Annotated in this window: 94 protein-coding genes and 2 pseudogenes; 56 read left to right on the top strand and 40 right to left on the bottom strand. The window is 64.6% G+C overall.

Annotated features, from left to right (window positions below; genetic code table 11):
* Positions 1-188: 188 nt before the first annotated feature.
* The 4 genes from xdhC to uraH form a co-directional block, all read right to left on the bottom strand.
* Positions 189-1091: a xanthine dehydrogenase accessory protein XdhC gene (xdhC, locus tag FJW06_RS22915; RefSeq protein WP_140754755.1), complete on the bottom strand. Its 903-nt coding sequence runs from the start codon at positions 1089-1091 to the stop codon at positions 189-191.
* Positions 1092-1198: 107 nt separating this feature from the next.
* Entirely contained in the window at positions 1199-3562 is a 2364-nt protein-coding gene (gene xdhB / locus FJW06_RS22910; protein ID WP_140754753.1) for a xanthine dehydrogenase molybdopterin binding subunit, read from the bottom strand.
* The gene (xdhA, locus tag FJW06_RS22905; protein ID WP_140754751.1) at positions 3562-5037 is read right to left on the bottom strand and encodes a xanthine dehydrogenase small subunit; all 1476 of its coding nucleotides are present in this window, start codon (positions 5035-5037) and stop codon (positions 3562-3564) included. The genes xdhB and xdhA overlap by 1 nt, the downstream gene beginning before the upstream one ends.
* A gap of 3 nt (positions 5038-5040) precedes the next feature.
* On the bottom strand, positions 5041-5415 hold the full coding sequence (gene uraH, locus FJW06_RS22900) for a hydroxyisourate hydrolase (RefSeq protein ID WP_140754749.1): 375 nt from the start codon (positions 5413-5415) through the stop codon (positions 5041-5043).
* 186 nt (positions 5416-5601) lie between these two features.
* Here uraH and puuE point away from each other — a divergent pair, with 186 nt between their 5' ends.
* The 15 genes from puuE to FJW06_RS22820 all read left to right on the top strand — a co-directional run bounded on the left by puuE (position 5602) and on the right by FJW06_RS22820 (position 22770).
* The gene (puuE, locus tag FJW06_RS22895) at positions 5602-7026 is read left to right on the top strand and encodes an allantoinase PuuE (RefSeq protein WP_140754747.1); all 1425 of its coding nucleotides are present in this window, start codon (positions 5602-5604) and stop codon (positions 7024-7026) included.
* Positions 7027-7123: 97 nt separating this feature from the next.
* Positions 7124-7999, top strand: coding sequence for a bifunctional allantoicase/(S)-ureidoglycine aminohydrolase (locus FJW06_RS22890; RefSeq protein WP_140754745.1), 876 nt, complete (start codon positions 7124-7126; stop codon positions 7997-7999).
* Positions 7996-8487 carry an ureidoglycolate lyase gene (locus tag FJW06_RS22885; protein WP_140754744.1) on the top strand — a complete coding sequence of 164 codons (492 nt, stop codon included), beginning with the start codon at positions 7996-7998 and terminating at the stop codon, positions 8485-8487. Before FJW06_RS22890 ends, FJW06_RS22885 begins: the two co-directional genes overlap by 4 nt.
* A 15-nt stretch (positions 8488-8502) precedes the next feature.
* Positions 8503-9096 (top strand): nucleoside deaminase, encoded by a 594-nt coding sequence (locus FJW06_RS22880; protein WP_140754742.1) that lies wholly within the window; start codon positions 8503-8505, stop codon positions 9094-9096.
* Between the two features lie 123 nt (positions 9097-9219).
* Positions 9220-9873 carry a type II toxin-antitoxin system MqsR family toxin gene (locus tag FJW06_RS22870; protein WP_348644069.1) on the top strand — a complete coding sequence of 218 codons (654 nt, stop codon included), beginning with the start codon at positions 9220-9222 and terminating at the stop codon, positions 9871-9873.
* Between the two features lie 79 nt (positions 9874-9952).
* Entirely contained in the window at positions 9953-11938 is a 1986-nt protein-coding gene (locus FJW06_RS22865) for a CocE/NonD family hydrolase (RefSeq protein WP_140754740.1), read from the top strand.
* Between the two features lie 148 nt (positions 11939-12086).
* The gene (locus FJW06_RS22860; RefSeq protein ID WP_140754738.1) at positions 12087-13676 is read left to right on the top strand and encodes an ABC transporter substrate-binding protein; all 1590 of its coding nucleotides are present in this window, start codon (positions 12087-12089) and stop codon (positions 13674-13676) included.
* A gap of 100 nt (positions 13677-13776) precedes the next feature.
* Positions 13777-14736 (top strand): ABC transporter permease, encoded by a 960-nt coding sequence (locus FJW06_RS22855; protein WP_140754736.1) that lies wholly within the window; start codon positions 13777-13779, stop codon positions 14734-14736.
* 52 nt (positions 14737-14788) lie between these two features.
* A complete protein-coding gene (locus tag FJW06_RS22850; protein ID WP_128259938.1) occupies positions 14789-15610 on the top strand; it encodes an ABC transporter permease in 822 nt (273 codons plus the stop codon).
* The gene (locus FJW06_RS22845) at positions 15610-17265 is read left to right on the top strand and encodes an ABC transporter ATP-binding protein (protein ID WP_140754734.1); all 1656 of its coding nucleotides are present in this window, start codon (positions 15610-15612) and stop codon (positions 17263-17265) included. Before FJW06_RS22850 ends, FJW06_RS22845 begins: the two co-directional genes overlap by 1 nt.
* Positions 17266-17387: 122 nt before the next feature.
* A complete protein-coding gene (locus FJW06_RS22840) occupies positions 17388-18977 on the top strand; it encodes an ABC transporter substrate-binding protein (RefSeq protein WP_140754732.1) in 1590 nt (529 codons plus the stop codon).
* Between the two features lie 81 nt (positions 18978-19058).
* On the top strand, positions 19059-19898 hold the full coding sequence (locus FJW06_RS22835; protein ID WP_140754730.1) for an alkaline phosphatase family protein: 840 nt from the start codon (positions 19059-19061) through the stop codon (positions 19896-19898).
* 145 nt (positions 19899-20043) lie between these two features.
* The gene (locus FJW06_RS22830; protein ID WP_140754728.1) at positions 20044-20610 is read left to right on the top strand and encodes a sigma-70 family RNA polymerase sigma factor; all 567 of its coding nucleotides are present in this window, start codon (positions 20044-20046) and stop codon (positions 20608-20610) included.
* Positions 20607-21272 carry an anti-sigma factor gene (locus tag FJW06_RS22825; RefSeq protein WP_140754726.1) on the top strand — a complete coding sequence of 222 codons (666 nt, stop codon included), beginning with the start codon at positions 20607-20609 and terminating at the stop codon, positions 21270-21272. Before FJW06_RS22830 ends, FJW06_RS22825 begins: the two co-directional genes overlap by 4 nt.
* On the top strand, positions 21262-22770 hold the full coding sequence (locus tag FJW06_RS22820; RefSeq protein ID WP_246674789.1) for a S8 family serine peptidase: 1509 nt from the start codon (positions 21262-21264) through the stop codon (positions 22768-22770). The genes FJW06_RS22825 and FJW06_RS22820 overlap by 11 nt, the downstream gene beginning before the upstream one ends.
* Before the next feature lie 53 nt (positions 22771-22823).
* Here FJW06_RS22820 and FJW06_RS22815 read toward each other — a convergent pair whose 3' ends face one another.
* From FJW06_RS22815 to FJW06_RS22805, 3 genes are all read right to left on the bottom strand, one after another.
* Positions 22824-24170 carry an FAD-binding oxidoreductase gene (locus tag FJW06_RS22815; protein ID WP_140754724.1) on the bottom strand — a complete coding sequence of 449 codons (1347 nt, stop codon included), beginning with the start codon at positions 24168-24170 and terminating at the stop codon, positions 22824-22826.
* Between the two features lie 339 nt (positions 24171-24509).
* Positions 24510-24998 (bottom strand): DUF417 family protein, encoded by a 489-nt coding sequence (locus FJW06_RS22810; protein ID WP_140754722.1) that lies wholly within the window; start codon positions 24996-24998, stop codon positions 24510-24512.
* A gap of 151 nt (positions 24999-25149) precedes the next feature.
* Positions 25150-26172, bottom strand: a complete 1023-nt coding sequence (locus FJW06_RS22805; protein ID WP_140754720.1) for a substrate-binding domain-containing protein — start codon at positions 26170-26172, stop codon at positions 25150-25152.
* Between the two features lie 360 nt (positions 26173-26532).
* Between FJW06_RS22805 and FJW06_RS22800 the strand changes: the two genes are divergently transcribed.
* From FJW06_RS22800 to ugpC, 5 genes are all read left to right on the top strand, one after another.
* On the top strand, positions 26533-27888 hold the full coding sequence (locus FJW06_RS22800; protein WP_140754718.1) for an ABC transporter substrate-binding protein: 1356 nt from the start codon (positions 26533-26535) through the stop codon (positions 27886-27888).
* 165 nt (positions 27889-28053) lie between these two features.
* Complete coding sequence (locus FJW06_RS22795; RefSeq protein WP_140754716.1) at positions 28054-29067, top strand: sugar ABC transporter permease; 1014 nt, start codon at positions 28054-28056, stop codon at positions 29065-29067.
* A 1-nt stretch (position 29068) separates the two neighbouring features.
* Entirely contained in the window at positions 29069-30223 is a 1155-nt protein-coding gene (locus tag FJW06_RS22790; protein ID WP_140754714.1) for a carbohydrate ABC transporter permease, read from the top strand.
* 4 nt (positions 30224-30227) lie between these two features.
* Positions 30228-31904 carry an alpha-glucosidase gene (locus tag FJW06_RS22785; protein WP_140754712.1) on the top strand — a complete coding sequence of 559 codons (1677 nt, stop codon included), beginning with the start codon at positions 30228-30230 and terminating at the stop codon, positions 31902-31904.
* A gap of 34 nt (positions 31905-31938) precedes the next feature.
* Positions 31939-33051 (top strand): sn-glycerol-3-phosphate ABC transporter ATP-binding protein UgpC, encoded by a 1113-nt coding sequence (gene ugpC, locus FJW06_RS22780; protein ID WP_140754710.1) that lies wholly within the window; start codon positions 31939-31941, stop codon positions 33049-33051.
* Positions 33052-33126: 75 nt separating this feature from the next.
* Here ugpC and FJW06_RS22775 read toward each other — a convergent pair whose 3' ends face one another.
* Both FJW06_RS22775 and FJW06_RS22770 read right to left on the bottom strand, forming a co-directional pair.
* The gene (locus FJW06_RS22775; RefSeq protein WP_140754708.1) at positions 33127-33360 is read right to left on the bottom strand and encodes a DUF680 domain-containing protein; all 234 of its coding nucleotides are present in this window, start codon (positions 33358-33360) and stop codon (positions 33127-33129) included.
* A 69-nt stretch (positions 33361-33429) separates the two neighbouring features.
* Positions 33430-33636, bottom strand: a complete 207-nt coding sequence (locus FJW06_RS22770; protein WP_140754706.1) for a DUF680 domain-containing protein — start codon at positions 33634-33636, stop codon at positions 33430-33432.
* A gap of 612 nt (positions 33637-34248) precedes the next feature.
* Here FJW06_RS22770 and FJW06_RS22765 point away from each other — a divergent pair.
* The 6 genes from FJW06_RS22765 to FJW06_RS22740 are packed head-to-tail and all read left to right on the top strand — an operon-like array spanning position 34249 to position 39459.
* Positions 34249-34677, top strand: a complete 429-nt coding sequence (locus FJW06_RS22765) for a PqqD family protein (protein ID WP_140754704.1) — start codon at positions 34249-34251, stop codon at positions 34675-34677.
* A gap of 36 nt (positions 34678-34713) precedes the next feature.
* Positions 34714-35790 (top strand): serine kinase, encoded by a 1077-nt coding sequence (locus FJW06_RS22760; RefSeq protein WP_140754702.1) that lies wholly within the window; start codon positions 34714-34716, stop codon positions 35788-35790.
* Positions 35759-36511 (top strand): glycosyltransferase family A protein, encoded by a 753-nt coding sequence (locus FJW06_RS22755; protein WP_140754700.1) that lies wholly within the window; start codon positions 35759-35761, stop codon positions 36509-36511. The genes FJW06_RS22760 and FJW06_RS22755 overlap by 32 nt, the downstream gene beginning before the upstream one ends.
* Positions 36512-36557: 46 nt before the next feature.
* Complete coding sequence (locus FJW06_RS22750) at positions 36558-37310, top strand: glycosyltransferase family A protein (protein WP_140754698.1); 753 nt, start codon at positions 36558-36560, stop codon at positions 37308-37310.
* Positions 37310-37987 carry a glycosyltransferase family A protein gene (locus FJW06_RS22745; protein WP_140754696.1) on the top strand — a complete coding sequence of 226 codons (678 nt, stop codon included), beginning with the start codon at positions 37310-37312 and terminating at the stop codon, positions 37985-37987. Before FJW06_RS22750 ends, FJW06_RS22745 begins: the two co-directional genes overlap by 1 nt.
* Complete coding sequence (locus FJW06_RS22740) at positions 37987-39459, top strand: nucleotidyltransferase family protein (RefSeq protein WP_140754694.1); 1473 nt, start codon at positions 37987-37989, stop codon at positions 39457-39459. The genes FJW06_RS22745 and FJW06_RS22740 overlap by 1 nt, the downstream gene beginning before the upstream one ends.
* A 26-nt stretch (positions 39460-39485) precedes the next feature.
* Here FJW06_RS22740 and FJW06_RS22735 read toward each other — a convergent pair whose 3' ends face one another.
* The 8 genes and pseudogenes from FJW06_RS22735 to FJW06_RS22700 form a co-directional block, all read right to left on the bottom strand.
* A complete protein-coding gene (locus FJW06_RS22735; protein WP_140754692.1) occupies positions 39486-39890 on the bottom strand; it encodes a type II toxin-antitoxin system VapC family toxin in 405 nt (134 codons plus the stop codon).
* A complete protein-coding gene (locus FJW06_RS22730) occupies positions 39887-40120 on the bottom strand; it encodes an AbrB/MazE/SpoVT family DNA-binding domain-containing protein (RefSeq protein WP_140754691.1) in 234 nt (77 codons plus the stop codon). Before FJW06_RS22730 ends, FJW06_RS22735 begins: the two co-directional genes overlap by 4 nt.
* Before the next feature lie 69 nt (positions 40121-40189).
* Positions 40190-40934 (bottom strand): annotated as a pseudogene (locus FJW06_RS22725) (ferredoxin reductase).
* Positions 40935-40944: 10 nt separating this feature from the next.
* Complete coding sequence (locus FJW06_RS22720) at positions 40945-41556, bottom strand: sulfite oxidase-like oxidoreductase (protein ID WP_140754689.1); 612 nt, start codon at positions 41554-41556, stop codon at positions 40945-40947.
* A gap of 106 nt (positions 41557-41662) precedes the next feature.
* Positions 41663-43204, bottom strand: a complete 1542-nt coding sequence (locus FJW06_RS22715; RefSeq protein ID WP_140754687.1) for a DegQ family serine endoprotease — start codon at positions 43202-43204, stop codon at positions 41663-41665.
* A 188-nt stretch (positions 43205-43392) separates the two neighbouring features.
* Positions 43393-44139, bottom strand: coding sequence for an MBL fold metallo-hydrolase (locus FJW06_RS22710; protein ID WP_140754685.1), 747 nt, complete (start codon positions 44137-44139; stop codon positions 43393-43395).
* Between the two features lie 14 nt (positions 44140-44153).
* Positions 44154-45320, bottom strand: coding sequence for a diphosphate--fructose-6-phosphate 1-phosphotransferase (locus FJW06_RS22705; protein ID WP_140754683.1), 1167 nt, complete (start codon positions 45318-45320; stop codon positions 44154-44156).
* Between the two features lie 199 nt (positions 45321-45519).
* Positions 45520-46290: a L,D-transpeptidase gene (locus FJW06_RS22700; RefSeq protein WP_140754681.1), complete on the bottom strand. Its 771-nt coding sequence runs from the start codon at positions 46288-46290 to the stop codon at positions 45520-45522.
* A gap of 231 nt (positions 46291-46521) precedes the next feature.
* On the opposite strand from FJW06_RS22700, the gene FJW06_RS22695 reads away from it, so the two are divergent.
* From FJW06_RS22695 to xylB, 3 genes are all read left to right on the top strand, one after another.
* Positions 46522-47145: a LysE family translocator gene (locus FJW06_RS22695; RefSeq protein ID WP_140754679.1), complete on the top strand. Its 624-nt coding sequence runs from the start codon at positions 46522-46524 to the stop codon at positions 47143-47145.
* Between the two features lie 105 nt (positions 47146-47250).
* Positions 47251-48576 carry a tetratricopeptide repeat protein gene (locus tag FJW06_RS22690; RefSeq protein ID WP_140754761.1) on the top strand — a complete coding sequence of 442 codons (1326 nt, stop codon included), beginning with the start codon at positions 47251-47253 and terminating at the stop codon, positions 48574-48576.
* A gap of 82 nt (positions 48577-48658) precedes the next feature.
* Complete coding sequence (gene xylB / locus FJW06_RS22685; protein ID WP_140754677.1) at positions 48659-50113, top strand: xylulokinase; 1455 nt, start codon at positions 48659-48661, stop codon at positions 50111-50113.
* Positions 50114-50310: 197 nt separating this feature from the next.
* Here xylB and FJW06_RS22675 read toward each other — a convergent pair whose 3' ends face one another.
* On the bottom strand, positions 50311-50673 hold the full coding sequence (locus FJW06_RS22675; RefSeq protein ID WP_140754675.1) for a nuclear transport factor 2 family protein: 363 nt from the start codon (positions 50671-50673) through the stop codon (positions 50311-50313).
* A gap of 110 nt (positions 50674-50783) precedes the next feature.
* On the opposite strand from FJW06_RS22675, the gene xylA reads away from it, so the two are divergent.
* The 4 genes and pseudogenes from xylA (at position 50784) to FJW06_RS22660 (ending at position 53458) form a co-directional block, all read left to right on the top strand.
* Positions 50784-52109 (top strand): xylose isomerase, encoded by a 1326-nt coding sequence (xylA, locus tag FJW06_RS22670; protein WP_140754673.1) that lies wholly within the window; start codon positions 50784-50786, stop codon positions 52107-52109.
* Positions 52110-52403: 294 nt separating this feature from the next.
* Positions 52404-52607, top strand: coding sequence for a hypothetical protein (locus FJW06_RS22665; RefSeq protein WP_140754671.1), 204 nt, complete (start codon positions 52404-52406; stop codon positions 52605-52607).
* Positions 52608-52685: 78 nt separating this feature from the next.
* Positions 52686-52910, top strand: a pseudogene (locus tag FJW06_RS30980) (TIGR01458 family HAD-type hydrolase); the annotation flags it as partial.
* Positions 52911-52912: 2 nt separating this feature from the next.
* A complete protein-coding gene (locus FJW06_RS22660) occupies positions 52913-53458 on the top strand; it encodes an HAD hydrolase-like protein (RefSeq protein ID WP_348644068.1) in 546 nt (181 codons plus the stop codon).
* On the opposite strand, the gene FJW06_RS22655 is transcribed toward FJW06_RS22660, so the two are convergent.
* A complete protein-coding gene (locus FJW06_RS22655; RefSeq protein ID WP_140754669.1) occupies positions 53439-54419 on the bottom strand; it encodes a GlxA family transcriptional regulator in 981 nt (326 codons plus the stop codon). The genes FJW06_RS22660 and FJW06_RS22655 overlap by 20 nt on opposite strands.
* Positions 54420-54555: 136 nt before the next feature.
* Between FJW06_RS22655 and FJW06_RS22650 the strand changes: the two genes are divergently transcribed.
* The 12 genes from FJW06_RS22650 to FJW06_RS22590 all read left to right on the top strand — a co-directional run bounded on the left by FJW06_RS22650 (position 54556) and on the right by FJW06_RS22590 (position 72163).
* The gene (locus tag FJW06_RS22650; protein ID WP_040979910.1) at positions 54556-55479 is read left to right on the top strand and encodes a 3-keto-5-aminohexanoate cleavage protein; all 924 of its coding nucleotides are present in this window, start codon (positions 54556-54558) and stop codon (positions 55477-55479) included.
* A gap of 14 nt (positions 55480-55493) precedes the next feature.
* Entirely contained in the window at positions 55494-56120 is a 627-nt protein-coding gene (locus FJW06_RS22645) for an HD domain-containing protein (protein ID WP_140754667.1), read from the top strand.
* A 2-nt stretch (positions 56121-56122) separates the two neighbouring features.
* Positions 56123-57262: a carnitine 3-dehydrogenase gene (locus FJW06_RS22640; RefSeq protein ID WP_140754665.1), complete on the top strand. Its 1140-nt coding sequence runs from the start codon at positions 56123-56125 to the stop codon at positions 57260-57262.
* Between the two features lie 4 nt (positions 57263-57266).
* On the top strand, positions 57267-58430 hold the full coding sequence (locus FJW06_RS22635; RefSeq protein WP_140754663.1) for an acyl-CoA dehydrogenase: 1164 nt from the start codon (positions 57267-57269) through the stop codon (positions 58428-58430).
* 64 nt (positions 58431-58494) lie between these two features.
* Positions 58495-60573, top strand: a complete 2079-nt coding sequence (locus tag FJW06_RS22630; RefSeq protein WP_140754660.1) for an acetate--CoA ligase family protein — start codon at positions 58495-58497, stop codon at positions 60571-60573.
* A complete protein-coding gene (locus FJW06_RS22625) occupies positions 60566-61348 on the top strand; it encodes a carnitinyl-CoA dehydratase (RefSeq protein WP_140754658.1) in 783 nt (260 codons plus the stop codon). Before FJW06_RS22630 ends, FJW06_RS22625 begins: the two co-directional genes overlap by 8 nt.
* A gap of 214 nt (positions 61349-61562) precedes the next feature.
* Positions 61563-62504, top strand: coding sequence for an alpha/beta hydrolase (locus tag FJW06_RS22615; protein ID WP_140754656.1), 942 nt, complete (start codon positions 61563-61565; stop codon positions 62502-62504).
* Between the two features lie 356 nt (positions 62505-62860).
* Positions 62861-64840, top strand: a complete 1980-nt coding sequence (locus FJW06_RS22610; protein WP_140754654.1) for a hypothetical protein — start codon at positions 62861-62863, stop codon at positions 64838-64840.
* Entirely contained in the window at positions 64837-68661 is a 3825-nt protein-coding gene (locus FJW06_RS22605; protein ID WP_140754652.1) for a DUF11 domain-containing protein, read from the top strand. Before FJW06_RS22610 ends, FJW06_RS22605 begins: the two co-directional genes overlap by 4 nt.
* A gap of 185 nt (positions 68662-68846) precedes the next feature.
* A complete protein-coding gene (gene rpe / locus FJW06_RS22600; RefSeq protein ID WP_140754650.1) occupies positions 68847-69524 on the top strand; it encodes a ribulose-phosphate 3-epimerase in 678 nt (225 codons plus the stop codon).
* A gap of 260 nt (positions 69525-69784) precedes the next feature.
* Positions 69785-70522 (top strand): GntR family transcriptional regulator, encoded by a 738-nt coding sequence (locus tag FJW06_RS22595; RefSeq protein WP_246674787.1) that lies wholly within the window; start codon positions 69785-69787, stop codon positions 70520-70522.
* Between the two features lie 93 nt (positions 70523-70615).
* Positions 70616-72163, top strand: a complete 1548-nt coding sequence (locus tag FJW06_RS22590) for a malonyl-CoA synthase (RefSeq protein ID WP_140754646.1) — start codon at positions 70616-70618, stop codon at positions 72161-72163.
* A 167-nt stretch (positions 72164-72330) separates the two neighbouring features.
* Here FJW06_RS22590 and nagA read toward each other — a convergent pair whose 3' ends face one another.
* From nagA to FJW06_RS22570, 4 genes are read right to left on the bottom strand one after another with little or no spacing between them, the layout of a single operon-like run.
* Positions 72331-73491, bottom strand: a complete 1161-nt coding sequence (gene nagA, locus FJW06_RS22585) for an N-acetylglucosamine-6-phosphate deacetylase (RefSeq protein ID WP_140754644.1) — start codon at positions 73489-73491, stop codon at positions 72331-72333.
* On the bottom strand, positions 73488-74519 hold the full coding sequence (locus FJW06_RS22580; RefSeq protein ID WP_140754642.1) for an SIS domain-containing protein: 1032 nt from the start codon (positions 74517-74519) through the stop codon (positions 73488-73490). Before FJW06_RS22580 ends, nagA begins: the two co-directional genes overlap by 4 nt.
* Positions 74516-75295 (bottom strand): GntR family transcriptional regulator, encoded by a 780-nt coding sequence (locus FJW06_RS22575; RefSeq protein WP_112128385.1) that lies wholly within the window; start codon positions 75293-75295, stop codon positions 74516-74518. The genes FJW06_RS22580 and FJW06_RS22575 overlap by 4 nt, the downstream gene beginning before the upstream one ends.
* A gap of 43 nt (positions 75296-75338) precedes the next feature.
* A complete protein-coding gene (locus FJW06_RS22570; RefSeq protein WP_140754640.1) occupies positions 75339-76220 on the bottom strand; it encodes an N-acetylglucosamine kinase in 882 nt (293 codons plus the stop codon).
* Between the two features lie 200 nt (positions 76221-76420).
* Between FJW06_RS22570 and FJW06_RS22565 the strand changes: the two genes are divergently transcribed.
* The 6 genes from FJW06_RS22565 to FJW06_RS22540 all read left to right on the top strand — a co-directional run bounded on the left by FJW06_RS22565 (position 76421) and on the right by FJW06_RS22540 (position 82931).
* A complete protein-coding gene (locus FJW06_RS22565) occupies positions 76421-77371 on the top strand; it encodes an N-acetylmuramic acid 6-phosphate etherase (protein ID WP_140754638.1) in 951 nt (316 codons plus the stop codon).
* Positions 77372-77488: 117 nt separating this feature from the next.
* Positions 77489-78748 (top strand): ABC transporter substrate-binding protein, encoded by a 1260-nt coding sequence (locus FJW06_RS22560; protein ID WP_140754636.1) that lies wholly within the window; start codon positions 77489-77491, stop codon positions 78746-78748.
* 256 nt (positions 78749-79004) lie between these two features.
* Positions 79005-79934 carry a sugar ABC transporter permease gene (locus FJW06_RS22555; protein WP_140754759.1) on the top strand — a complete coding sequence of 310 codons (930 nt, stop codon included), beginning with the start codon at positions 79005-79007 and terminating at the stop codon, positions 79932-79934.
* 8 nt (positions 79935-79942) lie between these two features.
* Complete coding sequence (locus FJW06_RS22550) at positions 79943-80782, top strand: carbohydrate ABC transporter permease (RefSeq protein ID WP_140754634.1); 840 nt, start codon at positions 79943-79945, stop codon at positions 80780-80782.
* A gap of 73 nt (positions 80783-80855) precedes the next feature.
* Positions 80856-81917, top strand: a complete 1062-nt coding sequence (locus FJW06_RS22545) for a Gfo/Idh/MocA family oxidoreductase (protein ID WP_140754632.1) — start codon at positions 80856-80858, stop codon at positions 81915-81917.
* 15 nt (positions 81918-81932) lie between these two features.
* Positions 81933-82931, top strand: a complete 999-nt coding sequence (locus FJW06_RS22540) for an ABC transporter ATP-binding protein (protein WP_140754630.1) — start codon at positions 81933-81935, stop codon at positions 82929-82931.
* Between the two features lie 297 nt (positions 82932-83228).
* Here the strand turns inward: FJW06_RS22540 and FJW06_RS22535 are convergent, their stop codons facing one another.
* From FJW06_RS22535 to FJW06_RS22515, 5 genes are all read right to left on the bottom strand, one after another.
* Positions 83229-84074, bottom strand: coding sequence for a fumarylacetoacetate hydrolase family protein (locus FJW06_RS22535; protein WP_140754628.1), 846 nt, complete (start codon positions 84072-84074; stop codon positions 83229-83231).
* 173 nt (positions 84075-84247) lie between these two features.
* Positions 84248-84979, bottom strand: a complete 732-nt coding sequence (locus FJW06_RS22530) for an SDR family oxidoreductase (RefSeq protein ID WP_140754626.1) — start codon at positions 84977-84979, stop codon at positions 84248-84250.
* Positions 84980-85289: 310 nt separating this feature from the next.
* Positions 85290-87665, bottom strand: coding sequence for an aldehyde dehydrogenase family protein (locus FJW06_RS22525; RefSeq protein WP_140754624.1), 2376 nt, complete (start codon positions 87663-87665; stop codon positions 85290-85292).
* Between the two features lie 16 nt (positions 87666-87681).
* The gene (gene deoC, locus FJW06_RS22520; RefSeq protein ID WP_140754622.1) at positions 87682-88737 is read right to left on the bottom strand and encodes a deoxyribose-phosphate aldolase; all 1056 of its coding nucleotides are present in this window, start codon (positions 88735-88737) and stop codon (positions 87682-87684) included.
* A gap of 141 nt (positions 88738-88878) precedes the next feature.
* Positions 88879-89706, bottom strand: a complete 828-nt coding sequence (locus FJW06_RS22515) for a ferredoxin--NADP reductase (RefSeq protein ID WP_140754620.1) — start codon at positions 89704-89706, stop codon at positions 88879-88881.
* 222 nt (positions 89707-89928) lie between these two features.
* Here FJW06_RS22515 and FJW06_RS22510 point away from each other — a divergent pair, with 222 nt between their 5' ends.
* From FJW06_RS22510 to FJW06_RS22500, 3 genes are all read left to right on the top strand, one after another.
* Positions 89929-92001, top strand: coding sequence for a hydantoinase/oxoprolinase family protein (locus tag FJW06_RS22510; RefSeq protein WP_140754618.1), 2073 nt, complete (start codon positions 89929-89931; stop codon positions 91999-92001).
* A 1-nt stretch (position 92002) separates the two neighbouring features.
* Positions 92003-93718 carry a hydantoinase B/oxoprolinase family protein gene (locus tag FJW06_RS22505; RefSeq protein ID WP_140754616.1) on the top strand — a complete coding sequence of 572 codons (1716 nt, stop codon included), beginning with the start codon at positions 92003-92005 and terminating at the stop codon, positions 93716-93718.
* A gap of 106 nt (positions 93719-93824) precedes the next feature.
* The gene (locus tag FJW06_RS22500; RefSeq protein WP_140754614.1) at positions 93825-94928 is read left to right on the top strand and encodes a phosphatase PAP2 family protein; all 1104 of its coding nucleotides are present in this window, start codon (positions 93825-93827) and stop codon (positions 94926-94928) included.
* 60 nt (positions 94929-94988) lie between these two features.
* On the opposite strand, the gene FJW06_RS22495 is transcribed toward FJW06_RS22500, so the two are convergent.
* Genes FJW06_RS22495 through FJW06_RS22470 form a run of 6 tightly spaced genes read right to left on the bottom strand, consistent with a single transcriptional unit; the run spans position 94989 to position 102068 of the window.
* Positions 94989-95450, bottom strand: a complete 462-nt coding sequence (locus FJW06_RS22495; protein ID WP_140754612.1) for a MarR family transcriptional regulator — start codon at positions 95448-95450, stop codon at positions 94989-94991.
* Positions 95447-96031, bottom strand: a complete 585-nt coding sequence (locus FJW06_RS22490; protein ID WP_140754610.1) for an amino acid synthesis family protein — start codon at positions 96029-96031, stop codon at positions 95447-95449. Before FJW06_RS22490 ends, FJW06_RS22495 begins: the two co-directional genes overlap by 4 nt.
* Entirely contained in the window at positions 96024-96908 is an 885-nt protein-coding gene (locus FJW06_RS22485) for a UPF0280 family protein (protein ID WP_140754608.1), read from the bottom strand. Before FJW06_RS22485 ends, FJW06_RS22490 begins: the two co-directional genes overlap by 8 nt.
* On the bottom strand, positions 96905-98449 hold the full coding sequence (locus FJW06_RS22480; protein WP_140754606.1) for a 6-hydroxynicotinate reductase: 1545 nt from the start codon (positions 98447-98449) through the stop codon (positions 96905-96907). Before FJW06_RS22480 ends, FJW06_RS22485 begins: the two co-directional genes overlap by 4 nt.
* The gene (locus FJW06_RS22475; RefSeq protein ID WP_140754604.1) at positions 98446-101214 is read right to left on the bottom strand and encodes a molybdopterin-dependent oxidoreductase; all 2769 of its coding nucleotides are present in this window, start codon (positions 101212-101214) and stop codon (positions 98446-98448) included. The genes FJW06_RS22480 and FJW06_RS22475 overlap by 4 nt, the downstream gene beginning before the upstream one ends.
* Positions 101211-102068 (bottom strand): xanthine dehydrogenase family protein subunit M, encoded by an 858-nt coding sequence (locus FJW06_RS22470; RefSeq protein WP_140754602.1) that lies wholly within the window; start codon positions 102066-102068, stop codon positions 101211-101213. The genes FJW06_RS22475 and FJW06_RS22470 overlap by 4 nt, the downstream gene beginning before the upstream one ends.
* A 333-nt stretch (positions 102069-102401) precedes the next feature.
* Between FJW06_RS22470 and pncA the strand changes: the two genes are divergently transcribed.
* Both pncA and FJW06_RS22460 read left to right on the top strand, forming a co-directional pair.
* Positions 102402-103016 carry a bifunctional nicotinamidase/pyrazinamidase gene (gene pncA / locus FJW06_RS22465; RefSeq protein ID WP_140754600.1) on the top strand — a complete coding sequence of 205 codons (615 nt, stop codon included), beginning with the start codon at positions 102402-102404 and terminating at the stop codon, positions 103014-103016.
* 58 nt (positions 103017-103074) lie between these two features.
* Entirely contained in the window at positions 103075-104472 is a 1398-nt protein-coding gene (locus tag FJW06_RS22460) for a sodium:proton antiporter (RefSeq protein ID WP_246674785.1), read from the top strand.
* On the opposite strand, the gene FJW06_RS22455 is transcribed toward FJW06_RS22460, so the two are convergent.
* The 6 genes from FJW06_RS22455 to FJW06_RS22430 form a co-directional block, all read right to left on the bottom strand.
* The gene (locus tag FJW06_RS22455) at positions 104469-105182 is read right to left on the bottom strand and encodes an ABC transporter ATP-binding protein (protein ID WP_140754598.1); all 714 of its coding nucleotides are present in this window, start codon (positions 105180-105182) and stop codon (positions 104469-104471) included. The genes FJW06_RS22460 and FJW06_RS22455 overlap by 4 nt on opposite strands.
* Complete coding sequence (locus FJW06_RS22450) at positions 105175-105903, bottom strand: ABC transporter ATP-binding protein (RefSeq protein WP_140754596.1); 729 nt, start codon at positions 105901-105903, stop codon at positions 105175-105177. The genes FJW06_RS22455 and FJW06_RS22450 overlap by 8 nt, the downstream gene beginning before the upstream one ends.
* Positions 105900-106862, bottom strand: a complete 963-nt coding sequence (locus tag FJW06_RS22445; protein ID WP_140754594.1) for a branched-chain amino acid ABC transporter permease — start codon at positions 106860-106862, stop codon at positions 105900-105902. Before FJW06_RS22445 ends, FJW06_RS22450 begins: the two co-directional genes overlap by 4 nt.
* Positions 106859-107740 (bottom strand): branched-chain amino acid ABC transporter permease, encoded by an 882-nt coding sequence (locus tag FJW06_RS22440; RefSeq protein WP_140754592.1) that lies wholly within the window; start codon positions 107738-107740, stop codon positions 106859-106861. Before FJW06_RS22440 ends, FJW06_RS22445 begins: the two co-directional genes overlap by 4 nt.
* 16 nt (positions 107741-107756) lie before the next feature.
* A complete protein-coding gene (locus FJW06_RS22435) occupies positions 107757-109061 on the bottom strand; it encodes an ABC transporter substrate-binding protein (protein ID WP_140754590.1) in 1305 nt (434 codons plus the stop codon).
* Positions 109062-109217: 156 nt separating this feature from the next.
* Positions 109218-110657, bottom strand: coding sequence for a hypothetical protein (locus FJW06_RS22430; protein ID WP_140754588.1), 1440 nt, complete (start codon positions 110655-110657; stop codon positions 109218-109220).
* Positions 110658-110681 lie beyond the last annotated feature (24 nt).

Raw genomic sequence — 110681 nt, 5'->3', positions numbered from 1 at the left:
CAGATTACCGAATCTGGAAACCCATGAATCACACATCACCGCAGAACTGAATCCTGAATGTCGATTGGTCCTAGAGCGTTTCACCGTTTCACGGAAACGGCGAACCGCTCTATCTCTTTATTTTTACGCAATTCCGGCCGGAAAACCGCTTACACTTTCCTGGAATTGCTCTAGCATGGCCGGCTGGGTCAGCCGGCCATCGCTTTTTCAGCCCCGGCTGAGCTTGGCGCTTCCGCGGCATGCGAGACCAGCGCCGTCATGATCTCGGCTGCGGCGAGGGCTGCGATCACCGTCGGGCGCTTGTCCTTCACGGCCCTGCCGCCGATCGGCGAGATCAGCCGATCGAACTGCGCTTGGTTGCCATCGGCGGACTTCAGGAACCAGTTCCGGAAGGTGGCCTTCTTCGTCTTCGAGCCGATCATGCCGACATAGGCGGTGTCGCCGCGCTTCAGCGCTTCGGTGACGATCAGGAAATCCAGCGCATGGTCATGCGTGAGGATGGCGAAAGCCGATCCCGCCGGCGCCTCGCGCACCACGGCTTCGGGCACCGGCGTCAACCGCGTTTCCATCGTTTCCGGCATGCCTTCCAGCGCTTCGGATCGGGTCTCGACCACGACGACGTGGATCGGCAGCAACGCCAGCGACGCGGCCAGCGCCTGGCCGACATGGCCGCCGCCGAAGAGATAGACATGCGGCAAATGCGCTTCCTCCACTTCGGCGTCGGCGATCAATTGCTGCTCCAGCGAAGCATCGACGAGACGGATCGAGACCTCGACGCGACCGCCGCAGCATTGGCCGATTTCCGGCCCGAGCGGCACGTCAAGCGTGGCGCAGATTTCATCGACCTCGATGCGGGTTTCGTCGGCGGGAGATCGCGGCCGCGGCCCTCCGCCCAACATCTGCCGCGCCTTGTCGATCGCCATGTATTCGAGCTGGCCACCGCCGATCGTGCCGAAAATGGCCGATGCCGAGACAAGCATGAAGGCGCCGGCCTCGCGCGGTGTCGAGCCTTTCGTGGCCGCCACCTCGACGAGGGCGACCCGGCCAGCTTGGCCGAAAAACGCCTTCAGGCTTTGCACTTTCGAGCTCATCTTCCGTATTTTGCCTGTTCGCCGCATGATCCCTTCCGAAATCGATGCCGATTTCGGATCATGCTACAGCACCGAAATATAGTACTTTTCGGCCCGAATTGCACGTCTTAGGCCGGCTTCAAGGCTTCCCGCTTCAGGCGCTCGATCGCCATCAGCACCCGTTCCGGCGTCGCCGGCGCGTCGAGGCGCGGGCAGATTTTATGGCCGGCGACACTCGCCACCGCGTCCGACAGCGCATGCAAGACCGACATGCCGTGCGGCAGCGGCGGCTCGCCGACCGCCTTGGAGCGATGGATGGTCGGCTCATAGGCCGACGACCAGTCGGTCAGCTTGACGTTGAAAATTTTCGGCCGGTCGGAAGCGAGCGGGATCTTGTAGGTGGACGGCGCATGGGTGCGCAGCCGGCCGCTATCGTCCCACCACAACTCTTCCGTGGTCAGCCAGCCCATGCCCTGGATGAAGCCGCCCTCGACCTGGCCGAGGTCGATCGCCCGGTTCAGCGAACGGCCGGCGTCGTGCAGGATGTCGGTGCGCTCGACGACATATTCGCCGGTCAGCGTGTCGACCGAGACCTCCGAGCAGGCCGCCCCGTAGGCATAATAGTAGAAGGCATGGCCACGGCCCTTGCTGCGATCCCAATGGATCTTCGGCGTCTTGTAGAAGCCCGCCGCCGAGAGCTGGACACGATTGACATAGGCCTGCTTGACCAGATCGTTGAAGGCCACTTCCTGATTGCCGATCCGTACGCGGTTGGGCAGGAACACCACCTGATCGTGCGGCACCTGGTATTTGTCCGCTGCGAAATCGGTCAGCCGCTTGCGGATCTGGCGGGCGGCATCCTGCGCCGCCATGCCGTTGAGGTCGGCGCCGGACGACGCGGCCGTCGGCGAGGTGTTCGGCACCTTGGCGGTGGTGGTGGCGGTGATCTTCACTCGATCGAGGTCGATCTGGAATTCTTCCGCCACAACCTGCGCCACCTTGAGGTGCAAGCCTTGCCCCATCTCGGTGCCGCCATGGTTCATATGCACCGAGCCGTCAGCATAGACATGCACCAGCGCGCCGGCCTGGTTGGCCTCGGTCTTGGTGAAGGAGATGCCGAACTTGACCGGCGTCAACGCCAGGCCGCGCTTGATGAAGCGGCTGTTGTTGTTGAAGGCGCTGATCTCGCGGCGGCGGCGCTCATAATTCGCGCTTTCCTCCAGCTCGGCCACGATGCGCTGGATGATGCAGTCCTCGACCTTCTGATGATACGGCGTGACGCTGCGTTCGCCGATCGCCTCCATCGGATCATAGAAATTCAGCTTGCGGATTTCGAGCGAATCCTTGCCGACGGCGAAGGCCACCTCGTCGATGACGCGCTCCGCGCCCACCATTCCTTGCGGGCCGCCGAAGCCGCGGAAGGCGGTGTTGGAAACGGTGTTGGTGTAGAGCGGCGCCGACTTCGCATGCACCGCCGGATAGAAATAGGCGTTGTCGCAATGGAACAGCGCGCGGTCGCCGACGGGACCGGAGAGATCGGCGGAAAAGCCGCAGCGCAACGCATAAGTGAAGTCGACGCCGAGGATGTTGCCCTCGTTGTCGAAGCCGACTTCATAGTCGATGGCGAAGTCGTGGCGCTTGCCGGTGGCGGTCATGTCCTCGTCGCGGTCGAGCCTGATCTTGACGGCACGCTTGAGCTTCTTGGCGGCAATGGCGGCGATTGCGGCGCACTGGTTGGCCTGGGTTTCCTTGCCGCCGAAGCCGCCGCCCATGCGGCGTACCTCGACCGTCACCGCGTGGCTCGGCACGCCGAGCGCATGGGCGACCAGATGCTGTGTCTCGCTCGGTCCCTGTGTCGAGCAATAGACGATGACCTCGTCGTCCTCGCCGGGGATCGCTAGTGAAACCTGGCCTTCGAGATAGAAATGGTCCTGGCCGCCGAGCCACATGCGGTTCTTGATGCGACAGGGAGCGGCCGCAATTGCCGCCGCGGCATCGCCGCGCTTCAGGATCAGCGGCGTGGTGACCTGCTTGTCCTTGACCGGGTCGAGGTTCCAGATGTCGATGACGGCCGGGAGCCCGTCATACTCGATCTTGGCGAGACGCGCCGCGCGGCGCGCTTCCTCGCGCGTCTCGGCGACCACGGCGAAGATCGGCTGGCCGTAAAACTCAACCTTGCCTTCGGCGAGCACCGGGTCGTCATGCATGTTGCTCGGCGAAACATCGTTCTCGCCGGGCACGTCGGCATAAGTCAGCACATCAATGACGCCGGGCGCCGCGCGCACCGCCGACAGGTCGACGCTCTTAAGCGTGCCATGCGCAATCTTCGACAGGCCGAGGCCGATATGCAGCGTGCCGGCAGGCTCCGGCATGTCGTCGATATAGACGGCGGCGCCGCTGACATGCTTGTGCGCGGAATCATGGCGTTGGTCGGTGGCGACGCCGCCAACGATTTTTTCCGCCTTGAGGTCGGGGGTGGCGTGCTTGTTCATCAGGCCGCCTCGTCGCGCGAGACCTGGAACGGCGCCTTCGTTCCGGTCGTCTCGATGTAAAAACGCAGCAGAAGGTTCCTTGCCGCCAGCGCCCGGTATTCAGCAGTCGCCCGCATATCGGTAAGCGGCGTGAAGTCCTTGGCATATTCGGCCATTGCGGTCTCCACCGTCGCTTCGTTCCAGGCCTTGCCGATCAGCGCCTTCTCGACTGCGCCGGCGCGCTTCGGCGTCGCCGCCATGCCGCCATAGGCGATGCGGATGTCGGCAACCGTGCCATCCTTGGCCAAGGTCAGATGGAATGCGCCGAGCGTCGCCGTGATGTCCTCGTCGCGCCGCTTGGTGACCTTGTAGACGGCAAACTTTGCGCCCCTCGCCGGCACCGGAACATGGACCGCTTCGACGAACTCGCCGGGCTGACGATCCTGCTTGCCATAGGCGATGAAGAAGGTTTCGAGCGGGATGGTGCGGCGCTCTTTGCCTTTGCGCAGGGTGAGCCGCGCGCCGAGCGCGATCAGCGGCGGCGGCGTGTCGCCGATCGGCGAGCCGTTGGCGATGTTGCCGCCGATCGTGCCCATGTTGCGCACCTGCTCGCCGCCGATGCGGTCGACCAGCGGCCCCAATGCCGGGATGCGCTTCGACAGCGTCTCGAAAGCCTCGCTGTAGGTGACGCCGGCGCCGATCGTGATCACGCCGTCTTTCTCCGACATAGCGCGCAGGCCGGCGAGGCCACCGATGAAGACCGCCGGCGAGATGTCGCGCATGTGCTTGGTAACCCAAAGGCCGACATCGGTCGAGCCGGCGACGATGGTGGCGGCCGGCTCCTTCTCGAGCACGGCGGCGAGATCGTCGACGTCGGCCGGCACGATCAATCGCGCCTTGCCCGACCCGATCTCGACCCTGGCGCCATCGTGCAATGCCTGCAGCCGCGCGGTGATGTCCTTGCGCTCCACGGCCAGCGGATCCTTAGCCGCCTTGCCATAGCTGGAAATGGCATGCGCGGCGCGCATGATCGCCTCGTAGCCGGTGCAACGGCAGAGATTGCCCTGCAGCGCCTTTTCGATCGCCGGGTTCGACGGATCGGGTGTCTTCATCCAGAGCGCATAGAGCGACATGACGAAGCCCGGCGTGCAGAAGCCGCATTGCGAGCCGTGGAAATCGACCATCGCCTGCTGCACCGGGTGAAGTTTCTCGCTCTCGCCGCGCAGATGCTCCACAGTGACGACATGGGTGCCGTCGAGCGAGCCCATGAAACGAATGCAGGCATTGACACTCTCGTAGATGAGACCTTCGGCGGAGAGCTTGCCGACCAGCACCGTGCAGGCGCCGCAGTCGCCTTCGGCGCAGCCTTCCTTGGTGCCGCGCAGCGAGCGGTTGAGCCGCAGCCAGTCGAGCAGCGTCGCACCGGGCGCGACGTCTTTCAGAGCTACGTCGGTGCCGTTCAGGATGAAGCGTATCTCGTTGCGGATCTCTGCCATGTCTCAACTCCCCCGATAGGTCGAGTAGCCATAGGGCGAAATCAAGAGCGGCACATGGTAGTGCCGCGCCTCCGCCATGCCAAAGCGGATAGGCACGATGTCCAGGAAAGCGGGCTCAGGCAGTTTGGCGCCCTGGCCGCGCAGATAGTCGCCGGCGGCGAAGACCAGCTCATATTCGCCGGTGCGGAAATCGGCGCCGGCGAGCAGCGGCGCGTCGCAGCGGCCGTCATCGTTGGTGGCGACGGTCTTGAGATGCGTGCGGTTCCGGCCCTCGATGCGGAAAAGCTCGATCGACAGGCCCTTTGCCGGCCGGCCGGTCGCGGTGTCGAGCACATGGGTCGTCAGGCGCCCACCCTCGGCTTTCGACGTTTCTGCCACTGGCCGCCTCCCATTTCCAGCACGACCGATTGGCCGGTACGTTTCAGGTCAATTGTGCGCCAATTAAAGGCGATGCATAAGCCCTGGTCGAGCGGAGTGCGGCAAAAAGCACTTTCAAAAATTTTCGGGGGAATGCTGCAGCACTCCTTTCGATATCTTCAGTGCAACAGTCGGGCAGGAGCAGACATGCGTTACGATCGGGACATGCGCGGTTACGGGGCCAATCCGCCGGACCCGAAATGGCCCGGCGGCGCGCATGTCGCGGTGCAATTCGTCGTCAACTATGAGGAAGGCGGCGAGAACTGCGTGCTGCATGGCGACAAGGCTTCGGAAGCCTTCCTGTCGGAGATCGTCGGCGCGGCGCCCTGGGTCGGCCAGCGCCACTGGAACATGGAATCCATCTACGAATACGGCGCTCGCGCCGGCTTCTGGCGACTCTACCGGCTGTTCACCGAGGCGCAAGTGCCGGTGACCTGCTACGGCGTCGCCACCGCGCTCGCGCGCTCGCCCGATCAGGTCATGGCGATGCAGGAGGCCGGCTGGGAGATCGCCTCGCATGGGCTGAAATGGATCGACTATCGCGACCATGATGCGGAGGACGAGCGGCGCGACCTCGAGGAGACGATCCGGCTGCATTACGAAGTGACCGGCGCGCGGCCGACCGGCTGGTACACCGGCCGCACCTCGGTCAACACGGTGCGGCTCGTCGCCGAGGAGGGCGGCTTCGACTACGTCTCCGACACCTATGACGACGAGCTGCCCTACTGGTACGACCGCGCCGAGCTGGAGAAACCGCAGCTCATCATCCCCTACACGCTCGACGCCAACGACATGCGCTTCGCGACGCCGCAGGGTTTCAATTCGGGTGACCAGTTCTTCGCCTATCTGAAGGACAGTTTCGACACGCTCTATGCCGAGGGCAAGGCAGGGCGGCCGCGCATGATGAATATCGGCCTGCACTGCCGGCTGGTCGGCCGCCCAGGCCGTGTGGCGGCGCTCAAGCGCTTCGTCGATTATGTGAAGTCGCACGACAAGGTGTGGCTGACCCGGCGCATCGATATCGCCAAGCACTGGCGCGAAACGCATCCCTACGAGGCGCCGGCGCTGCGCCCATCGCGGATGGAGTTCGAGGAATTCGTTCAGGCCTTCGGCGGCGTGTTCGAGCATTCGCCCTGGATCGCCGAGCGCGCCTACGAGCTGGAGCTCGGGCCGGCGCATGACAGCGCCGGCGGCCTGCACAACGCGCTCTGCCGCGTCTTCCGCGCGGCGAGCGAGGCCGAGCGGCTATCCGTGCTCAACGCCCATCCGGACCTTGCGGGCAAGCTGGCGGCGGCCAAGCGGCTGACGCCGGAATCGGCCAAGGAGCAGGCCTCCGCCGGGCTCGACGCGCTGACCGACAAGGAGCGCGAGCTGTTCTCGAAACTCAACGCCGCCTACGTCACCACCTTCGGCTTCCCCTTCATCATTGCGGTCAAGGGCAAGACCAAGGACGAAATCCTGGCGGAGTTCGAGGCGCGGATCGGCAACAGCCGCGGCACCGAGTTCGAAACCGCCTGCAAACAGGTCGAACGCATCGCATTGCTTCGGCTGAAGGACATGCTCCCACTCTGATGTTTGTTTTTACGCAATTCCGGACGGAAGGCTGCGGCGAAGTCGCCGAACCTCATACTTCACGCCTTTCCTGGAATTGCTCTGAGGGCCAGGACCCATGGACATGATCAAGACCGCCGAGCGAACCTATTACGCACCGCAGGGCGGCCATCCCGGCCAGAACGAGCTCTTGACCGGCAGGGCCGTCTTCACCGAGGCCTATGCCGTCATCCCCAAGGGCGTGATGCAGGACATCGTCACCAGCCCGCTGCCGTTCTGGGACAAGACGAGAGCCTGGATCATCGCGAGGCCTCTCTCGGGCTTCGCCGAGACGTTCTCGCAATATATCGTCGAGGTCCTGCCCGGCGGCGGCAGCGACCGGCCCGAGCTCGACGCCGGCGCCGAGGGCGTGCTGTTCGTCGTCGAGGGCTCGCTCACCGTTTCGCTAGCCGGCGAAAAGCATGTGCTTGCCCCCGGCGGCTTCGCCTTCCTGCCGCCCTCCAGCGGATGGACGGTGCGCAACGAAAGCGCCGCCGCCGCCCGTTTCCACTGGATCCGCAAGGCCTATGAGGCGGTCGACGGGCTCGACGTGCCGGAAGCCTTCTTTTCAAGCGACCAGGAGGTAGCGCCGAGCCCGATGCCGGGCACGGAAGGGCGCTGGGCAACGACCCGCTTCGTCGATCCGGCCGACATGCGCCACGACATGCACGTCACCATCGTCACGCTGAAGCCTGGCGCGGTGATACCCTTCGCCGAGACGCATGTCATGGAGCACGGGCTCTATGTGCTGGAAGGTAAGGCCGTCTATCGACTCAACCAGGATTGGGTCGAGGTCGAGGCCGGCGACTTCATGTGGCTGCGCGCCTTTTGCCCGCAGGCCTGCTATGCCGGCGGCCCCGGCAATTTCCGCTATCTGCTCTACAAGGACGTCAACCGCCACGCCAGGCTGAGCGGTTATCTTGGGGGCGGCTATCTTGGAGGCAAGGCGCGGTGAGCCGCATCGTCGCCCGACCGCTGACCCGCGAGAACTTCGCGCCGTTCGGCGACGTCATCGACATGGGCGGCGACAACCGCTACCCGATCAATGGCGGCAAGGCGATGCGCTATCACGACCTCGCCACCGCCGAGGCCACCGGGCCGAATGCCAAGGTGCTGATCTCGATGGTGCGGGGAACGCCCTACGAGATGCCGCTGAAGCTCACCATGGTCGAGCGCCATCCGCTCGGCAGCCAGGCCTTCATCCCGCTGTCGCCGCGGCCGTTCCTGGTCGTCGTCTGCCACGACACCAAGGACGGCCCCGGCGAGCCGCATGCCTTTCTGGCCGGCCCCGGACAAGGCATCAACTACCGCCGCAATCTCTGGCACGGCGTGCTGACGCCGATCGGCGAGGAACAGGATTTTATTATCGTCGACCGCGGCGGGGACGGCTCCAATCTCGAAGAATTCCATTTCTCGCATCCGTACGAAATCCACCTTCCCTGAAAGCTTGCGATTTCCATGACCGACATTTCGCTGATCGACCGCCTGCTCGATGTAATCGAGCACGACATCGTGCCGAAGACGGTGCAGGGCGTTGCCCATGGCAACAAGCTGTTCGGCGCCGCCATCCTGCGGAAAAACGACCGCTCGCTGGTGCTGGCCGAGACCAACAACGAGATGGAAAATCCGCTCTGGCATGGCGAGGTGCACTGCCTGAAGCGCTTCTACGAGATGCCCAAGGCCGAGCGCGTCGACACCAGGGACGCGCTGTTCATCGCCACGCACGAGCCCTGCTCGCTCTGCCTATCGGCGATCACCTGGACCGGCTTCGACAATTTCTACTACCTCTTCAGCCACGAGGATTCGCGCGACAGCTTTGCCATCCCGCACGACCTCAAGATCCTGAAAGAGGTCTTCACACTCGACCCCGGCGGCTACAATGCCGAGAATGCCTATTGGAAGAGCTTTTCCATCCGCCGGCTGGTCAGGGCTTTGCCCGATGCTGAGCGCAAGCGGCTGGAGGCGAGGATCGGCAGGATTGCGGCGCGCTATGACGAGCTGTCGGACGCCTATCAGGCAAGCAAGGCCGACAACGACATCCCGCTGAACTGACGAGGCTTTCTCGATCTTGAATTGCCACCTTTATGGTGGCATATTGGATTGTGGAGAAACGCAGACCCACTTACGATCTTGGTGCGATCAAGGCGACGGTTGGATCTGCCGATACATTAGCCCATCACTACGTCAGCTCTGCGTGACGCGGTCGGCCTTGGTTTCGATCGCGCCGGCATTGTCGAGGTGATCGGCGGCATGACGCGGAAGATGTTCGTGAAATCGATGACAACCTTCGCCGATCACCGCGTCTGGCAGGATGTCTATCATGTGCCGGCGCGCGACCTGCTTCTCTATGTGAAAATTCCAGGCCGATGTCGTGACCGAGTTCACAGTCATGGCATTCAAGGAGAAATGACCATGGCAAGAGAAACCAGCGAAACCATGATCTCTCCCGAAACCGGAGATATCCTGACGCGCGGGGTGCGGCCGTTCACCGTGACCTACAAAGGCGAGAGCATGGTTGTCGACCTGCCGGGCTACTATCCGGCTTCGGCTTCGGACGGAGACGGCATGCATGTCGGGGAGGATATGGCTGCCGTTGATGCCGCCCTGCGTATTCTCAAGGAAAAGATCGATGGCGTGCCAGCGCCGGAAACCATTCGGCGCATGCGCACGAAGCTCAAGCTGTCGCAACGCGAGGCGGGTTCCCTGTTCAAGGTCGGCGAGAATGCCTTCGACAAATATGAGCGGGGCCTGATCGAGCCAAGCGGCCCGACCATTCAGCTGATGACGTTGCTCGAAAAACACCCCGAACTGCTGGACGAATTGCGCTAACAGCCAAGGTCGCATTTTTTGATGCTCCAGTCGCGAATGGCGATTGAAAGTCGTCGCGCTGCGGAGCGTTATGCGCTCCATGAAAACCGTCACCGAATTCCCTCGCAAAGTCGTCGAATTTCCCGACATGGGCATCGTCATGCCGGATGGCTGCCGGCTGTCGGCGCGCATCTGGATGCCCGAGGATGCCGCCGACAATCCCGTGCCCGCGATCCTCGAGCACCTGCCCTACCGCAAGCGCGACGGCACCATTTTTCGCGATCAGCTCACCCATCCCTATTTCGCCGGGCACGGCTATGCCTCGATCCGCGTCGACATGCGCGGCAATGGCGATTCCGAAGGGCTGATGGACGACGAATATTCCGAGCAGGAATTGCAGGACGCCTGCGACGTCATTGCCTGGGCGGCGGCCCAGCCCTGGTGCAACGGCAATGTCGGCATGATGGGCATTTCCTGGGGGGGCTTCAACTGCCTGCAGGTGGCGGCGAAGCAGCCGCCGGCGCTGAAGGCCGTGATCAGCCTCTGCTCGACCGTCGACCGCTATGCCGACGACATCCACTACAAGGGCGGCTGCCTGCTTTTGGAAAATTTCGGCTGGGCCTCGACGATGCTGTCCTATTCGTCGCGGCCGCCGGATCCGGCGATCGCCGGCGGCAATCGCTGGCGGGATTTGTGGCTGAGCCGGCTGGAGAACCAGTCTTTCCTGTTGCCGCTGTGGCTCAGCCACCAGCATCGGGACGCCTATTGGAAACGTGGCTCGATCTGTGAGGATTTTTCCGCGGTGAAAGCCGCCGTGCTGTCGATCGGCGGCTGGCATGACGGCTACCGCAACACGATCTCCAATCTCGTCACCGGCATCCAGTCGCCGGTCAAAGGCATCGTCGGCCCCTGGATCCACAAATACCCGCACTACGCCGGACCCAAGCCGGCCATCGGCTTCCTGCAGGAGGCGCTCCGCTGGTGGGACCGCTGGCTGAAGGGTGCTGCGACCGGAGTCGAGGCCGATCCGGCCTACCGCGCCTATGTGATGGACAGCGTGCGGCCGGCGCGCTGGCACCCGGAACGGCCGGGCCGCTGGGTGGCGGAGCGGGAATGGCCGTCGGCCAACATCAAGGTTGAGGCGACCGAACTCATTCCGGCGGGCGCCAAGCCCTCGCTCGTGGCTTCACCGCAGACCTGCGGACTTGCCGGCGGCGAGTATTTTCCCTTCACCTTCGGGCCGGAACTGCCGGGCGACCAGCGCTCCGACGACGCGCTGTCGGTGTGCTTCGACCAGCCCGAACTCGGCGAGGCGATCGACATCGTCGGGGCGCCGGAACTCGAAGTCCGGCTTGCCTCCGACCGACCCCAGGCCAACCTGGCGGTGCGGCTTTGCGACGTGCATCCCGACGGCGCGTCGGAGCTGATCTCCTATGGCGTACTCAATCTCACGCACCGCAACTCGCATGAATTCCCGCAAGCGCTTGTTCCGGGCGAGACGGTGTCGGCGCGCGTGGTGCTCGACCAGTGCGCCTACCGGGTGCCGGCCGGCCACAAATTGCGCGTCGCCGTTTCCACCGCCTACTGGCCGATGATCTGGCCCTCGCCGGAGCCGGTGCGGCTCGATCTGGCGCAGGCGACGCTGCAATTGCCGCTGCGCCCGCTGGCGAAAGGCAATGAGGTTTCGTTTCCTGAGCCGGAAGGCGCGACTCCCTGGGCGACCGAGACGATCCGGCCGGCGAACTCCGAACGCCATGTCGACCGCGATGAGAAGACCGGGCTGGTCACGCTTTCCATAGTTGACGATTTCGGCGCGGTGCGCGACCTCGACCACGGTCTGGTCAATGGCAGCATCGTGCGCGAGACATGGGCGATCCATCCCGACGATCCGCTGTCGGCCACCGGAGCGACGCATTGGACGCAGACATTGTCGCGCAATGGATGGTCGGTGCGGACCGAAACTTTTGCCGAGATGCGATCGGACGCCGCAAACTTCATCGTCAGCGCCAGAATCGAAGCCTATGAGGGTGAAAAACTGGTCTTCGAGCGCGGCTTCCAGCAGGCGATTCCCCGCGCCCTGGTTTGAGCCAGGGCAGATTGGGCCAAATGCGACGTGCGATTTACGCCACCGTATGTCGCATTCGGTCTTGCCTGCCGCTTTCCCTTACGGTCATTATCTCCTCCAATAGCAAGAAACGACCCTAAGGTCGGATATCCAGAGTGAGGAACCATAAATGTCCAACGAACTTGACTATCTCAGCCGGCGAGTCGCGGCCGGAAAACTCAGCCGTCGCGACTTTCTCGGTCGCGCCGCCGCGCTTGGCGTCACGGCCACCTTCGCCAACTCGCTGCTCTCCCGCGCCGTGCGCGCTGCCGGCCCGGTCAAGGGCGGCACGCTGAAGGCTGGCCTGCAGGGTGGTGAATCCACCAACAGCCTCGATCCGGCGACCTTCCTCAGTCAGGTTCCGTTCGCCTTCGGCAAATGCTGGGGCGAGACGCTGGTCGAACTGGCGCCGGGCGGCGGCGTCGAATATCTCATCGCCGAGGAGATCGGCAGCTCCAAGGACGCCAAGACCTGGACGATGAAGATCCGCAAGGGCGTCCAGTTCCACAATGGCAAGGAAGTGACGCCGGACGACGTGGTGGCGACGCTGAAGCGCCACAGCGACGAGAAGTCGAAGTCAGGCGCGCTCGGCGTCCTGAAGAGCATCGACACCATCAAGGCCGATGGCGGCAATGTCGTGGTCACGCTGAAGGACCCGAACGCCGACATGCCTTACCTGATGGCGGACTACCACCTGATCATCCAGCCGAATGGCGGCATGGACAAGCCGGATGCCGGCATCGGCACCGGCCCGTACAAGATCACCGTCAACCAGCCCGGCGTGAAGCATGGCGGCGAGCGCTTCGCCAATTACTGGCAGGCCGACAAATATGGCCACGCCGACCAGGTCGAGATCGTCGTCGTCAACGATCCGACGGCGCGCATGGCCGCTCTGCAGGGCGGTCAGGTGAACATGATCAACCGCGTCGAGCCGAAGATCGTCGATCTGGTCAAGCGGCTGCCCGGCGTCACCATCCGCGCCGCCTCGGGCCGCGGCTTCTATCCCTTCAACATGTTCTGCGACACCGCGCCCTTCGACAACAACGACCTCCGCATGGCGCTGAAGCTCGCCATGGACCGCGAGGAGATGCTGACCAAGATCCTGCGCGGCTACGGCGAGGTCGGCAACGACATGCCCGTCAACAAGGCCTATCCGCTGTTCGCAGGCGATTTCGAGCAGCGCAAGTTCGATCCTGAGAAGGCGGCCGCGGCTTACAAGAAATCGGGCCATAGCGGTTCGATTTTGCTGCGCACCTCCGACGTCGCCTTCCCGGGTGCCGTGGACGCAGCCCAGCTCTATCAGCAGAGCTGCGCCAAGGCCGGTATCAAGATCGAGATCAAGCGCGAGCCGGGCGACGGCTACTGGACGGAAGTCTGGAACAAGCAGCCTTTCTCGCTCTCCTATTGGGGCGGCCGCCCGACCCAGGACCAGATGTATTCGACCGCCTATCTCTCGACCGCCGACTGGAACGACACTCGCTGGAAGCGCCCGGATTTCGACAAGATGGTGCTTACGGCTCGCGGCGAGCTCGACGAAGCCAAGCGCAAGAAGATCTATCGCGACATGGGCGAGATCATGCGCGACGAAGGCGGCCTGATCGTGCCGTTCTTCAACCAGTTCGTCGATGCGACCGGCAAGGGCGTCGAAGGCTGGGTCGACAACCCGGCGCAGGAACTCAGCAACGGCCACGCCCTGATCGAGTGCTGGCTGCAGGCTTGACGAAGGACAAAGGAAGGGCCGGCGCGAGCCGGCCCTTCCCGGCTTTCATGGCCCGCCCGAAAGGCGGGTGTCATCCCTTCTTCACCATTGCGGGTAGCCGATGTCGTCTCCGATCCTGAGATTGGTCGCTCAGCGCGTCTTGCTGGGCCTGGTTCTTCTTTTGGCCGTTTCCGTGCTGATCTTCGCCGGCACGCAGATCTTGCCGGGCGACGTCGCCCAGGCGATCCTCGGCCAGTCGGCTACGCCGGAGGCGCTGGCGAACCTGCGCGAGCAGCTCGGGCTCAACGACCCGGCCTGGCTGCGCTACGTGCACTGGCTTTGGGGCATCCTGCATGGCGATTTCGGCACGGCGCAGTCGAGCGGGCTGGATATTGCTACCTCGATCAGCACCCGGCTGAAGAACACGCTTTTCTTGGCCGCCTGCGCGGCAATCGTCGCCGTGCCGCTGGCGATCATCCTCGGCCTGATCGCGGTGCGCTATCGCAACGGCTTCGTCGACAAGCTGATCTCCGGCCTGGCGCTGGCCTCGACATCGTTCCCGGAATTCTTCATCGGCTATGTGCTGATCTTCGTGTTTGCCGTGCACTGGCAGATCTTCCCGAGCATCTCGACGGTGGACGACTCCACGCCTTTTCTCGAAAGGCTGCAGGCCGTAGTGCTGCCGGCGACTGCGCTCACCCTGGTGGTGCTCGCCCATATGATGCGCATGACGCGCGCGGCGATCCTCAACGTCATGCAGTCGGCCTATATCGAGACGGCCGAGCTCAAGGGGCTGAAACCCTTCGATATCATCCGCAAGCATGCTTTCCCGAACGCGATAGCGCCGGTCGTCAACGTCGTCATGCTCAACCTCGCCTATCTCATCGTCGGCGTCGTGGTGGTGGAGGTGATCTTCGTCTATCCGGGCATGGGGCAATATCTAGTCGACCATGTCGCCAAACGCGACGTACCGGTGGTGCAGGCGGTCGGCCTGATTTTCGCCGCGGTCTACATCACGCTCAACATCGTCGCGGACATCGCCGCCATCGTGGCCAATCCGCGGCTGCGGCATCCGAAGTGACGGGAGCATCCGAAATGACGGGCCGGATGCAAGAGAAGGGGAACTGAGGCGAATGGCGCTACGACAAATCCCAGTCACCGCCTGGATCGGGCTGATCCTGACCGGCGCTTTCGCGTTCTGCGCCATCTTCGCGCCCTGGGTCGCGCCGCATGGCAATGGCGAGATCGTCGGCGACGTTTGGGAGCCGATGTCGGCGGCGCACTGGCTGGGGACCGACAATCTCGGCCGCGATCTTATCTCGCGCATGATCTACGGTGCGCGCATCACCATGGAGATCGCGGTGGCGGCGACGGCGCTGTCCTTCTCGCTGGGCTCGATCCTCGGTTTCACGGCGGCTGTCTTCGGCGGCTGGTTCGACACGCTGCTGTCACGTTTCGTCGACCTTCTGATGTCGATCCCGACGCTGATCTTCGGCCTCGTCGTCTTGTCGGTGCTGCCGACGAACACGCTGACACTGATCCTGGTCATGGGCATTTTGGATTCCACCCGCGTCTATCGCCTGTCGCGCGCCGTCGCCGTCGACATCAACGTCATGGACTTCGTCGAGGCGGCGAAGCTGCGCGGCGAAGGGAAAGCCTGGATCATCTTCCGCGAGATCCTGCCCAACGCGCTGTCGCCGCTGGTGGCGGAGCTCGGCGTGCGCTTCATCTTCGCGGTGCTCTTCCTGTCGGCGCTCTCCTTCCTCGGCCTTGGCGTGCAGCCGCCGGATTCGGATTGGGGCGGCATGGTCAAGGAGAACAAGGACGGCATTGTGTTCGGCATTCCGGCGGCGCTGATCCCGGCGGCCGCGATCGCGGTGTTGGCGATCTCCGTGAACCTCGTCGCCGACTGGGTGCTCAACCGCACGACGAGCCTGAAGGGAGGGCGCGGCTGATGGTCGACACCAAGGCAAATTCAGGCAAGCTCCTCGATATTCGCAATCTGCGCATCGAGGCGATGGTCTATCCCCCGGGCGAAGCGCCGAAGACGATCACGCTCGTCCACGACGTTTCGCTGACGCTTGAAAAGGGCAAGGTGCTCGGTCTCATCGGCGAATCCGGCGCGGGCAAATCGACCATCGGCCTGTCGTCCATGGCGTACGGCCGCGGCGGCGTGCGCATCACCGGCGGCGAGGTCATCCTCAACGGCCGCGACATCCTGAAAGCCGGACCGAAAGGCGTTCGGGCGCTGCGCGGACGCGAGGTGTGCTATGTCGCGCAGTCGGCGGCGGCCGCCTTCAATCCGGCGCACAAGCTGATCGACCAAGTGGTCGAGGCCGCCATGCTGCACGGCACCGCGACCCGCGCCGAGGCCGAGAAACGCGCCGTCGCACTGTTCAAGAAGCTCAGCCTGCCCAATCCCGAAACGATCGGCGAGCGCTACCCGCACCAGGTCTCCGGCGGCCAGCTGCAGCGCGTGATGACGGCGATGGCGCTCTGCTCGGAGCCCGACCTGATCGTCTTCGACGAGCCGACCACGGCGCTCGACGTGACGACGCAGATCGACGTGCTGGCGGCGATCAAGGACGCCATCCGCGACACGCATGTGGCGGCCCTCTACATCACGCATGACCTTGCCGTCGTGGCCCAGGTCTCGGACGAGATCATGGTCCTGCGCCACGGCCGGCTGGTCGAATGGGGCGGCACGCGGCAGATCATCAAGGAGCCGCGCCAGGAATACACCAACGCGCTGGTTTCGGTGCATGAGATCGAGCACAAGGAACAGCAGCCCGGCACAACGCCCTTCCTGTCGGTGAAGAATGTGACCGCCGCCTATGGCGGTGGGCATGTGAAGGTGTTGAAGAATGTCTCCGTCGACATCTATCCGGCACAGACGCTGGCCGTCGTCGGCGAGAGCGGCTCCGGCAAGTCGACGCTGGCGCGCGCCATCACCGGCCTGTTGCCGCCCGCGGAAGGCACCGTCACCTTCGACGGCAGACCGCTCGCCAACAGGCTAGCCGACCGGCCCAAGGAGGATCTGCGGCAGCTACAGATGATCTACCAGATGGCCGACGTGGCGATGAACCCGCGCCAGACGGTGGGCACCATCATAGGCCGGCCGCTGGAATTCTATTTCGGCATGAGGGGACGCGAGCGCGACAAGCGTGTCGCCGAGCTGCTCGATGAGATCGAGATGGGCAAGGGTTTCGTCGACCGCTATCCGGCCGAGCTGTCCGGCGGCCAGAAGCAGCGCGTCTGCATCGCCCGTTCACTCGCGGCGAAGCCGAAGCTGATCATCTGCGACGAGGTGACGTCGGCGCTCGACCCGCTGGTCGCCCACGGCATCCTCAAGCTGCTCTTGGACCTGCAGCAGCATGAAAAGGTCGCCTATTTGTTCATCACCCACGATCTGGCGACGGTTAAGTCGATCGCCGATTCGATCGCGGTCATGTATCGCGGCGAGGTGGTGCGCTACGGCTCCAAGAGCAAGGTGCTGACGCCGCCTTTCGACGCTTATACGGACCTGCTGCTCTCCTCCGTGCCGGAAATGGAAATCGGCTGGTTGGAGAAGGCGATCAAAGGGCGGCGCATGGAAAGCGCCGGCAATTAGCCTGCGAAAAAGTCCGCTCCCAACGCGGCCGCTGTCATGCGGCTGCAATGCGGAAAGGGAAAGATCGGCTGCGCGCAGGTAGAGCTCGCAGCCAAATCAACTACGAAAAAAGGGGGCAGGACATGCAGACGGAACTCGACCATCTCACCGCACTCGCCGGCAAGGGCAGGATCTCGCGGCGCGATTTCCTCGGCCGCGCGGCGGCACTCGGCGTCTCGGCGGCGCTGGCCACGACGCTTGCCGGCAAGGCTTTCGCCGCGAGCCCTGTAAAGGGCGGCATCATCAGGGCCGGCCTGCAGGGCGGTGAATCGACCAACAGCCTCGACCCGGCGCTGAATCTCAGCCAGGTGACCTACAATTTCTGCAAACAGTGGGGCGAATTCCTTGTCCGGCTGACGCCCGACGGCGGTGTCGAGAACCTGATCGCCGAGGAGATCGGCGCCTCGGCCGACGCCAAGACCTGGACGATGAAGATCCGCGGCGGCATCGAATTCCACAACGGCAAGACGGTGACGGCGGAAGATGTCGTCGCGACGCTCGAGCGCCACGCCGACGAGAAGTCGAAATCCGGCGCGCTCGGCGTTCTGAAGAACATCAAGACCATCAAGGCGAGCGGCAAGGAGGTGGTGGTGACGCTCGGCGACGCCGATGCCGACTTCCCCTATCTGATGGCCGACTACCACCTCGTCATCCAGCCGAGTGGCGGCAAGGATAACCCTAATGCCGGCATCAGCGCCGGCCCGTACAAGGTCGTCGTCAACCAGCCCGGCGTAAAGCATGGCGGCGAGCGCTTCGCCAATTACTGGCGCAGCGACAAGGCCGGCCATGCCGACCGGATCGAGATCGTCGTCATCAACGACCCTACGGCCAGGCTTGCGGCGCTGCAGGGCGGCCAGGTGCATCTCATCAACCGCGTCGAGCCCAAGGTGGTCGATCTGGTGAAGCGCATGCCGGGCGTCAGGATCGAGAACGTTGCGGGGCGCGGCTACTACCCGTTCAACATGTTCTGCGACACCGCGCCCTTCGACAACAACGACCTCAGGATGGCGCTGAAGCTCGCCATGGACCGCGAGGAGATGCTGGACAAGATCCTGCGCGGCTATGGCTCGGTCGGCAACGACTTCCCGATCAACGAAGCCTATCCGCTGTTTTCCGCCGACATTGAGCAGCGCAAGTTCGACCCGGAAAAGGCGGCTGCCGCCTACAAGAAGTCGGGCCATAGCGGCTCGATCCTGCTCCGCACCTCGGATGTCGCCTTCCCCGGCGCGGTCGACGCCGCCCAGCTCTACCAGCAGAGCTGTGCCAAGGCGGGCATCAAAATAGAGATCAAGCGCGAGCCCGGCGACGGTTATTGGTCGGAAGTCTGGAACAAGCAGCCCTTCTCGCTCTCCTACTGGGGCGGGCGGCCGACCCAGGGGCAGATGTATTCCACCGGCTATCTGTCGACCGCCGACTGGAACGACACGCGCTTCAAGCGGCCCGAATTCGACAAGATGCTCTACACGGCGCGCGCCGAGCTGGATCAGGCCAAGCGCAAGGCGATCTACCGCGACATGGCGATGCTGATGCGCGACGAAGGCGGCCTGATCGTGCCGTTCTTCAACCAGTTCGTCGACGCCGCCAACACCAAGAAGGTCAGCGGCTGGGTGAAGAACCCCAATGGCGAGATGATGGACGGCTACGCGCTCTGCGAGTGCTGGCTGAACGCCTGATATCAAGCTATCCAAAGGAGCGCCGCGTGTCCGCGCGACACGCGGCGCTTTCGTTTCGAAGAACAGTCACAGGAACGTTTCGTGGCGCTCAAATCCAAACTGCTACTGATCATCCTCGACGGCGTGCCCTACCGGAACTGGCGCCGGCTGATGGGCAATCTCGAAGGCTGGGCTCAGTCGGGCGAGGCGCAGGTATGGAAGATGCGCTCGGTGCTGCCGTCGACGTCGGCCTGCTGCTACGCCTCGATTCACACCGGGGTGACGCCGCAGGTGCACGGCATCCTTTCCAACGAGAACCGCTTCCGCGTCACGCAACCGGATATCTTCTCGGAAGTGAGCAAGGTCGGCGGCAAGACGGGCGCGGTGACCCATTCCTACTGGTCGGAATTCTTCCGCTCGTATCCGTTCGACCTTGTCGAGGACATGGAGTTCGACGATCCAAGCGGACCGATCACGCATGGCCGCTTCCACACCATGACCGGCTACAATCTCAAGAACCAGATGACGCCGAGCGACGTCGACCTGTTCGCGACACTGACCATGCTGACCAAACGCCACCGCATCGACTACGGCATCCTGCACACCTGCACGCTGGACTCGATGGGCCATCGTTTCGGCCATGACTGCCATGAGATGGACCATGCCTGCTACGCCATGGACGGAATGCTCGCAGCCTTCCTGCCGCAATGGCGCCAAGCCGGCTATGAAGTGATCGTGACGGCCGACCATGGCCAGACCGACCGGGGCCACCATGGCGGCCATGACGACGCGATGCAGGATTTCGCGCTGTATTATTTCGGTCCTGCGAAGGGCCCCCAGGCCGACACGCTGCTCGATCAGCTGCAGCTCGCGCCGACGGTGCTGAGCCGGCTTGGCGTTGCGATACCCGAGACGATGAAGGCGAGGGTGTTTTTGGTTTAGCTTTCCCCAGGGGGAGAAGGGGAAATCCTGCCTACTGGCAACGCCCCCTTTCTTCGGTTAGCCTCCGAAAAATCCTTGGCGGAGGGTGAACCTTTTTGGACCGATCAGCGACAGAGCCACGAGGAGCCAGGCGGCTCGACCGGCCATGAATGCGGCGACGGAAACCGATCGCGCGCTTGTAGACCGGGTCGCGAAGGGCGACCGGGCCGCCGTTCGGCTCCTGTTCATGCGTCACCACGCGCGGATCTACCGCTTCGTGGCGCGCCAGACGGGATCGGAAATGATGGCCGACGATATCGCGAACGAGGTTTTTCTCGAGCTTTGGAAACAGGCGCCCAGCTTTGAGGGCCGATCCGAAGTTTCGACGTGGCTGCTCGGCATCGCCCGCTTCAAGGCGCTGTCTTCGCTGCGCAAGAAGAAGGAAGATTGGATCGACGACGACGACGCGGCGCAGGTTCCCGACGGCGCCGACACGCCGGAAATCGTCACCATGAAGGAGGACAAGGCCGCCGCCTTGCGCCGCTTCGTCGATGCCTTGGCTGAGGAACACCGCACGGTGATCGATCTTGCCTATTACCACGGCCAGTCGGTGACCGAGATCGGCGAGGTGCTCGGCATTCCGGTCGCGACCGTCAAGACCAGGATGTTCTACGCCCGCAAGAAACTCGGCGAAGCGTTGAAGGCCGCTGGTTACGACAGGGGGTGGCCATGAGTGCCGCTGAAAAGATGTCGCGCCGCGACGAGATGGAGACGCTGCTGCCGTTCTATCTGAACGGCTCGCTGGAAGGCGCCGAGCTGGAGGCCGTCGAGGAATGGCTGGCGACCGATCCGGCGGCGCTTGCCGCCCTTGGCGAGGCAGAGGCCGAGTTCTCCGGCACCGCCGCCGCCAACGAAGCGATCCGCCCACCCGCCGATGCGCTGAGCCGTTTTACCAGGGCGCTCGACGCCGAGGCTGGCCCCGTGCGCGCACCCGGCCAATCCTGGCTGGCGAAACTCTTCGGCCGGGTGACGGCAATGCCCGCCGGCGTTGCCTGGGCCGCGGCCGCGGCACTGCTTGCGCTGGTCATCGTGCAGTCCTTCGAACGGCCGGGGGGCAAGGGCAACGACTTCGAGGTGGCCGGCGCCGAGGACGATCTGGCGAAGCTGCCTTTCGCGCTGGTCAAGTTCAAGCCGGATGCCAAGATGGCCGATGTCGCCGCCTTCCTCGGCCAGAACGGGCTGAAGATCGCCGGCGGCCCGACCGCGGACGGCGTGTTCCACCTGACGATCCCGGCCAGCACAGCGGCCGATTACGACAGGCTCGTCGGCCTTGTTGCGGCCCAGCCATTCGCGGATGCTGTGATCCAGGGAAGGAAACCGGCCGATGGCGGCTAACGCAATTCCAGGAAAAATACGCCGTGGTTTTCCGTCCGGACTTGCGTCGGGACCAAGGATCATTCTTCACACGGTAATCCTCGCGGCCACATTTGCCGCCGCGCCCGCGTTCGCGCAGACCAATGATCCCAACCTGACGCAAAAACAGCTCGATTGCCTGAACCGCACGACGGCGGCGGGCGGCGGCTGCAGCGACAATGGCGCAGCGAATGGTGGCCGAACGCCAGGCGCAGGGACCGCCACGGGCGGCGCGGTGTTCCTGCCGGCGCTGATCGTCGATCTGTTCCCGAACCCGCCGGCGAGTGCGGCTCCGCAAACGCCCGCGCCTTCCAACGGATCATCGTCGTCGAACGGTTCCAGCAGCACCCCGCCGCCCGCTCCGGCGCCGAGCGGTCCGGTCACGGTGCCGCAAGGCCTCAATCTGGCCGAACCGCCGCGCGCCATCGCCGGCGCGTTCGTGCCCGACGAGGTGCTGGTGACGGTCGCCGGCGACCCCGGCGTGGTGCAGCAGATCGCCAATTCCTTCGGCCTGCAGGTGCGTTCGCAGCGCCAGTCGCGGCTGCTCGGCACCACTTTGGTGCGCTTCGGCATCACCGACGGGCGACCTGTCGGCGTGGTGCTGGCGCAGCTCGCCGCCGACGGCCGCACACAGCGACGCGAACCGAACCACATCTACACGCTGCAGCAGGCGGCCGGCATCGTGAACTATGCTTTCGACCGCATCGCGCTCGATTCGAAAGAAGCGACCGGCGAGAATGTGCGGGTCGCCGTTATCGATACGGGTATCGACGACAGCAATCCGGCGCTCGCCGGCGTCATTGCCGACCAATATGACGCCATGCCCAACGTGCCGATCGAGAAGCGCGATCACGGCACCTCGGTCGACGGGCTGATCGCCGGCATCGGACCGCTGGAAGGCATGGCGCCGGGCGCTAAAATCTATCACGCGCGCGCCTTCGAAGGCGGCAAGTCGACCATGGACGTCATCCTCTCGGCGCTCGACTGGGCGGCCGAGCAGAATGTGCGCATCATCAATATGAGCTTCGTCGGCCCGAAGAACGACCTGCTCGGCACCGCCTGCCGCAATGCGCGGGCGATGGGCATGGTGCTGGTGGCCGCCGCCGGCAACAACGGCCCGAAAGCGCCCTATGGCTATCCTGCCGCTTTCGACGGCGTGATCGCGGTGACCGCCACCGACGCCAAGGACGGGCTGATGCCGCAGGCCAATCGCGGCGCCTATGTCTTCATCTCGGCGCCGGGCGTCGAGATGGTGGCGCCGAGCGGGGCCGGCTCGGACGTGGTGACCGGCACGTCCTTCGCCGCCGCGATCGTCTCCGGCGCCATCGCCAACCTGATCCACGCCGCGCCGGACCGCACGGCTGACGAGATCGAGAAGGCGCTTGCCGCAACGGCCAAGGATCTTGGGCCCAAGGGGCGGGACAATGACTTCGGCTATGGGCTGCTGGACATCAAGGCGGCTGGAGCGGCGAAGGAGTGAGTCTCGTGCAGTCGGCTATCCTACCTGCGGGATGGCGGCGGCCAATTGCCAACTTAAAGCGCCGGCCCCAGCCGGACAGGGCTTCCATCATGGAAACGCGACATCCGGAAGCGGCTGAGATCGTGCCCGATGTCATTTCCCTGGATAAGGTCGGAGACGACGCGGCCTATGCCAGGCCCGATGCCGAAGCCATGGCCGCACATTCCCGTTGCGACGAAAAGACCGCCGATTGCCCGCACCTTGTCCACCACGGGGACGACGTCGGGCATGGCGTCGATCATACCGCCCCAGCCCGCCTTCAGGCGAACCGTCTCGAACCGGGGGAAAAGCTGTTTGAAATTGCGCTCGATCAACCGAAGCTTTGCCGGCTCAGGAGCCGGGTCGAGCACCCGCATTCTCTCGAAAGGACTCTCTGAATCCGGCGCCCAATTGCGCGGCGTCGACCAGCCATCGGGGTAGCCCGACGGGGCGAACGGGAAATAGCGCGTTCCGAACGGATTGTCCCTGAGGGCGGGAAGATATTGAGTGAAGTGACGGAACGCGTCAGGCCCCAAATAAAGCAAGTGGCTGCCGCCCGCGGCGAGCGTGTATCCGCCATCCTGCCTGCGCCTGAAGGCGATGTGATCGTCGGCGGCCGCGCCTGCATAGATCTCGGGCAAGGGTTCCGTCGCGGCCACGGTGACGCGGACGCTGAGCTGGGGGATGGACACGCCGTGCCTCGCCAGGAACAGGGAAGACCACGCGCCGCCCGCGACCAGCACGGTGGAGGCCTCGATATATCCCGCCTCGGTCCACACGCCCTTGATTCTGCCGGCCGCGATGTCGAGGGTGCGCACGGCGCAATTCTCGACGATCCTGGCGCCTTTTCGCACGGCAAGCCTGGCCAGCGCCGGCACCGCCAACCAAGGCTCCGCGCGCATATCGGAGGGCGTCGTCATCGCGCCCGCGAATCTGCGCGACATGCCGGTGATGAGTTTCGCAGTCTCGTCGGCGTCCAGAAGGCGCGTGTCGAGCTCATGGATCGCGGCGATCCGCATGAATTCTTCGAACTTGGCCATGTCCTTGTCGGCGTCCGCCAGGTACGTCACGCCGGTCTGGTTCAGCCCGATGTCCTCGCCGCATTCCTCGGCCAGTTGCCGCCACAGGCGACAAGCCTCGATGACGATCGGCAGCTCATCTGCGTCTCGCCCCTGCTTCCTGATCCAGCCCCAGTTTCGCGAGGACTGCTCGGCCGCGACGCGCCCTTTTTCCAGCAGCGTCACCGGAATGTTTCGGGCCGCAAGGAAAAGGGCCGTCGTTACGCCGATGACACCGCCACCGACGATCACCACCTCCGAAGCCTTGGGCGGCGGCCCAGGGTGTTGGATTGGATCCGCTTCGGTGAACGGGAATGTCGGCAAGTGGCGCACCCGGAAGGACTGGTTGACCGTTCTGGCTTACCGGTTGTCAGCGTCCAAGATCAGGAGCAGCGGAAGGCGGACTGTTGTCCCACGACCGCAAAGGCACCCTGCAAAGCGGGTGGGCGGCGGAGCTGTGGGTCCTGACCTCTACCGGCGCCCAAGTGGCTTGTCAGGCGCATTCCGCAGGATACTGGACCCTAGATCGTGATGGCGTTCCGTTGAGTCGCCCCCACGATCTAACTCTTTGTTGGAGCATGATCTTTCTCCGAAAACCGGTTTCCACTTTTCGGGATCATGCTCTAGACGCAGCACAGCCTCCAACAGGTACTCCGTCCATCGTTACTTCTCTCGAAGGCGGACCAAACCCGTTGGAAGAGAGTTAAGAAACAACACCAGGCAAACGCAGAGAAGCACGACGTCTTTGTAGAGAAATTCTCCAGCCAGATTCCATGCAATTGGGTCGGTGGAAATGCTCCATACGACAACGCCGGGGGTCGTGAAGAAAAATGACCAAGTGATGAGAAACGTACCGACCCCGATCAAGGCGCCCAAGGCAGACAGGATAGGCACAAAAGCCCCCAACGCCAAAAGAGCAGCCGTCGCCAACTCGATACAGCCCAGAAGATAAGCCTCTCCTCTAATTCCAAAAATCTGGAGCCAAGAAACGAACGGGCTGTTTGAGATGAATAGAGCAACTCCTTGCGCTGACTGCGGTGTGAACTTCTGGATGCCGAAGGATACTAAAATTAGCACCATTACCCACCTGAGGATGGCGAGCGGCCAATAAGAGCCGAAGCCTGTCTCAGCGACGTTAAACTCTCTATGCATGCTATGTCCTTTGCCGGAAGCGATATGCCATGCCAAGGAGCCGCAGCCAGCGGTGGATTGGCAAGCTGCAGGCTCTTGAAGGGGCGTCCAGCTACTTCGTCGGCAGAGATATTTCGTTACATCATCAGACTGGAAGAACTAGGGTGCTCCGCTATAGCGGCGCCCCAGCGACGGACCCTCGCACCACCAAGTCCACCGGCCAGACCTCTCCGCGTGCCCCCTCTTCGAGCCCCGAAATCCGCGCCGCGAGCCGCTCGGCGACACGCGCGCCGGCGAGGCGGATCGAAGAGCGCGTCGTCGACAGCGGTACCGGGAAGTTTTCCGGCCGCAGCCAGGGGAAGACGTCGTCATGGGCGACCAGCGAGAGGTCGCCCGGTATGGTCAGGCCGAGATCGCGCACGGCGCGCACGACGCCCAGCGCCATGATGAGACTGGAGCAGACGATCGCCGTCGGCGGCTCGTTTTCCTCGAGCAGGCGGCGGGCGGCTCGGTAGCCGTTCTCCTCGGTCATGGTGACCGAGCGGATGTGGCGTTCGCCGAGCGTCAGCCCGCTCGCGGCAAGCGCGCGGCCCACGCCGCGCTCGCGGTGGATGGCGAAGGTTTCGCGATCGTTGCCGTTGATCAGCGCCAGGCGCTTGTGGCCGAGCTGGACCAGCAGGCGGGCCGCTTCGTGGAAAGCGCCCTCATTGTCGATGTCGAGATAGGGGTAGTCGAAGTCGAAGCCCTCGCTGCGGCCGTGGACAATGAAGGGAATGCCCAGCGTGTTGACGAGCGCCAGCCGCTTGTCGGCCGGACGCGGCGAGGAGATGTAGACGGCGTCGACCTGGCGGTTGGCGACGATGCGCCGGTAGGTCGTCTCTTCGTCGTCGGCATCGGCGGGCGAAAGCACGAGGTCGAGCTCATGCGCGCGGGCATAGTCGCCGAGGCCGGAGAGGAATTCTACGAAGTGCGGATCGATATCGACGGCAGCCCCTGTCGGCAGCACATAGCCGATCATTCCAGACTTGCCGGTGGCAAGGCGGCGCGCGCTGGGGTTCGGCCGGTAGCCGTGGCGCTTGGCGGCATCAATGACCCGGCGCCGGGTTTCCTCATTGACCTCGGGATAGCCGTTCAGCGCCCGGCTCACCGTGGTCTGCGAGAGCGACAGCATATGCGAGAGTTGCTTGAGGTTCATCGAAGGCCTCCAGCCTCAAAGCGCTTTCAACTTGAATCGATCCGATGATTGTTGGCAAGGCCGCCAAGCACGACCGGACCTTAAATGCCCATCAGCGCCGTTTGAAGCAAAATTGCTGCTGCAGCGCCAAAAAAGCATGCTGCAGTGCACCTTACCTCTCCCCTTACGCCAGATTTAAATCGATTAATGAACTCTCCCTCTTGACTTCCAAAGGATTCAATGGCGAGATCAAATTAGCCAAAGCGCTTTGGAAGTCTCTTCGAAAGGTTGCGGTTGCCCTTTCGCTGAGTCACAGTTCCGCGGGCGTCGGCGGACGAAATGGAGGTTTCGTCCTGTTTGTGACCACTGGGAGGATTTGCGATGAAGAAAATGCTTCTTTTGGGTGCGGCATTCGCGGCACTCGCCCTCAGCCTGCCGGCGCAAGCCGAACTGAAGTTCAAGCCGGGCGAGGATTCTAAATTTCATTGGTCGAACTACGACGACCTGAAGAAGGTCGATCTCAAGGGCGAGACGCTGACCATCTTCGGGCCGTGGCGCGGCGAGGACGAGACGCTTGTGCGTTCGGTTCTCGACTATTTCCAGGAAGCGACCGGCGCGGACGTGAAATATTCCTCGTCCGAGAATTATGAGCAGCAGATCGTCATCGACACCCAGGCAGGCAGCCCACCCAACATCGCCGTCCTGCCGCAGCCCGGCCTGATCCAGGACCTTGCCTCCAAGGGCGTGCTCACCCCGCTGGGCGACGACGTCGCCGCCTGGATCAAGGAGAACTACGCCGCCGGCGATTCCTGGGCCAAGCTCGGCACCTATAACGGTAAGGACGGCAAGCCCGGCTTCTACGCCTTTCCCTACAAGATCGACGTGAAGGGACTGGTCTGGTACTCGCCCGACAATTTTGACGAGGCCGGCTACAAGGTACCGAAGACCCAGGAAGAGCTTGCCGACCTCGAAAAGAAGATCATCGCCGATGGCGGAAAGCCCTGGTGCATCGGGCTCGGGTCCGGCGGCGCCACCGGCTGGCCGGCGACCGATTGGGTCGAAGATATCATGCTGAGGACCCAGCCGCCGGAGGTCTACGACAAGTGGGTCAAGAACGAGATCCCGTTCACCGACCCGGCCGTGGTCAACGCCATCGACATCTTCGGCAAGATCGCCACCGACGACAAGATGGTGGACGGCGGCGCCAAGGCGGTCGCGGCGACCGACTTCCGCGACAGTCCGAAGGGCCTCTTCACCGTGCCGCCCAAGTGCTACATGCATCATCAGGCGTCGTTCATCCCGTCCTTCTTCCCGGAGAACGTGAAGCTCGGCCAGGACGCCGACTTCTTCCCCTATCCGCCTTACGCTTCCAAGCCGGAGCTCGGCACGCCGCTCGAAGTGGCCGGAACGCTGGTGATGATCACCAAGGATTCCAAGGCCTCGCGCGAGTTCATCAAGTTCCTCGAAATGCCGCTCGCGCATGAATTGTGGATGGCGCAGAAGAGCTTCGTCACCCCGTTCAAGGCGGCCAACAAGGAGGCCTATGGCAGCGAGGCGCTGAAGAAGCAGGGCGAGATCCTGGTCGGCGCCACGACGGTGCGGTTCGACGGATCCGACCTGATGCCCGGCAAGATCGGCGCGGGTTCGTTCTGGACCGGCATGGTCGACCTGGTCGGCGGCAAGTCCGCGCAGGACGTCGCCGCCGACATCCAGAAAAGCTGGGACGGCATCAAGTAAGCATCCCGAAATCCTCCTCATCCTCCACCTGGATCCGGGCCACGGCCCGGATCCGACCGGCGGCCACGCCGGAAGCCTTCGCGTTTCGATCGTTCCGAATAACCGAAAGTCGGTGCATCCGATCGCCAGTCCCGGCTGAGCGGTCATGCGCAGCGAGAGGGACCCATGGCGGCTCAGATTTTCTCGGCCATATTCGTCATCATCATCGGCGTCGGCGGCTGTATCGCCTATTTCTGGGGCGCCAACAGATTGCTCGACCTCATCTTGCCCTCACGCGGGGTATCCGGCGCCGCCGCCATCAACAATCTGCGCCGGCAGGGATATGTGCGGCCGTGGCTGTTCGTCGGCCCGGCGCTGATGATCCTTGCCGTCTACCTGATCTATCCGGTGATCGCGACGCTGTGGCTATCCTTCTTCGACCGCGGCGGCACCAGCTTCGTCGGGCTCGCCAATTATGAGTGGGCGGCCGGCGATCACGATCTGCGCAACTCGATCCTCAACAACATATTGTGGCTTGCGGTGGTGCCGGCCGCCTGCACCTTCCTCGGCCTGGTCATCGCCGTGCTCACCGACAAGATCTGGTGGGGCACCATCGCCAAGAGCCTGATCTTCCTGCCGCTGGCGATCTCCTTCGTCGGCGCCAGCGTGATCTGGAAATTCATCTACGAGTATCGCGGCGAGGGCCAGGTGCAGATCGGCCTGCTCAACGCCATCATCCAGTATTTCGGCGGCCAGCCGCAGGTGTGGATATCACTGCCGTTCTGGAACAATTTCTTCCTGATGGTGATCCTGATCTGGATCCAGACCGGCTTCGCCATGGTAATCCTGTCGTCGGCGCTGCGCGGCATTCCCGAAGAGACGCTGGAGGCCGCGGTGATCGACGGCGCCAATCCCTTCCAGATCTTCTGGAAGATCATGGTGCCGCAGATCTGGGGCACGATCGCGGTGGTGTGGACCACAATTACCATCCTGGTGCTCAAGGTGTTCGACATCGTCCTGACCATGACCAACGGCCAGTGGAACACCCAGGTGCTCGCCAATCTGATGTTCGACTGGATGTTCCGGGGCGGCGGCGATTTCGGCCGGGGCGCCACCATCGCCATCATCATCATGATCGCGGTCATTCCGATCATGGTCTGGAACATCCGCCAGGCCAACAGAGAGACGGGAGGGCACTGAGATGGCGACCAAGACCGGAAAGTCCTTTATCGGCCGTTTCGGCGTCCATATCGCCGTGCTCGTCTTCGTGGTGATCTGGACCATCCCCACCCTCGGCATCCTCGTTTCGTCGCTGCGCGACAAGGACCAGATCGTCGCGTCGGGCTGGTGGAACTCCTTCGCCAACTCCAGCCAGAGCGAGGCTGGACGGTTGCCGGGCGCGTCGGCGCAAACCCAGAAGGATGGCAAATACGTCATCGAGGGCAACATCTTCGGCGATGGCCCCAGGCGCGAGATCAGCGCCTTCGGCGTAAAATCTTCCGCGCCGACGCAATACAAGGCGGGATCGGTCGTCGACCTCAATGACGGCGTCACCCTGCAGATGAATGCCGATGGCGGCTTCGTGCTGTCGTCACCAAAGGCCTTCGAGGGCGACCGCGGCCAACGCGTCTATTTCGCCTCCTCGGCGCCGCCGAAATTCACCACCGACAACTACAGAACCGTGCTGTTCTCGGAAGGCATAGGCCGCTCCTTCATGAACTCGCTGACGGTGACCATTCCGGCGACGGTGATCCCGATCCTGATCGCGGCCTTCGCGGCTTACGCATTGGCCTGGATGCGCTTTCCCGGCCGGGCGTTGCTGATCGCCGTCATCATCGGCCTGCTGGTGGTGCCGCTGCAGATGTCGCTGATCCCGCTGCTCAGGCTCTATAACGGCGTCGGCACCTTCTTCGGCGTGCCGTCCAAGACCTATCTCGGCATCTGGCTGGCGCATACCGGCTTCGGCCTGCCCTTCGCCATCTACCTGCTCAGAAGCTACATCGCCGGCCTGCCGCGCGAGATCATGGAATCGGCGCGCATCGACGGCGCCAGCGACTTCGAGATCTTCGTCAAGATCGTGCTGCCGCTGTCCTTCCCGGTGCTTGCCTCCTTCGCCATCTTCCAGTTCCTGTGGGTATGGAACGATCTGTTGGTGGCGATGGTTTTCCTCGGTACGGCACCCGACCAGATCGTGCTGACGGCCAAGCTCAATGCGCTGCTCGGCTCGCGCGGCGGCAATTGGGAGATCCTGACGACATCGGCCTTCATCACCATCATCGTGCCGCTGATCGTGTTCTTCTCGCTGCAGCGCTATTTCGTCCGCGGGCTGCTTGCCGGCTCGGTGAAAGGAGGTTGAAGACATGCAATCGGCTTTGAAGGCGACTTCGAGACCAGACCCCGCCCCAGACCCCGCCATCGACCGCGACTGGTGGCGGGGGGCGGTGATCTACCAGATCTATCCGCGCTCCTATCAGGACTCCAACGGCGACGGCATCGGCGACCTGAAGGGCATCGTTCAGCGGCTGCCCTACATCGCCTCGCTCGGCGTCGACGCCATCTGGATCTCGCCCTTCTTCAAATCGCCGATGAAGGATTTCGGCTACGACGTTTCGGATTATTGCGACGTCGACCCGATGTTCGGCACGCTCGCCGACTTCGACGCGCTCGTGGCGGAAGCCCATCGGCTCGGCCTCAAGGTGATGATCGACGAGGTGCTGTCGCACACCGCCGACATCCACCCCTGGTTCAAGGAAAGCCGCTCCAGCCGCACCAATGCGAAAGCCGACTGGTATGTGTGGGCCGACGCCAAGCCCGACGGCACGCCGCCCAACAACTGGCTGTCGATCTTCGGCGGCTCGGCCTGGCAGTGGGACACCAGCCGCCAGCAATATTACATGCATAATTTCCTGGCCGAGCAGCCCGACCTCAACTTCCATAACAGAGAAGTCCAGGACGCGCTGCTCGACATCACCCGCTTCTGGCTGGAGCGCGGCGTCGACGGTTTCCGGCTCGACACCATTAATTTCTACTTCCACAGCCAGGGGCTGGAGGACAATCCGCCGCTGCCGCCGGAACAGCGCAACGACCAGACGGCGCCGGCGGTCAACCCGTACAATTACCAGGACCATCTCTACGACAAGAGCCGGCCGGAGAATCTCGGCTTCCTCGAGCGCTTCCGGGCGCTTCTCGACGAATATCCGGCGCAGGCCGCCGTCGGCGAGGTGGGCGACTCCCAGCGCGGCCTCGAGGTGGTCGCCGCCTACACCGCCGACGGCAAGCGCGTGCATATGTGCTATTCCTTCGACTTCCTGGCGCCGGAGAAGATCAGCGCGGCGAAAGTGCGCGCGGTGCTGGAAGCCTTCGGCCGAGTCGCCAGCGACGGCTGGTCGTGCTGGGCCTTCTCCAACCACGACGTGATGCGGGTGGCCTCGCGCTGGGCGGCCAACGAGGCGGATCCGATCGCCTATCTGAAGGTGATCTCGGCGCTTCTGATGTCGCTGCGCGGCTCGGTCTGCATCTATCAGGGCGAAGAGCTCGGCCTTGGCGAAGCGGAGCTGAAGTTCGAGGACCTGCAGGACCCCTACGGCATTCGCTTCTGGCCGGAGTTCAAGGGCCGCGACGGCTGCCGCACGCCGATGGTGTGGGAGGCCGCGGCCAAGAATGGCGGCTTCTCGACCGCCAAGCCCTGGCTGCCGGTGCCGGGCCGGCACCTGTCGCAGGCCGTCGACGTGCAACAGGGCGACGCAAGCTCGCTGCTTGAGCACTATCGCCGCTTCCTCGCCTTCCGGCGCCAGCATCCGGCACTGGCCAAGGGCGACATCGACTTTATCGAAAGCGATGGCGACACCGTCGCCTTCACCCGCAGCGAAGGCAATGAGCGGATCGTCTGCGCCTTCAACCTCGGCAGCAAGCCCGCCGAGATCGACCTCGGCAAAGGCACGCTGCAACCCTTGCCCGGGCATGGCTTTTCGGGACAGACTGGCGGGGGGCCGGTCCGCATCGGCGGCTACGGCGCCTGGTTCGGACGCATCGACTGAACTTCTAAACAGAGATCAACGGGAGAAGAAAAACATGGCCGATGTCACGCTCAACCAGGTGAAGAAATCCTACGGCAACCTCAACATTCTTCACGGCATCGACCTCGACATCAAATCGGGCGAGTTCATCGTCTTTGTCGGGCCGTCGGGTTGCGGCAAGTCGACCTTGCTGAGGTCGATCGCCGGCCTCGAGGAGATCACCTCGGGCGAGCTGAAGATCGACGGCCAGGTGATGAACGACGTGCCGCCGTCGAAGCGGGGCATCGCCATGGTGTTCCAGTCCTATGCGCTCTATCCGCATATGACGGTCTACGACAACATGGCCTTCTCGATGAAGATCGGCAAGGAAAGCAAGGCCGAGATCGACAAGCGCGTGCGCCAGGCGGCGGAGATCCTGCAGCTGACCAAATACCTCGACCGCCTGCCCAAGGCGATGTCGGGCGGCCAGCGCCAGCGCGTCGCCATCGGCCGCGCCATCGTGCGCAACCCGAAGGTGTTCCTGTTCGACGAGCCGCTGTCGAACCTCGACGCAGCGCTGCGCGTTGCCACCCGCATCGAGATCGCCAAGCTGAAGGAGCAGATGCCGAACACGACCATGATCTACGTCACGCACGACCAGGTCGAGGCGATGACGCTGGCGGACCGCATCGTGGTGCTGAAGGAAGGACGCGTCGAGCAGGTAGGTACGCCGATGGAGCTCTACAAGCGTCCGGGCAATCTGTTCGTCGCCCAGTTCATCGGCTCGCCGGCGATGAACATATTGCCGGCAAAGATCGAGAAGGCCGGCAACCCGACGGTGGTCAGCCATGTCGGCGATCGCAAGGCGACGGTGCCGATCGCGACGCCTGCCTCGGCAAACGGCGCGGCAGTCAGCTTCGGCGTGCGGCCTGAGGATCTCGCGATCGCGACCGGCGCGGACTATCTGTTCGAAGGCAAGGTGGACTATATCGAGCAGCTCGGCGAGGTTCAGCTCGTCTATGTCGATATCGGCCGCACAGACCTGCCGCTGGTGGCCAAGCTGCCGGGCAATGTCGAGGTCAAGCGCGGCGAGACGTTGCGGCTCAACGCCAGCGCCGGCGATCTGCACATCTTCGACGCCGACGGGCATTCCTTCACGCTGCATCGCGAGGAAGCCAAGGCAGCCTGATGCGCCGACCTGAAGCCGGTGCGCAAAAGAAAACGGCGGGCCAGAGGCCCGCCGTTCGCGCGTTATGTAAGACTATTAGCGGCCGAAGAGGTTACGGTCGCTGCTCTGGGGGGCCGGCTTGTGAGCGTCGGTCGACGAGTTCAACAGCTTGTAAACCGTCGAATCGGTGTTGATCGACGACGTGCGCGTGGTGTCCACGGCGGGAGCCGCCTGATTGGCACGGACCTCACCGGTATGGCCGCTTTCCGCGGCAAAAGCAGCGCCGGAAACGGCCAGCAGGCCGGCCGTGGCGAGAACGATTTTCTTCATTTCAGTGCTCCTGAATTCCATGGTCCGACCCATGCGGCGGGCAAGCCCGCCGCCGGTCGAGGTCGGCTGTTAGTTGTTGCCGAAAAGGTTGTGGTCGGCGCCCGTCGTGGCGGGCTGCTGAGTGGCCGGCGCGGACTTGTGCACCGAAGCCGTGTAGGACGAGTCGACCTGGGCCGACGCCTGATTGGCTTCGTTGGGGTTGTAATGGTCGCTACCAGCGAAAGCGCTGCCGGAAATTGCCAGAAGGGCTGCGGCAGTGAGAACAATCTTTTTCATTTTTGCTACTCCAGTATCTTTATTTCGTCCGTCTAGCGGCGTGTCTTGGGAATGAAATCGCGTCGTTCGGACAACGGTGATTTGGGTGAGCCGACTGCCGGATTCCAATCACGAAGTTTTTCCATCTGGACCATGAATCCGCATCTTGAAGTTTTGATAAGCATGCCTATGACTTTATTTTTATTGAATTTAATCAATCATTTGTATTGATTTGATAGTTGGCTCACCAAATGTATCGGAGCACTGCCGTTCACACCGTCCTGCACGCACCGTCAACAGAAACGAACCGTTCAGTTCGATTTTAGAATCTCCTAATAGTCACTTTTCGATACTATTAACCATCCTACCCCCTTCCGAAGGGGCGATTCGGCTCGCTTCACGCCCACGTTCGGACTGAAAGTCGAAGAGGTATTCGTGCCGGAAGGGGGTCACAGCGGCTTCTCGGCGGTGCAGGAAAGTAGGAGCTTGAACCGCAAGTTGAACCCGAAATGATCGCGATGGCGCCTGCGCGCCTTGCTTGCCAAGCACGGATCGACTGTTTACAGGCGTTGTTCAGGGGTCAGGCAAGGATGTGACCGGCAGCAGCCGCCTTGCAGAGCGGGGTCAAGGAACATGGCTCTTTCCGGGGTCTATGCCGTTGCGAGCAAGGACATCGTGTTCGAATCCTTCGACGGCGAAGCCGTCGTGCTCGACCTCTCCAACGGCAAATATTTCGGCTTCTCCGATTCCGGCAGCAAGGTATGGCAGGCCCTGTCTTCGGGCGTCGGCACCGAGGCTCTGATCCTATCGGCCGAGGGCGCCGCGATGGTCGGCGCCGATGCGCTCGAGACTTTCGTTGCGCGGCTGGTCGAGCTTGGGCTGTTGGCCCCTTCCAGCGCAACGCCGCTGCCCTCTCCCGACGATTTGCCGGCGGCCCTGGCGGCGGCGAGCGAGCCACTCGACGTCAGCGTCCATGACGATCTTGCCGACCTCATCACCGTCGACCCGATCCACGAGGTCGAGGAGCCGCTAGGCTGGCCCGCCGTCAAGCAGGTGCCCTGAGCGAGCGGCCCCGGGTCGAGCCAGGCTGGAACAGGCATGCCACGCGTCACCCTCGAGACTTTGCCGGACTACGCCCGCTTCCTGCTTGCCGCCGCCGAAAGCGTGGCCGGGCGGTTCCCGACCCAACGGACCGTCCGCCTGCCCGGGCTGGACTTGACCGCGCATCTCGATGCCGGCCCGCTGGCGGATGCGATGGGCGAGACCTTCATCGAAACCAGCGGCGCTTCGCCGGGCTCTCTTCAATGCCATGTCTTCATCGGCCATCCAGGTATCGGCGGCATGCCGGCGCCGGCAAGTTGGGGCGATGCGCATTTCACCGAACACGGCTTTGCCCAGAAACTCGCCGAGGCGGGGCTGCGCGGCCATCATTTCCACGACCTGGACTTCTGGCAGGTCTACGACCCCGGGCGGCGCGTCGGCGTCCAGTTGATGCGCTCGGCCGACGCGTTTCCACCCTGGGAGCGGGGAGCGCCGCTGCGCGCCTTCCTGCACTGGGAATACGCCGCCCGCGGCATGCGCCTTGCCCATGCCGGCACGCTGGGCGTCGGCGGCAAGGGCGTGCTGCTGGCCGGCGCCGGGGGTGCGGGAAAATCCGGAACCGTCGTTGCGGGACTGCTCAACGGGCTGGACAGCGTCGGCGACGACTATGTGCTGACCGGCCTTTCCGGCGGCGTGACCGCGCGACCGCTGTTTTCCATCCTGAAGCAGGATCCGAAGGGTTTTGCCCGGCTCGGGCTGGAAAGGCGGCTGGGCACCGACCGGCCGCTGAACTGGCAAGACAAGCATGCCTTTCACATTAACGAGATCGCGCCGCGGCCGATACCTGCAACCCTGGACATCGTTGTGTTGATGGTGCCACATATCGGCGGCGGCGAGACAAGTTCGATCGTGCCGATATCGCGCAAGGATGCAATGATCGCGCTGGCGTCGTCCGGCATCGCGCAGATGCCTGGCGAGCGGGAAAGCGGCTTTCGCTTCTTCAGCGATGTCACACGCCAGCTGCCGTGCTACCGGCTTTTCCTCGGGACGCGTCCGGAGGAGATCGCCGGGACGATTGCGGATTTCCTTGCGCGGGCCCCCGATGAAGCTGAGCGTGATCATGCCGGTCCATAACCGCGAGCGCTTCGTCGTCCCGGCCCTGCGCTCGCTGCTGCGGCAGCGCGATGCCGCCGACCTCGACATCATCGTCATCGACGACGGCTCGACGGACGGATCGGCCGAGGCGGTTCGCTCCATGGCCGGCGAGAATCCTTGCATCCGCCTGTTCAGGCACGCGCATATGGGCGTTGCGGCTGCCCGCAATGCCGGGCTGCGGCAATTGCCGGCGGATGCCGGCTTAGTGTCCTTCCTCGATTCCTACGACATTTCGCTTGCCAACCGGTTCAAGACGGATCTCGCCCACTTCGAAACGCGTCCCGACCTCGATCTGACTTACTCGCTGATGTGCCTGGTCGACCGTATCGACGACGAGACGTTGGAGCCGGCCGCGGACAGCCGTATGATGACGCTTCGCGGGCTCTCCCTGAGCACCGCCCTGTTCCGCCGGGCGCTTGTCGACCGAATTGGCTGGTTCGACGAGGAGTTCGAATTATCCGAGGACACGGACTATCTGCTGCGCGTCTTCGAAACGGGTCCCCGTTACGAGCTACTGGACAGCGTCGCGATCTACTACCGGCGGCATGCGGGGAACGCCACCCGGCAAAAAGACGGCAGGTTGCGCGACTATTTGCGGGCGATCCATAAATCGATGCGACGGCGCAGGGCGAACCCTTCGCTGCGCGAAGCTCCGGGCTTTTTCGAATACAAGAGCCCACCCGACTGGCAGGTCATGTGATGGGCGCCGGGGGGCGGGACGAAACAAGACGGTCGGAGAGCCACGGATGAGGCTCTCCGTGATCATGCCGGTCCACAATCGCGAGACCTATGTCCGCGCGGCGCTTCGTTCGCTGCTGAGGCAGCGCGCCGCGGCCGATCTCGACATCATCGTGATCGATGACGGCTCGACCGACGGTTCGGCTCAAGCCGTGCGCGCCATGATGGACGAAGCACCGTGCATCCGGCTGTTCCAGCAAGAGAACATGGGCGTGACCGGGGCACGCAACAGTGGGCTCAAGCGGCTCGAGCCGGAGACCGAACTGGTGTCCTTTCTCGATTCCGACGACATCTCGCCGGCCGGGCGCTTCGCGGCGGATCTCGACTTTTTCAGGCGCGATCCCTCGCTCGAGCTCACCTATTCCAGGATGATGCTGGTCGACCGGATCGACGAGGAAACGCTGGAACCGACCCCGGACAGCAACAGCATCACCGTTCGCGGCATCCATTTGACAGCCGCGATCTTCTCGCGTCGTCTGGTCGACCGGATCGGCGGTTTCGACGAGGACTTCGTCCAGGCCGAGGATACGGACTTCCTGCTGCGCGGTTTCGAAATTGGCCCCCGCTACGTGCTTCCGGACACGCTGGCGCTTTACTACCGGCGGCACGCCGGCAACATGACAAGGCTGGAAGACGTGCAGTCGCGCGAATTCATGCGCGCGATCTATAAATCAATGAAGCGCCGCAGGGCCAATCCGTCGCTCAGGCCGATCGACGGCATATTCGAACTGAAGAAACTCGCGGACTGGCGGTTCATGTGATGAGCGGATACGGCGTCGTCATCCCGGCTTACAACGCCAGCGTAACCATCGCGGAGACGCTGCGATCGGTCGCCGCGCAGACGCTGCGGCCCGAGCTGGTCGTGGTGGTCGATGACGGTTCGACCGACGATCTCGCCGCCGCGATCGCCGGCATTGACCTGCCGCTCAGGCTTATGCGCCAGGACAATGCCGGGCCGGGCAGCGCGACCACGCGCGGCATCGCCGCGCTGTCGACGCCCTACATCGCTACGCTCGACGCCGACGACCTCTGGCTGCCCGGAAAAATCGCGGCGCAGCTTGCCCATCTGGACCGGCTTCCCGGGACATCCGGGGTCTTCACCCATATACGCAGTTTCCGCGACGACGAGCCCGATGCGATGGCGCCGAGCGCAACGCCCGGGTGGTCGCGCTCGACAATGCTGATACGCCGAGAGGCCGCGGAGACCATTGGCCCGATGGTCGACCCGCCGGGCGGCCGCGGCGAGATGATCGACTGGATCGCCCGCGCGCGGGAAAGCGGCTTTGTCCTCGACATGATGCCTGACATCCTGGCGCTGCGGCGCATCAGGCCGGGTAGCCTGTCCTACGGACGCGACGCGACGCGCGACCGCGGCTATCTGGAAGTGGCGCGCGTGGCCATGCTGCGGCGGGCGCAAAAGAAGGCCAACTCCAGCTGATGGTGAAGGTCCGTCGCATCAGCAGGCGTTTTCCCGACTATGGCTGGTCCTGGCCGACCGGGTCGCCCGACCAATTGCTCAAGGCAGCACTTCTGCCCGACGAAGAGGCAGCGCGCCTTTGCGCCACGGGCTGGCTGGACGAGAACGACATCGATCACGTCTCCTTCCGCGAACACCGGCTGCTTGCCGCGATCTCCGACAGGTTCGGACGCAAGCTTGCCGGCCACGCCGCCTATCCGCGCCTCGTCGGCCTGCAGAAGATGCTGTGGACCAAGTCGCGCATGGCCATGCGCGAGGCGGAGCCCGCCTTGAAGGCGATGGTCGATACCGGCTGCACGGTGATGCTGATCAAGGGCGCCAGCCGCATCGCGCTCGATGCCGCCGCGCAGCGCGGGCGGGTGGCGCACGACATCGACATCCTGGTGCGACCGGACGATATGCAGCCGGCCTTCGACGTGCTGCGCGAGCGCGGTTGGCAGATCGCCACCGGCGTTTCCCCGCAATATCTGCGCACAAGGCTGGCGTCGCTGCACTCGATGAATTTCTTCAAGGGCACTTACGGCGACATCGACCTGCATCAGCTTGCCTATGACGGCTCGCAGCAGAATGCCGAGGACGACCTGGCGATCTGGCGCCGCGCGGTCCCCGCCGAATTCAGCGACGTCGGCGTGGTCGTGCCCTCGCCGGCCGACCGCATTGCCCTGGCGATCGCGCATGGCGGCCTCGACGCGCATACACATAGCGACTGGCTGGTCGACTGCACCGTCGCCATCGAAGGCGGCGACGTCGACTGGACCATATTCCTCGATATCGTCGCCAGGCGCGGCCTCGCCGTCGCCGCGGCGGTAGCGCTTTCCTATCTTGCGTTGGAGATCGGCATCGCGGTGCCGGAGGCCATCCTGGCCGAGGTGGTGGATATGGCCGATCGGGGCGGCGCGGCGCGGCTGTCATCCGTTCTGCAGGCCAAGCCGCGCACCGACTTCGGCGCGCTGACCTGGCTGTCGCGCGGCTTTGCCAAGCAGCTGCGCCTGCAGCGCAAGAAAGGCCGGCTGAAGCAGACAGAGCCGGACATAGTGTGGCGCGGCAAGTCCATGGCGGCTAAGGCGGCCGGTGGGCCCGCCACCTTCGTGCTGTCGCAGCCTTTGAGTGAACCACAAGGCGATAGCGGCGAGATGATGCTCGATCTCATCGTGCGCATCGTCGTTCCACCGGTTCGGCGCCGCATCGAGATGGAAATCAATGCAGGCGACCGGCACGTGGCCCGGCTGCGCTCGATGGCGATCAGCCGCTCGGGCGGCGAGCGGGTGCTGCGCTTTCGCGGCAAGGTGAAGCTCGACCGGACGAGACGAGCCCTGGTGCTGGAGGCGCGGCCGTCTCGACAATTTCGCGTCTGGGACAACGAACAGGCCGTCGCCACCTATGGCGCGCTGCCTTTCCAGCTCGTTTCGGCAAAATTCTCTCCGACCGGCTGACATCAGCGCAACAGTCCGGGAACGGCTCAAGAGCCTGGGGTAATCAGCTTCAAGGAGGGGAAATAGGTTCGATATCGGCCGATATCGCGGGTCAGAAGTGGAAGATGGCCGACCGCAGCGTGCGCACCAATGAAGAAGTCCGGCAAAACACCAGTCTTTTGTCCTCCTGACCGGCGGTACTGTGTAAATACCTTTCCGGCAAGGAAAAGAGCGGCCCTCGGCATGGGAGCCATTTCAAGACCGGCCGCATCGAGAAAAGCGTCAAGATCCTCGATGCGGGCGTAGCGTACGGCGAGCTCGGCATAGACCGCATCGTTGATCAACAATGGTCCGTCGAGGCTCGCCGCCTCAAGCTGAGCAACCGACCAATCTGCCCAGTTTGGATCGTCAGTAACAAGGTCAAGCAGGACGTTGGTGTCGATGAGCGTCACGTTTCACCACGCGTCAGCGCCATGATCGCGTCGGTCGTAAGCCCCTCGCCTGCATGGCCGCGCAACTTGGCGAAGCGGCTCGCCGTTTGCTTTCTGTCGACACGAGCAAGCACTACGCTCCCATCGGCGGCGCGCCGGAAATCGACCCTGCTTCCCGGGACGATCCCCAACAGATCGCGGACCGGTTTTGGAATGGTGACCTGTCCTTTTGACGTAACGGTGGTGGCCATCTTCGCTCCTCAGTAATACCAATTGTAAGGAAGGTATTACCTTTTGGGTCGAATTTCAACGGGCTTCTGTCAAACTCCATAGCGCTCGGTGCGGATAATCCCCGCCGGAACGCCGGCGCCGATCAGGGCATCGGCGGCGGCCGAGACGAAGGCGTTCGAGCCGCAGACATAAGGCGAGCCTCGGTGCCTTCGGCAGGCGCTCGATGGCCTGCGCCATCATGCGGGCGTCGACGCGCCGGGAATAGTCGGACGGCCGCCTCGCCGGCTCGCGGGTCAGCGTCAGCACCAGATCGAACCCGTCGCGACGATCGTCGAGGCCGATCAGCTCGTCGCGAAAAATCACCTCGTCCCAGACCCGGGCCGAGAACACCAGCGCAACCGGCACCGCTTTGTTGCGCAGCGTGCGATGGCGCACCATCGCCATCAGCGGCACGACACCCGAGCCACCGCCGACCAGAAGGATGGGCCCGCCGTCGCTCTCCTCCCAGATGAAATGGCCGCCCAGCGGACCGCGCAGCTCGATCTCGTCGCCGACGGCAGCGACATCGTGGAAGAAGGGCGAGACCTCGCCATCGTCGAGCCGCTCGATCGCCAGTTCGACGCCGCCTGTGTCCGGCGCCGAAGCGATGGAATAGGAACGGCGTGCCTGATAGCCGTCCGGCGCCGTCAGCCGGACGTCGACATGCTGCCCGGCCAGACGGGCGAAAGGCCGCGACGGCCGGAACCAGAAACTGGTGACGCGCGGCGTGCGTCTTTCGATGCGGGTGATCGTGGCTGCCTGCCAAGGCGATTGCGGCGACGGCTCGGCGCTCATCGATCGCTGCTCACGGGTCACTGGAATAGCGCTGCTCGCGCCAGGGGTCGCCATACATGTGATAGCCGCGCAGCTCCCAGAAGCCCGGTTCGTTGCGCTCGGTGAACTGCAGCCCGTTCACCCATTTGGCCGATTTCCAGAAGTAGAGATGCGGCACCAATAGCCGCGCCGGCCCGCCATGATCCGGCGTGATCGGCTTGCCTTCATAGAGCAACGCCACCATCGCCTTGCCGGTGACGAGGTCCTTGGTCGGGACGTTGGTGGAATAGCCGTCAAAGGACAGCGCCAGCGTGTAGGCCGTCGGCGGCTCGATGCCGGCATCGGCGAGGATGTCGTCGATCATCACGCCTTGCCAGGGGGTGTTGAACTTGGTCCAGGCCGTCACGCAATGGATGTCGCGCGTCATCTTGCTTTGCGGCAGGGCGTTGAATTCGGCCCAGTTCCATTTCTTGAGCGGCTTTGGCCCCTGCTTGAGGGTGAAGGACCAGTCCTCGGTGCGCACCCGCGGCGTCGGCCCCGCCGAGAGAACCGGGAAACCCTGTTCCAGATACTGGCCAGGCGGAATGCGCGCGTCGGTGTCGGAAGGAGGACGCCGTCCGGAAAAGAAGCCGCGGGTCACCATCGAGACGCTCCTGTGCAACAGCCGCAGTGTTTTCGAAGACGTCCCAGTGGGCAACAGAAATTTCACGGGAGACCTGCCGGCGGTGCCGGCAGGTCTCGGCCCATTCTCAGCCGGCAGCGAACGGGACCGCTACGAAGATCTGCGCGTCGCCGCGATCGATCAGCAGGAGCACCGACTTCTTGCCTGACTTGCCGGCCTCGGCGATCGCCTGGTTGGCCTGCCTGGCCGTCTTAACCGGCGTCTGGTCGACGCCGACGATGACATCGCCAGGCTGGATGCCAGCGGCCGAGGCCGCCTTGTCCGGATTGACCCGCTCGACCACCGCGCCGCGCTGGCTCTGGGAAAGGTTGAGCTGGTCACGGATGTCGGGCGTGAGATCAGTCAGGCCGAGGCCGAGCGAGGGAACGCGCAAGCCCTGGTCGGACGACGGGCTGCGGTCTTCATTGCCGTTCGACGCCGTCTTCTGATCTTCGGCGTTGCGGCCGACATCGGCGGAGATCTGAATCGTCTTGCCCTTGCGCCAGATATTGACGGTTTCCTTGGCGCCCGGCGACACGTCGGCTACGGCGCGCGACAGGTCCTTCGGATCCTTGATCTCCTGGCCGCCGAAGCCGGTAATGACATCGCCGGTCTCGATGCCGGCCTTGGCCGCCGGCGAGCCGTCAGTGACCTGCGAAACCAGCGCGCCGCCCGGATGGTCGAGGCCGATGGCGCTGGCGACATCCGGCGTGACCGGCTGGATCTGCACGCCGAGATAGCCATATTCGATGTCGCCGCCCTTCATCAGCTTGGCCACAACTTTCTGGGCCTGGTCGGACGGAATGGCGAAGCCGACGCCGACGCTGCCGCCATTGGGCGAGTAGATGGCGGTGTTGATGCCGATCACATCGCCATGGATGTCGACCAGCGGACCGCCGGAATTGCCGTGGTTGATCGGCGCGTCAATCTGGATGAAATCATCGAACGGCCCGCTGTGCAGGTCGCGGCCGCGCGCCGAGACGATGCCGGCGGTCACTGTAGTGCCGATGCCGAAAGGATTGCCGATCGCCAGCACCTGGTCGCCGGTCATCAGCTTGCTGGAATCGCCCCACTTGACGGTCGGTAGAGGCTTGTCTGCCTTGACCTTGAGCACCGCGAGGTCGTTCTTGGCGTCATGGCCGACGAGCTTGGCGGGAAGCTCAGTGCCGTCATCAAGCGTCACCTTGATCGAGCTGGCGCCGTCGATGACGTGGTTGTTGGTGACGATGGTGCCGTCCGCACCGACGATGAAGCCGGAGCCGAGGGCCTCGGAGCGCGGCCCCTGTTGCTGCTGCGGCGGCGTGCGCGGCATGGGCATGCCCTGGTCGCCGAAGAACTGCTGGAAGAACTGGTCGAAAGGCGCATTGCCGCCAAGCGGCGAGCCCTCGTCCTGGGGCTGCGCCTTCATGATCGAGGTGATGGTGACGACGGCCGGCTTGGTGACGGCGATGACCGGCGCGAAAGAGCCGTTCGGGGCCGTGATGCCGGCGACGGGCGTCTGCGTCGTCGCGGCCACAGTGCTGAGGCCGGTATTGTTCTGGGCAAAGGAACCGATAACGGGAGAAATGATCAGCGCAGCGCCCAACAGGGCCGCGACGCGATGTCTGCGAAGAATGTTCATGGGTGACATGGTCGTTTCTGTCCGGGCGAGAGGTTGATCCGGCGCCCCGGATGGCCCTCGAGCACGCATCCGTTGGCGTGTCGGCGACCGGGATTGCCTGCCTCGCCTTGCATGGCAGCCGGCCGGATCGACAATCAAGATTTAGGGTGCGGAATGGCCTGAATCAGGGCCTTTGGATGACCTTACGAAGATTTAATTCAGAGAGCGCTTACGAACCGCTCTCTCCGGCGCAGATAAGCGGAGGCGATCTCACGCATTCGCTGGCCGGTAAAGCTCGGCCCATGGCCGCCATGGCCGATGCGGATCGGCAGGTCGAGCAGGCGCTGCATGGTGCGGCAATAGGCCATGCGGTCCGAGTCCGGCAGGTCGTCGATCAGCATGCCGTCATAGATGGCGTCACCGGCGAAGAAGAGGCCGTCGGTCTCGTCGAAAAGCCCGATCGAATCCGGCGAATGCCCCGGCAGGTGCAACACACGGAATGCCCGGTCGCCGAGATCGACGACGTCGCCCTCATCAAGCGCGCGGGTCAGCGGCGCGGATGAAACCCGGTAGTCGGCCGCCTTCCAGTCCGGCGCCGGCAGCTTCGAGACGGCGCCGTCGAGATTGTGGAACATGTAGGCGTAAGTGACGGCATCATCCATGCCGTCGAACTGCGCCGCGCTCATTTTCGGCCCCATGCGCAGCGGGAACTCATGCAGCGAGCCGACATGGTCGAGATGGATGTGGGTGGCGACGACGATCAGCGGCTTGCCGGCCGGCGTGTCGATCTCAGGCGCCAGCGGTAGGATGCCCATGCCGGTGTCGACCAGCAGATCCGCGTCGCGGCCCTTCAAATGCCACATATTGGCGCGCACGAAATCATGCACGAAGGGCTCGGTCAGCATCGTCGTTGCGGCATCGACTTTCGCCTTGCCGAACCAGTCGCCGACCTCAAGCTCGGGCATCGAGCCGCCGGCCATCAGACGAACGGCTTCCCGACCTTGTATTTTTCCGGCACCAGCCGTTTCAGATAGGCCATGCCGGCGTCTGAAAGCTGGTTGGCGTCCGGCAGCATGAAATCGTCCGGCATATGGCGCGTCTTGCCGGCCACCGCCTTCAGCGGCACTTTCTTCAATACCGTCTTCGACCCGTCATATTGCAGCGCGACGGAGCCGCCGCCCTCGCCGGCGACCGCAACCGCGAAGGCGCCGGCATCGAAGGCTTCCTTGGCATCGACGGCGCTGATCGCGCCGACATAGCCGCGCGGCATGTAGCCCAGCGCGTCGACCCGCGCGCGCTTGCCCGGCAGGCCTTCGGCCAGAGCCCGTTCGAGCGCCGCCGGCAGGTCGCTGCCTGACAATTTGACGTTGCCGTGCTGGTCGCGCTCGAGCTTGTCCGGCGGCACCAGGCTTTCGACCAGGGCCTTGCCGTCGGCGGTGCTGACACCTTCCGAAACGGCGACGATGCAGCGCTTGTGGCGGTCAAGCTTCTCGCGCACTTCGTCGATGAAGCGTTTGGCCGAGAAAGCACGCTCCGGCACATAGATGAGATGCGGGCCGCTGTCGGAATCGAACTGCCAGGCGGCCGCGGCGGCGGTCAGGAAGCCGGCATGCCGGCCCATGACGATGCCGACATAAATACCGGGCAGCGCGCGGAAATCGAGGTCGACGGAAAGGAAGGCGCCGGCGACGAATTCGGCCGCCGAGATGAAGCCCGGCGTGTGGTCGTTCTCCTCGAGGTCGTTGTCGATGGTCTTGGGCGCATGCACGAAGGCGATCGAACCGCCGGCGGCATCGGTCAGGATCTGCTGCGTGCCCGAGGTGTCGTTGCCGCCGATATAGATGAAGGCGTCGGCGCCGGCCTTTTTCAGGCCGTTGAGAATGACCTCGCAATAGGCGGCGTCCGGCTTGTCGCGGGTCGAGCCGAGGGCCGCGCTCGGCGTGCCGGCGATCAGCCGCAGCCGGTCCTCGGGAATGGCGGAGAGATCGACATAGTTGCCATCACGGATGCCGCGCACGCCGTGGATCGAGCCCAGCACCTTGGCGCCTGGATGACGCTTGCGGATTTCCAGCGTGGCGCCGACGACCGTCTGGTTGATGACGGCGGTCGGGCCGCCGCCCTGCGCGATGACGAAGGTTCCAGCCATGCTTTCTCTCCCTAGAGCACGATGCCGAAAAGTGTGAAGCGGTTTTCGGACGACATCATGCTCTGTTTCTTTAGTCTAGAGACGGATTCAGATTTCAGGTCGAACGGACCTGAAATCATCCGGCTCCATGCGAAGGTTTTCACGGCACCTTCGCCTGTCTTGCGGCATCGCGCAACGGAAGAGTGGGCCGACGGAGCGATCAGACCACGACGACCGGGTTCTTCTTGGAAACGCGGCTGTAGAGGTCGATGATGTCCTGGTTGATCAGGCGCACGCAGCCCGAGGACATGGCTTGGCCGATGCTCCACCATTCGGGCGAACCGTGGATGCGATAGCCGGTGTCCTTGCCGTTCTGATAGATGTAGAGCGCCCGGGCGCCGAGCGGATTGGTGAGGCCGCCGGGTTGGCCGCCCTGCCACTTCACCAGTTCCGGCTTGCGCTGGATCATCTCCGGCGGCGGCGTCCACACCGGCCATTCGCGGCCATACTGGATGTTGGCGCGGCCCGACCAGCGGAAACCGTCCTTGCCGATGCCGACGCCGTAACGGATGGCATCGCCGCCCGGCTGGACGAGATAGAGCATGCGCTCCTCGAGATGCACGACGATGGTGCCGGGCGCCTCGCCGGTCTTGTCGACGACGATCTGGCGGCGGAACTGCGGCTTGACCTTCTGCCATGGCACCGCCGGCACATTGAAGCCGCCATCGGTCAACGAGGCGTACATGACGTCGGGACCGGTGATGTTCTTGTCGACGCTGATCGCCGGACGCATCGGCGGCACCGAACCGGTGACGGTGTTGTCGAGCTGCGTTTGCGGCAGGTCGAGCGTGTCCGTTGTGCTGCAGCCGGCAAGGCCCAGCACCGCCATGGCGCCGGCGCCCGAAAGCACGGCGCGGCGGGAAAGGAGAATTTCGGTATCGATTGTGGCGCCATTGGAAGGCGGCGTCAGACTTTGCGGCAACTCGCGCATACACCAAACCCTACGCTGCCGGCGGGAAGCACGGTCCGGCCGGATCGCAGGCATTTTCGCCAGTCATGGTTGAAAAAGGGTGAAAGAGACGGATCCGGGCTTAACCTAAGAAACCATTGCGGCGACTGATGACCCCCGCTGGCCCGGCCGCTGCAGATTTTTCCAACGGCCTCTTTACATTCCCGGCGGCCCCAGGATTTATCCTTTTCTTTGCGCTCAAGGAGCAGGGAAATGTCCTTCGAAAACTGGGCTGCCTTCGCCGCCGCCTCTTCCATTCTTCTCGTTATTCCGGGCCCGACGATCCTGTTGGTCGTCTCCTACGCGCTGGGCCAGGGCTGGCGCACCGCGCTGCCGATGGCGGTGGGCGTGGCGCTCGGCGACTTCACCGCCATGACGCTGTCGATGCTCGGCATCGGTGCGCTGCTCGCGGCTTCGGCCGCGGTGTTCACCGTTCTCAAGGTGATCGGCGCCGGCTACCTCATCTATCTCGGCATAAAACTGTTCCGCGCCGGTGGCGCGCTGAAGGCGGAACCGCGCACCGACGCGGTCTCGGCGGCAAGGATGATGGCGCATGCCTGGCTGGTGACGGCGCTCAACCCGAAGAGCATCACCTTCTTCGTCGCCTTCCTGCCGCAGTTCCTCGACCGTCACGCCGACTTCTGGACGCAGATGCTGATCTTCGAGACAACCTTCCTGACTTTGGCTTTCCTCAACGCCTTCGGCTACGCGCTGATCGCATCGAGGGCCCGCGCGATCGTGCGCAACCCGAAGGCGATCCGCATCTTCAACCGCACCGGCGGCACGCTGCTTGTCGGCGCCGGCATCGCCACAGTGGCGGTGCGGTCCAGCAGCTGAGCCTGGCAAACGAGGCAAGCCCGAGATCACATCTCCGCGGTTGGCGGGTTGATGCGGGATGCTCTAGGATCGGATCCCGACCGAAAAATTGTCCATAGCGAGGACGTGATGATGAAGGACGCCTTCGGCCTCACCTATTCCGGTGCGACTGAAGCCGGGTTTTCATCCTTCGCCCGCGCCATGCACGAGCTGCAATGCTTCATCGGCGATCCGGTCGCTGCAATCGACCGTGCCATTGCCGATGACCCGGCCTTCGTCATGGCGCATGTCTTGAAGGGCTATCTGTTCGGCCTGGCCACCGAGCGGGACGCGATGGCGGTTGCTCGCTCAAGTCATCAGGCGGCGCTGCCGCTTGCCGCCACGACGCGCGAACAGGCGCATGTCGCCGCTCTCGGGCATCTTGCCGACGGGCGCTGGCATGACGCAGCGCGCATCCTGGAGGACATCGCGATCGACAATCCGCGCGATGCGCTGGCGCTTCAGGTTGGGCACCAGATCGATTTTTTCACCGGCAATGCGCGCATGCTGCGCGACCGCATCGGCCGGGCGCTGCCGGCCTGGCAGAAAGGCATGCCGGGCTATCACGCCATTCTCGGCATGCAGGCCTTCGGGCTGGAGGAAATGGGCGACTATGCGCGCGCCGAAACCATGGGCCGGCAAGCCATCGAGATCGAACCGCGCGACGGCTGGGCGCAACACGCGGTGGCCCATGTCATGGAAATGCAAAGCCGGCAAAAAGACGGCATCGCCTGGATGCGGGCCAATCCCGACGCGTGGTCGAAGGACAGCTTCCTCAAGATCCACAATTGGTGGCATCTGGCGCTGTTCCACTATGATCTCGGCGAGATTAACGAGGTGCTCAAGCTCTATGACGGGCCAATCTATGGCGACGGCTCGACGTTGGCGCTCAACATGGTCGATGCCTCGGCGATCCTGTGGCGCCTCGCTCTCGGCGGCGTCGATGTCGGCGACCGCTGGGCGGCGCTCGCCGCCAACTGGATCCCAAAAGCCGCGGCCCGCAACTATGCCTTCAACGACGCGCATGCGATGATGGCCTTTGTCGGCGCCGGGCTGGAGGCGCCGGCGAAGGTGCTGATCGAGGCGCAGCGCGAGGCGATGCGCGGCAGCGACGACAATGCCGCCTTCACGCGCGATGTCGGCCATCCGCTGACGCTCGCGATCAAGGCCTTCGGCGCCGGCAATTACGACGAGGCCGTGCGGCTGATCCGCCCGATCCGCTCGATCGCGCACCGTTTCGGCGGCAGCCACGCGCAGCGCGACGTGATCGACCTGACGCTGATCGAGGCCGCGTTGCGCGCCGGCGACAAGCCACTCGCGCGGGCGCTGACCGCCGAGCGGCAGCTCGCCCGGCCCGATAGCCCGCTGTCGGCGCTGTTCTCGCGGCGCGCATCCGATTTGTCGGAGAATTGACCCGAAGCGGATCTTGTCTTAAAAACTGGCCGAGCCAGATTTTTTCGAGATCCGAAAAAATTAATGGCAATGGGAGGAAATCATGTATCTCGGCCTCGACCTGGGCACTTCGGGCGTCAAGGCGCTGCTTATCGACGACGACCAGAAGGTCATTGGTTCCGGCCATGGCACGCTCGACGTCTCGCGGCCGCATCCCGGTTGGTCGGAGCAGGATCCCGCGCATTGGATCGAAGCCTGCGAGGCAGCGATTGCCGAACTCAAGGCCTCGCACCTGAAGGAGCTTGCCGCGGTCAAGGGCATCGGCCTTTCCGGCCAGATGCACGGCGCCACACTGCTCGATGCCTCGGACAAAGTGCTGCGCCCCTGCATCCTGTGGAACGACACCCGCAGCCATATCGAGGCGGCCGCGCTCGATGCCGATCCGCGCTTCCGCAGGCTCACCGGCAATATCGTCTTCCCGGGCTTCACCGCGCCGAAGCTTGCCTGGGTGAAGGAACACGAAGCCCGGATCTTTGCCGCCGTCGCCAAGGTGCTGCTGCCCAAGGACTATCTGCGGCTCTGGCTGACCGGCGAGCATATTTCGGAAATGTCGGATTCGGCCGGCACATCGTGGCTGGATGTCGGCAAGCGCCGCTGGGCGCCCGAATTGCTGGCGGCGACGTCGCTCGACGAGAAGCACATGCCGTCGCTGGTCGAGGGCACGGCCAAGGCCGGTGGGCTGCGCGGTGAACTCGCTTCCAAGTGGGGCGTCGCGGCGGGCATTCCTGTTGCCGGCGGCGCCGGCGACAACGCGGCCTCGGCTTGCGGCATGGGCACGGTCGGCGCCGGGCATGCTTTCGTGTCGCTAGGCACGTCGGGCGTGCTGTTCGCGGCGAACGCCTCCTATCTGCCCAATCCGGAAAGTGCGGTGCACACCTTCTGCCACGCGCTGCCCAACACCTGGCACCAGATGGGCGTGATCCTGTCGGCCACCGATTCGCTCAACTGGCTGTCCGAAATCACCGGAAAAAGCGCGGGCGACCTGACCGGCGAACTCGGCGACACGCTGAGGGCGCCGACGGGCGTCTCTTTCCTGCCCTATCTGTCCGGCGAGCGCACGCCGCATAACGATTCCGCCATTCGGGGCTCCTTTACCGGGCTCGGACACGAGTCAAGCCGGGCCGTGCTGACGCAGGCGGTGCTCGAGGGCGTCGCCTTCGCCTTCCGCGACAGTCTCGAAGCGCTGAAGACGGCCGGCACGATATTAGGCCGGGTGACCGCGATCGGCGGCGGTTCGCGCTCGCGCTACTGGCTGAAGGCAATCGCGACCGCGCTGCAGGTGCCGGTCGATATTCCCGCCGACGGCGATTTCGGCGCTGCGTTTGGTGCGGCAAGGCTCGGGTTGATTGCGGCGACGGGGGCCGATCCGTTGGCGGTGTGCACGGCGCCGGCCACGGATGCGACGATCGAGCCGGATGCAGCGCTTGGTGGTGCTTTTGCGGATGCCTATCAGCGCTATCGGGCGCTCTACCCGGCGATAAGGGCGGTAACCGCGTGAGCAGGCGCGAGGCCCGCCTCTCTGCCCTGCCGGGCATCTCCCCCGCAAGGGGGGAGATTGGCAGCTTCGGCGCTGCCGCGCTTTTTTCAATGCTGGCGATTGGCGAAGGTCCGCCTGACAGTCAATCTCCTCCCTTGCGGGGGAGATGGCCGGCAGGCCAGAGGCGGGGGCCGCGCACCGCTCCTCCGCGATTAGCCTCACTGCGCCGGCACCTTGTCCAGAAACCCGGTGACGCTCTTCAGGCGACCATCTTCGATGACTCCGATGTCGGTGCCCTCGATAACGGAGTCAGTGCCTTCGGGTCCAAGATTCCACGAGAAGCGGATCTTGTCGGCGAAACCGTCCGGCTCGCCCTTCAGAGAAAAGCGGAAGCCAGCGAAGCGCTGCTGGACGCCGTCGATCAGCGCCGCGACGCCTGCGTGGCCGTCGCCCTGCATGACCGGGTCGCGATAGCTGACATCCTCGGTGAAGGCAGCTTCGAGCAGCGCCTTGCGGCGGGCCGCATCGCTCTCGTTCCAGGCGGCGATGTAGTTGCGGGCGATCGTGTTGAGGTCGGTCATTGTGATGCTCCTTCGTTGGATCGTTTCGACATGACCCTTTTGGCCCCGTGAAAGAGCGAAACCAATTACGCCCAAGGTAATCGGGCAAGCACTTGGAGAGGAAGGAAACCATGAGCAGCGGATTTTTCGGCGACATCACGAAGATCAAATATGAGGGGCCGGATTCGACCAATCCGCTGGCCTATCGCTTCTACAATCCGGACGAGGTCGTCGCCGGCAAGCGGCTGGAAGACCATCTGCGCTTCGCCGTCGCCTATTGGCATTCCTTCGCATGGCCGGGCGGCGACCCGTTCGGCGGCCAGACCTTCGACCGGCCCTGGTTCGCCAAGCCGAGCGGCGTCGACACGATGGAACTGGCCAGGCTCAAGGCCGATGTCGCCTTCGAGATGTTCTCGCTGCTCGGAGCGCCCTATTTCTGCTTCCACGACGCCGACGTGCGCCCCGAAGGCAAGGATTTCTCCGAAAGTGCCGCGCGCCTCGACGAGATCACCGACTATTTCGCCGACAAGATGAAAAAGACCGGCGTCAAGCTGCTCTGGGGCACGGCGAACCTGTTCTCGCACCGCCGCTTCATGGCCGGCGCGGCCACCAATCCGGATCCCGATGTGTTCGCCTATGCGGCGGCGACTGTGAAGAAATGCATTGACGTCACCAAGAAGCTGAAGGGCGAGAACTATGTGCTGTGGGGCGGGCGCGAGGGCTATGAAACCTTGCTCAACACCGACCTTGCGCGCGAGCAGGAGCAGGCCGGCCGCTTCCTCAACCTCGTCGTCGACTACAAGCACAAAATCGGCTTCGAGGGAACGATCCTGATCGAGCCGAAGCCGCAGGAGCCGACCAAGCACCAGTACGACTACGACGTCGCCACGGTGTACGGGTTCCTCAAGCGCTTCGGGCTCGAGAAGGAGGTAAAGCTCAACATCGAGCAGGGCCACGCGATCCTCGCCGGCCATTCCTTCGAGCACGAACTGGCCTTGGCCAACGCGCTCGGCATCTTCGGCTCGATCGACATGAACCGCAACGACTACCAGTCGGGCTGGGACACCGACCAGTTCCCCAACAACGTGCCGGAAATGGCGCTGGCCTATTACCAGGTGCTGCAGGGCGGCGGCTTCAAGACCGGCGGCACCAATTTCGATGCCAAGCTCCGGCGCCAGTCGCTCGACCCGGACGATCTCCTGATTGGCCATATCGGCGGCATGGATGCCTGCGCGCGCGGCCTCAAGGCGGCGGCGAAGATGATCGAGGACAAGGCGCTGTCCGGCCCGCTCGCCGAACGCTACGCCGGCTGGAGCACCGCCGAAGGCAAGGCGATGCTCTCGGGCGAGCGCACGCTTGAGGCGATCGCCGAACGCGTGGTGAAGGAGAAGATCGAGCCGCAGCCGCGCTCCGGTCGGCAGGAGCTGCTGGAGAATATCGTCAATCGCTACGTGTGACCGCCCAGAGCAATTGCAGGAAAAGCGTGAACGCTTTTCCGCCCGGAATCGCGCAAAAACAAAGAAACAGAGCGTTTCGCCGTTTCCGTGAAACGGTGAAACGTCCCGGCCAGCCGACCGCATCGATCCGACAAGCGATCGCGCTTGAATTCGCCTTCGCCCGGGGCAGGACCTCACGACAAGGTCTTGCCCCGAATCGCCCCTCAATCGCCCCGTTCTTGCCTTCAAACAGCCGTCACGGAACTCGTATAAACGTGGCTCCTGTGGCGGGTATAGAAGAAGGAGGCGAAACGTATGCAGCACGAACGCGAAATCGACGCCCTGCTCTCTTCCAGCGAGGCTGGTTCGATCATCGATCGGCTGATGGCGCTGCCGCATTCGAAAGACGGCGCCCGCAAGCCGAATGAATGGGATCGCGCGGTCGCCGCGCGGCTCGAAACGGCGCTGGCCAGGAGCATGCGCTCGCGCATCGTCAACGAAGGCCGCGACGCCGCCTGATTTCACATTGGCCCGTTCTTCCGCGGCCCGATTCGTTCGCAGTTTGACGAACGCAGACTGTTTCTCCATCCTGCGTCTATGAAACGCGCGGTGCTCCTGGATCTTCTGGGTGTCGTCTGTGATCGCGACACCCCGATAGCGGGAGCGGCGAAGGCAGTTAAGCGTCTGCACGATGCCGCCTTGCCGCTGCGTTTCGTCAGCAACACGACACGCTCGCCGCGCAGCAAGATCGTCGCGCAACTTGCCGCCATGGGCATCAAAGTTGCGGATGAAGAACTGCTGACGCCAGCGCAGGCTGCGATCGAATGGTTGCGCAGGCGTGGGCGCGAGCCGCATCTGCTCGTCCATCCCGATCTCGAAGCAGAGTTTTCGGGGCTGGAGGGAGGAAGCAGCAAGGCGGTCGTCGTGGGCGATGCCGGCGAGGCATTCGGCTATGCCAGCCTCAACCGTGCTTTCCGCGCGTTATCCGCCGGTGCCGATTTTGTGGCTTTGGCCACCAACCGCACCTCAAGGATGCGGATGGCCAACTCAGCCTCGACACCGGCGCCTTCGTCGCGGCGCTCGAATTCGCCAGCGGCCGCAGCCCTGTCGTGCTCGGCAAGCCGTCGCCCGATTTCTTCCTGTCGGCACTTGGCGGGTTGCGTTGCCCGCCGGCCGATGCGGTCATGGTCGGCGACGATGCGGAGAGCGATGTCGCCGGCGCATTGCGCGCCGGACTCGGCGCTGGGCTGCTCGTGCGGACCGGCAAGTACCGCCCTGGCGACGAAACGCGCTTCGATCCGGCGCCTACTGCCGTGGTCGACGATTTGGCGGCAGCGGCCGACTGGATAATCAGCCGCGCCGCAGCCTGACCGGCGCCTCGCCGAACGCTCTGGAGAACGCCCTGGAAAAGGCCGCGGCGGACGAGAAGCCTGTGCGCCCGGCAATATCCGCCATGGCGATGCGCGTGTCGACCACGAGGCGGCGGGCGGCACTGAGGCGCAGCCTCAGATAATAGGCGCCGGGCGTCTCGCCGATCGACTTGCGGAAGATGCTTTCCAGCGTCCGTGCCGTCACGCCCGCGCGCTTGGCCACGGCGTCGATGGTGAGCGGCTGGTCGACATGCGCTTCCATCAGGCGGATCGCCTGGGCGAGCCGCGAGTCGTAGCCGTCGAGCCGGCCGAGCGAGACCAGCGGCTGCGCGTCGGTCGCGGCACGGGCCTGGTCGTAGATGAAGACGCTCGCGACATCGAGCGCCGCCGCCATGCCGAGCCTCGTACGGACGAGATGCAGCATCAGGTCGAAGGTCGGCGAGGCGCCGCCGGAGGTGAAGACCGGCCCGTCGATGACATAGCGGTCCGGTCGCACGTCGACGCCCGGGAAGGCGGCGGAGAAATCTTCCATGTCCTCCCAATGGGTGGTGGCGCTGCGGCCCTCGAGAAGGCCGGCGCGTGCCACCAGCCAGGTGCCGGCCTCGACGCCGCCGCAGGCGCGGGCCGCGCGGGCGGCGCGGCGCAAACCCGCAAGCAAGGCCGACGTGGCGTAGTTCTGCGTGCCGAAGCCGGCGACGACGACCAGCATGTCGGTCGCCTCAGTCGCGTCGAAGCGGCCGCTGACGGCCACGGGCAGGCCGCATGTCGTGACCGGCGCCTCGCCGGTGACCGAGACCAGCTTGAAATCGAACAGCGTCTCGCCCGAGATGCGGTTTGCGGCACGAAGCGGGTCGACCGCCGAGGCCACGCACATGATCGAGGACCCCGAGAACACAAGGAACGTGACCTTGAGCGTCTCGCGCTCGGACCGAAAGATGCTCGGCTTTTCGTTTTTGATCATGAGGCATTCGTAAAACGCAAAACAGTTTCCGGCAAGTCGGTCATTCTTGGCCAGCTTCGGCCCATGTCGTCATACCAAAGCCGGTTTCCGACTCTTTGGTCGACATGGGTGGCTGATCGAACTGGGAGGAAAGACTATGCCGCTTGCGATGAACCGCGAGGTCTTCATTACCTGTGCCGTGACCGGCTCCGGCGGCACGCAGGACCGCAGCCCGCATGTGCCGCGCTCGCCCAAGCAGATCGCCGATTCGGCGATCGACGCCGCCAAGGCGGGTGCGGCGATCGTCCATTGCCATGTGCGCGACCCCGAGACCGGTAAGCCGAGGCGCGACGTGCATCTCTACCGCGAGGTGACCGAACGCATCCGCGAAGCCAATGTCGACGTGGTGCTGAACCTCACCGCCGGCATGGGCGGCGACATGGTGTTCGGCTCGCCGGAAGCGCCGCTGCCGCTCAATGAAAAAGGCACCGACATGGGCGGCGCCACCAACCGCATGGAACATGTGCGCCAGTGCCTGCCGGAGATCTGCACGCTGGATTGCGGCACGATGAACTTCGCCGAGGCCGATTATGTGATGACCAACACGCCCGGCATGCTGCGCGCCATGGGCGGCATGATGACGGCGCTGGGCGTCAAGCCCGAGATCGAGGCCTTCGACACCGGACATCTGTGGTTCGCCAAGCAGCTGGTGGAGGAGAAGGTCCTCAACCCGGATGCGCTGGTGCAGCTCTGCATGGGCGTGCCGTGGGGCGCGCCTGACGACCTCAACACCTTCATGGCGATGGTCAACAACGTGCCGTCGACCTGGAACTGGTCGGCCTTCTCGATCGGCCGCAACCAGATGGCCTATGCCGCGGCAGCCGTGCTTGCCGGCGGCAATGTCCGCGTCGGCCTGGAAGACAATCTGTGGCTTGACAAGGGCGTGCTGGCGACAAACGCGCAGCTGGTCGAACGCGCGGCGAGCATCGTCACCAATCTCGGCGCGCGTATCCTCGGGCCTGAGGAAGTGCGCAAGAAGCTCAACCTCACCAAGCGGGCGCCGATCGCGGCCGCAGCGTAAGGCGGCCGCTGGTCATGGCTGATACCGTCAAATTCACCGCGATGAAGGACGGCGACAGGGAAGACTACGAATTCCTGACCGCCCATGAGATCGACTATGCCGCCAAGACCGGCGACCGGCTGCTCGACGCGCTCGTGCAACTGGACGAAGGGCTTTCCGGCTACAAGATCACCCGGCTCGGCCATTCGCTGCAGGCGGCGACGCGCGCCTGGAAGGACGGCGCCGACACCGACTGGATCGTCTCTGCGCTGCTGCACGACATCGGCGACATCTACGCGCCCTACAACCACGACGAATATGCGGCTGCTATCCTGAAGCCTTTCGTGCGCGAGCAATGCACCTGGGTGGTGGAAAAGCACGGCGATTTCCAGCGCCTCTACTACGCGCATCATCTGGGCGGCAACCGGCATGCCCGTGACCGCTTCGCCGGGCATCCCTATTTCGACGACTGCGACCAGTTCTGCGAGCGCTGGGACCAGTCAAGCTTCGATCCCGACTACGAGACGCTGCCGGTCGAGTTCTTCCGGCCCTTCGTGCTCGCAGTCTTCGCCCGCAAGGCCTACGACCCGGCGGTGGTCCGCGCCGGCGAGCGTGTGGTCCTCACCGACCCCGATACAGCCAAGACGAGAACCGGAGCCTGACCATGAGCATCATCAACAAGGCGGCCGCCATCGGCGGCGGAGTCATCGGCGCCGGCTGGGTGGCGCGGCTGCTCTTGAACGGCATCGACGTCTCGATCTTCGATCCGGATCCCGAAGCGTCGCGCAAGGTGGGCGAGGTAACGAAGGGCGCGAGGCGGGCCTACAAGCAGATGCTGCCCGGCGGCCTGCCCAAGGAAGGCAAGCTGACCTTCGCCAAGACCATCGCCGAAGCGGTTGCCGACGCCGACTTCATCCAGGAGAGCGTGCCGGAGCGGCTGGACCTCAAGCACAAGGTGCTGGCCGAGATCGACGCGCATGCGCCGGCCAACGCCATCGTCGGCTCGTCGACCTCCGGCATCAAGCCGACCGACATGCAGGTGGCGATGAAGAAGCACCCCGAGCGGCTGGTCGTCGGCCATCCGTTCAATCCGGTCTATCTTCTGCCGCTGGTCGAGATCGTCGGCGGCGAGCAGACTTTTCCCGAGGCGATCGAGGTCGCCAAGGAGCTCTATGCCTCGATCGGCATGAAGCCGGTGGTGGTGCGCAAGGAGATCGAGGCCTTCGTCGGCGACCGCCTGCTCGAAGCCGCGTGGCGCGAGGCGCTGTGGCTGGTCAAGGACGGCATCTGCACCGTCGAGGAACTCGACGACATCATGCGCTATTCATTCGGCCTGCGCTGGGCGCAGATGGGCATGTTCCAGGTCTACCGCGTCGCCGGCGGCGAGGCCGGCATGCGCCACTTCATGGCGCAGTTCGGGCCCTGCCTGAAATGGCCGTGGACCAAGCTGATGGACGTGCCGGAGTTCAACGACGAGTTGGTCGACCTGATCGCCACGCAGTCGGACGAACAGGCGCACGGGCTGTCGATCCGCGAGCTGGAGCGCATCCGCGACGACAATCTGGTCGCGATCATGGAAGCGCTGTCGAGGCAGAACAAGGGCAAGGGCTGGGGCGCCGGCGCGCTGCACAAGGACTATACCAGGCAGCTCGCCAAGCTGGCGGCGAAGAAGACCCCGGCCAAGGCTGCCGCAAAGGCCGAGGCGGCCAAGCCGGTGAAGAAAGCAGCCAAGCCGGCAAAGGCTGAGAAGCCGACAAAAGCCGGAAAGGCCGAGAAGGCGAAGAAAAGCAAGAAGAAGGGCTGAGGCGATGCAGTTCGGTCTTTCGGAAGAACAAAAGCTCATCGTCGAGACGACGCGCGCCTTCGTCGAGAACGAGCTCTACCCGCATGAACGCGAGGTGGAGCGCACCGGCGTGCTGCGCCGCGAGCTGATCGACGAATTGAAGGCCAAGGCTATCGAAGCCGGCCTTTACGCGGCGAACATGCCGGCCGATGTCGGGGGCGCGGGCCTCGATACGGTGAGCTGGCTGCTCTACGAGAAGGAGCTCGGCCGCGCCAATTACGCGCTGCACTGGACCTGCGTGGCGCGTCCCTCCAACATCCTGCTCGCCGGCACGCCGGAGCAGCGCGAGAAATATCTCTTCCCCTGCATCCGCGGCGAGAAGTGGGACTGCCTGGCGATGACGGAACCGGGTGCCGGCTCAGACCTGCGCGGCATGAAGGCGACCGCCGTGCAGGACGGCTCGGACTGGGTGCTCAACGGCACCAAGCACTTCATCAGCCACGCCGACATCGCCGATTTCGCCATCGTGTTCATGGCTTCGGGCGAAGAGGATTCGCCGCGCGGCAAGCGCAAGAAGATCACCGCCTTCTTCGTCGACAAGGGCACCAAGGGTTTCACGGTGCGCGACGGCTATCGCAATGTCTCGCATCGCGGCTACACCAACTCGATCCTCGAGTTCGACGATTGCCGGCTGCCGGCGAGCCAGGTGCTCGGCGAGGTGCACAAGGGCTTCGACGTCGCCAATTCCTGGCTTGGCGCCACCCGGCTGCAGGTCGGCGCGACCTGCCTCGGCCGCGCCGAGCGCGCGCTGTCGCACGCCATCGAATATGCCGCGCAGCGCCAGCAGTTCGGCCAGCAGATCGGCAAGTTCCAGGGCGTCTCGTTCAAGCTCGCCGATATGGCGACGGAACTGAAGGCCGCCGACCTGATGGTCTTCGAAGCCGGCTGGAAGTACGATCAGGGCACCGTCACCGACCAGGACATGGCGATGGCCAAGCTGAAAGCCACCGAGATGCTGGCCTTCGTCGCAGACGAGGCCATCCAGATCCATGGCGGCATGGGGCTGATGGACGACCTGCCGCTGGAGCGCATCTGGCGCGACGCCCGCGTCGAGCGCATCTGGGAAGGCACGTCGGAGATTCAGCGACATATTATTTCGCGGGCGCTGCTGCGTCCGTTCGGGGCTTAGAGCATGATGCGCCAAAGCCGGCTCCCGGCTTTGGCGAAGATCGCGCTCAAACGAAAAGATGGCCATGCATAAACTCGAACGTCTCCTGCGCCCGAAATCGATCGCCGTGTTCGGCGGGGCGCAGGCCGCCGCCGTCGTGGCGCAATCGATCAAGATGGGCTTTGCCGGCGAAATCTGGCCGGTGCATCCGACCAAGGACGAGGTCGCCGGCCGCAAGGCCTATCGCTCCGTCGCCGACCTGCCTGGAGCGCCGGACGCTGCATTCGTCGGCGTCAATCGGCATCTCACCATCGAGGTGATCAAGGCGCTGGCCGAGCGCGGCGCCGGCGGCGCCGTCTGCTTCGCAGCCGGCTTTCTCGAGACCGAAGCCTATGACGAGGACGGCGAGCGGCTGCAGGCCGAGCTCGTCGCGGCCGCCGGCCGGATGCCGATCATCGGGCCGAACTGCTACGGGCTGATCAACTATGCCGACGGCGCATTGCTTTGGCCCGACCAGCATGGCGGCATCCGTCTGGCCGAAGGCGGCAAGGGTGTGGCCATCATCACCCAGTCGTCCAACATCGCCATCAACATGACGATGCAGAAGCGCGGCCTGCCGATCGCCTTCCTGATGACCGCCGGCAACCAGGCGCAGACCGGGCTCTCCGAAATGGCGCTCGGCCTGATCGAGGACGAGCGCGTCACCTCGCTCGGCCTTCATATCGAGGCTTTCGACTCGGTCGCCGGCTTCGAGCGGCTGGCGGCGCGGGCGCGCGAATTGAAGAAGCCGATCATCGCCATGAAGGTCGGCCGTTCCGAACAGGCGCGACAGGCGACGGTGTCGCACACCGCCTCGCTCGCCGGATCGGACGCCGCCTCCGGCGCCTTCCTGAAACGGCTCGGCATTGCGCGCGTCGATTCCATTCCGGCCTTCATCGAGGCGCTGAAGCTTTTGCACATCACCGGCCCGTTGCCCGGCTACAGGCTCTCGTCGATGAGCTGCTCCGGCGGCGAGGCGTCCGTCATGGCCGACAGCGCCGAGGGGCGCTGGGTGCATTTTCCGGCCCTGACGGCCGAGCACCGCGCGCATGTGAAATCGACGCTCGGGCCGCTGGTCGCGGTTGCCAACCCGCTCGACTACCACACCTTCATCTGGAACAACGAGCCGGCGATGACGGCCACCTTCACCGCCATGGTGTCGGGCGGCTTCGACTTGAACATGCTGGTGCTCGACTTCCCACGCCCGGACCGCTGCTCGGACGTCGACTGGTGGGCGACGCTGCGCGCCTTCGAGGCCGCATTGAAGACCAACAAGGCGCAAGGCGCGATCGTCTCTTCGCTGCCGGAAAACCTTCCCGAGGAATACACCGCCGGCCTGATGGCGCGCGGCATGGTGCCGCTGTTCGGCATTTCGGAAGCCATGGACGCCGCCCAGGCCGCCGCTTTCATCGGCTGGGCCTGGCGCGAGCCGCAGGCGCAGCCGGTCGACACCACTGCGGCAGGCGCGTCCGAAGCCAAGCGCGTCACACCGGACGAGGCCGAGGCCAAGGAAAGGCTGATCAAGGCCGGCCTGCCGGTGCCGAAGGGCGAACGCGCCTCCAACGCGGTCGAGGCGGTGATCTCGTCCATGACGCTGGGCTTCCCGGTGGCGTTGAAAGCGCTCGGCGTGACGCACAAGTCGGAAGTCGGCGCCGTCAGGCTGAACCTCAAGGACGCCGAATCCGTCAGCGCCGCCGCACACGACCTCTTGCCGCTCGGCACCGGGCTCTATGCCGAGCGCATGGTGCGCGACGGCGTCGCCGAGCTGATCGTCGGCTTCACCCGCGATCCGATGTTCGGCGTGGTGATGACGCTCGGCACCGGCGGCGTGCTGGTCGAGCTGTTGCGCGACAGCGTGACGCTCATGCTGCCGGCGACGCGCGACGACATCGAGGCGGCATTGCGTGGGCTCAAGCTCTATCCGCTGCTCGAAGGCTATCGCGGCCGGCCGAAGGCCGACGTCAACGCCGCCATCGACGCCATCGCCGGCATCGCCGACTTCGTGCAGAAGAACGAAGGCGAGATCGAAGAACTCGACATCAACCCGCTGATCGTCTGCGCCGAAGGCAAGGGCGCATGGATCGCTGACGCCCTGCTCGTGCTTGGAGAGAAGAAGAATGGCTGACGTCATCACCACCCGCCGCGAAGGCGCGATCATCGAGGTCACGCTCGATCGGCCGAAGGCCAACGCGATCGACCTCAAGACGTCACGGCTGATGGGCGAGACCTTCAAGGCGTTCCGTGACGATCCGGAGTTGCGTGTCGCCATCGTCAAGACGGCCGGCGACAAGTTCTTCAGCGCCGGCTGGGACCTGAAGGCGGCGGCAGCCGGCGATGCCGTCGACGGCGACTACGGCGTCGGCGGCTTTGCCGGGCTGCAGGAGCTGCGCGACCTGAACAAGCCGGTGATCGCCTGCGTCAACGGAATGGCGGTGGGCGGCGGTTTCGAGCTGGCGCTGTCCTGCGACCTCATCTACGCCTCGGACCATTCCTCCTTCGCGCTGCCGGAGATTCGCGCCGGCACGCTGGCCGACGCGGCGACCATCAAGCTGCCGAAGCGCATTCCCTACCATATCGCCATGGATCTTCTGTTCACCGGCCGCTGGATGGATGTCGCCGAGGCGCATCGCTGGGGCCTGGTCAACGAGGTGCTGCCCAAGGACAAGCTCGAGGAGCGTGTCTGGGAGATCGCAAGGCTCTTGGCCAGCGGCCCGCCGCTGGTCTTCGCCTCGATCAAGGAGACGGCGCGGGTTGCCGAGGCCCTGACCTTCCAGGACGCCATGAACAAGGTGACGCGCCGGCAGCTGCCTACGGTCGATATCCTCTACGGGTCGGAAGACAATATGGAAGGCTTTCGCGCGTTCGCGGAGAAGCGCGACCCGGTGTGGAAGGGACGATAACGTCGGAGATGACGGCGCGAGGCACCCCCCTCTGCCCTGCCGGGCATCTCCCCCGCAAAGAGGGAGATTGGCAGCTTCGTCGGCGGCACTCCCTTTCTAACGTCGGCGATTGGCGAAAGCCGGGACGACATCTGATCTCCTCCCTTGCGGGGGAGATGGCCGGCAGGCCAGAGGGGGGTGACTGGGCTGAACCTCTCCAGTCGGTCCAACCGCAATGACCGACTATAAAACCCTCATCGACGCCGAGACCTGGGCCTTCATCGAGAAGACCAACTCCTACTACCCGCCTGATACGGTCGACTACACGGTCGAAGAGCAGCGGGCGATCTACGACCGGATGTGCCGGGAGTTCTTTGCCGGCTATCCGCAAGGGGTGACGGCGGAGACGACCGCCATTGCCGCGCCAACCAACAGCATCTCGATCCGCATCTATCGGAACGCCGTTCCGAACCGAGCCGCGATGGTGCTCTATATCCATGGCGGCGGCTTCATCCTCGGCGGGTTGGACAGCCATGACGATGTCTGCGCCGAGCTATGCGCCCGCACCGGGTTCGAGGTGGTCTCGCTCGATTACCGGCTGGCGCCGGAACATCTGCACCCGGCGGCCTTCGACGACGCGATGGACGCCTTCGAATGGGCCGCAAGGACCTATGACTGCGCGATCGTGCTCTGCGGCGACAGCGCCGGCGGCAATCTCTGCGCGGCCGTCGCGCATGCGACGCGCGGCCATGGAAAGAAGCCCGCCGGCCAGGTGCTGATCTACCCCGGCTTGGGCGGCGACCATTCGCGCGGCTCCTACGTGACCCATGCCGAGGCGCCGATGTTGACCGTGCGCGACCTCGATTTCTACAAGCATATCCGCACCGGCGGTGTCGACCTGACCGGCGATATCACGCTCTACCCGCTGGCCGACGCCGATTTCGCCAACCTGCCGCCGACGGTGCTGATCACCGCCGAATGCGATCCGCTGTCCTCCGACGGTGAGGCCTATCGCGACCGCATCGTCGCGGCCGGCGGATACGCCACCTGGTTCGAGGAGCCTGGGCTGGTGCATGGTTACCTCAGGGCCCGCCACATGGTCGGCCGGGCGCGGACGAGCTTCACCCGCATCGTCGATGCCGTTTCGACGCTCGGCCGGGGCGACTGGATCTGGTGACACCCGGAGGCGCTTTCCGCTCCGCAATCCTTCCATGAACCTTTCCCCGCCAGCCGGCGACTGATGGCCAAGCGCCGCAATGGTGCGGCCTGGAAAGGAAAGCCGCCATGACCAGAAACCCAGGGACTTCGCGGTCTTCGGGAACAACGGGAGTCCGGCGCGATCACCGCCTTCGGGAAGGGGTCGATGCGCCGGGCTTCCGGCTGATTCCGTTGACCCTGCCCAGCAGCCGGCGTATCGTCACAAAGAGGAAAACAGACAATTCGATCGGGGAAGAACGTGCCGCAACGCCGCGCCTTGCCCCGGTCGGCGCGGTAGAGGCGCACGTTCCTTCCAGCGGCTTCGGGGGGAGTTCAATGTCTGGCGTTCGCGGCTCGTTCCTGCGTTCCGGTGGCGGCCGTTTGCGTTGCGCAATCGCGACAAGCAGCGGAATTCTCGCTTTGGCGCTGTCCGCCGGCCTGTGGATCGGCGGCGCGGCGAAGGCGCAGGAAACCCGGATCATCTATCCCGGTTCGATGGCGCTCACCGGCTTTCCGGGCACCACCATTCCCGATTTCGATCAGGGATTGCCGCCCGGCGTCGACCCAGTCGACGAGACCTTCATCGACACCTCCCGCGCATCCTTGCGCATTTTCGACGTTTCCAATCTCGGCGGACCGGCTTCCGGCCAACTGGTCAACACGCCTCCACCCTTCGAGGTGACGGCCGGCCAGATCGGCGAGGTGTTCGGCCTCGCCTATGACGATGGCGTGCGCGACGGCGTGCCATCGGGCATCCCGAACCTCTATGCGGCCGCGACCTCGATGCACGGCGTCGAGATCGTCACGCCGGACGCCGACAATGACGGCAGGCCGGAGCGGCAGCGCCGCGGCGCCTCGGGCGCGGTCTTCATGGACGGCCAGTTCGGCACCGAGAATGGCGGCAGTCCAGGCACGATCTGGAAGATCGACGGCATCACCGGCGCGGTCTCGAAATTCGCCGACATCGACACCAACAGCGGCCCCGGCATCGGCAACCTCGCCTTCGATGCTACTCATCGCGAGTTCTTCGCTTCGGATCTCGATAACGGGCTCATTCACCGCATCGATATCGAGGGCAATCTGATCGACAGCTTCGACCATGGCGTAGCCGGCCGCCCCGCGCATGGGCTAGCCCCAGTCGCCGACGACGGCGCCGCCATGGACATCCAGACTGCCGCTTTCGATAGCGAAGACCCCGCGACCTGGGGCTACACGCAGGATGCGCGTCGGGTCTGGGCCGTCGCCTATCATGGCGGCCGGCTCTACTATTCCGTCGGCGAGAAGGCCGAAATCTGGTCGGTCGGCATTGCGAGCGACGGAAGCTTTGCCGGCGATCCGCGCTGGGAACTGACGGTCAAGGCGGACCAGGACTACGCCGTCACCGACATCGCCTTCGACAACAAGGGCTTCATGTATCTCGCCCAGCGCGGCCCGGTCGAGAACCGCTACGATTACAGCCGCTTCGCCGATTCCGGCAAAGGCGAGTTGATCCGCTACTGGCGCGAGGACCCGGACGACCCGGCGACGGAATCTGCCTGGGTCCAGGTTCCAGAGGAATATGCGGTCGGCTTCCCGCAGGGCAACCGCCAGTCGACCGGCGGCGTCGACCTGCAATATCGCTATGACGCCGAGGGTAATCTCGACTCGTCCGTCTGCACCGACACCGTCGTCAACACCGGCGACAAGCTGCGCGACAATCCGGAGCTTTCCGAGCGGCTCGCCGCCGGCGGGCCGCTTGCCGTGCATGGCGTGCAGCTGACGCCGAGCGCGCTGGTCAAGCCGGCCGACGTGCCGCCTTTCGGCTCCTGGTTCGTCGATTTCGACGGTTATTTCGAAGAACCGGACGTGCAGGGCCATGTTGGCGACGTCAGGGTCTGGCGCCCCTGCGAGGGCCGCGCAGGCTATTACGAGGAAATCCCCGGCGGCGGCTATCTGCCCCCGTTCTACCCGCCCGATTTCCCGCCGCCCGGCAATCTGCCGCCCTGCGTAGATGTCGAGGACGTGCATTACTACTGCACGCCGCGCGGGCTTCGGGCCGAACTCACTCTCCATGACCATGCCGGCTTCGGCGGCGATTCGATCAAGGCGCAGTCCAGGACGCCCGGCGTCGGGGTGACAACCCCCATGTCGCATGTCCCGGGCAAGCCCTACACGGTCGACATCACTGGCCATGATCCGGGCGACACCGTCAATGTCGGGCTCTGCTTCTACCGCAAGTCCGACCAGGACAAGGGTGGCTACTATCCTTGCTGCAAGATGACGCTGCCGCTCAGGACGCCGGCCGTCGACTGCGAAGCGCCGAGGAGGGACAGATGAGCGATCTCGCCCACTCCCGCCCCGCCTCGCGCAAAACCGTCATGGAGACGATCATGAAACCACTGTCATATGCCAGGCGCGGTGCGCGCTGGCTGATGGCGGCCGGTGTCGCGGTCGCCATGACGGCCTTGCCGGCGCTCGCCCAGGACCAGGCTCCGGCCGCAACCAACCAGGCCACCAGTCCAGCCTCACGCGGCATCAACGCGGAACTTGCGCGGATCGTGCCGTTCTTCACCAAGAAAGGCGGCCAGAGAAGCTGCGATACGGTCGAATATGTCCTGAGCTTCGGCATCCATGGCGACCCGCAGGACTTCGACCGGCCAAGCGTGGCTGCCTTGCTCAAGGCGACGAGGCTCGATTTCAGGGACCAGCTGCCGCACGGCCTGCAGATCGTCAGCGTCGATGTCGCCGGCGACGGCACCAGCGCCTCCGGCGGACCGCTGCCCGCTGCTTCGATCAGCACGTCGGCCAGCCCGACCGACACGGCCAGCGTTTCCAACTTCCGTATCAGCGCTGCCAACCTTGATGGCGCGGGTGCTGCGAACGAACGCGTCGTCACCTTCCGCATCACCGCCAAGATAGACCATGCGACCTTTCCCGTGCCGACGACGGTCGACAACCAGGGTGAGATCGAGGTGGCCTTTAGGGGCGGTCCGGCAACAACGATCCGCTCGCAGGATCCGGACAAGCCCGACGACGGCGATTTCCTCACCGGCGTGAAAACCTCGATCAAGATCGACCTGACCAAATGCTACCCCCCGCCTCCGCCTCCCGGCAAGGAATGCTTCAAGGTCGAGCGCGGCACGGTCGATTGCGTGCCCGGCGGCGGCGCCTTCATCTACCACATGCCGGTCGGCCCGGAGATGGGCGGCAAATGGGTGCAGGTGTCGACGACCACGCCCGGCGTCAGCATCGTTCCCGACACGCAGAAAGTGCCGGTCGGCGGCGGCGTGCTGAACTGGAAGCTCATCGGCGCCTCGCCCGGCGAGACCATCCACCTCATCGTCACCGGCATCGAGACCTATGCCGGGCCGAAGGAGGGCTGGGGGCTCTGCTGCACGCAGGTCATCGACATCGTCATCCCGCGCGATTTGAGATGTCCGCCGAAGGACAAGGAACCGGACCTCAAGGTCGAGAAGCATGCCGACGTGCCGCGCTGCACGATGGCGGGCGGCTGCGACTTCACCATCACCGTCACCAATGTCGGCGACGCGACCTATAACGGCAAGATCGTGCTCGACGAGGTGACATTGCCGGCAGGCGCCGTGCTGACCTCCGGGCCGAATGCGCCGTGGGTCTGCGTGCCTGGCACGACGCCGATGACCTGCACCTATCCGGCGGTGACGCTCAACCCCGGCGCTTCGGTCAACCTCAAGCTCGGCTTCAAGCCGGCTGGCGGTTGGCAGGGCGGCGCGCTGCGCAACTGCGCCGCCTATGACTACCAGGCCAGCGGCAAGCCGCTGTTCGGCAGCCAGCAGAACGACCGCGGCTGCGCCTCGATCCCGATCTGCCGGCGCGGCGATCGCGATCCGCAGTGCAATCCGCCGGTCGAGAAGAAGGTCGACCTGATCCTGAAGAAGCGCGCCCGCGCCCCGGTCTGCACGCCGGACGGCGTCTGCTCTTTCGTGATCGACATCATCAACAACGGCACCGGCACCTATAACGGGCCGCTGACGGTGATCGACAACTACCCCGGCGGCGCGCCGACCTCGTCGACCTTCGGGCCGAGCCCGCCATGGACTTGCGGACCGAACCGGCCTGGACAGTTCCGCTGCGACAATGCCGGCATCGCGCTGCCTCCGGGCGCCTCGGCGCCGATCGTCGTCAAGGCGGTGATGCCGGCAAACTACCGGCCGGACACGGTGGAGAACTGTGCCGAGGTGAAGGGCATTGCCGGCGAGGTCGACCTCGCCAACAACAAAGCTTGCGCCACCGAGCGCATCCGCCATCCGAATGGCGGCCAGCCCGGACTGCGCATCACCAAGACCTGCGGCGGATCGCTTGCCGGCGCCGCGGTTGTTTCCTGCCGCATCACCGTCACCAATACCGGCACCGCCGCCCCCACCGGACCGGTGCGGGTCAACGATGCCACCACGCTGGTGTCGGGCGGAGCGCCTGTGCAAATCCAGAGCGTCACCCCTGACGGCGCGGACTGGGCTTGCGGACCGGTGCCTGCCAACACGCTGTCGTGCCAGATTCCCGGCGTCGTGATGACGCCCGGAACCAGCCGGCACTTCGACGTGACGGTGAGCGGCAACGGCGCGTTCGAGAATTGCGCGCGCGGCTCCTACGGGCCGGCGTCGGGTGACGACATCGTCCACCCGATCGGCCAGGCCTGCGTGAAGGCCGGCGGCACTTCCACCATCCGCGTCGAGAAGACCGGCGATGCCGAATGCCGGCCGGGAGAACCATGCTCGTTCGAGATCACCATCACGAATGACGGGCCTACCCCGTTCTCCGGTCCGGTCCGCATCGGCGATGCGATCGGCGTGGAAGGTCTCGGCCGGCTGGAAGGCGTCCGGATCACCTCGATCGACCCGCCCTTCGGCTGCTCGCCGGAGCCGGCGACGCTGCCCGCGTCCTGCATCGCGAACCTGGCGCTCGGCGCCGGCGAAAGCCGCAAGCACCATGTCACCGTGACCCTTCCCGACGACAGGCGGCTTGCCGATCCCAAGGGCACGGTCAGCGGGCAGAACTGCGTCGGCGTGCTGTCGCCGAACACGCCGGTGCAAAGCGGCGGCGACGTGCTGTCGCGCACACCGAGCGGCGTGCAGGGCGATCGCGGCAAGGCCTATGCGTGCCATCCCTTCACCATCAGGCATGAGGTGAAGAACCAGTGCTTGTATGGAATGGTGCTGAACTCGGCCGGCCGCTGTGTCTGTCCGGAAGGCACCACCTTCCGTGACGGCCAATGCTCGTCCGGTGGCAGCAAGCTTCTGCCGCTGCCGGTGCCGCAGCGTTGCGTCCTGCTCCAGGGCCAGATCCGCACCGAGGACGGACGCTGCGTCTGCCCGCGCGGCACCGAACTGGAAAACGGCAAGTGCGTTCAGAGCGGAGAGCCGCAGGAGCCGCAATGCACGCTGCGTCCCGGCCAGTACCGCGACCAGGACGGCAATTGCGTCTGCCGCCGCGGCGAGCTGGTGAACGGCGTGTGCCAGGTCGTCCCGCCGAAATGCACGATCCGTGGTGCAGTGCTGACGACGGACGGCTGCTTCTGCCCGAAAGGCACGCATCTCGACCGTGCCGCCAAGGCTTGCGTGCCTGACAGGCAGCCGCCCGCCCAGTGCCGTGTCCGCGGCCAGTCCCGCAATGCCGATGGCGATTGCGTCTGCCCGAGCCGCACGGAGGTGCGCGGCGGCGCCTGCCGGCCGATCGTGTCGAAGCAGTGCCCGATCCGCGGCCAGCTGCGCGACGCCAACGGTAACTGCGCCTGCCCGGACGGCCTGGAGGTGCGGGGCAAGGCCTGCCAGCGGTCGAAGCCGAGTCAGGAGCAATGCGCCATCCGCGGCCAGGTCCAAAACAAGCGGGGTGACTGCGTCTGCCCGCGCGGGACCGAAATCCGCGACGGCGCCTGCCGCAAGCCGCCGGTGGAATGCGCACCGGGTGCGGAGTTCATCGACGGACAATGCCAGCCGGTCTTCACCCGGCGGCGCTGCCCGGTCGGCACCACCGGACGGTTCCCGGACTGCACGCCGATCCGCAGGCGGCCGGGTGTCGAGATCAACCCCGGCATCCTGCTCAACCCGAACGTGCTGCGTCAATTCCCGCAGCGTCAGCCGCGGCGCATGTTGCAGGACCCGACAGGCGCGAACATCCAGTAGCATCAAGCCGCAATTGCCGGCTGAAGAAGAACCCGCCGGAGCGATCCGGCAGGTTCTTTTCCACATCACGGCAGGCGAGCGATGCGCCCGTCCGAAAACATGCTTCCCCTTGGCCGGTTCATGGTCTAGGCAATCGCCCTGACAGGCGCGACCACGCGCGCAGGACTGCCGGGAGAATTTGCGCCATGAGCAAGAAGACCCTGATCGCGCCATCGGTGCTGGCGTCGGATTTCTCCAAGCTGGGCGATGAGGTCGAGGCGGTCGCGGCGGCCGGCGCCGATTGGATTCATCTCGACGTGATGGACGGCCATTTCGTGCCCAACATCACCTTCGGCCCGCCGGTGATCAAGGCGATCCGCAACCGCACCAAGGCCTTCTTCGACTGCCACCTGATGATAGCTCCGGCCGATCCTTACCTGGCGGCCTTCGCCGAAGCCGGCTGCGACGGCATGACGGTGCACGCCGAGGCCGGGCCGCATCTCGACCGCTCGTTGCAGACCATCAAGAGTCTCGGCAAAAAGGCCGGCGTCTCGCTCAATCCGGCAACGCCGGAAACGGCGATCGAATATGTGCTCGACCGGCTCGACCTGATCCTGATCATGACGGTCAATCCGGGTTTCGGCGGGCAGGCCTTCATCCCGGCGATCGTCGACAAGGTGAAGCGGGTGAAGGCGCTGATCGGCAGACGGCCGATTCATATCGAGATCGATGGCGGCGTCTCGGCAGAAACGGCGCCGCTGGTGACCGCGGCCGGCGCCAATGTGCTGGTGGCGGGCGCCGCAGTCTTCAAGGGCGGCAGCGTCGAAGCCTATAGGGCAAATATCGAAGCAATTCGCACTGCTGCCGACAAGACCGCCAGTTGAACGCGTGGCCGTCCGATCTCTCGCGGAAGTTGCATTGTCCCGATAGAGATTGAACGACTGTTCAATATGTGAAGCAGTGTAGGAATATCAGCTTTTTGTCGAGATTTACTTTGTTCGATAAATAAACGGCCCATCTTGTCTTAAAGTCGAATATCACAACCTTCCGCTTGAGGCGCCACTGCCCGGCTGTATGATACATGTACGGAAATTGCTTCGCCGAGGGGGCCCTGGCACAACAGGGGCAAGCAACAGGAGTTCGATTGACAAACGGAAACACCGAGCCGGGCGAAAGCAAGGGCGGCAAAAGCACGCTTGCCAGCTCGGTCTACCAGCAACTGCGCGACGACCTGCTGCGCGGCGCTCTGGAGTCCGAAACGAAGCTGCGTGTCGAATGGGTCGTCTCGCGCTATGGCGCCGGCGCCTCTCCCGTGCGCGAGGCCCTCAACCGCCTGGCCGCCGAGGGCCTGCTCGGCCGTCATGACCAGCGCGGCTTCTTCCTGATGCCGGTCAGTGCCGCGGAACTGGAGGAATTGACGCGCACGCGCTGCTGGCTGGAGGAGCGGGCGCTGCGCGAATCCATTGCTCACCGCACCGCCGAATGGGAAGAGCAGCTGGTGCTGGCGCTGCACCGCCTTGCGCGCGCCGAGCGCCGCCTGCCGGATGACCCAGCCACCAACAATCCGGAGTGGGAGAAGCTGCACCGCGCCTTCCATCGCGCTCTGATCGCGGCATGCCGGTCGCACTGGCTGATCGGCTTCTGCGACCAGCTTTCCGATCAGGCCTCGCGCTACCGCCTGATCTCGCAAAATGTGCCGGGAATGGGTCGCGACGATCTCGGCGAGCACCGCGTGATCGCCGAGCGCACGCTGGGCGGCGATGCCGACGGCGCAGTCGAGGCGCTCCTCAACCATTACCGCATCACCGCGGCGATGTGCATGGAACGCTTCGCCCAGGGCTATGATCCGGGGGCCGGCAAGTCCAAACGCGGCCGCAGATAGCGGGCGCTAAACCGCTGCGCAGTTTCGCTGAAATCTGATATTCGCTCGGCCGAGCGCGACGCTTGTGCCGTCGGCGCGCTCCGAGGACGTTTCATGATCAATCATCTCTTCAGCGCCTTCCGTTCCCGCATGCCGGCGCCCGGCCGGCTTCTGATGGAGACGGATGACGGCCGTTCGATCACGTATGGCGACATGCTGGCGAAGTCGGCGCAGCTGGCGCATGCCCTGGCGCAGGCGGGCGTCGAGCCCGGCGACCGCGTTGCGGTCCAGGTCGAGAAGAGCCCCGAGGCGGCGCTGCTTTATCTCGCCTCGCTGCGCGCAGGCGCGGTCTTCCTGCCGCTCAATACCGCCTATACGCTGCCGGAGCTCGACTATTTCTTCCGCGACGCCGAACCGAGGCTGATCGTGTGCGATCCGGACCGTCTTTCCGGCGTCGAGCCGCTTGCCGCGGCGATCGGCGCGACGGTGCTGACGCTTGGCCGCGACGGCCAAGGAACGCTGGCCGGCCAGGCTTCGCGACAGGCGACGGAGTTCAGCGATGTCGCGCGCGGGCCGGACGATCTTGCCGCGATCCTCTACACTTCCGGCACGACCGGCCGTTCGAAGGGCGCGATGCTCAGCCACGAGAACCTCGCCTCCAACGCCCGGGTGCTGGTGGAGCACTGGCGCTTCAGCGCCGACGACGTGCTGATCCACGCGCTGCCGATCTTCCACACGCACGGTCTGTTCGTCGCCACCAACGTCATCCTGGTGGCCGGCGCGAAAATGTTGTTCGAGCAGAAATTCGACCCGGCGCGCATCCTGTCGCTGATGCCGCGCGCGACGGCGCTGATGGGCGTGCCGACCTTCTATGTGCGGCTGCTGCAGCAGGAGGGGCTGAACCAGGATGCGGCCAAGGGCATGCGCGTCTTCATCTCCGGCTCGGCGCCGCTGCTCGCCGAGACGCACAAGGCCTGGCGCGAAAGGACCGGCCACGCCATCCTCGAGCGCTACGGCATGACCGAGACCAACATGAACACCTCCAACCCCTATGACGGCGAGCGGCGCGCCGGCACGGTCGGCTTCCCCCTGCCCGGCGTTTCGCTGCGTATCACCGATCCCGAGACGGCCAAGCCACTGGCCCAAGGTGAGATCGGCATGATCGAAGTGAAGGGCCCGAATGTCTTTGCCGGCTATTGGCGGATGCCGGAGAAGACGAAGGCCGAATTCCGCGACGACGGTTTCTTCATCACCGGCGACCTCGGCCTGATCGACGCCGACGGCTATGTCCATATCGTCGGACGCGGCAAGGACCTGATCATCTCGGGCGGCTACAATGTCTATCCGAAGGAGATCGAGAGCGAGATCGACGCGCTGGACGGCGTGGCCGAAAGCGCGGTGATCGGCGTCGCCCATCCCGATTTCGGGGAAGGCGTCACCGCCGTCGTGGTGCGCAAGCCGGGCTCCACGATCAGCACCGCCGACATCGCCGCCGCCATCGCCGGACGGCTGGCGAAATACAAGCATCCGAAGCAGGTGATCTTCGTCGATGAACTGCCGCGCAACACGATGGGCAAGGTGCAGAAGAATGTGCTGCGCGAGGCGTATAAGGATATCTATACAGCTACTAAGGCGGCTAACAACACAGGGCCGTCATCTTAGGGCGGACCAAGAAGCGAAGCGACGCGCGCAGACCCTAGGATCCACGCCGTTACGCCAAGACCTTGTAATGGTTACAGCATTCTGCACCGTTGCGCTCTGCGGCAGAGGTCACTGAATGGATCTCGGGTCAAGCCGGTCAAGCCCGAGGATGACGAAACCGCGAAGGCTTACGCGCCAAAAACCCTCTCGCCGCCGATCCAGACGTTCCTGACATCCAGGTCCTCCGACAGCCGAACAATATCGGCCGCTGCCCCGTTGGCGAAGCGGCCGAGGCGATGGGCTTGGCCGATCGCTTCGGCGGGATAGAGCGAGGCCATGCGTAGGGCCTCCTCGAGCTCCAGGCCCACGACGCGGTGGACGTAGCGAACGGCCGAAATCATGTCGAGGTCGGCACCGGCGAGCGTGCCGTCGGCAAGCCGCAAACTCCCGTCCTTGCGGTAGATGGTGCGGCCGTTCAGCGTGAAGGACGTCATGTCAGTGCCGATCGTCGCCATGGCGTCGGTGACGAGCACTACCTTACCTGGCCCCTGCTTGCCGCGCAGCGCGAGGATCATCGTCGCCGGATGGACATGGATACCATCGGCGATGATGCCGGCGTACAGGCCGCCGCTGTCGATCGCCGCGCCCGCCAGGCCCGGCTCACGGTTGCCGATCTGGCTCATCGCGTTGAAGAGATGCGTGACCACCGTGGCGCCAGCTTCGGCGAAGGCGCTCGCCGTCGCGTAATCGGTATCGCTATGGCCGAGGCTGACGACGACGCCGGCCTTGGCCAGCGCGGTGACGCGATCCGGCTGCACCGATTCCGGGGCAATCGTGGTGAGCAGCACGGGAAGCTCGCTGCGCGCGGCGATCAGCGCCGCCTGGTCGGCGTCGGTCATCGGCCGGATCAGCGCCGGATCATGCGCGCCCTTGCGGGCGATGGAGAGATGCGGACCTTCGAGATGCAGGCCGAGGAAGCCCGGCACCTGTTCCCGAGCGGCCTCTGCGCCGGCGGCAATCGCCGCGGCGGTGATCGCCGGCGTGTCGGTGATCAGCGTCACCAGCAGCGCCGTGGTGCCGAAGGGCGCATGCGCCCGGCAGATGGTCTCGATCGAGGCGACGTCGGGATGGTCGTTGAGCATGACGCCGCCGCCGCCATTGACCTGGATGTCGACGAAACCCGGCACAAGCAGGCCGCCACCGGTCTCGACCGCCGAAACGCCGGAGGGGATTGCACCGGCGGGCACTATGGCGTCGACCACTCCACCCTTGACGACAAGAGCGGCGGCGTCATGCCAGTCGGCGCCGTCGAAGATGCGAGCGCCGGTGAGTGCGAAACGGTCGCTCATACGGTTTCCGTCACCTTGCGCAGGTTGCGCGGCGTATCCGGGTCAAGGCCGCGATGGCGGGCGAAGGCCTCGACGAAGCCGTAGAAGGACACGATCAGCGACAGCGGATCGGTCAGCGGGTGGCCGGTGGCGACATGCGGCAGAAGCCTCGCGGCCTTCGCCTTGTCAGAGGTGATGAAGGCGGCGGCGCCCTTGGCCGTCAGGCCGTCAGCCGCCTCGGCGACCGAGGGCTCGGACGCATCGCGCGCGGCGAGCGCCAGGACCGGGAAACCCGGCCCAACCAGCGCCAGCGGCCCATGCATGACCTCGGCGGCGCTGTAGGCCTCGGCATGCATGGCGCAGGTTTCCTTGAATTTCAGCGCCGCCTCGCTGGCGATCGCGAGGGACGGGCCGCGGCCGAGGATGAACAACGATTGCGGGTTCTCCAGCGCGGTGGCGAGTTCCATCCAGTCGCAGGCGATCGCCTTCTCGAAATGGCTGGGCAGGCCGGCAAGCGTCTTGAGCAGCGCCTGATCGTCGGTGGCATGCGCCATCAGCGCCAGGCCGGCGACGGCCGAATTGACGAAGGTCTTGGTGGCCGCGACGGAGCGTTCCGGTCCCGCCAGGATGTCGATGGCATAGTCGGAGGCGCGCGCAAGCGGCGAGTCGGCGGTGTTGGTGATAGCGACGGTCAACGCGCCGCCGGCCCGCGCCGTTTCGGCCATGGCAACGATGTCCGGGCTTTTGCCCGACTGCGAAATCGCCAGGCAGGCCGAGCCGCGCAGCCTGAGCTTCGCGCCGTAGATGGAAGCGATCGACGGCCCGACCGAGGCGACCGCCAGGCCAGCCGTCAGCTCGACGGCATATTTCATGAAGGTCGCGGCATGGTCGGACGAGCCGCGCGCCACGGTGACCACGAAATGCGGGTCGCGCTCGCGCAAGCCGCGCCCTGCTTCGGCCAAAGCCGAGGCCGAGCCGTCGAGAAGGCGGCCGGCGGCTTCAGGGATCTCGTCGATCTCGCGCCGCATATGGGTGGTGTTGGCGCTCATGGCCGGATCTCCTCTCCCGGCCCGGTCAGCCGGAGTTCCGCGACGAAATCATAGGCGTCGCCCCTGTAGACCGAGCGGGTGAACTCGATCACCTTGCCGCTCGCCAGATAGGAAATGCGCTCGATCTGCAGACCGGCAACCCCCGGCGGCACTTCCAGGAGACGCGCGTCGGCGTCGCCGAGATTGGTGGCCGAGATGCGCTGCACGGCGCGGACCGGCCGATTCCCGGTCGTGCCAAGCGCGGCATAGAGCGAGGAGCCGATCGCTTCGGGATCGGGCAGGACACTGGCCGAGAGCGCCGCGCGCTCGATCGCCAGCGGCGTGTCGTTGGCGATGCGCAGGCGCGCGACGCGCGCTACCAGCTCTGTCGAGGACAGGCCAAGCACCATCATCTCGTCCGGCGACGGCGCATAGAGGCCGCGGTCGAGCCAGACCGAGCGCACAGTCATGCCGCGGCGCGCCATGTCCTCGGTGAAGGAGGTGAGCCGCGACAGAGATTGCTCGACACGCTCCATGCGAGGCGCCACGAAAGTGCCCGAGCCGTGGCGCTGGACGAGGATGCCGCCCTTGACCAGGTCCTGCACCGCCTTGCGCACGGTGACGCGCGAGATATCGGCCTTGCTGGCGATGTCGCGCTCGGACGGCAGCGCATCGCCGGGGCCGATCAGACCGCGATTGACCGCTTCCTCGATGCTGCGCCTGAGCTGCAGGTAAAGCGGAGCGCCGCTCTGCGAGGATTCCTTCAGCATTGCGAAGATCTGATCGGCGGCGCTCATCGCGACGCCTCCGGCAACATGGCGAAGATCTGGTCGGCGGCGCTCATCGGGCGGCCTCCGAGCCACCTGCGAAGAGGCGCAGGGCCATCTGCACGGCGCCGCCCAGCGCGTCGTCGAGCGGGGCTTTGAGCAGCGACCGATAGCGTGCCGACAGGCGCGGCGCGTAAAGCGGCGCCAGGCCGCCAAGCAGGCAGAGCGGCGCACCATCGGCAAGATCGAGCGCGCCGAGCGAGGCCTCGACATCGGCCACCGCCTTGTCGAGGATGAAGTTGGCGACGAGATCGCCCTTTTCGGCATGCTCGAAGACCTTCGGCGCGAAGCCGCCGAAATCGCCGGGCTTGGCGTTGGTGGTGAATTCGACCACGTCTTCGGGATTGTTGCGGAAGACGGCGAGCATGGCGTCGGTCAAAGGCGAGCCTGGACGGATGCCGTCATAGGCGAGCAGCGTCTGTTCAAGCAGGTCGCGGCCGATACGGGCGCCGCTGCCCTGGTCGCCGACCTGGAAACCCCAGCCGCCGATGGCCCGCGACTTGCCATTTTTGCGCGCCATATAGGCGGTGCCGGTGCCCAAAATGGCCATAGCGCCGTCACCGGAACCGACCGCGCCCTCGAGCGCGATCTCGGCATCGGTCTCGACGCGACTCCGGCTGAAGGGCAGGATCGCCTCGATCTGCTGCCTGTAGGTTCCGACATTGGCGCCGGCGAGGCCGAGAATGGCGGGCGTCTGCGGGATCAGCTCCGGATCATGGCCGGCGGCAAGGAAGGCCTGCCTGGCCGCCTCGACGATGTTGGCGCGGGCGCCGGTGAGGTCGGTGCGGATGTTGGCGGCGCCGCTCTTGGCGCGGCCGACGACGGCGCCGTCGACGGTCGCAAGGGCCGCCCTGCAGCTGGTGCCGCCACCATCGATGCCAAGCACGAATTTCACGCGATTTCTCCTCGGAGCCGCATAATACCAATAAAATACCAATAGCCAAGAGTTAATTTCGGTTCAAAAAAGATTAAGCCGTGTTTTACTGAAAATCCAAGCTAATTTGCCGGCAAGCGAGTTCCGTGGTCCGAAATTCGTTAATGCATGTGGACAAGTGGTATTTTTTTGGTATTGTTCGTTCAGTTGGAGGAAAATGCATGGCCGAGACGCGCACGGAAGCGCTCCACCAGAATGCCGAAGGGCTGGATATCCAGGCCCCGGAAGCCATCCTGGCGTTCCTGGCCAATGCCCAAATCGAGGCCAGCAAGGCCGTGCACGGCGCCATTCCGGCGATCGCCGTTGCGGCAGAACTCATCGCGAAGCAATTGAAGAACGGCGGCAAGCTCGCCTATGCGGCTGCCGGCAGCTCCGGCCTGATGGCCGTGGCCGACGCGCTGGAACTGCCGGGCACCTTCGGCATCGCGCGCGACCGCATCGCCATCCTGATCGCCGGCGGCGACGACGCCTTCCGCACGCTGGCCGGCGGACCTGAGGACGACACCGGGCAAGCGTCGGCGGCCGTAGCCGCGGCCGCCATCGGCAAGCGCGACTGCCTGATCGCCATATCCGCCAGCGGCTCGACCCCCTATGCGGTCCAGGCGCTGCATGACGCGAAGAGCCGCGGCGCGGCAACCATCGCCATCGCCAACAACCGGGGCGCCGCGCTGTTCAAACAGGCCGACGTCGCCATCCTGCTCGAAACCCCGCCGGAGTTGATCGCCGGTTCGACGCGCATGGGCGCGGGCACCGCGCAGAAGATCGCGCTCAACATGCTGTCGACGCTGACCGCCATCCATCTAGGCCATGTCCATGACGGCTACATGGTCAATCTCACCGCCGACAACATCAAGCTGCGCGACCGCGCCGTGCGCATGGTCGCCGCCATCAGCGGCAAGAGCCGCGACGACGCCGCCCGCCTGCTTGAGGAAAGCGGTGGCGTCGTCAAGACAGCCATTCTGCTCGCCGCCGGCGCGGCCAACGCCGACGCGGCCGAGAAGATACTGGAAGGAACCGGCCAGAAGCTTCGGCCGGCGCTTTCCGCGCTGGGGCATGATCCCGAAAAGTGGAACCCGCTTTTCGGAAAAGATCATGCCCTAACAAAGAAGTAGGGCCTGTTTCATCCCGACTTCCATCGGGGTGAAACGGGCTTGCGAGGGGAGCAAGGGGCGCTGAGCCTCTGTTCTCATCAGAACCGAACCTGAAAAAGGTCAACAGGGAGACTGAAGATGACGACCAAACTACTGACGGCCCTTCTGCTCGGCACAAGCATCCTCGGCACGACCGGGATGGCGCTGGCCGAGGACGTGACGCTCAACATCGAAAGCTGGCGCGGCGACGACCTGACCATCTGGAAGGACAAGCTGATCCCGGCCTTCGAAGCCAAGAACCCCGGCATCAAGGTGGTGTTCGCGCCTTCGGCGCCGACCGAGTATGACGCCGCACTTGGCGCCAAGCTCGCCGCCGGCTCGGCAGGCGACCTGATCACCTGCCGCCCCTTCGACAAGTCGCTCGAGCTGTTCAAGAAGGGTAATCTCGCCGACCTGACCTCGCTGCCGGGCATGGAGAACTTCTCGCCCGTCGCCAAGTCCGCCTGGCAGACCGATGACGGCAAGTCGAGCTTCTGCGTGCCGATGGCCTCGGTCATCCACGGCTTCATCTACAACAAGGACGCCTTCGACAAGCTCGGTCTCAAGGTGCCGACGACCCGCGACGAGTTCTTCGCCGTGCTCGACAAGATCAAGGCCGACGGCACCTACATTCCGATGGCGATGGGCACCAAGGACCTCTGGGAAGCCGCGACCATGGGCTACCAGAATATCGGCCCGAACTACTGGAAGGGCGAGGAGGGCCGCGCCGCCCTGATTAAGGGCGAGCAGAAGCTGACCGATCCGCAGTGGGTCGAGCCCTTCAAGGAACTGGCAAAGTGGAAGCCTTATCTCGGCGACGGCTTCGAGGCGCAGACTTATCCGGACAGCCAGAACCTGTTTACGCTCGGCCGCGCCGCCATCTATCCGGCCGGCTCGTGGGAAATCGGCCTGTTCAACACCCAGGCGCAGTTCAAGATGGGCGCCTTCCCGCCGCCGGTCGAGAAGGCGGGCGACACCTGCTACATCTCCGACCATACCGACATCGGCATGGGCCTGAACGCGGCGTCGAAGCATCAGGAAGAGGCCAAGAAGTTCCTGTCGTGGGTCGCCTCGCCGGACTTCGCCACTATCTACGCCAACGCGCTGCCGGGCTTCTTCAGCCTGAACTCCTCGCCGGTGAAGATGGAAGACCCGCTGGCGCAGGAATTCGTCTCCTGGCGCGGCAAGTGCAAGTCGACGATCCGCTCGACCTACCAGATCCTGTCGCGCGGCACGCCAAACCTCGAGAACGAGACCTGGGTTGAATCGGCCAACGTGATCAACGGCACCGACACGCCGGAGGCCGCGGCCAAGAAGCTGCAGGACGGCCTCGACAGCTGGTACAAGCCGGCGAAGTAAGCAGATCGATTGCGATGCCGGCCGGGCGCGCGCCCGGCCGGCATTCGAACAGTTCCAGATCGCGATTGTCGGCGCAGCCTCCCGGTCTTACCCTCGATCTCGCGGGGAAGACGGAGCCGATCTGTCGCTGGCCTTGTCTTTCCCAAAGGGGACAGCCAAGCCGTGCATCGAGGCATCAGCTAGCATCACCTGAACTGGAACCCAGAGACGGCGGGGAACCGAACTCATGGCTACCAAACTCATGGCTACCAAACTTATGGCTGCAGAAACGCGAGCGAAAAGACCGATCCGCTGGCATGTCGGCGTCTTCCTGGCGCCGGCGGTGCTGGTCTACACCGCTTTCATGATCCTGCCGCTGTTCGGCACCCTCCAGCTCTCCTTGTTCCGCAACATCGAGCAGTCCCAGGTTTTCGTTGGCTTCAGCAATTTCCGCACGCTGTTCGGTGATCCGAACTGGTCGGTGAATTTCTGGAACGCGTTGAGGAACAATGTCTGGTTCTTCATCATCCATATGATGGTGCAGAACCCGATCGGCATCCTGCTCGCGGCGCTTCTTTCCAGCCCCAGGCTGCGTTTCACCGCCTTCTATCGCACAGCCATCTTCGTGCCGACGGTTCTGTCCTTCGTCATCGTCGGCTTCGCCTGGAAGCTGATCCTGTCGCCGATCTGGGGCGTGGCGCCGCATCTGATGGATTTCGTCGGCTTGAAGAGCTTCTTCACGCCGTGGCTCGGCAAGGAGCAATATGCGCTGACGGCGCTCAGCCTGGTGTCGGTCTGGCAGTTCGTCGGCATCCCGATGATGCTGATCTACGCGGCACTGCTGTCGATCCCCGACGAGGTGATCGAGGCGGCCGAATGCGACGGCGTTACCGGCATGGCGCAGTTCTGGAAGATCAAGCTGCCGCTGATCCTGCCTTCGATCGGCATCATCTCGATCCTGACTTTCGTCGGCAATTTCAACGCCTTCGACCTGATCTACACCGCGCAGGGGGCGCTCGCGGGGCCGAACTATTCCACCGACATCCTCGGCACCTTTCTCTACCGCGCCTTCTTCGGCTTCCAGCTGCAGGTCGGCGATCCCAATATGGGCGCCGCGATCGCCACGATCATGTTCCTGATCATCCTCGCCGGCGTCTGCGTCTACCTGTTCCTCGTGCAGACGCGCCTGCGTCGCTACCAGTTCTGAGGCGCGCCATGAGCACAGCCACCCGTTCGCTTCCCCGCGCTCTCGGCGCGCATGCGATCCTTTTGACCTACACCGCGATCGCGCTGTTTCCCGTGATCCTGGTGGTGATGAACTCGTTCAAGTCGCGCGCGGGCATTTTCGGCGCGCCGCTGACGCCGCCGACGCCCAAGACCTTCGACCTGATCGGCTACACAACCGTGTTCGGCCAGGGCGATTTCTTCCACTATTTCCAAAACAGCCTTGTCGTCACCGTCGCCTCGCTGTTCTTCGTGCTTCTGTTCGGTGCCATGGCCGCCTTCGCGCTTTCGGAATACCGCTTCCGCGGCAACACGATGATGGGACTCTACCTGGCGCTCGGCATCATGATCCCGATCCGCCTCGGCACGGTGGCCATCCTGCAGCTGATGGTGGCGACGGGTCTGGTCAACACGCTGACGGCGCTGATCCTGGTCTACACCGCGCAGGGCTTGCCGCTGGCCATCTTCATCCTGTCGGAATTCATGAAGCAGGTGTCCGACGATCTGAAGAATGCGGGACGCATCGACGGGCTTTCGGAATACACGATCTTCTTCCGGCTGGTGCTGCCGCTGGTCAGGCCATCGATGGCGACGGTCGCCGTCTTCACCATGATCCCTATCTGGAACGATCTGTGGTTCCCGCTGATCCTGGCGCCGTCGGAACAGACCAAGACGGTGACGCTCGGCGCGCAGCTCTTTCTCGGCCAGTTCGTCACCAACTGGAACGCGATCCTGGCGGCGCTGTCGCTCGCGATCCTGCCGGTTCTGATCCTCTACGTCATCTTCTCGCGGCAGCTGATCCGCGGCATCACGTCGGGAGCGGTGAAGTGAGCGAGGACCTGCAATTCCTGCGAGGCCAGCGCTTCACCCCATCAAGAGAGAATGCAACCGTTGGAGTAGCTCTGTGAGTTCAGAAAAACCCCTCCGCGTCGTCGTGGCCGGGCTCGGCAATATGGGGCGCAGCCACGCGCTGGCCTATCACACCAATCCGGGGTTCGAGATCGCCGCGCTCGTCAACCGATCCGACGTGCCGCTGCCGGATGGGCTTGGGCGTTACGGCATCCGCCGCTCCTTCGAGGACGTGCTGCGCGACGAGAGGCCGGATGTGGCCGCGATCGCCACCTATTCCGACAGCCATGCCGAGTATGCGGTGCGGGCGTTCGAGGCCGGCTGCCATGTCTTCGTCGAGAAGCCGCTGGCAACGACGGTTGCCGACGCGCAACGCGTCGTCGACGCCGCCAAAGCCAACGGCAGGAAGCTGGTGATCGGCTATATATTGCGCCACCATCCGTCCTGGATCCGGCTGATCGCCGAGGCGCGCAAGCTCGGCGGCCCGTATGTCTTCCGCATGAACCTCAACCAGCAGTCTTCCGGCCACAGCTGGGAGACGCACAAGCAGCTGATGCGAACCACATCGCCGATCGTCGATTGCGGCGTGCATTATCTCGACGTGATGCTGCAGATCACCGATGCGAGACCCGTGGAAGTGCGCGGCATGGGTGTCAGGCTGACCGACGAGGTGGCGCCGTCGATGTACAATTACGGCCACCTGCAGGTGCTGTTCGAGGATGGCTCGGTCGGCTGGTACGAGGCCGGCTGGGGACCGATGATCTCGGAGACGGCCTTCTTCGTAAAGGACGTGATGTCGCCCAAGGGCTGCGTGTCGATCGTCATGAAGGAAGGCGTGAAGTCCGACGACATCGACACCCACACCAAGACCTCGACCATCCGGCTGCACAGCGCGGCGACCGGACCGGACGGCAAGTTCGCCAAGGAAGACCAGCTGCTGTCGATGGAAGGCGAGCCGGGCCACCAGGAGCTTTGCGACCGCGAACAGGCCTTCCTGCTCAAGGCCATCCGCGAAAATATCGACCTCACCCGCCACATGGACGATGCCGTGAAGTCGCTCGCCGTCTGCCTTGCCGCCGACGCAAGCGTGCGCAGCGGCAACGCCGTAAAACTCTAGAACAGGAACGAAGCCGTGGGCTCGCTGAAGATCGAGAATGTGAAGAAGGCTTTCGGGCCGGTCGAGGTGCTGAAGGGCATCGACCTTCAGGTCAGTGACGGCGAGTTTGTCGTCTTCGTAGGCCCGTCCGGCTGCGGAAAGTCGACGCTGCTGCGCGTCATCGCCGGGCTGGAGGATTCGACCTCCGGCCGCGTGCTGATCGACGGCGCGGACGTTTCCGTCACGCCGCCGGCGAAACGCGGCATCGCCATGGTGTTCCAGACCTATGCGCTCTACCCGCATCTGACGGTAAAGAACAACATGGCGCTGGGCCTCAAGCAGGCCGGCACGCCGGCGGCCGAGATCGAGCGCCGCATCAAGATCGCCTCCGCCATGCTGTCGCTCGAGCCCTATCTCGAGCGCCGGCCGGCGGAGCTCTCGGGCGGACAGCGCCAGCGTGTCGCCATCGGCCGCGCCGTGGTGCGCGAACCGAAGCTTTTTCTCTTCGACGAACCGCTGTCGAACCTCGACGCGGCGCTGCGCGTCAATACTCGGCTGGAGATCGCGCAGCTGCACCGGCGGCTGAAGGCGACGATGATCTATGTCACGCATGACCAGGTCGAGGCGATGACGCTGGCCGACAAGATCGTCGTGCTCAATGCCGGCCGCATCGAGCAGATCGGCAGCCCGATGGAGCTCTACAATTCCCCGGCCAACGAGTTCGTCGCGGGCTTCATCGGCTCGCCCAAGATGAATTTCATCGACGGCGCCAGGCTCGGCGAAACCGCCAAGACCATCGGCGTGCGGCCGGAGCATCTCACCGTCGATACGAAGTCCGGCGCCTGGAAAGGCACGGTGGTGCATGCCGAGCATCTCGGCGCCGACACCAACCTCTATCTCGACTGCGAGAAGGCGGGGCTGATCACCGTGCGCATCTTCGGCGTCTACAACGCCGAGCCGGGCGCGACGCTCTACACGACGCCGGATGCGGCGAAGACGTATCGGTTTGGGGCTGATGGGAAGGTGTTGAAGTAGATTGGCACTTCTTTCCTCTCCCTCCGGAGGGGGGAGAGGTGGCGCCGCGAAGCGGCGACGGAGTGGGGAAGGCCTAAAACCCAAGTCGAAGCCGCGTGGAACCGGGACGCCAGTACGGCGGCCCCGGCAGACGGACGAATGATGAATTCTTTGGATCCTTGATGTTGGTCTTGACGAGTGGTCGAGCCCCACTCCGTCTCGGCTTCGCCGAGCCACCTCTCCCCCGATCGACGGGGGAGAGGAAGGGCGCGAAACCGCCTTCTCTCCTTGCCAAGAGGAGAGAACGAAGAAGTCCCCTTACTCGTCCGCCTTGAACGTCTGCTTCTGCTGGCCCAGCCCCTCGATGCCGAGCTCCACCACGTCGCCGGCCTTCAGGAACACCGGCGGCTTCATGCCCAACCCGACGCCGGGCGGGGTGCCGGTGGAAATGATGTCGCCGGGGTGCAGCGACATGAACTGGCTGAGATAGGACACCAGATATTTCACGCCATAGACCATGGTCTTGGTCGAGCCGTTCTGCATCGTCTTGCCGTTGACGGTCAGCCACATCTTCAGGTTCTGCGGGTCGGCGACCTCGTCCTTGGTGACCAGCCACGGGCCGGTCGGGCCGAACGTGTCGCAGGACTTGCCCTTGGTCCACTGGCCCTGGCGCTCGGCCTGGAAGGCGCGCTCCGACACGTCATGCGCAACGGCGTAGCCAGCGACATAGTCCAGCGCGTCGTCCTCCGAAACATATTTCGCGGTCTTGCCGATGATGACGGCGAGCTCGACTTCCCAATCGGTCTTTTCTGAACCGCGCGGGATCAGCACGTCGTCATCCGGCCCGACGATCGCCGAGCTTGCCTTCATGAAGATGATCGGCTCCGGCGGCACGGTGGCGCCGGTCTCGGCGGCGTGGTCGGAATAGTTGAGGCCGATGCAGATGAACTTGCCAGTGCCGGCGACGCAGGCGCCCAGGCGCGGCTTGCCGGAGACCACAGGCAGCGACTTCGGATCGAGCTTGGAGAGCATCTCCAGCGAGGCCGGATGAAGCGCCGTGCCGGCGATGTCGGCGACATGAGCAGAAAGGTCGCGGATATTCCCATCCGCATCAAGCAGGCCGGGCCTCTCGCTGCCAGCTTCGCCATAGCGCAACAACTTCATCTCAACGTTCTCCACCTTGCGGCCAGGGGCCGGTTTTGCAAACTGCCATCAAAGCCAGCGGACCCTAGTCGCCGACCACACCGGCGGCAAGCGAGCCTTGCCGCTTGCCGATCAAATCGTCGATATTTTCAGATGTTTCGATGCGACCGCCTCGCCGATATCCGAGCCTTTCGTCAGATCGACCAGCCGCCGTCGATGTTGTAGGCCTGCCCCGACGTGTAGGTTGCGCCGGCAAGGTAGACGGCGAGATCGGCGATCTCCTCCGGCGTGCCAAGCCTGCCCATCGGCTGGCGGGCGATGAAGGCCGCGCGGGCAGCCTCGTAGTCGCCCTGCGCATGCATGCGGTCTTGCAGCGACGGGCTTTCGACCGTCCCCGGGCAGATGGCGTTGCAGCGGATGCCCTTGGCGACATAATCGGCGGCGACCGCCTTGGTCAGGCCGACCACGGCCGCCTTGGTAAGCCCATAGACGAAGCGGTTCGGCACACCCTTCTGCGAGCTTGCCAGCGAGGCCATGTTGATGATCGAACCGTCGCCGCGTTCCAGCATGCCCGGCAGCACGGCGCGGATGGTGCGGATCATCGAACGCACATTGAGGTTGATCGCGAAATCGAGATCCTCTTCCTTCATCTCGAGAATCGAACCCCCATGCACGAAGCCAGCGCAATTGAACAGGACATCGACCCGGCCGATCTCGGCGAAGGCGGAGGCAACGGCCGCGTCGCTCAGCACGTCGAGCTTGCGAGTCTTGATGCCGGGCGTCTTGCCAAGTTCGGCCAGCAGCGGCTCGTTGATATCGGTGGCGTGAACGGTCGCGCCTGTCTTGGCGAATGCCAGCGCGCTCGCCCGGCCGATGCCTTGCGCCGCCGCGGTGACGACAACCACCTTACCCGCCAGATCCGCCATGTTTTTTCTCCTCGCCTGCCTGGAGCGTTTCGCCGTTCTCACAGCAACGGCAAACCGCTCCATCTCCTGTTTTGACGCAATCCCGGCGGAAAACCGTTCCCGCCTGGAATTGCTCTGCGTCCGCGTCTATCGACGGGCCATCCCGGCGTCGTGTGCCAGACAGCCGGCATCGCGCTGTCAGATTTCCGTTTCACACATAAAGATGTTTTTTCTCGTTAAAGAACACACGAGCGAGCGTCAAGTCCGAACGCCATCACCTTCACGACAACGGCCGGCATGACTCCGCGTGGCGTGCTTCAGGCGAGAGGAATCAGTCGCCGTAAGGCACCCAGACGTTCTTGACCTCGATGGCGCGGCGCAGGAAGGCCTCGCCGGCCGCCTCGTTCGAAGCCCAGTCGAGGCTGCGGCCATTGCCGGTCCAGACGCGCTTGAGATTGCCGATCGAATCCGCTTCCGCCTTGGCACAGGTGTCGGCATCCGCGAACACCCAGAGCCCGTCGACATCGTCATGCTTGGCCAGCACGCCGGCGAGCTCGGCGCTGCGGCCGGTGACGATGTTGATGGCGCCGGCAGGCACGTCGGAATATTCGATCACCTGGTAGAGGTCGGTTGCCAACAGCGGATGCCGCTCGGAGGGGACGGCGACAACGGTGTTGCCCATGGCGAGCGCCGGCGCGACCAGCGAGATGAAGTTGAGCAAAGGCTGGTTGTCCGGCGCAACGATGCCGACGACGCCGACCGGCTCGTGCAGCGCAAGCGTCACGACACGGGCCGGCGGCTGATGGACGCGGCCCTCGAACTTGTCGGCGAGGCCGGCATAGAGGAACAGCCGCTCGATCGACTGCTCGACCTCTTCGCGCGCGACCTTGGCGGTGACGCCGGTGAGTTGCACCAGACGCGCGGTGAACTCGTCGGCGCGGCCCGAAAGGTTCTCGGCGAAATAATAAAGCACCTGGCTGCGATTATAGGCGGTCGCGTCCGGCCAGGCCTTGCAGGCGCGGGCAGCGGCGACGGCGTCGCGGATATCCTTGCGGTTGCCGAGGCCGACTTCGCCTGCGAGCTTGCCCTTGGCCGACGCAACGGCCAGAGAATAGTTGCCGTCCGGCCGCGCCTGCTTGCCGCCGATGAACAGCTTTGCCGTGCGGTCGATGGCCGTGCCGTCGGCCTGCTCGACCGGTTGCGCCGAGCCGGCTGCGGCCGGCTTGACGACAGGCCCGACAGGCAGCTTCGCCGCCAGATACTCGAACATGCCCTCGCGGCCGCCTTCGCGGCCGAAGCCGCTTTCGCGGTAGCCGCCAAAGCCGCAGGCGGCGTCGAACATGTTGGTGCCGTTGACCCACACGACACCGGCCTTCAATTGCGGCGCGACATGCAGCGCTAGGTTGACGTTCTCGCTCCACACCGAAGCAGCCAGGCCGTAGCGCGTGTTGTTGGCGAGCTCGATCGCTTCCTCGGTGTTGCGGAAGCTCATCGTCGCCAGCACCGGGCCGAACACCTCTTCCTGCGCCAGGATGTTAGCCGGCGAAACACCTGTCGCCAGCGTCGGCAGGTGATAGTAGCCTGTCGTCGGCACGGCAGCGTCCGGCTGCCAGCAGACGGCGCCCTGCTTGGCGCCCTCGGCGAGCAGGCCCTTGACGCGGTCCAGTTGGGTGCGATCGACAAGCGGGCCGATATCGGTGTTCTTGTCGAGCGGGCTGCCGACGCGCAGTCGGCTCATCCTGACCTTGATCTTGGCGATGAAGGCTTCCGCAACGCCTTCCTGCACCAGGAGACGCGAGCCGGCGCAGCAGACCTGGCCCTGGTTGAACCAGATGCCGTCGACCAGGCCTTCGACGGCGCTGTCGAGGTCGGCATCCTCGAAGACGATGAAGGCCGACTTGCCGCCGAGCTCGAGCGACAGTTTCTTACCCGATCCGGCGGTCGCCTTGCGGATGATCTTGCCGACTTCCGACGAGCCGGTGAAGGCGATCTTCTGGACGCCCGGATGGTTGACGATCGCTGCGCCCGCCTCCGGCCCGCCCTGGACGATGTTGACGACACCTTTCGGCACGCCGGCACGCTCGCATATCTCGGCGAAGAGGATAGCGGTAAGCGGCGTGAATTCGGCCGGCTTCAGCACCACGGTGCAGCCGGCGGCCAAGGCCGGCGCGATCTTCCAGGCCAGCATCAGCAGCGGGAAGTTCCACGGGATGACCTGGCCGACGACGCCGACAGGCTTGTGGTCGGGGAAATCCTTCTCGAGCGTCTGCGCCCAGCCGGCATGGTGGATGAAATGGCGGATCGCCAGCGGCACGTCGATGTCGCGACTCTCGCGGATCGGCTTGCCGTTGTCGATCGATTCCAGCACCGCGAACAGGCGCTGGTGGCGCTGCATGGCGCGGCCGATGGCGTAGAGGACTTTTGCGCGGGTGTAGCCGGAGGAAGCCGACCATTTCGGCAGCGCTTTTGCAGCGGCCGCGACCGCTGCGTCGATATCGGCGGCGCCAGCATCCGAGACCTTGGCCAAAAGCTTGCCGGAGGACGGCTCGCTCGTCTCGAACGTCTTGCCTCCGGCCGCTGCTTTCCAGGCGCCGTCGATGAACAATGCCTTGGAGAAATCGCGCGAGGCCAACCAGGCATCGGCCTCGTTGCGGGCTTCCGGCGCCGGGCCGTATTCCATGGCGTGATAGCGTTCGAGGATGTTCATGGGGCGCACTCGTAGCTTACGCCATCGCGTGGCGATGGTTGGCCGAATAGTGGCCGGTCAAATGATGTTCGAGCTGGCGTTCGATATCGGTGAGCAGGCTGGAGGCGCCGAAGCGGAACAGATCCGGCTCGAGCCAGGGCCGGCCGAGCTCTTCCTTCATCAGCACCAGCCAGTCGAGCGACACCTTGGCAGTCGAGATGCCGCCGGCCGGCTTGAAGCCGATGAGATAGCCGGTCTCCTCGAAATAGGCGCGGATGGCGCGCACCATGGCAAGGCCGACGGGAAGCGTGGCGTTGACGCTTTCCTTGCCGGTCGAAGTCTTGATGAAATCGGCGCCGGCCATCATCGCCACCATTGAAGCGAGCATCACATTGCGCAGCGTGGAAAGGTCGCCGGTGCCGAGGATGACCTTGAGATGCGCGTCGCCGCAGGCGGCGCGCATCGCGACGATCTCATTGAACAGCTCGCGCCATCTTGCGCCGTAGACCAGGCCGCGCGGAATGACGACATCGATCTCGTCGGCGCCGTCCTTGACCGAGGCCTCGATCTCCTGCAGGCGGGTCGACAGCGGCGCAAGGCCGTGCGGGAAGGCGGTGGAGACCGCCGCGACGTGGACGCCGGTGCCGCGCAGGGCATCGACCGCGGTAGCGACGAAGGGATGATAGACGCAGACCGCGGCCGGACGGATGGTTTCGCCCGCGATGCCGAGACCCTCGACGATATCGCGGCGCAGCGGGTTGATCGCCTTGGCGCAGAGCCGGCGCACCCGCTCGTCGGTGTCGTTGGAGTTCAGCGTTGTGAGGTCCATGCAGGCGATGGCCCGCAACAGCCAGGCGGCCTGGTTGTCGGCCTTGATCGAGCGCCGCTTGGTGAGCGTCGCGACGCGACGCTCCAGCGCCGAGCGGTTGACGCTGCGCACCGATTCCAGAAAGCCGAGATCGAGCTTCATGCCGGGGTTGCGGGCGATGCCGTGTTCCAGCGGCAGCGGCGTGTTGGCGGCGGCACGCGCCGGCAGCGGCATCACCTTGGACGCGCCTGCGCCTGCACCAGCCTCGCGGATCGTGCTGCTCATCTCCTGCCCTTTCAATCAGCGACCTCTGCCGAAGATAACCCGTGAAGCAGCGCATCACGAGTCCTTCAAAGGGTCATAATGGAAAAAGCCCGCTCAGGCAGCAGATTTTTGACCGCATGGTCAAACCGGCCGACGCGTGCCTCAGCCGACGAAGGCGCGCTCGACGACGAAGCTGGCCGGGTGGCTCAAGGACCCTTCCTGGAAGCCGAGGCCTTCGGCGAGTTCCTTGACGTCCTTCAGCATATGCATCGAGCCGCAGATCATGATGCGGTCGGTCTCGGGATTGAGCTTGTCGATGCCGAGGTCGGAATAGAACTTGCCCGAGCCGATCAGCGCGGTGATGCGGCCCATGCGCGCCGACTCTTCCCGCGTCGTCGAATTGTAGAGCGTGACGCGGCCGCCGGTCAGCTCGCCGATCAGCGGGTCGCTCTCGAGCCCTGCGACCAGTTCCTGGCCATAAGTGAGCTCGGCATTGTCGCGGCAGGTATGGGTGAGGATGACCTCGTCGAACTTCTCATAAGTATCGGGGTCGCGCAGCAGGCTGGCGAAAGGCGCGATGCCGGTGCCGGTCGAGATCATGATCACGCGCTTGGCGGGCGTCAGCGCATCGAGCACCAGCGTGCCGGTCGCCTTCTGGCGCATGATGACGGTGTCGCCGACCTGGATTTTTTGCAGCTCCGAGGTCAGCGGACCGTCCGGCACCTTGATCGAGAAGAATTCGAGCTCATCATCCCAGGCGGGGCTGGCGACGGAATAGGCGCGGAAGATCGGCTTCTCGGCATTGGGCAGGCCGATCATGACGAACTCGCCGGAGCGGAAGCGCAGCGACTGCGGGCGGGTGATGCGGAAGGAGAACAGACGGTCGGTGTAATGCTTCACCGACACCACGGTCTCGGCATAGACATTGGCCGGGATCGGGAACTGCAGCGGCCTTGCGCCGGCGACGTTCAACGCGGATGTCGTGTTCATTCCAACCCAACTTTCCGGCCCGGACGAAACGCACCGGGCGCCAAACTTTCTCCTGCGCGTCCGAACGGTCAGGTCCCGACGTGCCCGCTGCACATTGCCAAGCGGTAAGCTCTTGTGTCCCAAACTTATTAGTATACAAATGATCTTGAGGTCAAGATGGCGACGTAAAACGCCTTTCCAAACCGAGGCATATCCGTAGTCCTGGCATTTCGGGTTTCGGCAATGAATGAGAAATTTTCGGCGTCGGCCGGAAGCGTGGTAGCAGGCATCGATGTCGGCGGCACCTTCACCGACCTGTTGCTGATCGACGGCAAGGCCGGCGGCAAGGTCCATATCGCCAAGACCCCGACCACGGTGGAAAACCAGGCCTTCGGCGTGGTCGCCGCGCTCGGCGCGACCGGCTTTCCGATCGACGGCATCGACCTCATCGTGCATGGCACGACGACCACGACCAACGCCGTGCTGGAGCGCCGCCTGGCCCGGACCGGCATGATCACCACGCGCGGCTTTCGCGACGTGATCGAGCTCGGACGGCGCACGAGGCCGCAGGCTTATGGTATGACGGGCACGTTTGTCCCAGTCATTCCCCGCGACCTTCGGCTCGAAGTGTCGGAACGGGTCGAGGCTTCGGGCGCCGTGCGCATTCAACTCGACGAAGCCGAGATGCGCGATGCGGTGAAAAAACTGCTCGACGCCGGCTGCGAGTCGCTCGTCATCCACTTCCTGCATTCCTACGCCAACCCCTCGCATGAGCGGCGCGCCGCCGAGATCGCGGCAGAGCTCTGGCCGAACGGCCATATCACCACCGGACATGCGCTGCTTTCGGAAGCGCGCGAGTTCGAGCGCGGCGTGACGGCAGCGGTCAACGCCTCCGTGCAGCCGATCCTCGAGCGCTATGTCGAGCGGCTGCGCAGCGAACTGGCGGCAAAAGGCTATGCCCGCGACTTCCTGATCATGAACGGCAATGGCGGCATGATCTCGGCCCGCTTCGTCACGCTGGAATCGGCCAAGACGGTAATGTCCGGACCGGCCTCGGGCGTGATTGCCGCCGCCTATACGGGAAAGCGCGCCGGCTTCGGCAATCTTGTCACCTATGACATGGGCGGCACCTCGACCGACGTGGCGCTGATCCGCAACGCCGAACCTGCCGTGTCGAACGAGATCGAGATCGAATATGCGATGCCGATCCATGTGCCGATGGTGGCGGTGCATACGGTCGGCGCCGGCGGCGGCTCGATCGCGCGCGTCGACGCAGCCGGGCTGATCCAGATCGGCCCGGAAAGCGCCGGCGCAAACCCAGGCCCGATCTGCTATGGGCGCGGCGGCAGCGAGCCGACCATCACCGACGCCAATCTGGTGCTCGGCCGCCTGGCGCCGGAGAAATTGCTCGCGGTCGACAATCCGGTCACCGTCGAACGCGTCGGCGGCATTTTCGAGGAGAAGATCGGCAAGCGCACCGGCCTTTCCGGCGTCGAGGCGGCGGGCGCGGTGCTTAGGCTCGGCAATATGAAGATGGCGGGCGCGATCCGCATGGTCTCGGTGTCGCGCGGCCATGACCCACGCGATTTCGCGCTGTTCGCCTTCGGCGGCGCCGGACCGCTGCACGCGACGGCGCTTGCCCGCGAGCTCGGCCTCCCGCGCGTGCTGGTGCCGGCGCGCCCGGGCATCACCAACGCGCTCGGCTGCGTCGTCGCCGATCTCCGGCACGACTTCGTCAACACAATCAACCAGCCAGTGAAGCTGCTCGACGAAGCCATGCTTCGCGAGGTGTTGGAACGGCACCGTAACGAAGGCGAGGCGCTGATCGCCAAGGAAGCGGTGAAGCCCGACGCGATCCGCGTCACCCATTCGGCCGACATGCAGTTCGTCGGCCAGACGCATATCATCAACGTGCCGCTGCCGTCATCCTCGGTTTCACGAGAAACACTGCAGCTTCTGTTCGAAAAGGCCTATTTCGCGCGCTTCAAGGTCGAGCTCCCGGAAATCCGCGCCAACCTCGTCAACCTCAACAGCTCGGTCATCGGCGTGCGGCCGCAGATCGACCTCTCGCGGCTGATCGATCCGGCAGGGCGCGCGGCGACGCTCGAGGAGGCACGGCGCGAAATCCGGCCGGTCTGGTACAATGGGCGCTGGCACGACACGCCGGTCTATGCACGCGAAAAGCTGCCGCTCGACGCAACAATTGTCGGGCCGGCGATCCTTGAGCAGATGGATGCCACGACCGTGCTCGAACCAGGCGACCGGGCGCGCTCGGATGCGGACGCCAACATCATTATCGACATCGGCGAGGCCTGAGATGGCAAAGCTCGACACGATCACGCTTTCGGTGCTGCAGGCTGCCCTGCAGCAGGTCTGCGACGAGATGGACCTCACCTTCTCGCGCGCGGCCTTCTCGCCGGTCATCGCGGAAGCCAACGACCGCTCTGACGGCATCTATTCGGCCGTGGACGGCTCGCTGATCGCGCAAGGCAGCCAGGGCCTGCCGGTCTTCGTCGGCGTCATGCAATATTCGACCAGGATGGTGATCGAGATGATCGCCGACGGTCGCTGCCTCGCACCGGAGCCGGGCGACATCTACATTGTCAACGATCCCTATCTCGGCGGGACGCATCTGATGGATGTGCGCTTCGTCATGCCGGCCTATCGCGGCGGCAAGATCTTTTGCTGGCTTTCCAACACCGGGCATTGGCCGGATATCGGCGGCTCGGTGCCTGGCGGCTTCTCCGCTTCGGCCACTGCCGTCGAGCAGGAAGGGCTCAGGCTGCCGCCGGTCAAACTGTTCAAGAGGGGCGTGCTCGATCCCGAGATCTACGCCATCATCTGCTCGAACATCCGCGTCGCCGACCAGCGTATCGGCGACATCCGCGCACAGGCGGCGGCTTTGCTGATTGGCCAGGACAGGCTGAACGAAATCCTGGATCGTTACGGTGACGAAACCGTCGTCGAGGCGATCGCGGAATTGCGCCACCGCGCCGCCGAGCAGATGCGCGCCTCGATCGCCGTCATACCCGACGATACCTACCGCTCTCAGGCCTTCGTCGATTCCGACGGCGTGGTGAACGAGCCGCTGACCATCAATCTCGCCGTGGAGAAAAAAGGCGACACGCTGACCTTCGATTTCGCCGGCTCGTCGAAGCCATGTGCAGGCCCGATGAACAGCGTGCTGGCGACGACCTTGTCGTCGGTCTATCTCGCCATGCGGCATATTTTCCCCGAGGTGCCGATCAGCGCCGGCGCCTTCGAGCCGCTGACCGTCAAGCGGCCGGAAGGAACCTTCCTGGACGCGAAATATCCTCGGCCGGTTTCGGGCTGCGCGGCGGAGGTTTCACAGCGCATCGCCGAGGCGGTATTCGCGGCGATGGTGCAGGCATTGCCGGAGAAGGTGACAGCCGCACCCGCCGGTTCCAGCGGGAATTTCGCGCTCGGCGGCAATGATCCGGCGCGCGGGCGCGACTATGTCATGTACCAGATTTCCGGCGGTGGTTATGGCGGCAATGCCAGCCATGACGGGTTGAGCAATGGCTGCTCGACCATCGGCATTTCGAAATCGCCGCCGGTCGAGATCATGGAGCAGGCGTTTCCGGTGCTCTACCGGCACTACGCGCTGCGCGAAGGCTCCGGCGGCGCGGGAAAACATCGCGGCGGCTTCGGGCTTGCCTATGAGGTTGAAATCCTGCGCGGCGAGGCCCGTGCTTCCTTCGTCATGGACCACGGCCGCTTCGGCCCGCAGGGCGCGCTCGGCGGAAAGGACGGCGCGCCGAACAGCGTGACCGTGTTCCGGAACGGCGAAGCGCATGTGCCGCCGCATCTTTCCAAGGAACAGGACATCGCGCTGAAAGCCGGCGACCGCGTGCGGGTCGGCACACCGGGTGGCGGCGGCTATGGCGACCCGCGCGAGCGCGACCCGAAGCTGGTCGCCGAAGATATCAGACTTGGGTACTATACGGCCGAGCAGGCCAGGGAGATGTTCGGCATAGTTGTTTCTTCGCCGCCGGCCGCTCCTCGGCTGTAGTATCAATACATTATATGTGGCTAAAATAACTACCCGTTTGGGACTTCAGACATGAACCAATCGGATAAGGAGATATTAAGTCGACAATTATAGATAGAAACCCTCGATGACGTTTCGGGGGGCGATTGTGGAGCTATCCGGCGATTTACTTGAGAATGCAAGTTCGCCAGACCGTGCGCGATGGCAACTTGGTCGGCTCGTGCGTTCCCCCGAATTGGGCAATGTTCCGCAAAAGCTGTTCGGGCTGTGCCTGGTCTATATTACCGTGGCGGCGCTGATCTGGCCGTCGGCATATTCCGCGATGACAGAGATGTACTTGCTTCGGCTTTTCGTCTTTGGACCGCTCAGCTTTCTGGCAGTGGCGATCCCAATGGCGATTGCCCTGTCGCCGAAGGCTCCGGTCACATTCATCGCAATGTCGATCCGCACCAATGGGCTGCGGGCGGCGATTGTCGTGATCATGTTCATGCTGATGCTCTCCGCGTTCACGACCTACAAGGTGAACATACCCGACGTCGTCCCCTTTTACTGTGACAAAGCCCTGGCCGATTTCGGCGAACTGCTACACGGCCAGGCGCCATGGCGCATCGCTCACGCATTCGACTCCGACCTTCTGGCGACGATCGTAGCGATGACCTATGCCAGACTCTGGTTTCTCGAATGGTTCGGCTTGGTGTTTTTTGCAGCGCTACTCGCCAACCAGCCGGTGCACCTGCGATATCTCGCCGCGATGGCCCTTGTGTTTATGGTGGTCGGAACGGTCATGGCGACGTTGTTTTCCTCCGTCGGCCCGATCTTTTACAACGAATTGGTGGGCGGCGATCGCTATGCTGAGCTTCTGGACGTGTTGAAGCAGCGGCCCTCCAACGAGCACGTGCTATCTTATTCCAGCTACCTTCTTGCCACCTATAGGAACGACATGCCGGCGCTTGGTTCCGGGATTTCCGCCATGCCCAGCATGCATATGGCGGTCGCCACGCTGAACGCGTTTTACCTTGGGCGGCTCAATCGCTGGCTCGGCATTGCAGGCTGGGCATTCGCGATCGTCATCCTGTTCGGTTCGGTCTATACGGGCTGGCACTATGCTGCTGACGGCTACGTTTCGATGCTGATCGTGGCCTTGATCTGGCGGCGCACCGCAAGCATCAGCGACGGCAAGAGGGTGACGGGTGCATGGTCCTCAAAGCCGGTAGCCGAAACCGCATCCTGACCTAACTTTTTGTCGCGGCGTGGTCTTTCCGAAAACCGGCTCCCAGCTTTCGGATGAGCTCTAAGCTATTTTTGCCAGCAGTCGCAGGAATGTCGCGACCTCCTTGGCGGTCAGCGGCGCCAGCGTCTCCTCGGTGATGGCGCGCGCGAGCGGGATCAACCGCTCGATCGCCTCGCGGCCTTCCGGCGTCAGGTTGACCAGCAGCCGCCTTTTGTCGACCTCGTGCTTGGAGACTTCGACAAGGCCGCGCGCCCTCAGCCGGTCGATGACGCCCTTCACGGTTGCGGCGTCCATGGCGATCAGCGTTCCCAACTGGTTCTGGGAGGTCTCGCCGATGTCGTAGAGCTTGGCCAAAGCTGCGAATTGCGGTGGCGTCAGGTCGCCGATATGCGAGGCGAAGATCGAGACATGGCGCTGATGCGCCTTGCGCAGGATGAAGCCGACCTGGTCCTGCAGATGGTAGTCGTTCTCGTCGCCGTCCGCGGCCTCGACCAGCCGCAGCAGATTGTCCTCGCCGCTCATCTGAGGCCATCCCATGCCTTGATGTCCTCAGCCGCCAAGCCGCCCATGCGGTTGTGGACGCGCGGACCGCAGGTCATGGCAAGGCAGAACAGGATCTCGTCGGGACGCGGGCCGTCGCTGATGCCGACCTCCATGGCGTCGAAATGGCTGCGCACATAGGCGGCGTTGATGTGGCCGAGCGGCACGTCGAGCTTTGACCCGAACGCGCCGACCTTCTTGGCCGAGGGCACGATGGCCTTGGCGTCGCCGAGACGCTCGCGCATGGCGTAGCCGCCCGGCACGTGCCAGAGCGCGCCATGCTCCAATTCGCCGGCCGTGCCGACGATGGCGCCCTTGCCGTAGCCGTCGATCTTCTTGACGTCGCCGCCGAGCGCCGCGATCAGCCTGTCCGAGAGCAGAAGCCCAAGCGGCTTCAAATCCTCCATCGCGCCCTGCAAATCCTCGACATAGCGGCCGGCAAAAGGATTTTTCACAAGCGCCATGGCAGCGGCGCGCAGGCGCGGCTCCTTGGCAGCGGGTCCGCCCTCGTGGAAAATCTCCTCGGTCAGAACCGCGATCTTGCGGATCGGAAACTCAGGCATCGGCAAACTCCTCCTGTGCATGCTTGTTGGGCGCGGCGAGCGTCACCGAGCCACTGATGCGGGCCTCGCCCGCCAGAAACAGCGCCGAGGCGGCGACCAGGCCGCGCCGGCGAAAATCTTCGGCGACGGCAAGGCCGTTGTCCAGCGCCCGTGCCACCTCGCCGGGCGCGAGCGCGCCGACGCTCTGCGTCACTAGTTGCTCACCCAGATCGCTGTCGGGCGCCAGATCGCGAGCCGGAACGCGTATGATGGCCGGGTGACCTGGGAGGTCGACGGCGTTGGCAATCAGCGTCGCCGCGGCGTCGGCCTCGGCGCCGGTGCGCGCAAGCACGGTGACGGCGTCGGCAATGCCCAGCGAAAACGACCGGCCGCGCCAGCCGCTGGTGGCGACGCCGCGCACGCCATCGTCAGAGCGGATGGCGACGCGGTCGGCCATGCCATTCCCGGTGCCGGCGATCGCCACCGTCATTGACCGGCCGCTGCCAAGATGGAGAGCGCAGTCGCCGCCGTTGTTGACATAGGCGCGGTCGAGCCGCCGTCCGGCGAGCATGGCGCCGAGAGTTTCGTCGGCTATCGAACCGGCAACGGCGGCCATCGGCGTGATGAAGCATTCCGCCAACGGCACGACGGCGGCTTCCATGCGGCGCGCGGTCGGGCTGGCGAAGTCGCGCGGGGCCAGGAAGAAGGCCGGTAAGCGCAATTCGGGCAGTTCCTCGACCACCTCGATCAGGATCGTCTGAAAGCGAGCAACCGCCTGTTCGTAAGCGGCGCGGCATTCCTCCGCTTCGCCAAAGGCCTCGACGATCAGATCGATCGGACCATGGTTGAGATGGAGCCGTCGGCCGTCGGCAAGCCAATGCGCCTGCGGGCCGTTCATCGGCCGGCCTCGCTCGCCGCCGCGCGCCGCAACTGCGCCAGCGGCGGCCAGGGGTTGCCGGCCGGGGCGCCGGTATTGCTGCGCGGATTAAGGTATTCGCCGCCCCGGGCGAGAATGTCCTCGACGCTGCGGATCTCGTTCTCATAACCGCCGAGCCGGATATAGTCGTCGCGGCGCATGGTGAACTCGATCGGCGCCACCAAAGCGGGAGTCGGCACATAGCCGAAGGCGCCTTCCGGCACGCGGGTGACGTCGACCATCAGCGTGATGCCGCCGCCCGGCCAGACATAGACCGGCGCGCCGCCCACCGTCACATAGGTTTTCAGGCCCTGAACCGAGCGGGTGAGATTGACGGGGTTTTCGGTGACGCCGGCGCGCAGCGAGCCACCAGCGCCGCCGACGAAAAGAACCGTGCACAAAGCCGGCTCGCAATTGTCCTCGATCAGGCCGACGGACTTTTGCAGCCGCTCGGGGAACGGCTTTTGGACAGGCTTCAACTGCTCATCGAGCTCGTAATAGGCGAACTGCTCGCCGGTGGTCGACACCATCAGCAGCGACAGGCCAGGACGCGCGCCCTTCTTGGCGTTCCAGTCGCCGAGGATCGACAGCGGATCGGAGATCGTCGTGCCGCCCCAACCGAGGCCGGGCTCCGAGACCTTGAAATAGCGGCCGGGCGTCGAGCGGCGGCCGATGATTTTTATCCCCGTATCCTCCCAGCCCAGCACCTTGCCGGCCTGATGCTCGGAGACGACGCCGGTGATGTGGTCGTCGACCACCACCACCTCGTCGACGAGGCCGCGCCACTGCGTGGCGAACATGCCGATGGTGGCCGAGCCGCAGCCGACCCGCATGCGGTGCTCGACCTTGCCGTCGATGACCGGCGCCTTGCCGGCTTCGACGATGACAGTCGCGCCGCCATCGATGGTGAGCTCGACCGGCTTCCTGTTGCAGAGATCGAGCAGCGCGTCGCAAGTGGCGCGCCCTTCCGCCTTCGAGCCGCCGGTCAGGTGATGCACGCCGCCGAGCGACAGCATCTGCGAGCCGTATTCGCCTGTCGTGACATGGCCGATCGCCTCGCCTTCGGAACGCACCGTTGCCGTCTCGTCGCCGATATGGCGGTCAGTGTCGATCTTCACCTTGACGCCGCAGTACGAAAAAATGCCTTCGGTGACGACGGTGACGAGGTCGACGCCTTCGACTTCCTGGCTGACGATGAAGGGCGCCGGCTTATAGTCCGGATAGGTGGTGCCGGCGCCAATCGCGGTGACGAAGCGGCGGCCGGTGTTGACCAGCTCGCCGTTCCAGGCTTCGCCCTCGGCGACGAACGGCACGACGGCGCCGCCGGTCTCGGCCGCGTGGTCGAGGATGGTCAGCGGGTCCATGCGCACAATGCGGCCGCCGATATTGCCGTAGCGGTCGCAGGCGCCGGTGCGGCCTTCGGCGATGTAGCACATGACCGGACAGGCATCGCAGCGGATCTTCTCAGCCACCTGCTTCTCGCCGGGATCATGGGTTTCAAAACGTTCGGCAAGCTCGCTCATCGGCGCGCCTCCTTCTCGCGGATCGCCGCCAGGATGCGGCTCGGCGTCGCCGGCACCTTGGTGACCAGGACACCCGTGGCGTGGCGGATGGCGTTGAGGATCGCCGGCGCGGTCGGGATCAGCACATGCTCGCCCAAGCCCTTGGCGCCAAACGGCCCCTCGGGATCCGGAACCTCGACCAGTATGTGCTCTACGGGGGGCACGTCGCCGATGGTCGGGATGAGATAATCGTGCAGGTTCTCGGTGCGGCCGGGGATGTATTCCTCCATCAGCGCCATGCCGATGCCTTGCGCGATGCCGCCCTCGATCTGGCCCTCGACCAGCACCGGGTTGATCGCCTTGCCGACGTCATGCGCGGCGGTGATCTTGATGAGCTTCACGGTGCCGAGCTTGAGATCGACCTCAAGCTCGGCGATCTGCGCGCCATAGCCGTAGACGGCATAGGGCTTGCCCTGGCCCTTGGCGTCGAGCGGCAGCGTCGGCGGGTCGTAGGTCTCTTCCGAGACAAAGACGAGGCCGTCTGTATCGGCCTTCAGCGCCACAAGATCGATGCGTCGCGCGGCATCTCCTTCGCGGATGGAGATGCTGGCGCCGTCCAGCGCGATCGTCGCCTGCTCCGAGACATTGGCGAAGCGCAGGATCTTTTCGCGCAAGGCGCGGCCTGCTTTCTCCGCCGCCTTGCCCGTGACAAAAGTCTGGCGCGAGGCGGATGTCTTGCCGGCGTCTGGCGTGATGGCGGTGTCGGCGCTCTTCAGCTTGAACTTATCCAGTGGCAGGCCGAGCGCGTCGGCGCAAATCTGGGGAATGACCGTGTTGGACCCCTGGCCGATGTCGACCGCGCCCTGATGCAGGATCACCTCGCCTGAGGCCGAGATGCCGACCTTGATGGTCGAGGGATTGGGCAACGAAGTGTTGCCGCAGCCATACCAGCAGGAGGCGATGCCGACGCCGCGCTTGCTCCCAGTGTGGACCGCATTGAACGCCTCCGCATCCGTCAGAGCACGCACCCAATGCGGCCGAAGCTGCTCCAGGCATTCGCCGATGCCGACGCCCGACTCCAGCCGCTGGCCGGTGACCGTCTCGCAGCCGTCGCGCAGGCAGTTTTTCAGGCGGAAATCGAGCCGGTCGATACCGAGCCGGCCGGCGAGCTCGTCATAGAGCGTCTCCTGCATGATGGTGGCCTGCGGCACGCCGAAACCGCGGAAGGCGCCGGCGATCGGGCCGTTGGTGTGGATGGCATAGCCGGTCGCGCGATAGTTCGGCGTAAGATAGGGACCGGAGGCATGCACAGGCACGCGATTGGCCACCGTCGGCCCCCAACTGGCATAGGCGCCGGTGTTGAAATCGCCCTCGAAGACCATGCCGGTGACGTAGCCTTCGGCATCGGCGCCGATGGTCGCCCTCATCTCGGCCGGATGGCGCTTGGTGGTCGACATCATCGATTCATTGCGGGTGTAGGCGAGCGCGGCCGGCCGGCCCGTCTTCATCGCCACAAGGCCGATGAGCGGCTGCAGCGAGACATCGAGCTTGGAGCCGAAGCCGCCGCCGGTGGCGGTCGGCACGATGCGCACCCTGTCGACGGCGAGGCCGAGCACCTTGGCCGTCTCGTCGCGGTCCATGTAGGGCGCCTGGGTGCAAGCGACGACGACCAGCGTGTCGCCATCCATGTAAGCGTAGCCGGCTTCCGGCTCGATATAGGCGTGCTCGACGAAGGAGGTCTCGATTGCGCCGGAGGCCGTGACCGTCGCGCCCGCGAGCGCGCTGTCGGGATCACCACGCTCGACATAGCCGGAGGTGAGCAGGTTGGCCGGACGGTGGCTGTGGATCAGCGCGGCACCTTCGGCCTTCGCCTCGCGCGGCTGCAGCATGTGCGGCAGTTCGGCCCAGATGATCGGAAAATCCGTCAGGTCGAGATCCAGGATCGCCTCGCGCTCTCCCGCCACCAGCGCCACAGCCTCGCCGCGCAAGCGGACAAAGCCTTCGGCCAAAGCCGGCTGGTCGGCAAAGGGGCCGATGACACCGAAGCAGTTCTTGCCCGGAATGTCCCTGGCGGTGAAAACGCCGGCGATACCAGGACGCGCTTTTGCCCAAGCGTCGAGGTCGCCGAAGTCGAAGCGGGCATGATAGTGCGGCGAACGCACCACGAGCACCGCCAGCGCGTCGGCCGGAAAGGAATCGCCACCGAACTTCTCGTCGCCGGTGACCTTCGGCACGCCGTCGAGGCGGATCGGCGAGGCGCCGACGGCGCGGCCCGCTTCCGGCCGGCGAAGATCGACGCCGTTCGTATGCTGCGAGGCTTGCATCACCGCCGCGACGATTTTCCTGTAGCCCGTGCAGCGGCAGAGCACGCCGCCCAGCGCATCCTGCGTCTCGGCCTCGCTGGGTGTGGGGTTGCGCTCCAAAAGCGCGGTGGCCGCGACCAGCAGGCCGGGCGTGCAGATGCCGCACTGCGCGGCGCCATGTTCGAGGAAGGAGGCCTGCAGCGCCGACAGCCTGCCATTGGCAAGGCCCTCGACGGTGGTGACGGCGGCGCCGGACACCGAGGCCGCCGGCATCAGGCAGGCACAGACCGGATTGCCATCGACCAGCACCGTACAGGCGCCGCAATCGCCGGCATCGCAGCCGACCTTGGTGCCGGTCAGCCGCAACTCGTCGCGCAAGACCTGCGACAACCGCCGCACCGGCGGCACGGAGACGCGGACGGCGGCGCCGTTGACCTGGAAGGCAATGTCGGCGCGTTCCATGCCGGATTGGGCCATGCTCATGCGGCCACCTTGCCTTGATCGAGCCCGGTTGCCGCGCGCATTGCGCGGACGACGATCTCGCGCGCCGCTTGCTCCCGGTATTCGGCGCTGCCGCGCACATCGGCGATCGGCGACAGTTCATCGAACGGCGCCGACAGCACGGCATCGGCAAGCGCTGACGTGACTGGCCGGCCGCGCAGGGCCGCCTCGACGCCGGCCAGACGGCATGCGACCACCGAGCAGGAGCCGACGGCTATCGCCGCTTCGGCGACGACGCCATTCTCGACCACCAGCCGCGCCGCCGCCATGGCGATCGAGATGACGAGATAGCGCCGGGCGCCGAGCTTGACGAAAGCCGAGGCGCCGGCGGCGGAAGGCTTCGGCACGCGAATGGCAGTGACCATCTCGCGCGGCTGCAGCGCCGTGCGGCGATTGCCGAGGATGAATTCGCCGAGCGGAAGATGGCGGGTGGCTTTGGCCGAGCGCAATTCGACATCGGCATCGAAGACCAAAAGAGCTGGAACCCCGTCGGCGGCGGGCGAAGCGTTGCAGAGATTGCCGGCAACTGACGCGACGTTCTGGATCTGGACCGAGCCGACCTCGCGTGCTGCCGATTTCAACACGTCGAACGGCGCCGGCAATGGGTAGCGCACGATATCGGTCCAGGTCGTGCGCGCACCGATGCGCCAATGCTCATCTGTCTCGGCGATGCCGCGCAGTTCGGCGAGACCGTTGATGTCGAGGATGTTGTCGCGGAACGGCTTCGCGCCCTGCGCCGGATAGAAATCCGTGCCGCCGGCGAGAATGCGCCAGCGATCCTCGCCAAGCAAAGCGAGCGCCTCGTCGACCGTGGTGGGTTTCGCGTAACGGATCACGCTCTGCCTTCCAGACAATTGGCCTTCCCGAAAAAGAGCCTTCTCCTGGCTCTCCGAAGTGCCAGCTTCGGGTGTTCTTGCCGCGCGCGGACCGGACAAATTCATTCGTATGCAAATGATATCAGGCCGTTCGGAATTGTCAAAGCCGGAGTTGGGCCGGAGTTGGGCCGGAGTTGGCGCCGCGAAGACCTGAATGCGATTGTTACGAGGCCGGAGGTTGACGCCGCCGGTCATCTGGTCAAGGTTCCCTCTCCGGTCGCGTCAGCGGCTTTGACTGCAGCCCCCAAGCCGAACCCGGGGCAGGACCAGAGGGCCGAAACGAGAGGAAGCCGCATGGCCGAAGAAGCGCTCATCGTCATCGACCTGCAGAACGATTTTTGCCCGGGCGGCGCGCTGGCGGTCGCCGGCGGCGACGAGATCGTGCCTTTGGTCAACGACCTGATCCGGCGGACCGAGCATGTGATCCTGACGCAGGACTGGCACCCGGCCGGACATTCGAGCTTCGCCTCCAGCCATGCGGGCAAGCAGGCCTTCGAGACGATCGAGATGCCTTACGGTCCGCAGACGCTGTGGCCGGATCATTGCATCCAGGGGAGCCTCGGTTCCGATTTCCATTCCGGGCTCGCATGGACCAAGGCGGAGCTGGTGATCCGAAAAGGGTTCCGCACAGCGATCGACAGCTATTCGGCTTTCTTCGAAAACGACCATGCGACGCCGACCGGGCTTGGCGGCTATCTGAAGGAACGCGGCATCGACGCGATCACGCTGGTTGGGCTTGCCACCGATTTCTGCGTCGCTTTCTCGGCGCTCGATGCGGCTAAGCAGGGGTTCAAGGCGACGGTGCGGCTCGACGCCTGCCGCGGCATCGACCTTAACGGCTCGGTCGAGGCGATGCTGAAGCGCATGCGTGACGCCGGCGTGACGCTCGAAGATCATTCGGCGGACTGACGCCACGGTGAGGCAACGAGGGGGCTTCACGACATTTGCGAAAGTGCTGGCGGCGAGCGTGGCTGCCGCACTCGTTCTTGCTTTTCCGCAATCGGTTCTCGCCGCTGAAACTCACGAACTGCCCGGCGCGGCGATGTCGCTCTGGTGGGCATTGCCCTTTGCCGGCCTGTTGCTGTCGATCGCGACCGGACCGCTGCTGTTTCCGCACGTCTGGGAGCACCATTACGGTAAGATCGCCGCTACCTGGGCCGCGCTGGCGGTCCTGCCGCTGGCAGTCGCCTTCGGCATTCCGACCGCAGGCGAAGCGGTGCTGCACACGCTGCTCACCGAATATCTGTCCTTCATCATCCTGTTGTTCGCGCTCTACACCATCTCGGGCGGCATCCTGCTTGCCGGCAACATCCACGGCACGCCGCTCGTCAATGCCGGCCTGCTGCTCATCGGCGCGCTGCTCGCTTCGGTGATCGGCACGACCGGCGCCTCGATGATCTTGATCCGGCCGATGCTGCGCGCCAACGACAACCGGCCGTTCAACGCGCATGTCGTGATCTTCTTCATCTTCCTGGTGTCCAACATCGGTGGTTCGCTGACCCCGCTTGGCGATCCGCCCTTGTTCGTCGGCTTCCTGCGCGGCGTCGATTTCTTCTGGACGACCGCGAATCTGTGGCGAGAGACGCTGTTCACCGGCGGCCTGGTGCTCATCGTCTTCCTGGCACTCGATATCGTGCTGCATCGGCGTGAGGGTGGCATGCCGAAGATCAAGGACCCGACGCCGGACACGAAAGTGCGCCTGCGCGGCCTGGCCAACCTGCCGTTGCTCGCCGGCGTGATCGGCGCCATCCTGCTTTCGGCGGGTTGGAAACCTGGCGTCAGCGTCCCGATCCTCGGCGTCAGCCTGGAACTGCAGAACCTCCTGCGCGACGCCGTCATCCTGGCGCTGGCCTTCCTGTCGCTGCGCGTTTCCTACAAGAGCCACCGCGAGGCCAACGGCTTCACCTGGGGGCCGATCGCCGAAGTGGCGAAACTCTTTGCCGGCATCTTCGTCTGCATCGTGCCGGTCATCGCTATCCTGCGGGCCGGCAATGACGGCGCGCTGGCGCCGCTGGTGGCGCTGGTCAGCTCCACCGAAGGCCGGCCCAACGACCTCGCCTATTTCTGGCTGACCGGGGCGCTGTCGTCCTTCCTCGACAACGCGCCGACCTATCTGGTGTTCTTCGAGCTTGCCGGCGGCGATGCGCACCACTTGATGACGGAAACCGCCTCGACGCTTGCCGCGATCTCGGCCGGCGCCGTGTTCATGGGCGCCAACACCTATATCGGCAACGCGCCGAACTTCATGGTCTTTGCCATCGCCAGGCATCGCGGCTTCAAGATGCCGGGCTTCTTCGGCTACATGGCGTGGTCGGGCCTGGTGCTGATCCCGACGTTTTTGATCGCGGGATTCGTTTTTTTCTAACCGACACCCACATATCTTCGCACCGCCGACGGATCCGCCCGCAACGCCTCGACATCGACCGTCTCGCGGTTGCGGCCGTTCTCGATGAAGCAGACACGATCCGCCACCGACAGCACGGCGTCGACGCGCTGCTCGACCAGGATGGTCGAGACACCCAGCTCGCGCAGCTTCGCCACCGTCTCGCGGATCTTGGCGATCATCGACGGCATCAGCCCTTCGGTCGGCTCGTCGAGCAGCAGCACCTGCGGCTCGAGGCAGAGCGCGCGAGCCATGGCGAGCATCTGCTGCTCGCCGCCGGAGAGCGTGCCGGAGCGCTGCTTCAGCCGCTCCCTGAGCAGCGGGAAGAGATCGAGGACGTTTTCACGCGCCTGCTTGCCCTTGCCGCGCGCCATCAGGCCGATTTCGATGTTCTCCGCCACACTCATCTCGGCGAACAATCGCCGGCCCTGCGGCACATAGGCGACGCCTGCCTTCGGCACGTCATGCGCGGCGAGGCCGGTCAGCTCCTTGCCGTCCAGCTTGATCGAGCCGGCCGATGTCGGCACCAGCCCCATGATCGCCTTCAGCGTCGTCGTCTTGCCGGCTCCGTTGCGGCCAAACAGGCAAAGCACCTCGCCCTTGTTCAAGACGAGATCGAGGCCGTAGAGCACCTGCACCTCGCCATAGAAGCAATCGAGGCCGGATATGGCGAGCAACGGCGCATCAGCCATGGGTCGCTCCGAGATAGGCGTCCTGGACTTGGCGGTTGGCGCGGATCTCATCCGGCGTGCCTTCGGCGAGGATCTTTCCCGAATTGAAGACGGTGATGCGGTCGGCAAGCTGCATGACCACCGGCATGTTGTGCTCGATCAAAAGCACGGTTGCGTCCTTGGCGATCTCACGCACCAAAGTGATGAAATTGTCGATCTCGCTGTCGGCCAGGCCTTGCGTCGGCTCGTCGAGGATGAGCAGGCGCGGCTTCAGTGCCAGGCCCATCGCCACTTCGAGCAGGCGCTGATGGCCGTAGGAAAGATGCGCGGACAAAGTGCCGGCGCGGTCGGCAAGGCCGGTGCGCTCCAGCGCCGCCATCACGCCGCTCCTCACCTGCCCCTTGGAGCGGCCGTCGGTCAGCGTGCGCTGCACCGGCAGCGCGACATTGTCGAAGGCCGTGAGGTTGGCAAAGACGCTGGTGATCTGGAACGTGTAGGCGACGCCAAGGCGAACCCGCTTGTAAGCCGGCATGGCGGTGATATCGGCGCCGTCGAAGACGACCGCGCCGGAGGATGGACGGATGCGGCCCGAGAGCAGGCTGACGAAGGTGGTCTTGCCGGCGCCGTTGGGGCCGATGACGGCGCGGATCTCGCCCGGCATCAGCGCGAAGTCGACGCCGTCGACGGCGCGCAGGCCGCCGAAGTTGCGCGACAGGCCCTTCGTGGTGAGTAGCGGCATCATGGCAGCCATCCCAGCCAGCGCTCGCGGATGCTGCCCATAATGCCTTTCGGGGCGAACAGGACGAGCAGGATGAGCGCCACGCCGACGATCAGCAGATAGGCGGAGGTGAAGCCGCTGGTGATATCGGTGACATAATACATGAACAGGGTGCCGACTAGCGGACCGAGCGTGGTCGCAGCACCCCCGAGCAGCACCCAGAGCAGCGGCAGGATCGAATACTGGATCGACGCGAAATTCGAGCCGACATAGCCGAACAGCAAGGCATAGGCAGCACCGGACGCGGCGCAGATGGCGCCGGAGGCGACGACGGCGGCAAGCTTGTTGGCGACCGTGTCGTAGCCCAGCATCCTGGTCCGTTCCTCGTTCTCGCGGATCGCCACCAGCACACGGCCGAAGCGGGAACGGACGACGGCAAGTGTGATGAGAAGCACGACCGAGAACAGCGCCAGCGCGGCCACGTAGCGAACGGTTGGATCGGTCAGGTCGAAGGAGGCGGCGCCGATCGAGACCACCCGCGATGCCTGCTGGATGACGAGGCCCTGGTCGCCGCCGGTCCAGGCCGCGAAATAGAGGATAAGCAGATAGAAGACCTGGGCGAACATCATGGTGACGATCATGAAGGCGACACCCGAGGTGCGCAGCGCCAGCAGGCCGATGACCAGGGCCAGCAGCGCGCCGCAGGCGATACCGGCGACGAAGGCTTCCGGGACGCCCCAGCCGAGGTGATAGACGGTCAGGCCGGCGCCATATAGGCCGGCGGAGAAGAACATGGCGTGGCCGAGGCTGAGCAGGCCGACATAGCCGAAGAGCAGATTGTAGCCCATGGCAAAGACGGCGAGCGCCATGATGCGGGCGAAGAGGCTCTGGTGATAATCCGGCAGGATGAAGTTCAGCGCGAACAAGAGCGCGATGACGCCGATATGCAGGGCGTAGGTCCTTGCCGGCGAAGCGTCCCTCATCTGGATGTCGCCCCGAACAGGCCTTGCGGCCGGAACACCAGCACCATGGCGACGATCAGCGTGGCGATGATCTTGGCGAGCGTCGGCGAGAAGAACATCGAGACGATGCCGTCGGAGAGGCCGATCAGGACGGCCGCGACGACGGTTCCGCGCAACGAGCCGAGGCCGCCGATGATGACGACGATAAAGGAAAGCAGCAGTGGGTCCTGCCCCATCAGATAATGCGCCTGGCTGATCGGCACGATCAGCACCGCGGCGATCGCCGCAAGCATGGCGCCCACGGCGAAGACGCCGGCATAGACCCGCTCGACCGGGATGCCGAAGGCCTGCGCCGTCTCGCGGTCATATTGCGTGGCACGCATGATCAGGCCGATCTTCGTCCGGGTCAGCACCAGCCAGGTGATCACCAGCAAAATGGCGGAAGCGGCGACCACCGCCAGCTTGTAGCCGGAATAGCCGAACCACGGCAAAAGGATGCGGTAGCTGAAGGGCGGCTCCACGGGGCGCGCCTCGGGGCCGTAGAAGGTCAGCGCCAGCTGCTGGATGATGTAGAGCATGCCGATGGTGGCGACGATGGTGCCTTCCGGATTGTAGTTCAGCCGGCGCAACACCAGGCGCTCGGCGAGAAGCGCCACTAGCCCGACGAGCAAAGGCGCGATCACAAGTGCTGCCACAAAGCCGATCGCCGGGTGACCGGAGATCGCCGTCGAGACCGCCCAGGCGAGCACCGCGCCCAGCATGAAGAACTCGCCATGCGCGACATTGACGACGCGCATGACGCCGAACACCAGCGACAGCCCAAGCGCCGTCAGCGCCAGCACCGCGGAAGTGACGAGGCCTTCGAGAGCGGCGAGGAGGAGGTGGGGTCCGAAGCGCATCAGCTCTGAGACGAGCTCACAGCGCCTGCGTCGTGTAATCCCCTTCCGGCTCGTAGAGGCCGTCCTCGATCTTGGTCTTGTGGACGACCTTGAGCTTGCCGCCTTCGACCTTGGAGATGTTCTGGATGCCGAAGCACTGGTGGATCTTGCCGTTGAAGGTTTTCGGACCCTGCGGATGCTCCGGCCCTTCGGCGAACTCCTTCAACGCTTCGGTGGCCTCGACCAGCTTGGCGCGGTCCTCGGGTCCCTTGTAGCCGGCATCCTCCATCGCCTTCTTGACGACATAGAGCGTTTCCCAGCAGCCGAACATGTGGGCGGCGGTGGAGACGTCCTTGGCATCACCGACGGCGGCGCCATTGTCATCGATGCCGACAGCGGCGCGATAGGCTTTTTGCGCAGCGGAGTCGTCGGGCTGCGCGTAGCGCGGCGAGCCTTCCCAGAAATGGCTGCCGTCGAGGAATTCGAGGCCGGGGCTGTTGATGTCGACGGCCTCGAGCGAATCGATGAAGCCGAAGAGCTGCGGCCGTTGCGAGCCGTAGAACTCGCCGAGCTCCTTGACGAAGGTGAGCACCGCAGGGCCGACCATGACATGGTAGATCACCTCGGTCTCGGCCGGGATCTGCGGGAAGTATTTCGTGAAGGACGACTCCGTCGGCGGGATGGCGATCTGGGCAATCACCTCACCACCTTGCGCCTTCAGCGCCGGCGGCAGGTAGTCGCGATGGTCGTAGCCGAAGGCGAAGTCGGGGAATATCTGCGTCACCTTCTTGCCGGCGTTGGCCGCGATCCACGGCGCCATCGACTGGATCTGGCTCTTCACATCGGTGATGCCGGGCTGGAAGACGTAGCGGTTGAGCTTGGTGGAGGCGACGTGATGGCCTTCGCTGACCACGAAATAGGGGATCTTGTTCTCGCCGGCGGCCGGCGCCGAACCGATCACGACATGCGAAAACAGCGTGCCGAAGACGATGTCGGTCTTGTGCTGCTTGGCGAATTTGTTGACCACCTCGGCGCCGCGCGCCGGATCGGTGCCGTCATCCTCGATCACCAGTTCGACCTTGCGGCCGCCGATGCCGCCGGCGTCATTGATCGCCTTGACGGCGGCCGCGCTCGTCTTCTCGTACCAGCGGCCATAGGCGGCGCCGATGCCGGTGCGGTGCGACTGGAAGCCTATTCTGATCGGCGCCGAGCTCTGCGCCTGGCTGTAGCGCACGAAGCCGGGGGCCAGCGCAAGGCCCGCGCCCGCGGCGATGCCTTTCAGCGCGGTGCGGCGCGACAGCGTCGTCTTGGAGAGGTCGAAAAATCCGTTCTTGTCAGCCATGTCGATTCCCCTGTTTTTTCAGTTTTGACCAGCGATAAGGCGGCTAGACCATCCTCTTGCGAAGGATGGAAAAATTGCATGTGTACAAACTAAATCACCAAAGCCCTGGCCTGGCAAGCGAGCTTTACCCAACGGCATCGGAGGCGCGCCCTTGTCTCATCCGGCGGTCGGCGTGGCAAGCAGCCAGAGGCCGAAGATCGTGTAGGCGATCATCAGAAATGTGAGCGGAAGCTGGCTGAGCGCCGCACGCGAAGGCTGAGGATGAAGACGCCAGGCAAGGCCGTGCGCGACCAGCACCGCCAGCACATGGCCGGCGATGATGACGCCGGCCTGGATGTTCCACAGCCACCAGGCCGACTCTGCGCCGGCGACGACGCCGGCCTCGACCATGCTATTGGCGGTGCCGAACAGATTCCAGCCGAGCCCGAAAGGGTCGGAGAGCGCGACCAGCGCGTACTGGCCGTCGACCAGGAGCACGGTGAGGTAATGCGCGACATGATAGGCAAGCGCAATCGGCACGATCGACCAGACCAGCAGGCCGGTGGCTTTTCCGAACGACGGCGCAGCGCTGGCAAGCCGTTGGCCGAGAAAGACGGCCAACGCGAACACCGCCGCCAGCAGGACGAAGGTGAGCACGAGGCCGAAGCTGCCGATGCCGATCAGCGCGGTGCGGCCGGGATATTCCAGCGGGTTGACGCCGAACAGGCCGAGCCAGAAGAAGGTTTTCGACAGGCCGTCGAAGGACACCGACGACAGCGCCAGCAGGAGGAAAGCCGCGCCGCTCGGCGGCAGTGGCTCAGCGGCGAGCAGCTTGGCGCCGGGCCAGCAGAGCGACAGCCGGCCATCCCGTCGCTCAAGTGGCGCGAAGCGGGCGACCATGGAAAAGAAGACCGTGAGGAATTCGCCGCGCTTGCTCCAGGCGTCGTGGCCGAAGAGAAGCATCGCGACAAAGCTCGCCAGCCAGTAGATGCCGGCGGCAAAGGCAAGCCGGGCCGGATCGTCGGGCGCCGGATCGATCAGCTCGAACCAGGCGAAGGCGAAGAACAGGCCGAAGGCCGGCCAGTAGCCGAGCCATGGCGGCAGGCGTGATGGCTTTGTCTCGTGGCTTTGGAGGCCAAAGATCCTGGTCGCAACTCGGTACGGGCCGTACCATGGGTTGAGCCACGACCACGGGTCGCCGAAGACACCCTGCAGTAGGGTGAAGCCGGCCCAAAGGAGGGTCCAGATCACCAGAGGCAGTGGATTGGAGAGCGGGTCGCGGCTGCCGACGAGGCCAGCGGCGACGAGAAGCGCGAAGCCGGCAAAGGAAATGAAACTGATAATGGTGCGTGAAGCGTCGCTGAAGGTGAACAGGGGCAGGCGCCGACGCCAGAAACGGTCGAGGGCGGCAGGCGGTAGCAGCGCCAGGACGAGGAAGCTGACGGCCACGGCAAAAGCGCCGCCGGCGATGTAGTAGCCGGTCGGGAGAAGCAGCACGTGGCCGCGGTCGGAGGCGTGGGCGGAGGCGGGGGTGGGGAGAGCTGCGAGGGTAAATGCAAGAATGGCCAGCCTCCAAGGCTGGCACTCTACGGCGCCCCCCTCTGCCCTGCCGGGCATCTCCCCCTCTTGGGGGGAGATTGG

The organism is Mesorhizobium sp. B4-1-3 (assembly GCF_006439355.1).
Lineage (GTDB): Bacteria > Pseudomonadota > Alphaproteobacteria > Rhizobiales > Rhizobiaceae > Mesorhizobium.
This window is presented reverse-complemented; position numbering and strand designations above follow the sequence as displayed.

Bases quoted from the DNA above. Each gene is read 5' to 3' on its own strand.
- FJW06_RS22845 (WP_140754734.1), top strand. From the start codon at position 15,610: ATGGTCGACACCAAGGCAAATTCAGGCAAGCTCCTCGATATTCGCAAT.
- ugpC (WP_140754710.1), top strand. From the start codon at position 31,939: ATGGCCGATGTCACGCTCAACCAGGTGAAGAAATCCTACGGCAACCTC.
- FJW06_RS22480 (WP_140754606.1), bottom strand. From the start codon at position 98,449: ATGAGCGAGCTTGCCGAACGTTTTGAAACCCATGATCCCGGCGAGAAG.
- FJW06_RS22500 (WP_140754614.1), top strand. From the start codon at position 93,825: ATGACGTTTCGGGGGGCGATTGTGGAGCTATCCGGCGATTTACTTGAG.
- FJW06_RS22440 (WP_140754592.1), bottom strand. From the start codon at position 107,740: ATGCGCTTCGGACCCCACCTCCTCCTCGCCGCTCTCGAAGGCCTCGTC.
- FJW06_RS22655 (WP_140754669.1), bottom strand. From the start codon at position 54,419: ATGATCAAAAACGAAAAGCCGAGCATCTTTCGGTCCGAGCGCGAGACG.
- FJW06_RS22830 (WP_140754728.1), top strand. From the start codon at position 20,044: ATGAATGCGGCGACGGAAACCGATCGCGCGCTTGTAGACCGGGTCGCG.
- FJW06_RS22615 (WP_140754656.1), top strand. From the start codon at position 61,563: ATGACCGACTATAAAACCCTCATCGACGCCGAGACCTGGGCCTTCATC.
- pncA (WP_140754600.1), top strand. From the start codon at position 102,402: ATGGCCGAAGAAGCGCTCATCGTCATCGACCTGCAGAACGATTTTTGC.
- xylA (WP_140754673.1), top strand. From the start codon at position 50,784: ATGAGCAGCGGATTTTTCGGCGACATCACGAAGATCAAATATGAGGGG.
- FJW06_RS22695 (WP_140754679.1), top strand. From the start codon at position 46,522: ATGTCCTTCGAAAACTGGGCTGCCTTCGCCGCCGCCTCTTCCATTCTT.
- FJW06_RS22855 (WP_140754736.1), top strand. From the start codon at position 13,777: ATGTCGTCTCCGATCCTGAGATTGGTCGCTCAGCGCGTCTTGCTGGGC.
- FJW06_RS22700 (WP_140754681.1), bottom strand. From the start codon at position 46,290: ATGCGCGAGTTGCCGCAAAGTCTGACGCCGCCTTCCAATGGCGCCACA.
- FJW06_RS22675 (WP_140754675.1), bottom strand. From the start codon at position 50,673: ATGACCGACCTCAACACGATCGCCCGCAACTACATCGCCGCCTGGAAC.
- FJW06_RS22665 (WP_140754671.1), top strand. From the start codon at position 52,404: ATGCAGCACGAACGCGAAATCGACGCCCTGCTCTCTTCCAGCGAGGCT.
- FJW06_RS22630 (WP_140754660.1), top strand. From the start codon at position 58,495: ATGCATAAACTCGAACGTCTCCTGCGCCCGAAATCGATCGCCGTGTTC.
- FJW06_RS22535 (WP_140754628.1), bottom strand. From the start codon at position 84,074: ATGAAGTTGTTGCGCTATGGCGAAGCTGGCAGCGAGAGGCCCGGCCTG.
- FJW06_RS22495 (WP_140754612.1), bottom strand. From the start codon at position 95,450: ATGAGCGGCGAGGACAATCTGCTGCGGCTGGTCGAGGCCGCGGACGGC.
- rpe (WP_140754650.1), top strand. From the start codon at position 68,847: ATGAGCAAGAAGACCCTGATCGCGCCATCGGTGCTGGCGTCGGATTTC.
- FJW06_RS22510 (WP_140754618.1), top strand. From the start codon at position 89,929: ATGAATGAGAAATTTTCGGCGTCGGCCGGAAGCGTGGTAGCAGGCATC.
- FJW06_RS22580 (WP_140754642.1), bottom strand. From the start codon at position 74,519: ATGAGCGCCAACACCACCCATATGCGGCGCGAGATCGACGAGATCCCT.
- FJW06_RS22650 (WP_040979910.1), top strand. From the start codon at position 54,556: ATGCCGCTTGCGATGAACCGCGAGGTCTTCATTACCTGTGCCGTGACC.
- FJW06_RS22865 (WP_140754740.1), top strand. From the start codon at position 9,953: ATGAAAACCGTCACCGAATTCCCTCGCAAAGTCGTCGAATTTCCCGAC.
- FJW06_RS22770 (WP_140754706.1), bottom strand. From the start codon at position 33,636: ATGAAAAAGATTGTTCTCACTGCCGCAGCCCTTCTGGCAATTTCCGGC.
- FJW06_RS22760 (WP_140754702.1), top strand. From the start codon at position 34,714: ATGCCACGCGTCACCCTCGAGACTTTGCCGGACTACGCCCGCTTCCTG.
- FJW06_RS22825 (WP_140754726.1), top strand. From the start codon at position 20,607: ATGAGTGCCGCTGAAAAGATGTCGCGCCGCGACGAGATGGAGACGCTG.
- FJW06_RS22860 (WP_140754738.1), top strand. From the start codon at position 12,087: ATGTCCAACGAACTTGACTATCTCAGCCGGCGAGTCGCGGCCGGAAAA.
- FJW06_RS22840 (WP_140754732.1), top strand. From the start codon at position 17,388: ATGCAGACGGAACTCGACCATCTCACCGCACTCGCCGGCAAGGGCAGG.
- FJW06_RS22730 (WP_140754691.1), bottom strand. From the start codon at position 40,120: ATGGCCACCACCGTTACGTCAAAAGGACAGGTCACCATTCCAAAACCG.
- FJW06_RS22565 (WP_140754638.1), top strand. From the start codon at position 76,421: ATGGCCGAGACGCGCACGGAAGCGCTCCACCAGAATGCCGAAGGGCTG.
- FJW06_RS22590 (WP_140754646.1), top strand. From the start codon at position 70,616: ATGATCAATCATCTCTTCAGCGCCTTCCGTTCCCGCATGCCGGCGCCC.
- FJW06_RS22625 (WP_140754658.1), top strand. From the start codon at position 60,566: ATGGCTGACGTCATCACCACCCGCCGCGAAGGCGCGATCATCGAGGTC.
- FJW06_RS22850 (WP_128259938.1), top strand. From the start codon at position 14,789: ATGGCGCTACGACAAATCCCAGTCACCGCCTGGATCGGGCTGATCCTG.
- FJW06_RS22720 (WP_140754689.1), bottom strand. From the start codon at position 41,556: ATGGTGACCCGCGGCTTCTTTTCCGGACGGCGTCCTCCTTCCGACACC.
- FJW06_RS22715 (WP_140754687.1), bottom strand. From the start codon at position 43,204: ATGTCACCCATGAACATTCTTCGCAGACATCGCGTCGCGGCCCTGTTG.
- FJW06_RS22605 (WP_140754652.1), top strand. From the start codon at position 64,837: ATGAGCGATCTCGCCCACTCCCGCCCCGCCTCGCGCAAAACCGTCATG.
- FJW06_RS22450 (WP_140754596.1), bottom strand. From the start codon at position 105,903: ATGATGCCGCTACTCACCACGAAGGGCCTGTCGCGCAACTTCGGCGGC.
- xdhC (WP_140754755.1), bottom strand. From the start codon at position 1,091: ATGAGCTCGAAAGTGCAAAGCCTGAAGGCGTTTTTCGGCCAAGCTGGC.
- FJW06_RS22430 (WP_140754588.1), bottom strand. From the start codon at position 110,657: ATGCCCGGCAGGGCAGAGGGGGGCGCCGTAGAGTGCCAGCCTTGGAGG.
- FJW06_RS22820 (WP_246674789.1), top strand. From the start codon at position 21,262: ATGGCGGCTAACGCAATTCCAGGAAAAATACGCCGTGGTTTTCCGTCC.
- FJW06_RS22485 (WP_140754608.1), bottom strand. From the start codon at position 96,908: ATGAACGGCCCGCAGGCGCATTGGCTTGCCGACGGCCGACGGCTCCAT.
- FJW06_RS22530 (WP_140754626.1), bottom strand. From the start codon at position 84,979: ATGGCGGATCTGGCGGGTAAGGTGGTTGTCGTCACCGCGGCGGCGCAA.
- FJW06_RS22560 (WP_140754636.1), top strand. From the start codon at position 77,489: ATGACGACCAAACTACTGACGGCCCTTCTGCTCGGCACAAGCATCCTC.
- FJW06_RS22575 (WP_112128385.1), bottom strand. From the start codon at position 75,295: ATGAGCGCCGCCGATCAGATCTTCGCAATGCTGAAGGAATCCTCGCAG.
- FJW06_RS22785 (WP_140754712.1), top strand. From the start codon at position 30,228: ATGCAATCGGCTTTGAAGGCGACTTCGAGACCAGACCCCGCCCCAGAC.
- FJW06_RS22435 (WP_140754590.1), bottom strand. From the start codon at position 109,061: ATGGCTGACAAGAACGGATTTTTCGACCTCTCCAAGACGACGCTGTCG.
- puuE (WP_140754747.1), top strand. From the start codon at position 5,602: ATGCGTTACGATCGGGACATGCGCGGTTACGGGGCCAATCCGCCGGAC.
- xylB (WP_140754677.1), top strand. From the start codon at position 48,659: ATGTATCTCGGCCTCGACCTGGGCACTTCGGGCGTCAAGGCGCTGCTT.
- FJW06_RS22610 (WP_140754654.1), top strand. From the start codon at position 62,861: ATGTCTGGCGTTCGCGGCTCGTTCCTGCGTTCCGGTGGCGGCCGTTTG.
- FJW06_RS22750 (WP_140754698.1), top strand. From the start codon at position 36,558: ATGAGGCTCTCCGTGATCATGCCGGTCCACAATCGCGAGACCTATGTC.
- FJW06_RS22880 (WP_140754742.1), top strand. From the start codon at position 8,503: ATGACCGACATTTCGCTGATCGACCGCCTGCTCGATGTAATCGAGCAC.
- FJW06_RS22555 (WP_140754759.1), top strand. From the start codon at position 79,005: ATGGCTGCAGAAACGCGAGCGAAAAGACCGATCCGCTGGCATGTCGGC.
- FJW06_RS22645 (WP_140754667.1), top strand. From the start codon at position 55,494: ATGGCTGATACCGTCAAATTCACCGCGATGAAGGACGGCGACAGGGAA.
- FJW06_RS22745 (WP_140754696.1), top strand. From the start codon at position 37,310: ATGAGCGGATACGGCGTCGTCATCCCGGCTTACAACGCCAGCGTAACC.
- FJW06_RS22660 (WP_348644068.1), top strand. From the start codon at position 52,913: ATGGTTGCGCAGGCGTGGGCGCGAGCCGCATCTGCTCGTCCATCCCGA.
- FJW06_RS22800 (WP_140754718.1), top strand. From the start codon at position 26,533: ATGAAGAAAATGCTTCTTTTGGGTGCGGCATTCGCGGCACTCGCCCTC.
- FJW06_RS22705 (WP_140754683.1), bottom strand. From the start codon at position 45,320: ATGGCTGGAACCTTCGTCATCGCGCAGGGCGGCGGCCCGACCGCCGTC.
- xdhA (WP_140754751.1), bottom strand. From the start codon at position 5,037: ATGGCAGAGATCCGCAACGAGATACGCTTCATCCTGAACGGCACCGAC.
- FJW06_RS22475 (WP_140754604.1), bottom strand. From the start codon at position 101,214: ATGAGCATGGCCCAATCCGGCATGGAACGCGCCGACATTGCCTTCCAG.
- FJW06_RS22640 (WP_140754665.1), top strand. From the start codon at position 56,123: ATGAGCATCATCAACAAGGCGGCCGCCATCGGCGGCGGAGTCATCGGC.
- nagA (WP_140754644.1), bottom strand. From the start codon at position 73,491: ATGAGCGACCGTTTCGCACTCACCGGCGCTCGCATCTTCGACGGCGCC.
- xdhB (WP_140754753.1), bottom strand. From the start codon at position 3,562: ATGAACAAGCACGCCACCCCCGACCTCAAGGCGGAAAAAATCGTTGGC.
- FJW06_RS22710 (WP_140754685.1), bottom strand. From the start codon at position 44,139: ATGCCCGAGCTTGAGGTCGGCGACTGGTTCGGCAAGGCGAAAGTCGAT.
- FJW06_RS22805 (WP_140754720.1), bottom strand. From the start codon at position 26,172: ATGAACCTCAAGCAACTCTCGCATATGCTGTCGCTCTCGCAGACCACG.
- FJW06_RS22505 (WP_140754616.1), top strand. From the start codon at position 92,003: ATGGCAAAGCTCGACACGATCACGCTTTCGGTGCTGCAGGCTGCCCTG.
- FJW06_RS22445 (WP_140754594.1), bottom strand. From the start codon at position 106,862: ATGAGGGACGCTTCGCCGGCAAGGACCTACGCCCTGCATATCGGCGTC.
- FJW06_RS22755 (WP_140754700.1), top strand. From the start codon at position 35,759: ATGAAGCTGAGCGTGATCATGCCGGTCCATAACCGCGAGCGCTTCGTC.
- FJW06_RS22525 (WP_140754624.1), bottom strand. From the start codon at position 87,665: ATGAACATCCTCGAACGCTATCACGCCATGGAATACGGCCCGGCGCCG.
- FJW06_RS22810 (WP_140754722.1), bottom strand. From the start codon at position 24,998: ATGCATAGAGAGTTTAACGTCGCTGAGACAGGCTTCGGCTCTTATTGG.
- FJW06_RS22515 (WP_140754620.1), bottom strand. From the start codon at position 89,706: ATGAACACGACATCCGCGTTGAACGTCGCCGGCGCAAGGCCGCTGCAG.
- FJW06_RS22765 (WP_140754704.1), top strand. From the start codon at position 34,249: ATGGCTCTTTCCGGGGTCTATGCCGTTGCGAGCAAGGACATCGTGTTC.
- deoC (WP_140754622.1), bottom strand. From the start codon at position 88,737: ATGAGCAGCACGATCCGCGAGGCTGGTGCAGGCGCAGGCGCGTCCAAG.
- FJW06_RS22635 (WP_140754663.1), top strand. From the start codon at position 57,267: ATGCAGTTCGGTCTTTCGGAAGAACAAAAGCTCATCGTCGAGACGACG.
- FJW06_RS22490 (WP_140754610.1), bottom strand. From the start codon at position 96,031: ATGCCTGAGTTTCCGATCCGCAAGATCGCGGTTCTGACCGAGGAGATT.
- FJW06_RS22890 (WP_140754745.1), top strand. From the start codon at position 7,124: ATGGACATGATCAAGACCGCCGAGCGAACCTATTACGCACCGCAGGGC.
- FJW06_RS22775 (WP_140754708.1), bottom strand. From the start codon at position 33,360: ATGAAGAAAATCGTTCTCGCCACGGCCGGCCTGCTGGCCGTTTCCGGC.
- FJW06_RS22455 (WP_140754598.1), bottom strand. From the start codon at position 105,182: ATGGCTGATGCGCCGTTGCTCGCCATATCCGGCCTCGATTGCTTCTAT.
- FJW06_RS22740 (WP_140754694.1), top strand. From the start codon at position 37,987: ATGGTGAAGGTCCGTCGCATCAGCAGGCGTTTTCCCGACTATGGCTGG.
- FJW06_RS22550 (WP_140754634.1), top strand. From the start codon at position 79,943: ATGAGCACAGCCACCCGTTCGCTTCCCCGCGCTCTCGGCGCGCATGCG.
- FJW06_RS22790 (WP_140754714.1), top strand. From the start codon at position 29,069: ATGGCGACCAAGACCGGAAAGTCCTTTATCGGCCGTTTCGGCGTCCAT.
- FJW06_RS22795 (WP_140754716.1), top strand. From the start codon at position 28,054: ATGGCGGCTCAGATTTTCTCGGCCATATTCGTCATCATCATCGGCGTC.